Here is a 115,343-nt window from a genome sequence, read left to right as displayed (position 1 = left end):
CCGCGAAAAATTGTTTGACAGAGATGAATGTGCGTTTGAATAAAACCAGGTGTAATGACACGGTTTGTTGCATCGATCACCTTATCGGCTTCAGGATAGTGCAGGTTTTTTCCAATCTCCCTAATCGTATCGTTTTCTATAAAAACATCACCGATAAATTGCTCATCGTAGGCGTTCATCGTAATAATTTCAGCATTTTTTATCCATATTGTCGTCATAAATGTTCCTCCTATAGTAATGTTTTTAGCAGAAAATCGTACAGCCTCTTTTATTTAAAATGCTTTCTAAACCTTAACTATTTTGAAAAGATCAAAATAGCTCTGTTCAAAAGCTAGAACAATCTCTATAACTAATAAGTATAAAAAAACTACGAAGAAGATGCTTGTTACGCACCTTCTTCGTAGTTAGGAAATCACGGCTCCTATTAGAAACCCTCAAGCCATATTTTTGAGGTTATACGAAGTTGACTTTTTATTTGTTATTTTTATACTAGTTATTTTTTATACTAAGCGACATCCTAGGTATAGAACAACGACTACGTAAGATAATGAGCCATTTTTTTTGCAGAAGTGAAGTCCTCCGGTGTATCTATATCAAAGGAGATAAAAGGATCCTTCACTTCCATGGCTTCTTTCCTCACTGTTTTCATCTGTTGCAGTCCTCCCCTGTCACCTGATATGTCCGACAAGGATAACGTTTGAATATTCCCCCAATAAACTGGATGTCCAGGAACTTCTTTAAAGCACGGTTGTATCACAAATCCAGCTGCCTCTCGCTCAGACTTTGAAGCTCCATGCTTGAAAATCGCAGCTATCGTAGTATCGAGAATAAACGGCTGATCCCCTAGAAATACCATGGCTGAGGAAATAGACGGTCGCACGTTTCGGAGACCTGTAAGAAACGATGTACTTTGCCCTCGCAGGTAATCTTCATTAGTCAGCCACTGCACCCTTGCAGAATCAATCTTAGTTTTCCTTTTCAGTGCATCCGCTTCATGTCCTACCACTAAGATGATTTGTTCAAATGGATGTTTCTGGACTTGATGAATCACACGTTCAAGAATATATTGTCCCTTTAATGGCAGTAGTTGCTTCGGTGTCGCATTTTCCATTCGAGAACCTGTGCCCGCCGCCAATATCACCGCACATACAGATGACTTTTTCTTCTTTAACAAACGACAAGGTTTCCGAAGTTCTGTCGTGCCCGCAGGTTTCTAACTTGGATCAGTTCTGCGATGACACTTATACTGATTTCCTCTGCACCATCTGCATAAATATCGACACCAATGGGGGAAGAAACAAATGCTGGGATAGGATTGCCATCCAGTAATCTCGATGTTCGTCGCGTCGGACCTAAAACACCCAAGTACGCTAACTCATTCTGAAAAGGCAACAGATTCTGTAAAATAAATTTATCCCTTTCAAAACTATGCGGGAGAATCGATCCCATACCAATTACGGCCTCTGGGCAGGTATGACAGCAGACGTGGCCAGCGATGACACTGTCTTGGATGCTATGTTCAATACTGGAATTGTTGGATTTAAAGGATTTTTATCGGAAAGTGGGATTGACGATTTTAAGCGTCTCGATAGACAAGCCTTATCACGTGCGATGGCGTATTGCGGTCAAAAAGGAGCCGTTCTTGCCCTTCGCGCAGAATGGGAAGATACGATCAAACAATTCGCGCATCCCATCCGTCAGACCGATCGAAAGGATGTTAGTGCTTTTCTTGACAGCAGGCCCGTTGACGCAGAATTGAAAGCTGCAGAACTAGCCATGGAAGAGGCAGCAAAGTACGGGACAAAGGTACATATCGTCCATGTCAGTCATCCGAAAGTAGTGGAATTAATCCAATCAGCCAAAAAAACAGGTGTCGATGTTTCCCTTGAAACATGTCCACATTATTTAATTTTTAACGAAGAAGATTTTATTCAACAAGGTCCCTTGCTAAAATGCGCACCGCCACTTCGAGACTCTGATTGTGTCAATGGGCTCTGGGAGAAGGTCAAAAATAAACAGATTGATTGTATCAGTTCCGATCATTCCCCCTGTCCTCTTTCGATGAAACAAGCAGGCAACGAAAATATTTGGGAAGCATGGGGAGGAATTCAAGGCGTTCAGTTTGGAACAACAGCCTTTTTAAGTCAGGCAATGAGCCGGGGTCTATCTCTAGAGGAGGTCCTCCCTATGCTAACTGCCAATGTCGCCTCCCGTTTTCCGAGCTTGGAAAAACAAGGTGAAATAAAAATCGGCAATCAAGCGAACCTAACAATCTATCATTCCGACAGTAAAACAGTTTTCAAAAAAGAAGACATTCTTTTTCGCCATCCATATTCACCATATGTCGGTCAAGAAGTCCAGGGAAACGTTGAAGCTACAATTGTGAATGGGAATCTTGTTTTTGATCGTGAAAAAGGCATGCTATCTGACCCATTTGGTAAAGATATTTGTGCGATGTAGTTTCGTAGCTGAAACGTTTCTATTTCCGCAGCCCGTGACAATTGCCGTCAATCCTAGTAAGTTAGAGGAAACACATGTATTTGCTAGAATTAAAAAGGAGGAATATCATGACAGATACCTATCAAGCTTTTGTCGATAAAAACAAAGTGATCCAACCAGCTAAGGAAGGAAGTCTCTCAGGGCTGAGCTTCGCTGTCAAAGATGTTTTTCATCTAGAAGGAATGAAAAACTCTGCAGGTAATCCTGATTGGCTCCGCACTCATGATGCTGCAAAGGAGACTGCTCCAGCTATTAAACGCTTACTGGAAAACGGTGCTAAGCTAGAAGGAACAACGATTACTGACGAGATCATGTACAGTTTGCAAGGGGAAAACTTTCACTACGGAACACCGGTTAACCCCCGCGATCCTACTCGCATCCCAGGAGGTTCTTCCAGCGGATCAGCAGTCGCGGTTGCTGGCAATATCACAGACTTTTCGTTAGGAACCGATACTGGAGGATCTGTTCGGATCCCATCGGCTTATTGCGGTATTTATGGCTTTCGACCAACTCATGGGAATGTCCCCATCGAACATGTCATCCCTTTAGCCCCATCTTTTGACACCGTTGGCTGGATGGCAAGGGACGCCAAGACGTTAAAAGATGTAGGAAAAGTTCTCCTCGATAATCAACAAATTTCTGGGGCTTTTTCACGAATCCTTTTTAGTAAAGATACGTGGGAGCTAGCCGACGGTGATACTCAAAAAGCATTATCTCCTTCTTTTTCTTTATTAGAAGAGCTTGCTGACGAACCTTCTTGGGTGGAGCTTGCCAAAGAAGGATTACCCTTTTGGGCTAACGCTTTCCGCATTATTCAGGGAAAAGAAATCTGGGATGCACATGGGGATTGGGTGAAAGCTGTCAAACCTGAATTTGGACCTGGAATTAAAGAGAGATTTGAAATGGCGAGTCATCTTACATCAATGGATGCCAATCCACAATTAAAGCTGCAGGATCAAATTCGAACAAAACTATTTGAGTTATTGAAAGACGATGCTTTATTGATTCTTCCTACGGTTCCTGGGGAGGCTCCTATGTTGAATTTATCTGGAGCGTTAGTCGAAGCGAGACGAAAACAAACACTTCAACTATCCTGCATTGCCGGATTAGCCGGTCTGCCGCAAGTAACAATTCCGATAGAATCTGAACTCGGCAACGCACCTGTTTCTCTATCTGTTGTAGCCGGACCTAATCAAGATATTCGCCTGCTAGAATGGATGAATGAATTTGTTGCGTCTGAGAAATTTATAAAAGGAAGAGGCTGAATACGGGGTAAACAACAATCTCTAAAAAGGATCGTGCTGAAGTTTCCAGCACGATCCTTTTATACTACGATAAAATACTGTCTATTTCCTTTAACTCTTCATCACTGAACTCTAAATTATCTAAAATCGCTACATTTTCTTCTATTTGACTCACTCGGCTTGCGCCAATTAAAGCTGTCGTTACATGACCACCTCGGAGAACCCAGGCGAGTGCCATTTGCGCAAGGGATTGCCCACGTCTGCCCGCAATGGCATTGAGCTTTTGCACCTTTTCAACGACTAGTTCCGTCACTTGGTCCTCTTGCAGAAAACTCCCGCTACGCGCTGCGCGGGACTCAGCTGGAATCCCAGTAAGGTATTTGTTCGTCAATAAACCTTGAGCAAGCGGACAAAAAGCAATCGATCCTACGCCATTTTGCTGCAACACATCCTGAAGACCATCTTCCATCCATCGATCAAACATCGAATATTTCGGTTGATGAATCAGCAGAGGTGTTCCTAAATCATCTAAAATTTTAACTGCCTGCGCTGTTTGCTCGGCACTATAGCTAGAAATCCCAACATATAACGCTTTTCCTTGACGCACAATCTGATCAAGAGCGCCCATCGTTTCTTCCATCGGTGTGTTCGGATCAGGTCTATGAGAATAGTAAATATCAACGTAATCGAGACCCATCCGCTTTAAACTTTGATCTAAACTGGAAATCATGTATTTCTTGGATCCCCAATCTCCATAAGGGCCATCCCACATATGGTAGCCGGCTTTCGAGGAAATCACCATTTCATCTCGATACGGTTTAAAATCGGTTTTCATGATTTTACCGAACATCTCTTCCGCAGAACCAGGTGGCGGACCATAGTTATTCGCAAGGTCGAAATGCGTGATACCAAGGTCAAACGCTTTACGAAGCATGGCACGTCCATTTTCAAAAGAATCCACTCCGCCGAAGTTATGCCACAGTCCTAACGAGATTGCGGGAAGTAATAAACCAGAATTGCCTGTACGATTATACTTCATTTTTTCATAACGTTTATCATCAGCTATGTAGGGCATATTAATCTCCTCCTTATAATTGCAAACGCTTAACTATCCTTCCAAAGAAAACCTCCCGCACAAACAATACGGAAGATAGTTTATTATTATTATACAGTACTTAATCGGATTTCCGAAACATTATGCATTTGCTCTTCTAAAACTGACCGTTGCGAGTAAAATGAGAATGACCGTAAATAAGATTATAAATAAAATCTCTTCAAAAATGGTAACCGTGCGACCAAATACACTTAGATTTAGTCCCATTGCTTCTTGAACCATCGGTGACAGGCTTTCTACATCAACCATGATTTTCTTCATTACATCTACACCGTATGTCACGGGATTAATTTTGACAATCACATCCATCCAAGCAGGCATATTATTGACTGGGAATAACGCACCTGATAAGAAAATCATTGGCATAACAAGAATCTGAACAATAAGCTGAAATCCTTGCGTCGACTTTAAGAGACTTGCAATGAGCAGTCCAAATGATGATAGTGCACACGCTAGTAAAAACATAACCGGCAGCACTTGAATGAGGGAAATGAATGGATAGCTAAGTCCAATTAAAGGGATTAATAAAAATAACATGATCCCTTGAATCGTCGCCACTGTAGCCGCTCCAAGCATCTTTCCAATCGCAATATTCACACGGGAAATAGGTGAAACGAGTATTTCTTTCATATATCCAAAGTTTTTGTCCTCAATGACAGACAAAGAGGAAAATACAGATGTCATTAAAAGCGTCATCGCCACAATTCCCGGAAAAATGAAAGAAACGTAATTAAAGTCATCGGCCATGCCTTCTCCGCCCATGCCAATCAGGCCTTCCATCGTTCCACTCATACCTCCGCCGAAAATAAGTAAAAATAATATAGGCATGGAAAACGAGCCAATGAGCCTGGCTCGATCGCGGAAAAATTTCGTTATATCGCGTTGCCATATCGCATAAATACCTTCCATAAGATGATTACCTCCTGCCGTATCCTGTTATTTATTATTTGTTTGAGTTTGCCCAATATCTCTACCTGTAAATGCTAGAAAAACATCGTTTAAGGTTGGCTTCCGAATATTTAATTTGGTAATCGGGATTTCCAACGTTTTAATAAAGCTTGAAATAAACGCATCACTACTTGCCACTTTCAAATGGATTGTATCCTCATGCACGGTTACTTCCGCATCTTTCACTTTCTCTTCTATTTCCTGCAGTGCTTTGACATTATCTTCTGTTGATAACTCAATAATGTCGCCCCCCAACTCGTCCTTAAGTTTTAGCGGGGTATCAATCGCAATAATTTCTCCTTTGTCCATTATTGCGATTCGGTCACTGATTTCCGCTTCATCTAAATAATGTGTCGTCAAAAACATCGTAATGCCTTCTTTTTCCTTTAATTTCAAGATATATTCCCATAAATGAGCTCGCGTTTGTGGATCCAGTCCAACGGTAGGTTCATCTAAGAACAGTACTTTTGGATAGTGTAACAACCCTCGAGCGATTTCCAGTCTCCGTTTCATCCCTCCGGAAAATGTTTCCACACGTTGCTTTTTTTCATCGACGAGATCAACAATTTCTAGAACTTCCTGAATTCTTGCTACTCTTTTATTCTTTGGCACTTTGTAAAACCGGCAGTGCAACATCAGATTTTCCATTGCAGTCAGTTTTTCATCCAAGGTATTTTCTTGAAAAATAATTCCGATACTTTCTCTTACCTTATTTTTTTCCTTTTGAACATCAAATCCATTAATAGATATGCTGCCTTGACTCGGGGCAAGCATGGTACAGATCATATTAATCGTTGTACTTTTCCCGGCACCGTTCGGACCAAGGAAACCAAAAATTTCCCCTTCTTTTACATCAAAATTTATTCCCTTTACAGCATCAACCTTTTTATACGTTTTAGTTAAATTCTTTACCTCGATCATGTTATCCATAAAAGTCACCTGCTTCCAAGCTAAATTAGTTATGATATAATAACTATATTATTCCCTTAACTTAAATTAATGTCAACTAAGAAAAACGCGTAGCGTCTTTTATTAATTACAGCGTGATCTTTTAGCCACCATCATTTAAGTGCAAGGGTTCCTTTGACACGCGTGGCGTAAAGATAGCTGTCAACTTTACATTCTTGTAAGAAAACTGTATAGCAGTCTTCACAAAACAAACTTAGTGTCTTTTTCTATTATGTTCCTTTATTATCAGGGAAGGTTGTTTGGAAGAATTACCGCTCCCTTTCCGTGGATGATCCGCGAGCCTCCTACCCTGCAATGGCGAAGCTTTCCGCCCGCCTATTAGGAGAAAAACGCTCCTAATAGGCTTTAAAATACTGCGGAAGCTTCGCTCATTTCATCAAGGGCACTGAAAAAGTAAAATCGACTTTTTCAGTACCTTTATCATTCTTCCACAGGAGTCTCGCGGATTCTTCCAAACAACAAACTTTTAGAAAGGCTATTTACGAAACTGTTATTGTTTCTGAAAGCTTGAAGTAGCGAAGGCGGCGACTCCTGCGGGAAAAGCAATAGCTGAAGACCCCGAAGGACGGTTATTGTCCGAGGAGGCTGAAGCATTGCCCACGGAAAGCGTCCGCCTAGAGCAGATTCGAGCCCTCTTTTCGCAGAAAACAACAATCTCTAAAAATGAAGAACTTTATAAATTCTTGCAATAAAAGGTTTTCCCCTTAAATTATTAAGCTTAAGGATACCGGTCTACATAATTACTCAATTCAGTACACTAGAAATGAATCATTCGGAGGTTATAACATGGATCAGAAAAATACAGATAAGCTTGTCGCTAACCTGCTTTCGATTTTTCCATTGATGAATAAAAAACTCTTTCCACCAGTTCAAGTTTTTCATGATAATGAATTAAACCATACCCATTTTTTCCTATTAAAAATCGTTGAAGAATTCGGACAAATCCGTACGTCTGATCTGGGGAAAAAGTTAGCAATAAAAAAATCAAATCTCACCCCTTTAATAAACAAGTTGATCGTAAAAGAACTTGTAACTAGGGAAAAGGCAGCAGAAGACCGCCGAGTAATTTTTATAAAGCTCACATCAAAAGGAGGAGAGTTTTTAGCTAATAGAGAAGAGGTACTGAAAGAAGAAATTAAACGGAGGTTAACTCGACTTCAGGACAGCGAAGCCGATAAGCTGTTCGAAGCAGTTGCCCAATTAGAAGGGGTTCTAAAGAAACTTAATTTAGACTAAAATCGAATAGCACTAGTTAGAGAAATGGAGGAATAATCATGCTAAACATACAGGAGAGCCATTGTGAATCCAAAACCGGAACACTGGATAACGTCGAAGATACCTTTCTTGTTACCCCTGACTTCGCAGCTGTTATCGATGGGGCATCCAACGTTTCTAATCAACTCATTGCCGGCAAAACTCCCGGACAGCATGCAGCAGTTTTAACTAAGGAGGCCATAGTTGAATTAAACGGCCCGGAGTCTATTGAGGAAATCATTACTGCAATTAATGCAAAGTTCCAGATTTTTTACCACGAACATTCCATGGTTGAAGAAGTCTTAAAGAAACCCTTTATCAGACCATCTGCTGTGATGTCACTTTATAGTCACTACCACCGAAAAATTTGGATGATTGGTGATTGCCAATGTTACGTAGACGGAGTAAACCATCAACATTTAAAAGAAGTGGACCTCATTACCAGTCAAGCTCGGGCCATGCTGATAGAGTCTCAACTCGCCCAAGGAAAAACGGTCCAGGAGATCATGGATAATGACACGAGTTTTGACCAGATTGTCCCGCTCCTGCAGCGCCAATATCAGTTTCAGAATCGACCACCCAACGAACGCTTTAGCTACGAAGTGATTAACGGTTTTCCGATGTATACAGAAAGTATTAAAGCTGTCGATGTCCCTGCGCATGTGACGTCTTTTTCAATGGGCTCCGATGGATACCCGAGGCTTTTTGATTCTTTGTCTGAAACGGAACAGTACTTAGAAAAGATACTGACAATTGATCCTTTATGCATCAAGGAGAATAGTGCAATCAGAGGCTTAAGTAAAGAGCGTATTTCATATGACGACAGAACGTATATTAAAGTCACGATAAAGGATGCAATGGAAGACACTTTTCCTGGAGAATTTAATAGAGAGATCAATGAAGGTGAAACCATATTGGAACAAACGAGCAGGAAAAGGTGACTAAAAATAGCCCACGTGAGAATTCTCTCACGTGGGGTCACTCTTATAACTAGCTGTTATTTACAACAGTTTCTTTTAGCTGATACACATTAAGTGCTGCCTGCACCCCCATACCAGTATTCACCTTCACGTCATGCCGAATGAGCACTGCTTCAAACGCTGCTAAAGTTAAAAGAATATTTCTCTTTTGACAGCTATAGCCCATCGTACCGATTCGCCAAATTTTTCCGTGTAACGGACCAAACGAACTCGCAATTTCAATCCCAAACTCCCCTAGTAACATCGATCTGACGGAATCTCCGTCCACCCCTTCTGGAATCACCACAATGTTACAGTTGGCAGCTTGCAGTCCGGATCTCCAAATAACGAGAGCCCCATTGCTTCAATTCCAGCCATTAGTGCCTTTTCATTTAATCGGTGACGGTTAAACCGTTCTTCCAATCCTTCCGCCAAAATGACTCTTAAGCCTTCATATAATCCATAAAGCATCGATGTAGCTTCCGTATGATGGTTAAGCCGGGCTGGGCTCCAGTAATCCTGCAGTTGACTTAAATCAAATAATTACTGCGAATACGCCTGCCTAAATCGTTCGAAAGTTTTTGTGAAGAAGCAAGACCTTTTTCAATCGATTTTCGTTGTGCTAAAACTTTTTCAATTCGGTCATTGTATGTAAGAGGTGCCATCCCTGACGGAACCGAAATACATTTTTGTGTACCCGTAATCAAACCATCAATCATCCACTCATCTGTTTTCACTTCTGTTCCTGCTACAGTTGCCACCGCATCAATGACAAAAAGTGCGTCCGCTTCACGACAAGCTTGCCCTATCTTTTTTAATGGCTGCATTCGGCCAGTTGAGGTATCTCCATGAACCATTGCCACAACCTTTGGCCGGACTTTTTTTATTTCCGCAATAACCGTTTCAGGATCAAATACTTCGCCCCATTCACATTCCATAAAATAGACCTCAGCTCCACATCTCTCTGCTATTTCTGCTAGTAAAAAGCCGAATCGTCCAAATCCCGGAATAAGAACTTTATCTTTTTCTTCAATAATACTGCAAAGCATTGCTTCTATACCAGCCCGGGAAGTCCCATCGACGGAAAAAGCCCACTCGTTACCTGTTTGCAGAACTTTCCGGAGCATCTCCATTGTTTCATTCATCATCGAGGTGAAGCTTGGGTCTTGAATTTATGAAAATACACGCGATTGAAGAACATTCTCGTAGACTGAAAAATGAATTTTTTACAGATTTAATGGAAGTTGTCTCACCTGAGGAGATTCTAAACAGAGGTCGCGAATACAAGCTTGATAAAAAGCTTCACTATATATGCATTTCTTGTAAAATGGATGCTGCTTCTGATTTTCATTTATACCCTGCACCTATGCAAACGGAAAGAGAAATCAGTCACCAGCGGGATAGAATATATGAATTACTTGAGTCTTTGTTAGGTAGTCAATTTGAAAATAGTATTTTGTTTACAAAAGGTGATTTATTTATCATTTTATTAGGCTTTGAATTCTATGATGAAATGATGGAGCAAAAAGTTCAAGAAACGATTGCCGCCATTCAATTGGATATTTTTCAAACGTTGAATTCTTCGTTATCCTTCGGGATCAGTAATTACAAAGAAACAGTGACAGACCTTCCCACTGTGTTCCATGAAGCCGTGGACGCATTGCGCTCCGGCTATAGAGAAAACACAAAAAGATTTATTAAAAACTATCGCATTAAAGAACTGACAGAGTTATTCAAAACTATTCCCCTGCAAAAGTTAAAAGAGTTTTATAAATCGTCTTTAAAGGAATTAGCTTATCCGCAGGACAAGGAAAAAGAAGACCTTGTCAATACGTTAACAAGCTATTTAAATAATAATTGCCAGATTTCCGACACAGCAAAAGAAATGTATATACATCGGAATACGGTTATTTATCGAATGAAAAAGTGCGAGAAACTGATGGGGACTGATTTTAAAAAGGATGATGAAACACTCAGGTTACGAATTGCTCTGTTTATTGGTTCTCTTATGGAAAATAAAGCAACGAAATAAGTTTAGTTAGATCTGACACCTTTCCTAAAAACTTTGGTGTCTTTTTTTTATTGTACAAAATACATGTTACTTTATCGGTTTTTTTACACTATAATGTATAAAAGGGAATATTTAAAATAAACGTTTCTCTTTTTGATTGTAGTGCTTATTGTCTAGGAGTGTTGTAGTGTGTGGCCTTTTTTAAAGAAACAACCGACTAAGAACGGAAATACAAAGACTCAGATTGAATTAAATCAAGATAAGTCATTCGATCAAACAGAAGGCAACCAATCGACAGATGACTACCACAAAGCAATTGGCAAAATGTCTGCATTTTTCGCTCATGAAATTCGAAATCCACTTACTTCTATTATTGGATTCACTCAGGTTTTAGAGCGCGATGATACAGTAAAAGGCGACCCTAACGTCTCAAACTATATTTCTATCATTAAAGATGAAGCCGTAAAAATGGAGCTTTTAATACAGGAGTTGTTAAGTTTATCGAATACCCATCTGCATCAGGATAATCTATCTATCATTGATGTTAAATTAAGCATAAATAAAGTGATTCGTCTATTTGAAATGAATCAATCCTTCGACAACGTTTCCTTTAGCGCACAAACAACAGATGAAACATATATTACCGGGAATGAGACACGGTTTGAACGAGTTCTTACAAACATGTTCAATAATTCTATAGAAGCCTTCGAGAACAACAAAGGAAAAATTGATATCACGTTAACTAAAAACGAAGACTATGTATATATCAATATTTCCGATAATGGTCCCGGGATAGCTGAGGAGCATATTGATCAAATCTTCTTTCCTTTTTATACAACAAAAGATGAAGGAACCGGTATAGGGTTACCAATCTGCAAGGCTATTATCGAGACTTTAAATGGAACGCTTGAAATTAAAAATCATCAAAAACAGACAGGTACACACGTTATTATGAGATTGCCAGCGAGTAAGCATACGTATTACAGGAATTAATTCCCCTATGTCTTCAAAAGAAATCTGGTGAATGCTTTGTACTTTATAATTAAAAATGTCGTTTCTATTATGGAATGGATAACCCTACTATCCCTTCCCGTAATTTTACTAGGTTATTTCTATCGAAAGTATATAAAAAGAATTATTCTCATTGCACTAATCATGAGCCTGTTTGCGGTAGTAATACGATATACTCCCTTGCCAATAGCAGTCATTATCGCATTACAAATCTTATTATTAATGGTATTAGTCAAACAATTTTTCCGAGTAAATTATCTTGAAATGTTCGTTATCACTGGGATAGGCTACGGATTTTATATTTTCATTCAACTTTTAATTGCGGAAATGATGATGTCCCTTTCCAATTTCAGTTATTTTGACATTATATTTTCAAATCTATCCCTACCAGTTATTTTACAAATCCTCACAATAATAATTACAGTTTCGCTATGCTATCTCTTAAGTAAATACACGTATTATTTGGATGAATTAAGGGTTCACTTAAGAGAACCTAATCTCACAAAAAGACTTAGAAATATCATCATTACTCTTTCTGTACTTACTTATGTATTTATTTGCCTAGCGGCTTTTGTATTAGTGGAAGGTGAATTAGTGATAAGAGACACACTCGTTTTATTATGCATTATCGTGATCTTTATCATTATGTCTGGATATCATATCCTGTACACTCAATTTCAAACGAAGCGACTGATGGAAGCCAAAAAAATATTTTTAGATCAAGATCAACAAGCAAGTACAATTATTGAAAAACTAGTAAGAGAGAAGGAAGTTCGTAACAATGCAATTTTAAAGCTAACAGAAAAAGATAATTCCATTCAATCTATCAAAGCATTTATAGAAAAAGAACAAAACTTTACAGCGTCACCAGCTTGGACGACCAAAAATGATCTTAGAAAAGGTTTGGAAGGTTTAGACGAACTTCTGTATGCTCTGTTAATTAACAAACGTCGCTTAGCTAGACTATTTGGCATAATCATCTTTGTTTCGGCCAATATTGAATCAGACAACAGCCGGATTACATTAAGGCAAATTAAATATTTGAATATCATTATGGATGAACTTTTATTCGTTCTCTATCAAACACCCTCATCCATTGATAAAAAGATTGAATTCCATATCAGTATTCGCGAACAAGAAATGGAATTTCTGATTACATGCGATGTTGATGCACAGACATCATCCAATTTAAAGATTATTGATGCGATTACCTTATTTAAACAAGACAATGCGAAAATTGACTATGAATTAAACCCAGTTAAACTAACTATAATTTGCTCCTTTGTTTAACTTCTTCCTTAAGATTTTTTGATGGGTGAATTCGTAACATTACAACAACAGGATTTAACAGAGGCTTTAGAAAACCACTCCCTTACGTTTTATGAATTACCAGATTTCGTTTATGTATCGTTTGAATTCCAATACATCACTCGTTGCTCTCAATCTCATAAAATATTAAGGGAGGAAACCTGCATGTTTGAAAGATGGGCTATTTTGTTCGCAGACTTGATTAAAAGAATCAATCCCGATGAAACTGATTCTGTAGAAGTATTAGTCTTTGGCTTCACCATTATATTTAACTTACTATTTACGTTTCTCCTGCTTTTCATTACTGGGTTCTTATTAGACCACTTATTTATTCTCTTGCAAGTGGCCGTTTCCTTTATGGTATTACGCATGTTAACTGGTGGTGCTCATTTAGATCATTCACTCGCTTGCTCATTAACCAGTATTTTAATAATTTTAGCCTTTAGCTTTTTCCCGATATCTTCTATTCTTATTTATACTTATCTGATCATAATCGTTTTGTTAGTTATCATTTATGCCCCCTATTATGAACCTCACCAAGTGACTCACTCAAAAGAATGGGAATTTAAAAAGAAACAACTGGCCTATTTATGGTTAGCCTTATCTTTATTGTTCTTTCATTTCTTCCATCAACCAGGACTTATTCTAGGTGCACTACTTCAATCATTATTGCTGACTCCCTATGGTATTAATTTCATTTCCAAAATAAATATTCTTACCTTGAAAGGGGGTGATAATCATGAGAAAAACAGCTAAAGTGTTATCAAGTATGACTCGTCAGTTGTCTACCGTTTTTGTTAGTGCCTCTAGTCCGCTCGTCCATGTTCCAAAAATTCCTAAAAGTCTTAGAGTCTCAAAGTAAATACTAGTTTACAATTTTAAAAGGCTTCAGAAAAATTTATTTTAATTTTTCTGAAGCTTTTTTTCATAGGAATGCGGCTTACATATCTACCCGATCCCTATTATAGTACTATTTAACATTTATTTAAGATACTTTTTACAATATAAGAGTCTTTTTATCTATATATTAAGCTATATAAGTATCAATATTCCTATTTGTTAGGTATAATGTAATCATCAAGTTTATACATGAATTTTACATATAGATATATATAACTACAAAATATAATATAGAAAGCTAAGGTGAAGGTTAAACCATGGCAAGATTACTAGTTTATAAACATGAAAGCCAAGAAGGAGTCGTAGTTGTTTTAGATATCCCATTAAAGGATACAAGTGGGAAAACATATTATTCCGCAGCTACGTTACTTACTAGAGGAGCACCCGATTTAGAGCTTATAGTAGAAAATGATGAACGAATCATCCATTCCAAACAACATCACAGTTATCTTTATCCTTATTTAACTCACATGGGGGATCGAGAAATCCTTGGTAAAAGTCTTATGGATTTCTATAGCAAAAACGAAGAGTTTTTAGGTTAAAAATTCTTTAAACTTTGATTAAAACAATCTAAATAAGTAGTCAGAGGGAACCCTTGAAACTTTTCTAGCCTAATGGGTTCTTTTTTATACCCTCATCTAGAATTCAGTAGAATAGAAAAAGTAAAAAAACCGAATACTATACGTACGTCAATGTATCGGGCAGGTATCGGTGATGTCATTATCAGCTTTGTTATTGAAGATGAAATCGAGTTTTTGGTGTATTCCTCTGGTTTACGCTATATTTGCTATTATCTTAGCCCTTGTAAGTCTTAAAGTAGATGTTATTATGATGAATCACACAGATATTAATGATCTAATTCCACAAATTTTATTAACTGACATTGACTTGGCTCGTTTAATTTTGAGCTCTATTTCTGCTTCTTTACTCACGATGACTACCATTACATTTTCAATGATTTTAGTCGTTCTCACAACTTTTCTGTCTGAATTCTCCCCAAGGACTCTTCAAAATTTCATAACGAATACCAGTACACAACAAGTTTTAGGAGTGTTTGTCGGAGGTTTTGTCTACTCCATTCTAGTACTTCTCTTTTTAAAAGAATCAGAAATAGCCACACACTTTTTTGTTCCTGTCTTTGCTGTTTTTTTAGCCATCGTCTGTTTAATGGTGTTTGTTTTCTTTATTCATCACACCTCGAATTGGATTCAAGTTAGTAACTTAATCCATAATATCACTCTTGGTGTTATGAAAAAAATAGATACTCAGCTTCTAAATGAAAAAGAATTCCACAAAGATGCTCCTTGGGAAGATTGGGAATCCGAAGAAATAAAGCATATGACTCCCCTAAAAATACACGCTAATAAAGCTGGCTATATTAGAAATATTCATATTAATAAGCTCGTCAAACAAGCAGAGAAAGATGATTGTATCATTCGTTTGGAACGGCTCGTTGGTGAATACGTAAATCCTGACATTTCTATTCTTTCTGTTTGGGCAACTACCAACAAGTCTTTTGAAAAGTATGAAAAATATTTTTCTATCAGTACAAAATTAGCGTCCGTTGAAAATATTGAATTTGATATCACAAAAATTGTTGAAATTGCTCTCAGGGCTTTATCGCCTAGTATGAACGATCCTTACACAGCGATTAATTGCATTAATAACTTAGGAAGAATTTTAAATAAACTCGGAAGTAAACATTTACCCGAGTCATTTCATCATGACCGTAATAAAAACCTCCGAGTAATCTGGGCAAAACCAGATTTTACACACTATCTGAATAGAAGTTTTTATCAAATCGTCCGAAACAGTTTTTCAGACATCTCTGTGTTAATTGCCGTCATTAAAGCATTGACACTTGTTGCAGAAAACAATTCAAAGCCTATAAAAGAGAAAGTTTGGGAACTAGGAATGTATATTAATGAAGGAGTTTCCAAAGAATCTTTACTTTCATTAGACAGGCGCTATATTAATAAAGATTTAGAGTCTCTTGCGAAAGCTACGAACCATAGCGAAAGCTTCAAACCTCATTAATAATTGGCATGCGGAAATATTTGATCATCCCCCTTCAATGATGATCGTCCGAAAACTTAAAACGAATTCGCGTAACTCTCTGTTCTAATTAAAAGACCGAATTATTTAATTTCCCTACTGAACCAAACGAACCCAAGTGTTAAAATCCCCAACATCATCATACCTATTGTTTTTTTCACATCCTTCACTGGCTTGAAGATTGTCTCCGTTGGGCTTATGTGGAAAACTCCCACCGGAGTAATCGATACGTGACCTCCTCCGCCTTCTCCCTCAGAAGGTGGAGCCTTTTCCGTTCCAAGCGACTTGCCGCCCCCACCTCCGAAACTGTAATTAACTTTAGCAACCGGTAGAATTTTCATATCTCCAAGTTCAATCGGATCACCATAAATTAGTGTTACGTCCCTTCCTTTAGAGAACTTTTCAAATAGTGGTCTAACAGGTGATTCATAGCTCATCTTAGTGTGTTCATTGTCTGAGGTTTCGTGCTCCACCTTACTATACTTTTGTTTCTCATTCACAGGCTATTCCCCCGCTTTCTTATTATTATTTGTTCTAAATACTTATTCGGCACACGGGATGGAATTACCTTTGCTGTATACTTACTCGGATTTATTTTAAAACTGTTTTAATATTTATTAGTTCTTTCATTTGAATTAGAAACTTAAAATCATTGTAAATTAATCATTTTTGATTTTTTTCTAAAAAACTGAATCCCACCAGCTCCTCAGTAATATACATGATTGAGTGAAGAAGAATTGGAGGAATGTACATGAAAAAATTAATGACCCCTTTTGTTATTTTATTTTTATTATTTTTATTTAAAGTTTCTGAAGTATCAGCTGATGATGAACAATTAGTCATTATAAACAAAACTCAAAATCAGCTTGTTTTTTATGAGAATAATCGTGTGTCCGAAATATACGATGTGGCCACAGGTGCAACTGCTGATTTAACCCCTGAAGGAGAGTTTAAGGTCATCAATAAAATTGTCGATAGGCCTTATTATAAAGAAGAAATTCCAGGCGGAGATCCAAGTAACCCTTTGGGAAGAAGGTGGATAGGAATTAATCCCTTTGGAACAAATGGCAATACATACGCCATCCATGGAAACAATAATCCTAATTCTATCGGCTACAATGTGAGTGCCGGCTGTATCAGAATGCACAATGAAGAAATTGAAAGCTTTTTTGAAGAACTTGAGGTCGATACCCCTGTTATCATTACCAGTTCTGATCAATCCTTTGACAAAATAGGGGAAGAGCATGGGTACGATTTAACTGGAGCCAGCAGTTCTACAGTGATAAGTACACATGCTAAGTTTACTAATGGAAGTCACGGCGAGGGTGTAGAAATGTTACAAAGGCGCCTAACAATTCTAGGCTATGACACAAAAGGAATTGATGGAAGTTTTGGTCCTGCAACAAATGAAGCCGTAAAAGCATTTCAACAAGATCATGATTTAGAAGTGGATGGCATCGCCGATCGCGAAACTCGCAAGAAAACCTCTTTGCTATTCGTTAGTCTTTTGCAGGATCATTCACAAGTTATGGAGTAAAACGGGTGTCTCAGGTCTATTTGACCTCATGAGACGCCCGTTTTTATACTTAAGAAAAACGGCAGAGCCGTCTTTTATTAAATACAGCGTTAGCTTCCGCCGCCACGAGTAGCACCTACGTAGTGCGTGTAGGTGCTACTCGAAAGGAGGATGGTTTTCCCTTGATACTTGCGGCGTGAAGGTAGCTGCTAATTTAATAAATTATCATTCAATAAGAGAAATATCCCTTTCTTCCATCTGGTATATTTCTAATGGACAACCTCATATACTTTGGAACAGGATCTTTTGTTCTGAAGGGATGGATTTGAATGAGTTTTTTTAAAGGATTCAAAGATTTTGCAGTGAGAGGAACCGTCGTAGATATGGGTATCGGTCTTATCATTGGAGCTGCTTTTGGAAGTATTGTAACATCATTCGTGTCGGATATGCTGATGCCTCCTCTGGGTCTCTTACTAGGAGCAGTGGAGTTTTCAAATTTGTATGTAAACCTATCAGGTGGAAACTTTGATACTTTGGCTGATGCAGAAGCGCTGGCGCGGTAACAATTAATTATGGAAGATTTATTGAGACAGTTATCCATTTTATCATTGTTGCATTTGCTGCCTATATCGTAATTATAAACATGGTTAAACTTAAAAATACATCCATTGAATCAACAAAAGTAAAGACCTGTCCCCACTGCTTTTCTGATATTCCAGCTCGCGCATTAAGGTGTCCGAAATGCACCTCCACTATTAAAGAAACAAGAAATCGTAATCCGCAAGATCCGATTGTACGAATGGCATCCGCGAAATCCCGGAGATGATTCGCCAACCTCCTCGAGCAGATTCGAACACACTGTTCAAAAGCATGCATGCTATAAATTCTGTAAAAAAGACTGGCCAAATAATACTTGGCCAGTCTTTTAAGTACATATAATTTCTATGGATTATTAATCTTTCACTTCCCCCAATGTCTCTACTAAAGTACTAACTACAAAAGCTAAATCTTCTTCCTTTATAGTTAAAGGTGGGGCAAGAGTAAGCACATTGGTGAAACCTGCAACCGTTGCACCATTTTTCCCAATGATAAGCCCTTTTCGTTTGCAGGATGCTATCACTTTGTTTATGACCTTTTCCTCTATAGGTTCTTTTGATTGTTTATCTTTTACAAGTTCAATTCCAATGAGTAATCCTTTGCCACGAACATCCCCGACAAAAGGGTGTGTTTCCAAAAGAGAAGTTAATTCACTTTTTAATTGTTCTCCCAGTTTTTTCGATCGCGCTGCAAGATTTTCCTCTTCCATGATCTCCAAGTTTCTTAACGCTAATGCACAAGCTGCTGGATTCCCACCAAAGGTATTGATATGACGAAAATAGTCGTATTGGTCCGTTCCTTTGAATGACTCATAGATTTCTTTTTTCACAGCCGTTGCCGATAATGGCAGATAACCACTCGTTAAGCCCTTTGCCATCGTTATAATGTCTGGTTTTACATCATAGTTCATAAATCCAAATGGTTCCCCTGTTCTGCCAAACCCACAAATGACCTCGTCAACAATAAGCAAGGCACCATGCTTTTCACACACTTTTTTAGCTGATGACATATATTCATCAGGTGGAACAAGCACGCCTCCACCAGTAATAATAGGCTCCATTATCATGCCAGCAACTGTTTCACTTAACTCCCATGTCATCACTTGATCTATATCCTTTACAGATTGAAGATCCTTAGGTTTGCTGTCTCTTTTTTCATTCGTACGATATAAATCAGGTGGCGCAACATGAATGAAACCCGGTGAGAGTGGTTCATACGCAAATTTACGTTGTGCTTGCCCTGTGGCAGCAAGTGCCCCCATCGTATTACCGTGATAGGAGCGATATCGCGAAATGAATTTATACCGATGAGGCTCTCCGTTTTGCTGATGATATTGTCGAGCGATTTTAAACGCCACTTCATTTGCTTCAGAACCACTATTCGAGAAAAAAATTACGTAGTCATCGTCCAATATCTCATTCAGTATCTCTCCCAATTTAATTGCAGGCAGGTGACTTTGGGTTAACGGATAATATGCTAATTCTTTTAGTTGCTTATACGCTGCTTCCGCCAATTCTGATCGACCATACCCGACATTAACACACCATAACCCTGACATCGCGTCTAAATATTTCTTTCCGTCTGTGTCTGTTATCCACGAACCTTCCGCTTCCTTTACCACCATCGTTCCCTCTGGATTGTAAGGCTTCATGGAGTGCCAAATATAGTCTTCGTCCTTTTTAAGTGCCGTTTGATGATGGTCCTTTATCTCCAATGAAAACCCTCCTCTTTCGATTAAATTTGGTCAATCGTGTCTTGATGTAATCATTTTCTTTCGTGTATAAAAGTTTACTCCATCTCTTCCATTCACATGAAGATCCCCGTAGAATGAATCTTTCCAGCCTGAGAAAGGAAAAAATGCCATCGTTGCAGGGACACCAACATTTACCCCAAGCATTCCTGCATCCGCTTCTTCTCTAAACTGACGAATGGCTTTTGCATCTTTTGTGTAAATTGTGGCACCATTGCCAAACCGTGACTTCCGTATAAACTCTAACCCTTCATCTAAATCCTTAGCCCTTAGTAAACTTAAGACAGGGGCAAAAATTTCTTCTTTTGCAATTGTCATTTCCGGAGTAACGTGGTCAAAAATGGTTGGACCTAAAAAGTTACCTTTTTTAGTCTCATCCATTTCATTTCGACCATCCCGAATGAGTGATGCTCCTTCTTCAACGCCAGTTCTGATATAGCCTAATGTCTTTTCTCTATTTTCCCGACGGATCATCGGTGTTAACAAGACCTCGTCATCTAACCCATTACCCATGTTTAATTGCCCGGCTTTTTCATTCAGAGCTTTCACAAATTCGTCGTTATCACCCACCACAACTACTGCGCTGCATGCCATACATCGTTGTCCGGCACTCCCGTACGTAGAGCTGATAATTTGTTGCACGACTTTTTCAATATTGCCATCAGGCATAACAATATGATGATTTTTAGCACCGGCAAGGGCTTGCACTCGTTTTCCTTGTGATGCTGCCCGTTCGTAAATATATTTCGCTACCGGCTGTGATCCGACAAAAGATATCGCTTTGACATCTTTATGATCCAGTAAGCCGTTCACAACATCATGCGCACCATGAACAAGATTCAGGGTTCCACCTGGAGCTCCAGCTTCACTAAATAATTCAACAAGTTTATTCGCAAGCAAGGGTGTTCTTTCAGAGGGCTTTAAAACAAATGTATTCCCGCATGCTATCGCTAAGGGGAACATCCACAGAGGAACCATCATCGGAAAATTAAACGGTGTAACTCCACCTACGACACCAAGCGGGTAGCGGAACATCTCCGAATCAATTCCTTCTGCAATTCCTGATAATGTTTCTCCCATCATTAACGTAGGTGCACCTGCTGCAAATTCGACACACTCAATACCTCTTTGCACTTCTCCATAAGCTTCTTTAAACGCTTTTCCATTCTCTAGAACAATTAGTCTTGCAAGTTCTTCGTGATTCTCCGATAGCAAAGTGTGATACTTAAAAAAGATTCTTGCCCGTTTAGGGACAGGGACATTTTTCCACTTCTCAAAAGTTGTTTTAGCTGACTTTACCGCAAAATCAACATCCTCCTTTGTCGAGATTGGAACATGTGCTAATATCTCACCTGTTGCAGGGTTTGGCACCTCCAACGTTTCATCCGTATTGGATTCGACCCATTGCCCATTAATATAGTTCTTTAAGACATTCGTTTGACTTTTAGTGATAGACATCGTAACCCCTCCTATATTTATTCTAAATTTTCAGAATTTATAAATTAATATCCTCATTATCTATGATTTCACACATACTTTCATTAGACACAATGTAAAAATACACAGCTTAGATGTTCCACATAATGAATGTTTTGCCGCTATCATCCTCGTTGACTGTGATTTTTTTGTTTGAAATGGGCTTCACTCCAATCTCTTTAGTAGACCGTACAACGAAAGAAAGAAAAGGGTAGTATTCCATAGAACGGAATACTACCCTTTTCTTAAATGATCTAACTATAACGAAGCTGAACTCTCTCTGACAATTAAATGAGACGGTGCAACTACTTTCATTGGAAGGGTGCGACCATCTAGTCGATCAAGTAATAACTTTACCGACATTGCACCCATCTCCTCGGTGTAAATTTTCACAGTTGTTAAGGAAGGCTGTACAAAACTAGCCATATCTATATCATTAAAGCTCACAATACTAACATCCTTCGGAACTTGAAAACCTAACTCATGCAATGCACGAATTGCACCTATCGCCAGCGCATCACTTGCAATAAAGAAAGAACTAGGTAATGAACCTGCTTGTACCGCACTCTTCATCCCTTCATATCCATCGCTCATAAAATATTCTTCTACAACGTAGATATTATCGGGAGTATAAAGCTTTTTCTCTGTCATCCATTGTTCATATACTATTTTCCTGGGATCGTCCTGTTTAGCGCGTACTTCTGGATGTTTTTTTGTATGATCACTACCACCTATAAAGCCAATTTCCTTATGTCCGAGGGAAAACAAATGGTCTAGGGCCGATGTGGTAGCTCTTTCATAATCTATTACAACAGTGTCGTATTCATCATGCTCTGGTACATGGTTCACGAAGACGACATTATTGTTTATTTTTTTATTAATGTTCTTCTCTGTTAACTGATCTGTATTTCCAACTACGATAATTCCATCCATATTGTTGTTTTGAATGTTATCCACATCTCCATAATGGAGAATTTTCGTTACAATAATTCCACGTTTTATACATTCGTTCTCGATCCCTTTTCGAATTGATAGAAAATAGGTATCTTCCCATTCATGCTCCTTTGTGCACCACATAACAATTCCAATATCAACTTTTTGTTTTTTCGCTTGTTGCATTAAATTCGCTGGGCGCTTCCTCACAGGAGTGTAATTTAACTTATTAGCTGCTTTCATAATCCGCTCTCTAGTCTCAACCGCAACAGAAAGATTTTTGTCATTATTTAAAACTCTTGAAACTGTTGCAATAGAAACATTAGCTTGTTGAGCAATTTCTTTTATCGTTGCCATTTTCCATCACCTTATAGACCTTTCGAAGTAAAATTTTAGTAAAGTTATATATAGTGTATCATTTTGCTTCTATGATCACCACTTAATCACCTTATTTTCCTCGATGAATCTTTACTTTAACTTCATGCATAGGAAAAAGCTAGCCAAAACCAAGGTACCGAAATTTGCAACTGTCATTGAAATCACCCTACTTTACAAAAGCTACGTGAGATGCTTCCTATAGTTAAAAACACTCGTTTAGACTTCTATCAGCTTCCACATAAAACTTTGAAAATCACCCTTCATCATAGGAACGTTTATACCTACATTCATTAACTCATCGCCATAAAAAGTCTTCTCTTGCTCGTCAATTCGATACTTTTTATAAGGGGCCAAGCCTTTTAATTTAATAACTGAAAATGCTGGAGCTGGATCGGCCAACACTTGTACATATGCAATAATCGCCTCTTGTTGATCTTCTGACACGAACATCCATGACGTGTCGTTGCCCTCAAATGGATTTTTTAATCGATAGAATTCACCAAACTGAATAACCGAACGATTCTCTTTATAGAAAAAGGTTTGTTTCATAACTTCCGCTCTTTCTTCATCCGTCAACTCTGTAATATCCAACTCGTATCCAAAATTACCCGACATTGCTACGATCCCTCTTGTTTTTAATGACGTGTTACGATGAACTTGATGATTAGGTACGGCAGAAACATGAGCACCCATAGAACTAATTGGATAGACGAGACTTGTACCATATTGAATTTTCAACCGTGAAATAGCATCCGTATTATCACTCGTCCACGTTTGTGGCATATAGTAGAGCATCCCTGGATCAAAGCGCCCACCACCACCAGAGCAGCTTTCAAATAAAATATTTGGAAAACGGGTAGTTATCTCTTCCATCACCTTATATAAACCAAGCATATACCGATGCGCTGTCTCTCTTTGTCTTTCCTTTGATAGTGCGCCAGAACCAACTTCTGTCATATGGCGGTTCATATCCCACTTTACGTAAGTAATTGGAGCACTCGAAAGAGTATTAGAAATTTGCTGAATAATTTCCTCGCAAACGTCTTCCCTCGAGAAGTCTAAGATCAACTGACTTCGCCCCTTGGAGCGTTGTCTTTCTGGTACATGAATACACCAATCTGGGTGTTTTCGATATAATTCACTATCCTCTGATACCATCTCAGGTTCAAACCATAAGCCAAATTGCATACCCTCTTGTTGAATATTTTCTGCTAAGTTTTTCAGTCCATTAGGAAGCTTTTTCTTATCAACAAACCAATCCCCTAAGGAAGAGTAATCATCGTCTCGTTTTCCGAACCAGCCATCATCTAGAACAAATAATTCAATTCCCAATGCCCCACTCTGTGTCGCCAGACCCGTTAATTTATCTTCGTTAAAATCAAAATACGTTGCTTCCCAGTTATTAATTAATACTGGACGTTCTTCATCTCTGAATTTCCCTCTACAAAGCCTCGTTCTATATAGCTTATGAAAGGTTTTAGACATTCCTCCGAATCCATTCCCAGAATAAGCCATTACGACTTCAGGAGACTGGAACGACTCATCTGGCTCCAATAGCCAAGTAAAATCAAACGGGTTAATCCCCATATTTACTCTCGTCTGATTAAATTGATCTACCTCAACGCTACCTAGAAAATTTCCACTATAAACAAAGTTGAACGCAAATACTTCTCCGTGATTTTCATCCGTTTCCTTACGTGCGAGAGCCAGAAAGGGATTGTGCTGATGACTACTCGCATCGCGTCTGCTTTCTACTGATTGAACTCCTTCTCTTAAGGGCGTTCTAGAAATATGCCTCTCTCTAATACGTGCTCCGGGTAAAGTAATAATATCAAAATCGGCATCATGAAAGTCAACATTCATACTAGCTACTTTTAATAGTCGAAGTTTCTCCACGCCTTCATTTACAAAACGAACGGAACGCGTGACGACATCAAAATCTTTAAAGGTTGTATAAGATAGAACAACCTTTAAATGAAGCTCAGAATCTATCAGTGTAACTTCAAGTGTTTCCGCTTCTTCTTCCTCTTCAATATAAGTTGAAGGCAACCCTTCTAAATTTGGTTTGCCTTTAACAATCTTGTGAGAATTATAACGAAGGTCTGTTATTGTAGAACCATTCTCACTCTGCACCTGATATGCCGGATCGCGAAAGTCGGTTGTTCCGAATTGTGGATACTCTTGAGGCAACGTATCTAAAGAAAATGTTCGATCAGATTCCAGTGGATTTGGGGAAAAACCTCTGTCTTCAAATCTCACCTTATTTGAATGATTGTATTCTCTAATTCTTTTCCCCCAGTAGAGATGAACGAGATATCCCCCCTCTTTCACCATAAAAATATAACTGGTATTCTTCGATTGTAAATGAAACGTTTGTTCTGATGACTTAAATGTAATACCCAAGTTATAACCTCCTAACAAATTACGTCTACACTTCTTAGCTCTTTTTTCAAGTATTATCCCTTTACCGAGCCAGCCGAAAGTCCCGCGATAAACTGCTTTTGGAGTAAAAGAAACAAGACAATCATCGGCAATGATGCCATTAACGCTGCAGCGGCAACGAGATTTAAATTGCTTTGATTTTCTCCGAAGAAACTGGATAACGTGACAGTCAACGTATGCACACTGCTATCCTGTAAGAAGAAGATTGCAAACTGATAATCGTTCCAAATAAATATCGAAGAAATAATAAGCACTGTGGCTGTTACTGGTCTTAATAACGGAAAGACAATTCGGAAGAATATAGTCATTACACCAGCACCATCGATTCTAGCCGCTTCTTCTAATTCTTTCGGAATCGTCGAACGGATAAAACCAGAGTATAAAAAGATTGTTAAAGGAAGAAAACCTGCAAAGTTATTTAATATTGCAATTTCATGCGTGTTAATCATCCCCATCCTAACTACTAAATTGTATAAGGGCACTAATGCTGCCAGTGGAGGAATAACCATGATGGCTACAAAAAGATAAAAAACAAACTGATTTAACTTAGATTTTACCCTCGCAAGTGGATATGCCGCCATTGATCCAAACACGATAAGCAATACAGCTGCTCCTACCGTAATAATAAATGTGTTTGTAAAAGCATTCAGTAAATTCGCTCGCTCCCAAGCCTCTGTAAAGTTAGATAAGGTGAAATAATCAGGAAACAACCATTTTGAGCTAAAATCCCCTGTCTCCTTGAAGGCAGTCGTTAGTAAAATGTAAAATGGGACAATATGAACAACGGATATGACTAAAGCTAAAATTGTCAGGAGCCATTTATTTAGTGTTTTCGTACTCATTATGCCTCGACCTCCTTACGCTTAAAGTAAATGAGTGATGCTAGACTAATAAATAATATGATAAATGTCATTAGAATTCCTTGAGTCGCTGCATACCCAGCATCTTCTCTGCGGAAGTATAGAGAATACATGAATGTTGACATAGATTGAGAAGCATTCCCAGGTCCACCGCCGGTAAGAGAGACAATCACATCAAATAACTTTAAGCCACCTATTAAATTTAAAACAACATTGATCGTAATTGCAGGCATTAATAGTGGCATTGTAATATTTTTGAATTGTTGAAAAGCAGTAGCACCATCTATATCTGCAGCTTCATAATAGTCTTTCTGTATACTTTGTAAACCGGCTAGATAGATGATCATCGAAATTCCAACAAATTGATAAGTGTTTACTAAAACAATAATCCATGGGTTTAAACTTGGATTCCCTAAAGCATTGATTTTATCAAGTCCAAATAACATGACTATGTCATTCAATGCTCCACCCTGATAAGCAAAGATGAACATCCAAATGTATCCCATAATTAACGGACTAACAATAACCGGTAAGTAAACAATCGTTCTTGTCAAGGCTTTAAATTTTATACTTCTGTTCAAGAGGAGTGCATAAAGTAGTCCAACTGTCATCTGTAATATGGTACTACCGACTCCATAAAGTAACGTGTTCTTAACGACGAGCCATGTAAGAGGATCAGAAAATAACCGTGCGTATTGATCTAACCCCACCCAGTTAGATGTCTGAGAAAATCCATCCCAATCTGTGAAAGTTATTTGCAAGCCGTTAAAAAATGGGTAAATGATAAACATTGTGATAGCAGCAACAGCTGGAAGATACATCCACCAAAGAGAAGATTGTTTCTTCCGTTTTATTTTACTTTTTTTTGCAGATAATTCTTTATTGATAATCTCCTGATTCATAATTTCCAACTCCTTAGCTGTTAGCATGACTAGGAAAAACATATTAAGGCTATATTTTTGGAGAGGGGAATTATATGATATCCCCCTCTTCTAAATTAACTTATTCTTCTGTTTCCTCAGCACCCTCATCTCTTAAGCGTTGATATTCCTCTTCCATCACATCTGCGACTTGCTCTGGTGTTAATGACCCTGCTAGTAGATCGGCGCCAGTTGTGGCGTACACATCCCACATCCCACTAGGAAGATACACACGGTCAAAATAAGGTTGTACCTCGATGTGAGACCACTTTTCGTAATATTCTGCATAGAAGTTTTCTGCATCGACATTGGTTAAACCAGAAGGTAATGTCGTAGCTTCTGCAATCTTTTTCGCGTTCTCAGGTTGAGCTAAAAATTCAATAAACATTTTTGCTTCTTCAAGATTTTCTGAATCTTTTGATGCCGCCACAGTATGACGCTCGCCACCTATCCAACTCGGCTCATCTCCTTCAAAAAATGCCGGTACAGGCATCGATCCAATTTCCACTTCAGAATTCAATTCCTGTACATCTGGTCCAAAAGCTCCCCCAGCAAACGTGAAAGCAATTAAATTTTGTGACATGAGCTGTGCTCTTTGCGCATCATTTGCCGTTAGAGCATCGACATTTAATAAGTCTTTCTCTTGCATTTCCAATAGCTTTTCCGGCAACAAATTGTAATTCGACCAGTCAAACGATCCATCTAACAGTTCGTCTTCGTAATTATTGTCGTCATCCGTTACTAACAAAGGTGTAGAAAGTTGATCAAGGATTTGCCCAATCGCAAACTGATCATTCCCAGGGATCCATAACGGAGCAACATCACCTTCCGCTTCGTCTCTCACCGTTTCCATTGCCGCTATCCACTCATCCATCGTTTCCGGAACCTTTATATTTAACTCCTCTAATAACGTTGCGTTATACATAATTCCGTCTTTAGCTTGATTAATAGGAAATGCGTATACTTTTCCATCTTCATCTTTTAAAATTGGTTCCATTGATTCGTCAAAATGATCTGCCCAATCCATATCACTTAAGTCGGCAACATAATTACCATAACGATTCTTTGCCCATCCATGTGTATCAAACAAATCTGGCAAATCATTGGAAGCCATTCTTACACGTAACGTATCCTCATAGGAACCAGATGGAAAATTCCCTTCAATTTTTATACCTGGGTTTTCAGCTTCAAAGTCTGCAAAAATTGATTCAAAGGCATCGATTTCATTTTCTTCCCCCATCGTTGAATAAAAAGTTAAAGTTACTTCACCTTCATTTGAGCCACTTTCATTTGAGTCTCCATTCGTTTCATTATCACCAGAATTGCAGGCAGTAAGTGCGACCAAAAGAAAAGTAACAGACGACAGACTAAAAATTGATTTATTCATGTTCATGTTTCCCCCTTAAGTAGTTTTTCTGATACCTTGACCTGAGCAGCAAGCAAAAATCCAAATAAATAAATCTCATTATCCTCCACTTTGTGAAACATAAAAAATAGAGACACCAACTATTTTCACCAAACATTAAACCGCTTACATAACTAACAATTAAAATATCGCTCAATTATATGCGAGTCTAACTGTTTTTAGTAAAATAATTGTTTATTTAACTTAAACTATATATTATTTTTACTAAAAATTCAAACGCTTTTCTTAAAAAACAAAAAAATCCCCACTACAACCTAGTGAGGACCATCCTTACAAAATACTATTAATATGCAATTGCTGTAATTTTACTACGTTTCTACGATGACTATCTTTTGTTAGATACAGCGTGAGTTTTCGCCACCCCGAGTAGCAACTTTGGATTGCGTGTAAGTGTTATCTCTAAATACTAAAATTTCACTAAAAGTATTTAACTATTAACAAAGCCTCATGAGGATTTCACTTCTCACAAGACTTTACCTATTATTCCACACTTTTCTTCGTCTCTTGGTTCACCAGATAATCGTGTGCAACAAGCATAAGTTCCATCACTAACCTTTTTTCAGGACTCATAAAGTCTTCACCAAGTAACTTTTCGAGTTTATCAATCCGATGATATAAAGTTTGACGTACAACATATAATTTTTTTGCTGTTTCCTGTTTTGAACCATTGCAAGCCAAATACGTTTTTAATGTATACAACAGTGTCCCATTGTTTTTCTTATCATATTCAATGACAGGTGTTAAATGGTTCATCACCATTTCCGGGAGATCTCCATGCTTATTAATAAGAGATATAATATGATAGATATGTAAATCATCGTAGAATAATCTTCTATTTGATTCAGGTAATGTATGTTGAAGAAGTAACGTTTCTTTCGCTGCTTGATAACTTTTATGTATCTCTTTTAGACTCCCAACAAATTTACCAACGCCAAATGAAATAGATGACATATCAAGTTTTGTTGAGTGATTCGTTTTAAATCGCATGAATCCTTTTTCCATTCTCTCTCTCCAGTTTATGGACTCTCGTTGATTAACAAAGATAAAAATAAGTTGATTCCTCACTTCCGTAGAATAAGTAGAGAATCCATATTGCTCGAATATAGTACGAAAAACAAGCTTAAAGTACGTACTGTCCATATTTTTAATCTGTCCTTTACTTAATCGGCATACGCATACAACGCCATCCTTTGCATCTATGTCTGCCTGGTGGTAAGAAAGGTATTCACGAATTTCCTCCTCACTGTGTTCTCCATCTAACCAATCTAGCATCCACTCGGTTTCTTCCATCCTTTTTTTCTCTTCAACGAGTAAGTCTCGGAGTAAATGTTGAGCTAGAGCAGTAGCTGTTCGATCAAGAAGCAAATAATCATATTCACTGAGTTCTCTTGTATCAGCAAAAATAATAATTTCTGCATACTGGTTTCCTAAGAGTTGCACCGGTTGCTTTGCTACACTGTATTCATTTGTTTCCTCTGTTCTATTAATCTTAAGCAGAAGTCGTTCTCTCTCCTCCCGACCTAATTCCGGGATAAACTTTATATCATTCATATTGAATTTGGCAATAATTTGGACATCTAAATATCTGTGAAAAAAAGTTAGTATCTCCTCATAATGATCGATTTCGAGCATCTTTTTATTTAATTGTTGCGTGTAGTTTTCTAAATCAGAAATCATCTGATACTGTTTATTAATAAGCAATGAGTGAATGTCTTGAGTGATTTCTACAAACGGTACTTCCTCATGAAAAATGATTATTGGAAAATGGTGTGTGTTAGCATAATCAACTATTTCCTGTGGAATAGAAGAAGTACTTGTCCCCATTTCAATGCAAAGACCTGATGCATTGCATTCGATAAGCTGTTTAAGCAAGGACATAAACAACGCTTCATCCGTCTTCCAACCTAAACCAGTTGTTAATATCAGCTCATTTCCGTTCAATAACGATTTTATCTTTATGACTTCAACGACGTGGACCCACTTTACTTGTCTTCCTAATCCAGTAGCACCAGCCACCACTTCTATATTTGAAAAGTATTTTCTGTCTAAGATGTCTCCAATGGTTAACATTGATTGCATTCAAAACACCCCCTATTGTTATTATAGTAGATATCTAAACAAATACTGAGAATTTTTTAACAAAAAACGGCATAGCCGTTTTTTGTTAAATACAGCGTGATCTTTCGCCACCATCATTTAAGTGTCAAGGGTGGGTTTCCCTTGACACGCGTGGCGTAAAGATAGCTGTCAACTTATACTTTCAGTTTAGAAAAATGGCATAGCCGTCTTTTGTTACATGAATAGTAAAAAACAGGGAGGATATCCCTGTTTCTTTTTTCAACATATTATTGCTGTTGTTCCATCATCAACGTAGAAAAATACTTTCTTGCATTTGCGTTCATTATTAGTAAGGATGTAGTCTCCTTTTTTTCTCCAAGTACTCCTGCTTCATCTACTTGCTGAAACTCAACTAAATCACCGCTTAAATTTTCTGTCACTGCCGTTATTCGGTAGCCTTGATCTATTAAAAAATCAATTTTATCTCTTTCAGCAATAAATTCATTGTGAGTTGACATTAGATTTCCCACCTATCCTACAATTGTTTTGTCCTTATCATCTTCTCCATCTTTGATTATCCAGTCTCTTCCAACAGTAATTCCTAAATATTTGTCATCATCTGGATCTTCAATTTCAGCCTGTTTATATTTTTTAAACCACCAGTATTTAGCTAAAACGTAGTAAACGCCACCCCCGACAACAAACCCGACTACGAATGAATAATTGGATAATATAGAAGCTGTTACGCCACCAACTATCCAGGCAATAAATCCAGCGACATTAAAACCATTCAAATATCGATACTGACCTTTACTTTCATATAAATCAGGAACATTCACTCTTCTTCCTCTCAGGACATAATAATCAACAAATAAGATACCAACAATCGCCGATAAAATTCCTCCAACTATTAGTAACACGGGAATTAAGATATCGAATAAATTCCACGGTTGAACGACTGTTCCGGCAATACCTGCCATGAACACGCCTGCCCAATACGGAACTTTTGGTCCTCCTACATTAGAGAATATCGTTGCTGCCGGAACCAAGTTAGCAGCTATATTTGTCGACCACTGAGCGAACACGATCATGACTAGTAAAATAACAAGTATGATGCCACTCGCTGCTTCTTGAAGCGCAACAACTGGATCCGCGTTAGAGACTGCGATATAGGAAACCGCACCAATAACAATGATAAATGTTTGCGCCAATGGCATTGCTACTAGACTTCCAAGCAGAGATGCTTTGTTCCGTTTAAACCAATTTCTCTCATGTTTTGGAGCTTTTATATGACGGGAAATCGAAGGAATATCAGCAGCTAGGGTTACCCAAAATCCCATAACACTGAATACGACGACGAAAAAAGCAGTGACTACAGCTCCTCCAGTAACAGGATTTTCGACCCAAACCCAAATATCACGCCCCTGCTCGAGTGCACGTCCCGACAGTGTACTATAAATCCAAATTGAGATGATGATAATTACTGGTGCCGCTAAATCTGCAAAACGTTCGATTGCTTTTATCCCGAGCGCAGTATTTAATAATTGAACGAAAGCGAAAATACTGAAACAGAGGAACCAATTGTCAAAGTTGAATAAAACAATAAGGATACCGTTTATCGCTGTTGCGCCAAAAAATGTATTTATCCCAAACCAGAAAGAAGCAGCCAGACCTCTTGTAACGGAAGGGATATGTGTTCCTACCGTTCCGAATGGCGCTCTCATATAAACAGGAAATGAGAGTCCATGTTCAATACCTATGTCAGCTGTGATCGAAATGGACACCCCGACGGCAACACATCCCACAAAGCCAGCAACAATAACCCATCCCAACGGTAAGCTTCCAACACCAGCGCCACCTATCGCAAATGCCGCTAACACAACTGCCATACCGACCCACATCAGCATAAAACCAAAGGAACTGATTTTTTTGTCAGCATGTTTAATAGGCAATAAATCCGGTGACTTTAAATAGCTACTCTTTTTACTCATCCCAACACCCCTTATTTCATTTTAATAAAAATCATCTAACGACTTTTTATTTAAACGGTGTTATCTATTAGGCTTTCATCAGCTATTACTCTGGATGCAGTCACGTCTGTTCGCTTGAACATCGATCACTTACTTTGGGAAACTGTTAATGCTTGAATACCTTCCTACTGTTCATTATATTTTCTTCGTTTTAAATACTGACCGCTTCCTGGGTTTCCGACAAATCGTTTATCTTTAATGACAAACTCACCACGTGACAAAACAGTGACTGGCTCTCCGGTTACTTTCATTCCTTCAAATGCATTGTAATCTACAGCCATATGGTGAGTGTCAACCGATATGATACGTTCAATGGTTGGATCAAAAATAACAATATCAGCATCTGAGCCCACGGCAATCGTCCCCTTTTGCGGGAACACTCCAAATAACTTGGCCGTTCGTGTGGCCATAATCTCCACAAATTGATTCAAAGTAATTCGGCCATTTTTGACGCCTTCAGAAAATAAAATACTTACCCTGTCTTCGACCATAGGACCTCCGTTAGGAATTTTAGTGAAGTCGCCTTTCCCTAATTCCTTCTGTCCTTTGAAGTCAAAAGAACATTGATCAGATCCTAATGTTTGCAGCTGTCCATTTTTCAATGCTTTCCAAAGTACTTCTTGATTTGATTTGTCACGAAGTGGTGGTGACCAAACGTATTTCGCCCCTTCGAAATCAGGTTTCTCTAATGCGGTTTGATCAAGAACGAGGTATTGCGGGCATGTCTCTCCCCAAACGTCATAGCCTTTATTTCTAGCTTCTGAAATCTTTTCAACAGCTTCTGCACACGAAACGTGAACTACATAAAGTTGCGAATTTGCAAGTCCCGTTAACTGTGCAGCTCGCCCGGTCGCTTCTCCTTCAGCTTCTGGCGGCCTCGTTAACGCATGGTAAATCGGATCAGTATTTCCTTCAGCCAATGCCTTTTTCACAAGGTAATCGATCACGTCTCCATTTTCCGCATGAACCATCACCAGTGCTCCAAGCTCTTTAGCAGTAATCAGAGTCCGAAATAATGTTTCATCGTCGGCTTGCAGGACGTTTTTATAAGCCATAAATACTTTAAAGGAGGTAATACCTTCCTCCTCTATCACCATTGGTAATTCGTTTAAAACGTCATCTGTGATTTCGCCTATCATCAGGTGAAAACCATAGTCGATAACTGCTTTATCCTTGGATTTATCATGCCATGTTTGTATCGCGTTTTTTAACGGTTCACCTTTACTGGACAAGCAAAAATCAATCACCGTTGTAGTCCCGCCGTATGCAGCAGCTATCGTTCCAGTTTCAAAGTCATCCTTTGAGACGGTACCACCAAATGGCATTTCAAAATGAGTGTGCGGATCTACTCCTCCAGGAAAGACGTAACAACCATCCGCATCTACTACTTCTGCGCCTTCTTCATTCAAATCCGTTCCAATCATGGCTATTTTCCCATCTACAATAGCTAGATCTGCTTGATACGTGTCTGATGCAGTTACAATCGTTCCGTTTTTAACAATTTTTTTCATTGCAGCAGCCTCCTTTTATTTACCGATATTCACCTCTGATTTTACTTTTGTCCCCTTAATCACCGCTTCTCTTTCATTCCACGTCATCGGTTGGTTACTAGGAATGTCGAGCATATCGATAGCCCCATCAACCGGACAGACGATCGAACATAAATTACAACCGACACAGTCTTCCTCTCGCACCTGTAAATACTCCACTCCGTTGCTGTCTTTAAGCATATCAATACATTGATGTGAGGCATCCTCACAGGCAATATGACACTTGTTACAGTTAATACAAACATCGTTATTAATTCTTGCAATAACCGTATGATTCAAATCTAAATTTCCCCAATTTGTATATTTCGGGACGGATTTACCGATTAGCTCATTCACCGATTTAACCTTTTTATCATCCAAGTAATTACTAAGCCCGTCGATCATATCTTCAACAATACTAAATCCGTGATGCATGACAGCAGTACATACTTGCACTCCAGTTGCTCCCATTAACATAAATTCAGCGGCATCCTGCCAATTGGAAATACCCCCTATTCCAGAAATAGGTACGTTAATTCGCGGGTTCTTGGCACATTCCCCTACCATGTTCAACGCAATTGGTTTAACTGCTGGGCCACAATAGCCCCCATGCGCTCCTTTCCCCGCAACATTTGGTACCGTATTCCAGGTATCCAAATCAACTCCCGTCAGACTGTTAATCGTATTAATCATACTAATGGCATCTGCTCCACCTTGAACAGCTGCTTCTGCAGTTACTGTAATGTCTGTAATATTAGGCGTCAGTTTTACAATCACGGGCGTTTGCGCAACTTCTTTTGCCCAGTAAGTCTGCTTTTCCACTAATTCAGGAACTTGTCCAGAGGCAGAACCCATGCCTCGTTCGGCCATTCCATGGGGACAGCCAAAGTTAAGCTCCAACCCATCTACACCTACATCTTCTACTCGTTTCACAATTTCATGCCATTTATCCTGTTGCGGTTCCACCATCAATGAAACGATGATCGCGTGATTAGGAAATCTCTTTTTCGTTTCATATATTTCTCTTAAATTTTCTTCTAGTGGACGGTCTGTAATTAGCTCAATATTATTAAAGCCTGCCATCCTCTGTCCATTAAAATCCAATGAAGAAAATCGCGAGGTAACATTCAAAATCGGATCCCCTAAGGTTTTCCATACCGCACCTCCCCAACCTGCTTCAAACGCTCGTTGCACTTGATAACCAGTGTTGGTAGGAGGAGCCGATGCAAGCCAAAACGGGTTTGGCGATTTAATTCCTGCTAGATTAATCTGTAAATCAGCCATTCTATGACCCCCTCATTTTAATCATTCGCATGACATCTCTTATTATAGAAAAATGGTATAGCACTCAAATTCACTCTAGGCACACACTTTTTCGCGTGCAACATCATGTAAACTATTCTTTATGCTGTTTCCGAAGCTTTCATAAACAGTAGCTTGTGTATGGCATAGGCGGTATTTTTACCTTGTTGAGCTGCTGAAACGACCATTGCTTCCCCTTGTCCTTCGCCAAAAATAACATCTCCACAAGAGAACACCTTCTCATTTGAAGTCTGGTGGGTTTCCAGATCTACTTTTACCACACCATTTTTATGTTCTAATCCAAAACTTTCAATGAAAGATGTGTAACGTGACTGACCAATTGCCTTTATCACACCATCGACTTCCAGCACAAACTCAGAACCTTCCACTGGAACCGGTCGTCTTCGACCATCTTCATTCGCTTCCCCCAGTTCCATTTTCAAACATTCGATTCCTTTGACAACCCCATTTTCATCGCCAATGATTCTCTTAGGGGAAGTCAACCAACGAAACTCTACACCATCTTGTTTGGCGAATTCATACTCGAAATCATACGCAGTCATCTCTTGCTCTGTACGTCGATATAAAATTTTCACATTTTCTGCACCTAGTCTGACAGAACAGGTGGCTCCATCAATTGCCGTATTTCCTGCGCCAATGACAACGATACGCTTTTGTTTAAATTCATCACTGAGCTCACCGGATTTAGTAGATTTCACAAAATCAATCGCATCGTGAACACCTGTTAAGTTTTCTCCGTCTATCCCTAAGCTTGGTACGTTGGCCATACCGATGGCTAAAACAACGGAATCAAAGTTTTCCAACAACTCTTCCGGTAAAACATCTTTACCGACTCTTGTATTCGTCTTAATCTCCACATCTAGTTTCCTTACTTGATCAACTTCCCAAAATGAAATAGCTTGGGGCAATCGAAAAGAAACGATCCCATAGGTATTCAAACCACCACATTCTTTTTCCGCTTCGAATATCGTTACTTTATACCCTAGTAATGCCAGTTCACGTGCAGCGGACAAACCGGCTGGTCCCCCACCTACAATAGCTACTTTCCTGCCGTTTTTTTTGCCTGCTTTAAATAGCACCTGTTCATTTTTAATCGCCCAATCTGTAGCGTACCGTTGCAAGTTACCGATCATGATTGGCGTTGTAGAATGATTGAGAACACATGCCCCTTCACATAGTTCTTCGGTCGGACACACACGAGCACAGCTTGCACCAACTGGATTTGCTATCATAATTGTTTTAGCAGATCCTTTTAAATTATTTGTCGCAATCTTTTTAATGAATTTTGGAATATCAATGTCTGTTGGGCAAGCTTTAATACAGGGGGCGTCATAACAATAGAGGCAACGTGTGGCTTCTTCATTCGCCTCTTGCTTTGTTAATGCTTTTGTTACTTCTTCAAAGTTACTCTCTAAATCATGAAGCGAGATGTTCGGTCCCTTATTGGTCACTAGTAATTCCTCCTTTACAGAGTTAGTTTCTAAGAAAAACGCGCAGCGTCTTTTATTAAATACAGCGTGATCTTTCACCACCCCGAGTAGCACCTTCATACTGAGTGTAAGTGCTACTCGAAAGGAGGGTAGGTTTCTCTTGATACGTGAGGCGTAAAGAAAGCTGTCATCTTATACTTTTTTACCTTGGAATAAAAAACCTTTTCGAAAATCAGTTTTTTACGGAAGAAGCGAAGTCATATCATCGTAAGTTTCTGGTCGACGGTCCCGATAAAACTGCCAGGTGTCACGGACTTCGCGAATCAATTTTTTATCCATGTCACCAATGATGACTTCGTCTTGGTCACGACTTGCCATCGAAACAAATTCTCCTCGTGGGTTAACTAAATAAGATTGACCATAAAATTCTCCCATTTCCCAGGGAGCCTCTAGTCCGACTCTATTAATTGCACCAACATAATAACCGTTCGCAACGGCATGAGCTGGCTGTTCAAGTTTCCATAAATATTCCGATAATCCAGCTACAGTCGCTGAAGGATTAAAAACAATTTCGGCGCCATTTAAGCCTAGTAATCTTGCACCTTCTGGAAAATGGCGATCATAACAAATATAGACACCAATCTTTGCATAAGCTGTGTCAAAAACCGGATAACCTAGATTACCAGGTTTAAAATAGAATTTTTCCCAAAAACCATGACCGTTATCTCCTACACCTACCTGAGGGATATGTTGTTTGCGATATTTCCCTAAATAGGACCCGTCGGCGTCAATCACCGCGGCTGTATTATAATAAGTAGCGATTCCTTCTCTCTCATAAATAGGCAAGACGATAACGACTTCTAATTCTTTGGCCAAATCCTGAAATAATTTTGTTGTGGGACCATTTGGAATTTCCTCCGCAGCATCATACCATTTTGTATTTTGTTCCGAACAAAAATAAGGGCCGTAAAAGATCTCCTGTAAACAGATGATTTGAGCACCTTTATCTTTAGCCTCTCTTACAAGTTTAATATGCTTTTCAATTGCTTTTTCTTTATGAATCTCAATCGATTGGTCTCCATGAACATCATTAGAAGCTTGTATTAAGCCGATTTTAACATTATCTGACATTACTATCCCCTCCTTGGAAATTAGGACTCTAATTTAGTAAAACCTTGTCTCCCTTTTATTATAACCTCCGTAGTTTGAATATTGTTAATTTACTGACTATTGTAAGGTTAAATCGATTGTACGGGGAATTGTTGTACAATACACTATACATAACGTTAAATGATCCTAGATTCTGAATGATCAAATTGTAAAATAGAAGTACCTCGCAACTTCATATATGATCTCTCTTCCTCTCCTAGTAAAGATTACTTCGCTTGATATATAACTATTTCTAACATAAATTAGCTTTTACCTTATGTATAGCATATTCTATATGCAAAGGTTGTAGTATTACGGTTTTATGTAAGATAAACTACCAGATTTTTCAATACTCGGTACTGTTTATTCAGAGATTCACTAACACAGTGTAAGTCATTACATGGAAAAGTTGCACAAAAAAAACGAGATAGATATCGTACTCTACCTCGTTTTACTTCTACATCTTATTTATCAATCTGGTACTGCCGTTTGATCATTTCAATAAAGTGCGGCACATACTCTGGATCGAATTGTGTTCCCGAACATTTTTCAAGCTCTTCAATCCCTTGGGCAAACGACTTTGTTGATTGATAAGGTCGCTCGGTTGTCATCGCATCAAACGAATCTATGATACAAAGGATTCGTGCCAGTTTCGGTGTTTCTTCCCCTTTTAAACCATGCGGATAACCTTTTCCATCGTATCTTTCATGATGAAGCTCTACTAATGGAACTAAATGCTGTAATGCTTTATCCGTAGAGACAATTTCTTTGCCCCACGTAACGTGTTGTTTAATCATTTCCCATTCAGCCTCTTCTAATTTCGTTTTTTTATTAATAATCTCTCTAGGAATTTCAATCTTACCTATGTCATGAATTAAAGCCCCTAAAACTAAGACCTTTTTTTCATGATCTGTGAGATCTATCTCATTAGAAAATTTAACGGCATACTGAAAGACTCGTTTACTATGCTGATAGGTAGAAATATCTTTATATAGAAAAAATCTTAACTGCTGTTCTAAGTGATCAACCTCTTTTTCATAATCTATTAAAGAAGAATCGAGATCATTTTTGTGATAAAGGTGAATGGCATTTTTCCCTTCAGACTTGGCCCGATACATTGCCTGGTCTGCCTTGCCGATAAATTCCGCAGAGTTATAAAAATCACTTTCGTATTCCACGACTCCACCAGAAAAGGATAAACATCCATGTGGGAGTACCTCCACACCTTTGAAATAAGAATCATTAATCTCTTTTCGCAGTTTATTTAAGTATTTTGAAGCTTCGCATCCCTTTACATCTGGCAATATGATCACAAACTCTTCTCCACCATAACGAGCTGCAAACCAACCATCCTTTTCACATTTTTCTCTTAATTGCTTGCCAAAGTACTTTAGTAATTCATCTCCGGATACATGGCCGTGATAATCATTGTATTTCTTAAAATCATCGATATCGATAAAAGCCAAACTCAATGTATCAGCTTTCTTGTTTATAAGATAATCATCAATTACTTCTTTAAAATGACTATGGTTATAAAGCGTAGTTAACTCATCAAAGTTTGCTTTTTTTGAAACTTCATCGTAGAGAACAAAATATTGTCTAAATACAATAGAAAGTAGAACAACAACGCTAGTGAATAAAATTAAGCCGAAATTTTGATAAGATGTCATTAACATACCTAATATAATTGAAAGAACGAGTGTACTTAAGTAACTAGGAATCGTTTCTTTGACCATCCCTATTATCACATTATAAAGACTCACTGTTTCTAATACTTTGAAATAACCCCCTACTAAAAGAACATTCAAAGCAAAATAGATTAGTAACGCAATAACATAAGGAACAAGCTGTTCAATCTCTATCGCCCCAACAGTTCCTCCCGTATAAATAAACGAGTGATATGCTGCGATGATCATTAAGGAATAAATTGAAAAGTTAAATACATGCTTCCACCAGACGATTTTACTCTGATACAAGCCGAAGATTATACTGCTCCAAAACAATACAATTAGGGTTAACTCAATACCAAAAACAAAGGATGATGCTAAATAAATAGCAGAATCCATGGACATAGCATTTCCCTTCGGTGGAAGGAGAACGATGAAATGATTAAGTAAAATAATAGCAATAACGAGAAGTAATATGGTAGTCCAATTCATAGGACTAAGGCTAAAAGAATTATTAATATTTAATAGAAATATAGTAGTTCCAAGTATTGATATAATAAATATGTATATACCGAATTCAGAAATTTTACTCAACATACATCACACTCTTTTTATATTTTTAAGGGGAGTCTCTCAACTCCCTTTAAAATTATTATACCACTTTAAAACCTGATGTTAATGCTACAATAACAGAAGTTAAAATAGCAATGTTCACAATAACCTTTGTGATTTTAATATTTTTCATATTTATCACCTCCTTTTTAAGTTAATTTACCTTTATCTGTTGTATTTTTCTCATGGTTCATCATAACTACCTGAATAAACAAAAATACTCCAATATTCATGAAGACATCACCTATACTTATTACTTGCCCGTTCCGAAATGGAAGCGTCACGGGAATAACATCCCCTAGAAAAGCTAACCTTGTACTTTCTGTTAGTAAAGCATGTTTACCATATATACCGTTCTTTAAAACTTCGATATATATTGGATCGAGTATTTCCGCTGCCTCAAGCGATACTGGCATTCTCCCACCATTAACTGCCATCACTAAGAAATTCAAAAAGACTCCTGTAAATATTAATAGAAATCCGTGTAAATTCCTGTTCAACCAAAGGAAATATAACCCTACTATATAAACAGCCATAAAAATATAGCTACTTGCGGCACCTAAAAATGGAAACTCATCCTGAAATAGATAGACAAGAACTTGTATTACTAAGATGATAGGAAAAATAAGTGCACCTTTTAATTCTAAATAAGCTAAGCCTTTTAAACTGCCTTTTCTAATAAAACCAACCAAAATTGATAGAACAATACCATCGAATACCATCGCATCCACCTATATTTCTATTAAACTTTATTTTTTACTATAATAAGCCAATTGTACTAATATCTGCACACTTATACAACAAATTTTTACAAATTACGCTATATCTATTTAGTTCAGAGTCTTACTGGTAGAGGAAGAGACACATTTATTTATCCAAGGAGACTGAAGCATTGCCCGCGGAAAGCAACTGCCTAGAGCGGATTCGAGCCTCTCTGTTCGACGAAAACAACAATCTCTAAAAAAACGATAATTTTATATATTATCTTGTAAACAAAAAGATCCCCTTATATACAGAGGATCCATTGATTTATTTTTTTATTAATTGAATCCCAATCCAATTTAATGCTTCTTTCAAATTTGCCTTTACCGTTAGATCAGAAATACCTGTTTCGTTTTTTTGAAAATCCATCGCTTGATCTGGCCTTACACCTGTCAGTACAGGGATCGCTCCTAGTAATTTCAAGGATTGGGTAAGTTTGAAAAGGTTCCTTATAACCGATTTATCATCATGAACGAGACCCGAAACATCAATAATAAAATAATTAATGCCATCCTGATAACTCTTCGCTAATACCTGTTCCAAAATAATCTCAGAGCGAACCTCATCCACCTCGCCTACAAGCGGTAAGACTACAACTCCCTCCTCTATCGGAACAATCGGCACAGAATAATTTTGAATCCTGCTCTTCGCTTCGTCTAAATCTATGACGTAACCAAGAAGTGTTGCCATCGTTTGGAATAATTCTCTTTCTTCATCCTTGAACTTACGGGGCTTATTATCTATTCCACAAAGTGTTCCGTAGTTATTTTGTGAATCTCCATACGTGATAGGAACACCAAGCAACGTCCCGCCACCAAGTTCTTTTGTTACGAGCATTCCCTTAGTCAAAACATGTTCATTTAAATCTTCCACGAGAAATGACTCACGGCCATTTTCAACGATAAATTGTCAATATGATTCACTGTATTTTGTCTCAAAACCCTCTTCAATGATCATATAATCGCGATTGAAGGAGTGAGTGATTTCAACTGTTTCCTTATCATTTTTTGCAATAAACACGGTATTTATATCAATAAACTGGCTTAATCTTTTCAATACATCTATAGCAGCCTGTTCTAAATCTTTGTAATGACCTTTTCTTAAAAATTGCAAAAGTATTTCCTCCTACTTTATGACTCGAATACACATTTTATAAATTATATCATATGAAATACCCGTTTCCATTTATTGTTTTAATAATTGGTACTCCTTATGAAGCTAATGTATTTGATAACCATGCCAACCCTATGGATAAAAACTAGTTAGATAATTTCACCTTCTCAATATCACAACAATTTTTTTAGTTATAAAGCCTAAAATTTTTATGCACAAACACCCACTTATCTCAATATGATAACCGTGTAAGGAGGGAGAATGAATATGACTTATAATAATATGAATCAGATGCACAATAGCCCTGGACACGGACATGGTCCTGGTTTCGGTGGTGGTCAGCAAAACGACCAAATGCAACAATCGGGAGGTGTAGATCCTGCGGCACATCAACAACAAATGCACGACTTGTGTCAACAGTACAATAATTATTTAGTACAATTAGAAACTACTGATGGGCAAGTTCACGACGGAATTATTAATGGCGTTGATCAGAACGGCGTTGAGGTGCTTATGCCAGATGGTGATACGGATAATAATCACAATGAATATGAGCGTCAATTCGGTTTTGGGTATGGCGGATATGGTGGTTTTGGCGGAGCTCCCTGGTATGGATATGGTGGTCCAGGATATGGGTATCCAAGACGATTTCGGCGGTTCAGGCGTCACCGTTTTCCGTTTTTTGGAATAAGGCGATTACTATTCCCATTTTTCTATTAGCACAAAATTGTTAAAGAGCTACAGACCATCAGACAATAAGTCTGATGGTCTGTAGCAATTTCAATAGTTCTGTTCCTGCTTCCGCTCCAAACTCACGGTGCTCGTAATTTAGCCATATCTAATCGAGGAGAGGTTGATTTTTTTCTCGGCAGTACGTAAAGATGAAGTAGGCTAATACTCAGGTAAAATCACACTTGAATTCCCGAAATGGGAAGTGACTCTGGTACATCGCACCTGTTATTTAATTCATAATGTTTACCTTCTTCCGCCGCTACATGAAACCCATGCATTGCCTCTAAAACATGTAAGGCTAATTTTCCATTCGCTCGATGTTCTTTGTTACTTTTAATAGAAGACAACATATCTAGGACTCCAATTCCTCGAGAATTACCTTCGTATTTATGAGTCAAATCTACCGTTGACCATTCTGATTCTCCAGGTTTCCTAAGTAAAACGGGTCCTCCAAATGTATTAGGATCTGGTACTCGAATTGTTCCTTCAGTGCCATAAATCTCAATATTAGGGTAATCAGCCTTTGTGAAAGTATCAAAGCTAGTAATCAGTGTACCGACAGCTCCATTCTCAAAGTCTATTGTCCCCGTTAAGAAAGTTGGTGTTTCTACAGGGATTTTTTGGCCGTATTTAGGTTCACTTTTGATCGTCCGTTCCGTAAATGCCATTGAAGCTGAGCCAGTTACACGACGAATTGGCCCTAAAAGGTTAACAAAAGCGGTCAAATAATATGGCCCCATGTCATACATTGGTCCTCCACCTCGTTCGTAAAAAAATGCTGGATCTGGATGCCAATTTTCATGTCCTCCCCCCATCATAAAACCTATAACAGATAGCGGTCTGCCTATTGCACCATCATCAATCAACTTTCGGCACGTTTGTATGCCAGCACCTAAAAAAGTGTCAGGTGCACCACCGATGCGCAGTCCTTTTTCATTCGCTAAAGCAAGTAACCCCTCTCCATCGATTAGATCTGATGCCAAAGGCTTTTCAACATACACATGCTTTCCAGACTCTAAAATTTGCCTACAAACGTTTGCATGTACCTTTGGAATTGTTAAGTTAATAACTAACTCAATCTCTTGATCGCCAAGAAGCTCTTCCACCGATTGATATACATGCGGTACATCATATTTATCCGCTTGTTTTTTTGATTTGGAAAGGTCTAAATCAGTAATCCCTTTAACTTCCACACCCGCAAAGTTCCCCAAGTTTTCCAAGTAAATCCCGCTAATATTTCCACACCCTATGATTCCAATCTTCATATGATAATCTCCTCCTCTACTTGTCTCATCGTGATGCCCACACCATTCCTCGATTCATTAACTTGATAACTTCTGGCATTCTAACAATCTCTGCCACATGGCCTAGCGAACAATAATAGATCTTTCCTTGTCCCCATTTTTTTGTCCACACGACTGGCATATCAACTTCCCGATTCGTGGCATAAGGACCTTCCTCATTTGGAAACCTTGTTGTAGCATGAACATTTATCGCGGGATCAACATGCATATAATATTGCTCGGAAACGACAGGGAAGTCTTTCATTCCTTCCGTTAACGGATGATCGGAATCAAGAATTTTCACATTGTAATGAATGAGGTCGTCACCGGGATGAGCCACCCATTGCCCACCCACCATAAACTGATAATCAACTGCCATTCTAAAACTATCACCCATTCCTCCGTGTAACCCAGCTAAACCTGTTCCTGCTGCTACGGCAGCCATTAATGGCTTTAATTGCTCTTTTGATATCGTATCTTGCGTCCAATTTGGTACAATTAAATCATAAACAGTTAAGTCATCTTGCTCTAACGTTTCTAACGTATCGGTAATTTTCACATCAAATTCTTCATTTTTTAATACACCAGCAAGTATATCGGCTACCTCTGCTGGCTCATGCCCTTGCCAACCACCCTGAAATATTAAAGCTTTTTTCATTTAAAATCCTCCACTCAGTTTGTGAGATGTTATTTCGGATCTGAAACCTCCACCCATTTTTTTGTGTTTGAAGACTCTGTAACAGCCTCTAATACTGCTTTGTTTCTTAGCCCAAAGAAGGTTCGGTGAAGGACTAACACCTTCTTGGGTACCTTTAGTAAAGATTATGCACCTCTAGATTTTGTAAGCGTATACACAATTATTTAGTTCATCATATCAACAGATAGTACTTTTAGCGATGTACATTTCGATATGACGATTTATCCAAATCGGTAATTTGCGGTTTCAAAACTGAATTTTTCATGTTAAAAAACCGAGATAGTAACGTCCTAAGACTCACCCATCTCGGGTATACTGTGTTGAGTTTCTCGATATTGACTTGGGGATAGGCCCGTCCATCTTTTAAATTGACGACTGAAGTGAGACGAGTCATGATAGCCCATCATAAAGGCAATCTGTTCAATCGAATACTTTTCTTGAACAAGGAGGCTTTTTGAATCATTCAACTTTCTGAACGTAACGTATTGTCGCGGAGACATATCAAAAACTTTATTAAATACTTTATTACAATAAGAAACACTAATGTCTAAGTGATTGGCAATCTCTTCAATACGAACAACACTTTCCAGGATATCATCCTCATGGGATGGTTTTCTAATCAATTGGTCAATTTCCTCGGCGATTTGATATGCTACTTTAAATGTCTGTTCAGAAATTTTCCCGAGTTTCTGTTGGTCTTTTTCTAAACATGACACCGTAATTGCCAGTAGTTCAAACATAATCGAGTGCAAATTCATCTTATCTGTAAAATTTATTTTAGATTGTTGTGAGAAGTTCACAAGTCGATCTAATAGAGGGCGAATGCTTCTAGTTAACATCGAGTTCGCATGATAGAAAGTATCCTTTGTTTTTTTGAAATAAGGTAATAATAATTTATCATCGATATTAAAATGTACACAGAAATAATTAAAACCTTCCTTAGAATTTTCCAAACTAGAGCTGGAATGAACGTCACCTGGTCGGATCAGTACTAGGTCCCCCTCTTCTAGCTCGTACCTTTCCCCTTGGATATAAAAAACCTGCTTACCTCGCGTGACTAAGTTAATCTCATACAGCGGATGCTCGTGCGATGGATAATACCAGGTGCTTTTGGCACTTCTTACATGCATCCGGTGGATTTCAAATCCAATTTTCATATCTGGAAATACATATTCATTAAAGGTGTGTTCATCAGTGGTGGATTTCAAATGTTTTACATTATGATCAGAATATCTAGTTCCCATCAGTTTCAGCACCTTTCTGTATATATTCATCAGCATTTCCAAACAAAACATTGCAGTTCTATCTTTATGATAAAATATTTTTTAGAGAATAGCACCAAAAATTTCCACAGATTTGTTTTTCCTTGGGTATTCGGTTTCTCACCTTGCTAATTTCATTAACTATCCTTTTCTATGTTACTCTTGTTCCTTCCTGACTCGTCTGCAGAAATCTTTTTGGTTTATAGTAACAATAAATGTATCCTGGTAATGTGAAATATACACAACAAAAATTGGCAAGCATAAGTGCGGTTCAATACCGCATTCACACCTGCCAATTTTATAAATTCTTATCTCTTAAAAAATGTACTTTTCCCCCGTAGAGTTCCTCACAACCAATTCTGGTTTATACTGTGTGGAAACTACATCAAACTTGCCGGAGGACTCATTATTTTGCTCGATTAACTTTAAAATAGTTTTCGCAGCATCTATCCCCATGTTGACCTTTGGGTGCTTGATTGTCGTCAACTTTACTTCTGAGGCCATTGATAGTGGTGAATCATCAAACCCTACAATGGATATTTGCTCGGGAATCTGTATATTCATTTCCCTGATAACATCTAATAGACTCAAGGCCAGTTGATCGTTATAACAGACAATCGCCGTTGGTCTTTGAGTATTTTGTAACTTTTTACGTAATTCCTCAACCGGATGCGAATCCTTTGATTCGGTAGTGTACGTGATAATATTTTGAGGACTCACAGGAAGACCTGCGCTTCGATGGGCTTTAATAAAACCTTTCAACCGCTTAGACCCTTGTATATCATCATTTTTGAAAAAACCGATGATATTTTCATGTCCTAGTTTTATCAAATGCTCCGTTTGCAAATATCCACCTCCTACATCATCCATAATAACGTGAATCGGTTCCAGCTCTTCGTAGTAAGCGTTTATCATCACATAAGGAATCCGCATTCTTTCAAGGTTTAAATAGTAATTGATATTTGGATTTGGTAATGCGCTTTTTGTTGGTTCCACAATTAAACCATCAAAAGATTGTGATATCACAGCCTCAATGCATCGCCGTTCTTGGTCAATATTATTGTTCGTGCTAAATATGGTGACCTGATATCCATTTTCACTTAGAAAGGCTTCAGCACCACGAATGATTGTTGGAAAAATATAATCAGAGAAATAGGTCGTTATCACAGCAATATTTTTACCTATTCCTATAGCGCTTTCTTTATTAAGTGAGCGATCTGCGCAGAATGAACCGACGCCTTGCTTTTTATAAAGCCATCCTTCATTCACCAAATCGTCAATTGCCTTTCGAACCGTATGCCTACTGACTTGATGCTGTTTCATCAAGTCGCTTTCAGACCCTATCTTTTGATGAGGTTGAAAGTAACCTTCTAAAATTGCCGACTTTATTTTATCTTTAACGTTACTATATTTTGTCCCCATAAACACCTCTCAATCTAAACTTATACGTACAGTGTATTATATCAAAGTAACATATCTAAATCCCTGTTTTAGAGGGTTTCTTTTTAAAAATATTACTTTAGAAATTAGTCAACTGAATAATACATACAAGTTAATCCCTATTTTTTACTGACTAGGTTAATGCAATAAGCGTGAGGGAAACTTGAACCACCTCTTAGTAAATCGCAGGAAAGAACCAGACATCATTCTATTAATTGATTTGTTTCGGCCAATCCTCTTGCCAGTCCAATGTGCGGATTTGCATTCGGATGACCCCATCTGCATCTCCGTCGTAATAATGGTAAATTAAATAATCTATCTCACCTTCTTGGAGAATATCTTGACCTCCTGGACCAATCTGATCACCTTTTGTACTAAGAATTACTGTTCCTCCTCCCTCTTCAAGAGGAACACCATCTTTGTCAACATAAGGTCCCGTAACAGACTCCGAGCGGCCAACTGCAATTTTATAAGTGCTATCTGTTCCATTACAGCACTGATCCCAAGATGTAAATAAATAAAAGTAATTTCCTTTTTCTATTATTGTAGGTGCTTCAATTGGGTTATGCGCGACCCCGGGCCTGTTTGCAAGCGTATAAATTTCTCCCTCTACCTCCGTCTGACTCGCCATTTTCTGTAGCTTGATGCCACTGAAATGGGAACCAAAGGCAATCCACCACGAGTCATCGGCTTCAAACACGTGGGGATCAATGGCATTATAATCTTCCGACCCTTGCTGTGAAGTAAGAACGGGTCCGTGATCAATCCAGCTTTCAGGATCTCCTGGTGTTTTCGAACTTGCCGCACCAATTGCAGAATTATTCGAGCCAAAAGAAGAAGTAGCATAATACAAATAGTATTCATCTTCTCTTTTTACAACTTGTGGAGCCCACAAGTGATTTGGTCCATACTCTTTTATCCAGTCAGGAACTGGAATTTCACCAATAGCTTCCCATTCCCCTTCCAAAGTACCTTCTGATTTTCTAATGTAAATTCCACCCGGATCTTCTTGATTTTGCAATTTCCCTGTGGAAAAAACATAATATGTATTTTGGTCCTTGATTATTGCAGGGTCATGAGCGGGGTCGTCAACCTCATCTTGAATGTAGTCCCCAATGTCACCGAACATTGTTAATTCCCCTTTATCCAGATTTCCATTATCGGTCTTTCCTTCATCTCGAAGTGGGAAACCCAGCATGACCGCTGAAACGACTACGACAACAACTAGTATTCCAACCCCTGCATAAAGTTTTTTTGACTTCAACGCTCCTCATCTCCCCTTTATCTAAAAGTCCATCTGTAAGTATCTTGTGAGAAAAAAGAACAGAGCTTGGTACTTGTGCTCTGTTCTCCATTAGTAGAAAGGAACCCCGAATTAAGCGTCAGGTTTCGGCTCTCCAAATACCGGAAAATCATCCTCTCCCCACTCTATTACCTGAGCCCTTGTGTGCCGGTTTGGGTCATACAAAGGATCTCCTTCGATTTCTTTATAATTTCTTCCGTGATAAATGAGCACATCTTTTTCACCATCTTCGCTCACGGTAAAGCTGTTATGACCTGGACCATATTGCCCGTTTCTCTCACTCGTTTGAAACACAGGTACGTCAGATTTTTTCCATGAAGCTGGATCAAGCAAATCGGAAGACTCATCAGCATGCAACATACCCATGCAATAGTTATGGTCTGTTGCGCTAGCGGAGTAAGTCATAAAAATCTTACCATTCCGTTTCAACACAGCAGCTCCTTCATTCACAAGATAACCGATTTTTTCCCATTCATATTCAGGGGTAGTAATCATCACTTGGTCACCTGTCAGTGTCCAAGGATTCTCCATCTTGGATATATACAAATTAGAATTCCCTTTAATCTCAGGATCTTTCTGCGCCCACACATAATACTGTTCTCCAAGATGTTCAAATGATGTTGCATCAAGACAAAAGGTTTCCCACTTGGTTTTTACTTGCCCCTTCTCCATCCATGAACCCTCAAGCGGATTTTCCGCATCACACTCTAGTGCAAACATTCTGTGGTCAAACAAGCCATCGGTCGTCTCTGTTGTTCCTGCAGCAGCGAAGTAGATATACCACTTATTATTGATAAAGTGAATTTCCGGCGCCCAAATATTTGCACTTAAAGGTCCCGATTCGTACTTTTTCCAAACAGTTACAGGATCCGCCTCGGCTAAGCCTTCAATCGTCGTTGCTCTTCTTACTTCAATCCGATCGTATTCCGGTACAGAACCAGTGAAATAATAATAGCCGTCTTCATGTTTATAAACCCAAGGATCTGCTCTCTGCTCAATGATTGGATTACGATAGTCATAGTTTGTATTCATCAAAACTCTCTCCCCTGTTCATCAGTGTAGTCATTTTCATTTAGTTAATTTTTTTCAGACGAATCACATTCCAGGACGCTTTTGTTAGAACAGCTTCTACGAATCCGTCTTTCAGCTGTGATTTCCCCTTGTTATGAGGCTTCACATCTTCTTTAAAAACAGTATTTACTGCTTTTAAATTTTCGTTTTCCAGAACAATATGTTCTTTCAGTTGGTAGTCTTCAAAACTACTAACATTGATATCTAACTTGAGTTCTTCACTGATGTGACGATTCAGTGCAAAAATAGTTACTTCTTCACTTTCTTCGTTATACACGACTGCCGTATCTAGATACTCTACATCCGTGAAGTCTTTCGTATCAAATTTCGGAGAAGAAACAACCGGATGTAATGACACCCCTCGGCCAAAAACAGATGTATGCATATATGGATAAAAAATTGTTTGCTTCCAGGAAGCGCCCATATTATCCGTCATAATAGGCGCAATGACATTGACGAGTTGAGCCATACAAGCCATCTTCACGCGATCAGCATGTTTCAAGAAGGTAATCAGAATACTTCCGACAAGTAGGGCATCCTCAAAGTTATACACGTCTTCAAGCTGTGGCGGCGCTACCGTCCAAGGTTCAAGCTTGCTATCAGAATCCTTCGAGTGGTACCAAACATTCCATTCATCAAAACTAAGCATCATCGTTTTTTTGCTTCGTTTTTTTGCTTTAATATAGTCACATATCGATGTCACCGTTTCAATAAATCTCTCTAATTCCAATCCGTTCGCCAAGTAGTTTTGCGAATCGTTGTCATAATTACCGAAATATTGATGAAGTGAAATATAATCCGCTTCTTCATACGTATGATCAAGTGTCTCCGCTTCCCATTCAGGAAATGTCGGCATACTAGAGTTGGAGCTACCACATGTAACAAGTTCAATAGACGGGTCAACTAGTCTCATAGCTTTAGCTGCTTCTTTTGCAAGTCGTCCGTATTCATAAGGCGTTTTCTGACCTACTTGCCAAGGTCCATCCATTTCATTTCCGAGACACCATGTTTTTATATTATGGGGCTGTTCATATCCATGTTTTTTGCGCAGATCACTCCAATATGAACCTCCTGGGTGATTCGTGTATTCAATGATATTTCGTGCCGCATCGATTCCTCTCGTTCCGAGATTAATCGCCATCATTACTTCAGTACCTGCTTTTTTAGCCCAGTCAGCGAATTCGTTCGTACCGACCTGATTCGTTTCAATCGTTCGCCACGCTAACTCTAACCGCTTCGGGCGATCTTCTTTCGGTCCAACACCGTCTTCCCAATTATAGGCGGAGACCATATTACCACCTGGGTACCGAACAATCGGAACGTTTAGTTGTTTCACGAGGTCTAGTACATCTTTTCGAAAACCTTGTTCGTCGGCTTCCGGATGACCTGGCTCATAAATCCCCCCGTATACCGCACGTCCTAAATGTTCGATAAATGAACCGTAAATACGATCGTCTACCTCAGCAATTTTATATTCTTTATCTACAACCATTTTTGCTTTTTTCATCTATTACACCCTTTCCGTCATCTGAAGTGCCTGCTTTTTTTCGAATTTTTCCAAAGTTTGGGTAAAGAACCACATCATTATATAAGACAAAACGCTTCCAGAGAAAAATAGAATAAAGACTGGCAAAGCTAATGACATATATCCTACTGTCCAGACAATGAGAAGAAACAACAATGCGATGTGAATTCTCCCAAGAACAAACATCGATGTTTTCCGGAGTATTTCTCGTCCATTCCCTTCAAAATGAATCGATACAGGTATAACGGACACGATCATTAACAAATAACTGATTACCACCAGGATAAACGCTATAACAACGAAAATAGGAGTTTCTGTTCCCGCTGCAACAATGATGAGGTAATTCACATAGAGAACAACACCAGCCAAAGCGATCATCCATCCGTATATATTTGCTTTCATAAAGTTACTTTTAAACATCGTCCAAAATGTCTTCACAACAGGAATATCTCGATCGCCTTGAATCCATTTCCTTGAGATCGAAAACATCGCTACTGTAGCAGGGAATAGACCAAGCACCCCTAGACCCAGTACGGTGAAAAAAAGCCACAATATATTTAACAATGCAAATTTAGTAAAGATTCGAGCGAATGAATCTAGTTTTTCCATCATATCGTTCTTCCTCCTCTCATCTTGGTTCTTAAGAAAAACGGCATAGCCGTCTTTTATTAAATGCAGCGTCAGCTTCCACCGCCTCGAGTAGCACCTACGTATTGAGTGTAGGGGCTACTCGAAATGAGGATGGTTTTCCCTTGATACGTGCGGTGTGAAGGTAGCTACCAATTATATTTTTTATCTTTTAAATACAGGTTGATTAACCTTTTACCCCACCAGACGTTAATCCAGCAATAAAGAAACGTTGGAAAAACAAGAACAAAATAATAATCGGTACAATACTAAGTACTGAACCTGTAAACAGAAGTTGATAGTTGTTTCCATATGGAGTCAGCAACGTTGCTAATCCAACAGGTAAAGTAAACATGTCATTCGATCTTAATACAAGTAACGGCCATAGGAAGTTATTCCAGCTCGTTAACCCTTGTAAAATTGCCATTGCAGCAAACGAAGGTAACATCAATGGTGCCATGATTTTAAAGAAAATCCCGTATTCTGTACAACCGTCTACTCTTCCTGATTCCATTAATTCTTTTGGCAGACCTACCGCATATTGTCTAAAGAAGAATACAGCAATTGGGGCCACAATTAATGGAAGCATCACCGCTAAATAAGAATCTACTAATTGAAATGCAATCATCATTTGGAAAAGTGGAAGCATGAGAATTTCAAAAGGAATCATTAAAATTAACAAGACAAGCAAGAAAATAAAACGTTTCCCTTTGAAGTCATACAAAGCCAATGCATATCCCACCATAGATGAGAAAAATAACGAGAGTACAATCAGTACACCAGATATGATTAAACTATTTACATACCACTGCCAATATTGTGCGCCGCTTGCACTGAAGATTGCCTCAAAGTTCTCGAATTCCAAAGAAGACAAGAACAACTCTGCCGAAAGTCCAAATCTCATTAAATCAGATGCCGGACTAAGAGAGGCAACAACTAGTGAAATAACTGGAAATAACGCTAGAAATGCGACAATGCTGAAAAGCACTACCAAAAGTGTCGTGAATAATTTTCCTTGAGATGTTTTTTCCTTCATATTAATCATCCTTTTTAAATGCGCCAGTTAAATAAAGTTGAATGGCACTTATGATCAAGATAACAATCAGAAGAACGATTCCAATTGCGGCTCCAAATCCCATATCATTCCGCTGAATCCCTTCCTGATAGATATATCCTACGACAGTTAAACCAATGTTCCCCGGAGAGCTTGTTTCCCAGAAAACAAAACTTTCTTCAAACATTCGGAACCCATTAATGATCGAAATTGTTGTCAGGAAAATAACTACTGGCTTTATAGCTGGAAAAGTGACATTTCTGAACTTTTGCCAAACATTAGCTCCGTCAATATCAGCCGCTTCGTATAAATCATTACTTACGTTTTGTAATGCAGCTAGAAAATAAAGGATATTAACACCCATCCATCTCCAAGAAGCGAGTGTTACCATCAGAAACATCCCTGTCCCTGCTCCATAACGCCACTCAAGTGGTGATAATCCTATAAGGTTAAGAATTTGGTTTGCAATAGCTCCGTCAGAATCACCAAATATCATGCGGAAAATAGTACCTGCCACAATGACAGAGGTGAGTGCCGGGATAAAAATCGCTGCACGGAAAAAAGTCGAGTACTTCATCAGTTTATGGTTCAAGAATATTGCAAAAATCATGGGCAATACCGTTAGGATTACAACGGTTAAAATCACGTAAACACTCGTATTTTGAAGCGCCTGATAAAAAGTCGGGTTGAACACCCGCTCAAAATTAGATAATCCAACGTATTCCACTTGTCCCGGTAATACCCGCTGAAAACTCATATTTACAGCGCTGGCAAACGGGTAAAGGAAGAGGAATAAAAAGGAGATAATAAATGGCGAAACAAAAATGTAAGGTGCTGCCTTCTTAGAGTATAGAAACTTTAATCGGTTTTTTTGAGGACCAGGTCCGATTGGTTTCTTCTCAGTTGAGAGAAAGTTTTGCACGGTTCTTGCCTCCTTCAAAAATGATACCCCAGGAGAAAGAATCTCTCCCCCCTGGGATACATAACTATCTGATTTTTATTACTCACTCATTCTACTTCTTACAGCATCAGCTGCATCTGTTAATGCTTCTTCAGGAGTCTTGCTCTGATCACGCAGAACAGAGTGCATGACATTTGATTGAATTTCCTGTGTTGCATTTGATGTCTGTTCCGTGATATTCACTTCTGCAATTTCATCTCTAACATCAAGCAGAATATCAAAAATATCATCATGGAAGTAGTCATAGAAACGGTTGTCTGCTCTCATTTCTTCGTTATCCCAAACGTCGTGTCTTGGTGGATCGAATCCTAGAATTTTCCATAATTGAATATTTCCTTCTTCAGTAAGTTTCGAATATGCTAAGAAGTCTTTAGCAAGTTCTGGTTCTTCAGTCTGGTTTGTTACAACCGTACCAGTACCACCCATACCTGCGGAACGATTTCCGCCTTCTTCCCACAATGGAAGTGGACGAATTTGCATTTTCCCATCAAGATCTTCCATATAGTCTAAGAAACGTCCCATGTACCACATTGGCATCATAACGGATGCTGCTCCACCTTCATTCATGTAACCGTAGTACTCTTCTGCGTGGTGAAAACCTCCAGGAGTAAGCTCAGCGATTTCATGCTCGTAAACTAAATCATGTAAAAATTGTAGCGTGTCGACATTAATGTCGTTGTCTAAAATAACATCGCCATTTTCGTCAAAATAGTCGGATTCTCTCTGACTAATCAACGGTTGGAATGACCAAGTCTCATCTGATTCTACCGTTGTCATCATCGCATCTGTGTTTTCTACGACCTTTTTACCAGCTTCAACATAATCATCCCATGTTTTAATAGAATCGATATCAACGCCAGCTTCGTTCATAATTTCCTCGTTATAATACATCACTGTTGCACCTACATGATAATCCATACCATAGAACTGTCCATCTTTCGCATACATCTGGTATCTCGATTCGACCAAATTATCTAGCTCTGGTTCGATCTTATCATTTAAAGGTAACATCTGCGGTTCCCCTTGCAAGAAGTTAGCAAACATACTGACTTCGATATCTGCAATATCAGGTGCTCCGCTTCCTGATTGTAAGGATAAAAGTAAATTGTTGTGCATCTGATCGATAGGATATGTTTCAGCTGTTAGTTGAATCGCTCGATCAGGAAACTCTTCGTTCCAGCGCGTGACAGCGTCTTCAAAAAATCCTGTATGAAGCTCATTAAAATTCCAAAACGTTAATTCTGTAGCACCTTCAACATCGTCACCAATAACTTGTGTCGCTTCTAAATTTGGACCATCAGAAGCCTCTTCATTTCCACTATTATCGCTGCCACCATCGTTGCCATTATCTCCACAACCTGACAGTAACAATGCTCCAGATGCCATTAAAAATAAAAACTTTTTCATTCTCGAACCCCTCCTATTTCTTAATAAAGTGTTGAAAAACCAACTGCCTTCATCGTAATCCCTAGTAATCTAGGAACAACAACGCCTTATCAAACATATTTCTTCCTCCTCATACATGACACGTACGTATATGCTTTTTTATAATCTAGCATTTCTGTTTACGTATATGCTCAAACAGCGTTAAACTTAGGTTAATCGTCTCTCTTAAAATGGTAATCTATTCTATGATGATTGATGCACCATTGAAATGAAACGCTTACAGATTGTTTTACAACTTGTACGTATGAGGTGTGATTCAATTATAAAACAGACCCAACTTATACGCAAGTCCTTTTTTAATAATTCCAAAAACCTGCTTAGTTGACTTGCTTTTCTTTCTCTTATCTCTAAATCCCAAAGCAAAAAGGCTTGGAAACCCAAGCCTTTCTGATTATATAGTTATTGTTTCACTCCTCTAAATCTTTTTGCTCTACATTAAACTCTATCAAATTGTGATCTGGATCCATGCAAAAGATTTGCGCGAATCCGCTTTTGCTTTTAGGCTTTTCAACCACTTGCACCCCTTTATTTTTCAAAGAACTCAGCGTCTGATGATAATCTCTAACGCGGATTGCAAAATGCCCATCTCTTGAATTGATATTGTTCTCTTTCCTGAGTGTATTAGATTCTGGGTAAACAATTAAATGTAATTGTTGATCCCCCAGGCTATACCAAGCACCCGAAAAATCAAAATCCGGTCGCTGCAACTCAGCAAACCCAAGTACCTCCCCGTAAAACTCTTTTGCTTTTGTCAAATCGGTCACACATAAACTCACGTGATGCAGTCCTTTTATTTCAATCATTTAAATCCTCCGATCCATACTTAATTTTTTATCTTTCTATAGTTTATAACAATGTGATTGTAAATAAAAATCCAATCAATGTTATTTTACTAAAACCAAAAATATAACTTATCCCCCCTTCCCTAAAAATCTTTACAGCATAGTAAAAAATCCGTAAGCTGTATAGAGAGTACATATATATATATATATAGAAGAAAGGAGCTTTAAAAATGGATATAACCGTCGTTATCACTTCCATTGCTGTCATGGGAATAATGATTGCTTTAGGAGTTTTCTTTGCTTTTAAGGTCGTTGTGACCGCTGAAATAAAACAAACGTTAATTTTAATCGTTTTAAATATTGCCGTTCCATCCGTCATTTTAAATGGTGTTTTCAATACAGAAGTATCCGATAAACTTTTAAATCAAGCAATTATTATTTTTGGGATATCGATTATTTTTCATTTAGGGGCTCTCTTATTGGCTTGGGTCTTCACAAAGATTTTCCGCTTTGAATCCGTATTTGCCAAGAAAATGACGATACTCGCTGCGCTTGGCAACACCGGTTTTATCGGGATCCCTTTATGCGCGACCATTTTCGGTCCTGTGGGCGGATTACTGGCGGCTATTTTCGATGCTGGGCTTGATATCATTCTATTTTCCGTCGTTATTTATATGCTCCAATCAGGAAGAGGATTGAATATTAGACAGCAATTAAAATCCTTAGTAAATATTCCTCTTTTAGCTGTAATCATTGGTCTAACCTCTGCTTTCATCGGCTTCCAACCACCTGAAATAATCAAGCAGTTAACAGCTCTTCTATCTGGATTGGCAGCACCCTTAGCCATGCTGTACTTAGGGATACTGGTCCAGGGTCTATTTGCAAAAACAAGGTTCACTATTTATCCGCAAATCTGGTTCCCTCTGGGCATTAGGTTAATCATCATCCCGATCCTTGCTCTGTTGCTGATTTCTTTAACTAATTTGGAGGACTTGATTATTCATATTGTCATTATCTTATCAGCGATGCCAACATTTACTCTGGCAGCGATATTATTCTCTCGCTACACCGGTGATGAGGAAACTGCAGTGATGACCATCGCCTTTTCTACGATATTTTCACTCCTGACAATACCACTTATTTCTTATCTATCTGTCCACTGGTTATCGTAATTAGGCTTAGGACTGATGCTTCGAGTTGTCTCGACGGATTCAAGCTCTCCGTTCGAGGAAAAAAAACAGTCTCGAACCTAAGTCCAAAACTGCTTCTTTTAACATTACTTTTCTTTATCTTCCCAGCTTTCAATATTTTTCAAGCCTTTAATACTGTCACGGAAAAACACTGGATCGAGACCTTGCTTTTGCTGATCCTGATAATTCTTCAAAGCTTTAAACGCAATTTTACTCAACAATGCTACAGCAATCAAGTTTACTACCGCCATCGATCCCATAAACAAATCGGCCATTGCCCAAATAATATCTAAATCACTTGTGGAACCGACCAGAATCATGATGAGAAAAGCAATTCTGAATAGTGTCAAATAAATTGGTTTTTCAGTAATAAATTCTATGTTCGCTTGTCCGTAGTAATAGTTACCTAATAACGAGCTCACAGCGAAAAAGAAGATAGCGATCGTAATAAATATTGTCGCCCAGTCACCCATATGTGCAGCCAGTGCTTCTTGAGTTAACTGAATTCCTTCCATATCTCCAACCGTGTAAACGTCGGTAAGTAAAATTATAAATGCAGTTGCACTACAAATAATCAGCGTATCAATGAGAACACTTAACGACTGAATCAACCCTTGCTTGACTGGGTGTGACGTATATACTGTAGCCGCCGCGTTTGGCGCACTTCCCATCCCAGCTTCGTTGGAAAAGAGACCACGCTGAACCCCATTCATAATCGCAGCACCGATACCGCCTCCAACTACTTCTTGAAGACCAAATGCATTGTTAAAAATGAGCGCAAAAACTGCAGGCACTTCTGTAATATTAACGATCATAATAATGAGAGCTACCATAACATATGTAATAGCAAAAATTGGGACAATAATTTCTGCAACAACGGCAATACGCCGTATTCCACCGAAGATAATAACCCCCATAATAGCTGCAATGATGAGCCCAACTAGAAGCGGACTAACGTCATACGCACCTCTGAAAGCATCAGCAATTGTATGTGTCTGAACACCGTTAAATATGAGACCGAAACATAATATCAGTAGTATAGCAAATAATAATCCAAACCATCGTGCCCCAAGCGCTTTTTCCATGTAATACGCTGGACCACCGCGGAAACCATCCTTGTCTTTCACCTTGTAAATTTGTGCAAGTGTGCTTTCAACAAAACCAGTTGCAGCTCCTATAATAGCGACAATCCACATCCAAAAAATTGCACCAGGTCCCCCAACAGATATCGCTAAAGCTACCCCCGCTAAATTCCCCGTACCAACTCGAGCAGCCGTGCTTATCGCAAATGCCTGAAACGGGGTGGTTCCTTTTCTTTCTCTAAATGCTTTCCGATCTGTTCCTTTTACTAACTCTTTCACCATGGAAGGCAACATTCTAAATTGAACAAATTTCGTTCTAATTGAAAGATAAAGTCCTAAGATTAAAAGTAATCCGATAAGAACATACGTCCATAACAGATCGTTACCAAACGCAATTAAATCACTTAACATAACATCAGCCTCCTCAATAATCCGTTCGATGTTTATTCCCCTATTTGAATTCGTCTTAAACATGTTTTGTTAGATTCGTGCAAATTATTCTGGAAATGCTGTATCCCAAAACATCTTTTCATGTGTATAAATAAAATAAAAGCAAATTAGCATTAACTAAATCTAAATTAGGAACATACATATTAGCCTGTACCTATAATAAATAACTGAATTTTCCACTTATTTTTACAGTATCCACTTAAATATCACCATGTTAAAGTTAACCTTGAAAGCGTTATCAAAAGGAGGTTTTTTTATACGAGAATGTTTTCATTTTGTATCTAATCATTTATAGAAAAGTTCCCATCACTAAAAGGAGGTTTTATTTTGAAGGATACTTTAACTAATTTCCCATTCAATCATTCTCTATTTCAAAAACCTAAGAATCTGTTGTTAATCACCATTTTTCTGCTTGGTACTTTGATTGCCCCTGCCATAACCCACGCTAACATTAATGATCAATCTCAAAATAACCAAGAGAGTAGCATCCAAACTTATACAAACGCAATGCAGCCTGGATGGAACTTGGGTAATTCGTTTGATGCTGTTGGAGAGGACGAAACGGCTTGGGGTAACCCTTACGTGACACAAGAGTTTATTAAAGAAATTGCTGCAGAAGGATATAAAAGTATACGAATCCCTATTACATGGGATGAAAGAATGGAAGAAAACGGTGACTATATGATAGACCCAGATTTCCTTGCGCGCGTTGATCAAGCAGTCAACTGGGCACTCGAAGAAGATATGTATGTAATGATCAACATTCATCATGATTCATGGTTGTGGTTAGAAGAGGGAATGCAAAGTGATTATGACAGATCGCTTGCCCGCTATGATGCAATATGGACCCAGCTCGCTGAACATTTTAAGGATTACTCTAACAAGCTAATGTTCGAGAGTATTAATGAACCTCGTTTTTTTGGTACCGATTCGGAAAGAAACGAGTATCTGAATGAATTGAACACCTCTTTTCACAAAATTGTTAGGCAGTCAGGTGGAGGAAATGACGTTCGCCCACTAGTTTTACCAACAATGGATACCGCATCTTCGGCTAGCGAACTAGATGCATTATACGATACAATACAGAAATTAAACGATCCAAATATTATATCTACCATTCACTACTATGGATATTGGCCATTTAGTGTGAATATTGCTGGTCATACGACATTTGATAATGAAACGAAAAATGATATTATTGCTACCTTCGATCGGGTCCATGATAAGTTTGTTGCAAATGGGATTCCAGTAATCCTTGGAGAATATGGTCTGCTCGGTTTTGATCAGCACACTGGAGTAATTCAACAAGGTGAAAAGCTCAAATTTTTTGAGTTTATGACTCATTATGCCCAAGAAAAACAAATTACACATATGCTGTGGGATAACGGTCAGCATTTTAACCGGCATACATTCGAATGGAGTGACCCAGAATTATACGAAATGATGAAGGCTAGCTGGACAACTCGTTCATCGACCGCCGAGTCTAATCTAGTCCATTTAAAGAAAGGGGATGAAATTAAAGATATCTCCATGCAGTTGAATTTAAATGGAAACGAGATGACCTCCCTTAGTGTAGATGGCAGAGAGTTAGTCCATGGCAGTGACTATGAGGTAAAAAGTGATGTATTGATATTCAAAAAGAAAGTACTTGCTAGACTAACTAACTTTGATAATCTAGGTGTGGATGCAACAGTGACCGCCCATTTCGACAAAGGGGCCGATTGGAACTTTCACTTAACTACCTATGATACCCCTGCTCTTCAAAGTGCGGAAGGTACTGCCAATGAATTTGTCATACCAACGTTGTTTAATGGCGATACACTTGCAACAATGGAAGCTGTTTACGGTACTGGCGAGAATGCTGGTCCACAAAATTGGACATCCTTCAAGGAATTTGCCTATACTTTCAAACCTTCTTACGACACAAATCAAATTATATTGTCTCAGAATTTTTTCAATGAGATTAGAGATGGAGAAGAAGTAATCTTGACCTTCCATTTCTGGAGTGGCGAGAAAATAACATACACAATCATCAAAGAAGGAGATACTGTGGAGAGCATCTCGGCAGACCCTACTTCTCTTGATCAAAAACCAAAGAAAAAGAAAAAATAGCAAGTATGAGTAACTTTTATCCTGACAAATTCCTTAAACACAGAGCTGGTAGTAAAAACTACCAGCTCTGTGTTTTTTACGAAAACATTGTATCATGAATTTTTTGTTATATGAACTAATCGAATACTTTCCGTATTGTCCTTTCATTTACTTTGCATCAAGCTGAACCTTTTGTTTACTGAAACCAACGCAAATTAACCTCTATTTTTAAGGTCTCTATCCTATCATTCCCTCATTCCTGCTGTCACCACTTTCTATATTATGATTTACCTGATTTCGCCCCCAAAAAAAGATTTCCTTATAAAAAATAGCTCTCTTGTTAATCCTTAGAGATAGATAGCCTTTCAATCGTCTGTCCTTTCGGAATAGGGAAATGAAGGAGGTGTACTATGGTTAAAGAAGGTTCATTTTTTATTGGAATGTTTTGGGGCATCCTTTTCAGTAGTCCATTTTGGATATCCGTTTTTGTGGTAATTAAGTATGTACTTTCCTAGAGTAAATCGTGTCTATAAATTTTTCAGGAAACATACAGAAGTCTCACCCTAAACATTTTCGTCAATCTACGCATGTTACTTTCCTTTATACATGAAATAAGTTATCAATATAGTTAACTTTCTTTCCGATTAGACCCATAAAAAGAGGAAGCCCATATCCTTGTAATTAGGATGCGGGCTTCCTCTTTTATGCGTGGACCAAACACTACTTCATATTACTTCTCATACAACTCAATCGGGAGGCCATCTGGATCCGAAACAAATGTATACTTTTTGTTTGTATCGGTATTGATTCTTATTGCTTCTACTGTAAGGCCTTTACTCGCTAAATGGATGACAGCATCTTTAATATCTTCTACTTCGAAGGCCAGATGTCTTAGTCCCGCTGCCTCTGGATAGTTGGGACGCTCTGGAGAATTTGGGAACGAAAATAATTCAATTTGATATGTATCGTTTACTGCTAACTCCAATTTATAAGAATTACGTTTTTCACGAAAGACCTCATTTCTAGGTTCAAGTCCGAGAATCCTTACATAGAAGTCTTTTGATTTTTCATAATCGCTGCATATAACTGCAACATGATGAATTCTAGTTAATTTCACTCATACAAACTCCTCTCAACAAAACTAATTACTTATAATGACTAAAAGAGATGAGATTTAACCATCTCCCAGTTATTTAATTATTTGATGGACCATTTTTCCATTAATACCAGTCACAAATAGAAACTTCAATAACAGTTTATTATTCGTTATTTGTAATCTTTTTTAAATACTCTTGAACATCCTTTTTCAAATCATCTCGTTGTAAAGCAAAGTCAATGGTAGCTTTTACAAATCCAAGCTTGTCTCCCACATCGTATCGGTCTCCAGTGAATTCATAAGCTAAAACGACTTGATTCTCATTCAATTTCTTTATAGCATCAGTTAACTGAATTTCATTGCCTGCACCAGGTGGCAACTCATCTAAGATCTGAAATATTTCCGGGCGTAAAACATAACGTCCCATGATAGCAAAATTCGATGGAGACTCTCCTTGCTTAGGCTTTTCAACTAAGTCTTTAACATGGATAACACCTTGCTCGACTTCCATTGACTTAGGGGAAACAATTCCGTATTTTGATACATCTTCATCAGGTACAGGTTGAACTCCGACAACTGAAGAATTATATTTATCAAATACATTAATTAATTGCTTTAAACACGGAATATCAGATTGAACAATATCATCGCCAAGCAACACAGCAAACGGCTCATTACCAATAAAATGTTTGGCACAACCAATCGCATGACCAAGACCGTGTGGTTCCTTTTGTCGGATGTAATGAATATTAGCCATATTCGAAATTTGCTGTATTTCAGCCAGTAGCTCCATTTTTTCTTTTTTCAATAACGTCTCTTCAAGTTCATAGGATTTATCAAAATGATCCTCAATTGCTCGTTTTCCACGACCACTAATTATAATGATATCCTCTATGCCCGAAGCAATCGCTTCTTCAACTATATATTGTATAGTCGGCTTGTCGACTATTGGTAACATCTCCTTCGGTTGTGCTTTTGTCGCTGGTAGAAATCTAGTGCCTAATCCAGCAGCTGGGATAATCGCTTTCCTAACTTTCACTTCTCATCCGCCTCCTTAATTGATGGATCCTGACAATCAACATCACTTGAAAAATATACTCTTCAGCCAACTATTGGAAGATTTTCGATATTAACTCTAACACACTCAGAATCAAATATCTTCAAATAGACAACTTAGTTTCATCAAAACTTTCTATAAATTAATCAGACCTTTCCAATACCTTTTATTCCATAACAATTTTGAATACACAATGTTTCCTCTTAAATTAAGTAAGCAGATACCTACTAGATACCTGCTTACTTTTAAATTCAGCTTAGATAAACGTGAAATAATTTTATCATAACCTTATCCGTACTCATATTAAACAGTGTTTTTAAATATTTCTAGTAAATCTATAGGCGCCATAATGTAATAGCATCTGGACATGTTTTGTTGTTCAAACTACCTTTAACGTCCATAACAATTCCTTTTCTATGTTTTAATAAAGTATCAAATTGTTGCCAGCCTTTATCCAGATAATATTGGTGGGGAACAGCAAGGACAACTGCCTCAGATGGTTTTAATTCCTCATAGTTTACAAGGTCTATCCCATATTCCTCTTTTGCTTCTTTTGGAACAGCATAAGGATCTGTCACTTGTACATCTACACCAAATTCTTCTAATTCATTGATGACATCAATAACACGAGAATTACGCAAATCAGGAACATTTTCCTTGAAGGTTAGCCCTAGCACCGTAACTTTTGCGCCTTGAACAGCCATATTTTTATGAATCATTTCTTTAATTAACGAAGTGGCAATATGTTTTCCCATTCGGTCATTGATTCTACGTCCAGCTAAAATCATTTCAGGATGATAGCCGATACTTTCGGCTTTATGTGTTAAGTAATAAGGATCAACACCAATACAATGACCGCCTACTAGCCCCGGCGCAAAAGGAAGGAAATTCCACTTCGTTCCAGCTGCTGCTAAGACTTCTTTCGTATCAATACCCATACGATCAAAAATAAGAGAAAGTTCATTCATAAGAGCAATATTTAAATCTCGTTGTGTATTCTCAATTACTTTAGCCGCTTCCGCCACTTTTAAAGAACTTGCTTTGTACACACCAGCAGTAACGACCGATTCATAAACCTCAGCAACGATATCAAGCACTTCAGGTGTTTGTCCTGAAACAACCTTCATAATAGTTCTGAAAGTATGTTCCTTGTCTCCAGGGTTAATTCGCTCCGGTGAGTATCCGACAAAAAATTCTTCTCCAGCTTTTAGCCCTGATTCCTTTTCTAATATAGGAATACATACTTCTTCTGTCGCACCTGGATAAACAGTTGATTCAAAAACAACGATCGTTCCCTTGCTAAGATTTTTCCCAACTGTTGCTGATGACTTTTCCAATGGTGTTAGATCAGGTTGTTTATTTTCATTAATCGGAGTCGGTACTGCAACAATAATGAAGTCACACTCACTTAATCGTGATGCTTCTGTCGTAAACTCCACATTTGCTTTCTCAAGCTCATGACTCTCCACTTCATTTGTATAATCTTGATTTTGCTTCAGTGTAGAGATACGATGCTCATTAATATCAAACCCTATAATTTTATGTTCCTGTCCAAAAGCTACAGCTACGGGTAAGCCTACATAACCGAGCCCTACCACACCTATCTTTCTGTTCATGCTTAATACACCTCTTCGGTATGAATTTATTTAGCTCCTAAGTTTTCTACATACCATGCCATTGTTCGTTCTAATCCTTCAAAGACATCGATCTTCGGATCATATCCTAAAAGCTTTTTAGTTTTAGAAATATCAGCTAGAGAGTGAGGGATATCGCCTTCACGCGGCTCTCGATAATTAGGTTTAATCTCTTTATCTAACAACTTACAAATAATCTCGTACAATTCATTCAGTGTAATTTTCTTTCCATAAGCTATATTAAATGCTTCTCCACTTGCCTCTGTACCAGCTAAGCATGCCAGTAGATTAGCTTCAATCACGTTATCAATATACGTAAAGTCTCTTGTCTGAGAACCATCCCCATTAATATTCGGTGCTTGATCTTTCAGTAAATCCCGAATGAAAATAGGTATGACTGCTGCATATGTAGAGTGCGGATCCTGTCTTCGTCCGAATACATTAAAATAACGTAGGCCAACTGTTTCTAACCCATATAATTCGAAATAGTTCTTTGCATAAAGTTCATTTACTTTTTTCGTTATCGCATATGGCGAGAGCGGCTTTCCTTCTCTTCCTTCTACTTTTGGAAGAGTGGGTTCATCCCCATATACTGACGAAGATGAGGCGTACACAAACTTCTTAACACCTGCATCTTTTGCAGCTTCTAACATATTTAATGTTCCGTGAATGTTAACTTCATCATACACAAGTGGCATACGAATCGAGCGGGGTACCGAACCCCATGCAGCTTGATGAAGGACATAATCGACACCTTTGACCGCTGCTTTGCACGTCTCTAAATCTCGAATATCGCCTTCAATAAATTCAAACTCATATTTTGACTTCAAATCTTTGATATTTTCATGACGTCCGTTAGAGTAATCATCTAAAACTTTGACTTCAAAACCATGCTGTAATAAAAAATCAGCCAGATTCGAGCCAATGAAGCCGGCTCCACCTGTGATTAAAAACTTATCACTACTTTTAAAACGATCTAAGATCATAGTCCACCTCTTCATATTTATATTTTCATTTATAATATTAATAACTTTCTCTATTTTACTACATTCTCTAGTGTATTCCTATTTGTATCAACAGGCTTATCACCAAGCTCTTTTATATGATCAATACAAGAGCTTATAAAATCACATGGACGAAGTCACTTACCAAAGTTTTGATAAGTGACTTCCAAGCATCAATCAATATTAAATAAGTCTCTTGTATAAACTTTATCTTTTACATCAATTAATTCAGGATTTAAACGATTTGAGACAATGATATCAGAAATTTCCTTAAACTCTTCAAAGTCTTTGATAACTCGGGAGTGATAGAACTCTTCTTCTTTCAAAACTGGTTCATAGACAACAACTTCGATCCCTTTTGACTTAATTCTCTTCATAATTCCCTGTATAGCTGAAGCTCTGAAGTTGTCAGAGTCCGTCTTCATCGTTAATCTGTATATTCCTACTATTTTCGGATCTTTTTCGATTATTTTAGTTGCTACGTGATCTTTTCGGGTGCTATTTGCATCTACGATTGCCCCGATGAGATTATTTGGAATGTCTTCATAGTTTGCTCGTAGTTGTTTGGTGTCTTTTGGTAAACAATATCCACCATATCCGAATGATGGGTTATTATAGTGATTACCAATCCTCGGATCAAGTCCTACCCCTTCAATGATTTGCTTTGAATCCAGTCCTTTTGTTTCAGCATAAGTATCTAGCTCATTAAAATAAGCAACTCGCAGTGCCAAATACGTATTTGAGAATAATTTGACTGCTTCAGCTTCCGTCGAGTCTGTGAATAAAACATCGATATCTTTCTTCTCAGCACCATTCACCAATAAACTTGCAAATTTCTCTGCCCGGTTTGATTTTTCTCCAACGATAATTCGTGATGGATGGAGGTTATCATAGAGAGCTTTTCCTTCCCGGAGAAATTCCGGAGAAAAAATAATATTATCAGTTTTATATTTTGCTTTAATTTCTTTCGTGTATCCTACTGGAACCGTGGATTTAATCACCATTACTGCATCTGGATTTATATTCATTACCGTTTCGATAACTTTTTCAACTGTAGATGTATTAAAATAGTTTTTTAAAGGATCATAATCGGTCGGAGTTGCTATAATGACAAACTCAGCATCCTTGTATGCCAGATGGGTATCCATTGTAGCAACAAGATTTAATTCTTTTGTTGCCAAAAACTTCTCTATCTCATGATCTACAATCGGTGATTCCTTTCGATTAATCATGTCAACCTTTTCTTTAATGATATCAATTGCAACTACCTCACTGTTTTGAGCTAGTAAAACTGCATTTGATAACCCTACATATCCTGTACCAGCGACTGCAATTTTCATTCTTTCCACACCCTCATCGTTTAAGAATACTCTTTTCTTTTTGTTACCCTTCAGTATGTATATTTAAGCATTCCATTTGATCTAACATTTAATAATATAAGTTTACCATCTTAGACAGAAACCTGAAACAATTTACTAATTCATTGAATTTTTTTCTTATATTCTTTTCGTTTAAAATATATGATTTATTTCGATATATTCAAAAAGATTATAGCAAAAGGGTCAAAAAACCTTTTGCTACAACCTTTAAAACATTATATCAAAATTTTCTGCACGTAACTTTTTCAAAGCAGTTTTTCGCCACGTTTTCACAGTAGAAACAGAAACGTTTCTAGATTCTGCTATTTCTGTTGATTTAGAACCATAGAATAAGGATTCGCGTACCCACTCTTTTTCTCTCGGGCTTAAACTTGTTCGCGAAAGCCAATCTTGCAAAACCAGCAACTCTTCTTCGTTCCCAACAATTAGAAGACTTGTTTCGCTCATGATAAACGGTTCCGTGGCGACATGTCTGGAGTTCCATCGCTCTTTTTTTTCGAGTGACTGCTGGATCCGTCCATATACATAGCTTTTCGCATACGCCGGGAAAGCCCCAAGTTGTTCATCATATCTTGACCAAGCCTCATATAAAGCAATTCTTCCAGTTTGAATGTACTCTTCTTTTTCCATGCCTAGATTCCACTTGCGAATGAGCCCATAAATCATCGGCATAAACTGTTCGCAAACCTTCTCAAATTCATAGTCATTTCTTGTCTCCATTTTCTCCAAGGGATGTCTCCTGCTTGGAAGCGCGCTTCCGCTTATTCCGCGGTAACTTCATTTTAGAGCGCTATCGAAAATCGAGCGAATGACGATAAATTGCGTTTCTCCTATAGAAACAGCACGTTTCTATAGGAGAAACGTGCTGTTTGTTAGAGAGATACGTGCATTATCGGTGGAATTTAGTTCGAAAAAGGAAAATGGATTAGTCCTAGCGTCCTCTTTCGTTCAGAAAGTATAGTTCCTAGATAGTTAAAATGAAAGAAGCTACCCAAATTGGGCAGCCCCTTTCCTCAACACATTATTTTTGCAATTGATGTGCCATACTTATTAAAACTTCAGCTTGTTCTTCGGTAAGTGCTTTACCAGTTTGTGCTTCCACGTGATTAATAAATGCACCAAGTTGGTTGTTCCTTGCTTTTATGTTTCCTTTTTCATCTGAACTCATTGCTTCATTCACTTTTGCTAGAAATCCGTTCACTTTTCCTTTTTTACCGCTATTCGCCAGAACATATTCTTCTGTTAATGAAGATAGGTTTTCAAAACTTAGCTCTAGTTCTGGTTCTGTGACTTCATCTCCTGTCGTAATTGCTGGCATAGGAGGCATTTCCATACCGTGTCCGAGGAAGAATCCGGTATGTGGAGGCTGATTGTAAGCCACATTTTGCCATGCTACACCTAGTCTATACGTAGGATCGTGCATCAATGTGAAAATTCTTTCTTCTGTCACGTCCGTTGTCGTATAAATACGAAGCTCTTCACTATCAGCAGAAGCCCAAATCACTTCTTCTCTCCAGTCTCCGTATAAATCGGCTTGCAACGTTGGATTTCCTTTCGTACCATTACTTGTACGAGTGCCTTCTGGAGTAAGAACATTTTCTAACTGTTCACTCTCCCAATTCCATTTGTCAATTCGTCCTACCCCATACGTATCGCTGCCTTCAGCAAAATCATGGTCTAGTAGTTCTCGTAATAAGTCACCAGTCCACCATACTGCATGGTTAATAGAAGCTGGAGATTTATCTGTAATTCGCTCCCCTTCTACAGAGAATAAACCACTACCACCACTGCTTCCATCCCAACTATCAGAAGCCCAAAGCTCTGCTCCATCATATCTTGGATCAATATCCGCAGCAAGACCGCGACCTACATCAGATCCAGTCTCCACTCCCCACAGCAAGTCGCCAGTTTCTGCATCTCGAATGCCATAACCAACCGGTGATCCTGATGATTCTTGAACCCCATAAATTTCCATACCCGCTCGGTTGGGATTTAAGTTACTGACGTGCTGCGCATCTCCATGTCCCCAGCCAGTAGAATAAAGACCAGTGCCATCATGATTTATCACCGCAGCACCGTAAACAATTTCATCATATCCGTCTCCATCTACGTCGTTAATGGAAAGACTGTGGTTACCTTGTCCCGCGTAAGCACCATTACCTTCTTCATCACTATCAAAAACCCAGTTTTCCTGTAATTTACCATCTTTAAAATCATACGTTGCAAGAACTGCTCTTGTGTAATAACCCCGTGCCATGACAATGCTTGGACTTTCTCCATCCAAGTAAGCAACTCCAGCTAGGAAACGATCGACTCGGTTTCCGTATCCATCACCCCAGTCATTTACATTTCCTCTTGGTGGATTATAATCAATTGTATCGAGCGCTGCCCCTGTTTCTCCGTCAAAAATCGTTAAAAATTCATCTCCTTCTAATATATATCCCGCACTATTTCTATGATCGGCATCTGCATCTCCAATCACCGTTCCTTGTCCGTCTACAGTACCATCAGCTGTTTTAAAGACCACTTCTGATTTTCCGTTTCCATCAAAATCATAGACTAGAAATTGTGTATAATGAGCCCCAGCTCGGATATTCTTTCCTGCATCAATTCTCCAAAGCCTTTCTCCTTCCAATGTATACGCATCTATATAAACATTCCCGGTATACCCTGGTCGTGAATTATCTTGTGCGTTAGACGGATTCCACTTTAAAATGACCTCGTAGTTACCATCTCCGTTAACATCTCCCACACTCGCGTCATTTGCGGAGTATTCAAAATCTACACCATCGGGAGTCGTTCCACCTTCTGGCTTATCAAGCGGAATACTAGAAAACTGTTCATTCCATACTTCAAATGTTTCCGTTTCTGATTCACCACTACCATTATTGACTTGAACTTGGTAAGTGGATGATACCGTCCCGCCCTCATCAAGATAGTTCGTACTCTCTGTAATAGGAGTATCATTGATTTTTTCACCATCACGGTACAAGTCAAAACTCACTTCTTGTGGGTCCGTACCGAGCATTTTCCACCCGACATAAATCCCATCTTCAGTATCAACCGCAACTGGTGCGCGATTTAACTTTTCCATTTGCCGCAAACGTTCAGCAACAATCGGTGATTCTAGAGGGTCTGAATACTCGGATATCCCTCCTTCATTAACAGCTCGAACTTTATAATAATAATGTGCGAAAGTGGAGATTGAATCATCTGTAAATGCAGATTCCTCTGCTACACCAATTTTTGAAAATTTGTCATCTTCAAATCTTGATCTGTAGACATAATATTTAATTGCATCATCCGTGTCGCTCCAAGAAATGGACACAGATTCGGCAGTAGCATCTTCCACCTCAAGATTACCGGGAGCCGCCGGGACTGTGACCGATTCATCAAACATGTCAACCTCGACCTCATTGCTGTTTGGTGATTCAATACCCTGTTCATTCATAAATGTTATTGCATAGGTATACGAATAACCTAATTCTGCTGTTTCATCGGTATAGTTATTTGTATCACTACTGCCTATTTTAGAAAATGTTTCTTCACCTTCAGCTTTTCGATAAACCTGGTAGCTTACAGCTGCATCATTGCTGTCCCAAGTTAAAGTAACTGACTCTTGCATTCCAAGAGATTTAGACTCTACTTCTAAGCCAGTTAGTTCAGACATAGGTGTAATTTCAATTCCATTAATCCGACCATTTTCTCTGATGTCGATATTTAACTGTTCGTCTGATACTGTCGTCATAGTAGTTAATTCCGCATATTCGCCAGCGCTTGAAGAGATATTACCTTTGTCTTCTCCTTCAACCGTAAAACCTGTCCGGTTAAAAGCAATGTCATCCCCTGCAATAATTCTGACAAAATACTCCCCGTCAGGAATATCAACCATAAATTCATAATCCCCATCAAGAATGAAATCACGTCTGAGATCATCTGGTGCTCCGCGATCTCGCTCAGCTACATTCTTATCAATCCCGTACCCAGTTTGACTATCGTATACCATCGTATTCGTAACCTGCGTGTAGCCCTCTGCTACTGGGCCTGTCCCAAAATCAAATCGAAAACTTTGCTGCTCAACATCATTGGCCTCTGCTGTTGAGTGATTAAACGAACCAACATTTCCAAACGTCGATATGAATAAGACAACAATCATAAACACGACAAAATTCTTTTTATACATGAAATCCCTCCAAATTATATTTTTATTCCTAGAATATTTCAGTCACCTCCTAATTGAAATAAAATCTTTTCAGTAAGCGCTTTAATTAATAGGTTTTAAAGACAGAACATTCAATACATAGAATATATTCAGTTAATAACAGAGCTAGCTTGACACCAAAGCAAAGCCTAAATGAATTCGGTGATAAAGCTTCGGTTAGATCAATGAGACAGAGACTAGTAACTTTTCCGTTTGTTATTGACAGCATCCCATTAATTTTGATCTAATTCTACAGGCATAATGAAAGCCTTTTCACAACCATAGCACGGCTTTTTTTCAGTTAAAATATAAAAAATGTTAAATAAATATCACAAAACACTAAAACACCTAAATGAATGTATTTGTACTATATGGTATAAACATGTTGAATTCAGAGTAAAAATAGGAGTAATGTATCGCAGTATGACAAATACTGGAACTTTAGCGGTATATCTCATGAATTATACGTTTTTTCGCTTGAATAAGTAGACTATAATACCTGATTTTTCTAGACATTCGATTATTCTCGCAATATAACCAGCAAATTAAAAATTGATATTGATCGTCCGAAAGTTCATTTTGGAAACTAATACATGTAACAAATTTTATGAAACCCTTCTTCACCGGTTCTTAATGCTCATTATAAAAGACTTAAAAAGCAAAAAAACAAAGCTCAGTATGCAATTATACTGGTCCTTGTTTTGCAGAATATATTAGCTAGCTTTTATAAAGCTCCTCTTTATTTATTCTTTCCTCTAGCCGTTACTGCGATCACCTCTTCAATCTCACCGTTCCGAATTCCTATTAATTCGTCTGCCAGATTAACCGTTGGACAAACATGATTAGGGATAATTTCTATTACGTCGCCAATTTTCAAGTCAATGCCTTCAGGTAGATTGATGACTCCATGTTCTTCCGATAACCAACTTACTGTTAAACCATTTTTTCCTTTTATTAAACCATATCCATCAGCAAAGATTCGTTTATCCGACGTCAATGTTTTCGAGCCAGCATCAATAATCGCACGATTTTCCGCTGGCCTACTCACTACAGTGGCGTATATCAAAAGCGCACAATTTTCTTCTGTCACAAGTCCAAGGTCTAGCAACTTTGCATCGTTGAAAACATATGTTCCAGGCCGCATTTCCGTTACACCTTCAACATGTGCCCCTATATAAGAGGTTGGGGAGGAGCCTACACTTATACAAGGTATCTCAATACCTAATTCGCTTTTAATTGAAGTTTTGGTTTCAACTAAATATTGTCCTTCTTGCCTGGTTATTTCAATCATTTCTTCTTGGCTTTTTGCTGCATATGCATGTCCAGCGTGAGTCATTAACCCATATATTTCAATGTTGGGCAGTTTAGCAATTTCTTCTACTAAACACAAAGTTTCCTCACCATATTTTTTCCCGACGCGTCCAAGCCCCGTGTCTACTTCGATATAAACCTTGATTTTCTTCCCGATGCTCGCAGCTACTGTGGAAATTCCACCGGCCACTTCGACGCTATCTAACGAGACCTTGATATCTGCTCTTTCTGCCAGCTTTTTTAATCTCGTTAATTTCTCCGCGCCAATAATTGGATAGGCAATGAAAATATCATGAATCCCGTTCTGGTGCATGACTTCCGCTTCACCAAGTTTAGCTACGGTAATCCCATCAGCCCCAGCTAGTAATTGTTTTAATGCAATCGTCACGCTTTTGTGCGTTTTTATGTGAGGACGAAGTGTAATCCCAGCCTGTCTTGCATTCTCGCTCATAACTCGGATATTATTATCCATTTTATCCAGATCAACGACTAATGCAGGCGTATCAATATTTTCTACCATATCCATCACATCCTTTATTTAATAGGTACTTGAAGAGACTACTTTATTAGGTAATTCAATTGTATCAAAAAATAACGTTCTTCTTTCTATTTCGGATCATGTATGAACCTTTAGGATGATTTTTCAGCTATATTTTTGATGACATATCCTTGAGGTTCCACTCTTCGACCCTGTCGCTTTGTGAGTGTCGCTAAGTTCCGGTTTAGTGTCTTTTAGGGAGTATCGACTCTCTGAATGGCACTATCCACACTCTTTCCATCCACTCCCAAGCTGATTGGATGGCTCAGTGGCGCTATCTGCTTCGGTTAGTGATACTCGCTCACTATTGGCCGTGCTCACTGGCTTTATACTCTTGCTTCGCCTTTTCAAAAAGCATATTTGCATGCTTTTTCATCTTAAAAGGGGTCATATATGACCCCTTTTGGATGATTTCCTGACTATATTTTGATGACATATCCTTTCGGTTCCACTGTGGTACCCGGTCGTCCTGTGAGTGTCGCTAAGTTCAGGTTTAGTGTCTTTTAGGGAATATCGACTCTCTGAATGGCACTATCCTCACTCTTTCCTTCCACTCCCAAGCTGATTGGATGGTTCAGTGGCACTATCTGCTTCGGTTAGCGACACTCGCTCACTATTGGCCGTGCTCACTGGCTTTATACTCTTGCTTCGCCTTTTATAAGAGCCTGCGCGACTTCTTCTGAGTGTCGCTTGCCATCAAATCAACTTCAACTTCACACTTTCCTAGCCATTTAAACTAATCAAAAACCTCATCTCCTCCGTTGTAGCGAGCAAATTTACTTCTGTGGTAAAATGATAATTTATAGAAGTTAATTAGCACGGTTTAACATTAGGAGTGATGAGAATTAGATACTTGGTTTTACTAGCCCTAGGTTCAATGATCTCCATGATTGGTTGTGCGGGAAATAGCGTCGATGAAAATTCTGAAGGTTCAGTAGAGAATGATGCGAAAGAAGCCCCCTTTGAAATACATACCCGGGAAGGCGAAGAGAAAGTACAAAAAGCGTTTGAATCGGGTAATCTTGAAACGCAGCTTTTTGAATACGAAAAACGTTTCTCTGACAACTCTTACAAAGGAGACATAGATGCTGAGGAACAAGCCGTATTCATTGAAGGTACAGGTGACGTTAACGTCTTAATATCTGCTCCACATGCAACTAGTCAACGCAGAGATGGCGATACAAAGGATGCAGACATCTATACTGGCTCTATGGCTCTGATGGTACAAGAGTTTACGGGAGCACACGTCATTTTCAGCACGCACGAAGGTGAAGATGGGAATTACGTGAGTGGTGGAACGTATAAAGAAAAAATAGGCGAAATTATCGAGGAACATGAGGTGGATTTGGTACTGGATTTACATGGGGCAGCTGAAAACAGAGATTTTGATGTTGATATTGGGACAAACTATGGCGAAACAGTAAGGAACGAATGGGTAGAAGGATTAACTACTATTTTTTCCGGTAATAATATAAACCGTGTTTATGAGAATGATACCTTCCCGGCAAGCACGGAAGGAACGGTTACAAATCACACATGGAACCATTATCAAACCGAGGCAATGCAACTAGAAATTCACGGGAACTACAGGAACCCTAGGAATGATTTGGAATCTTACTATGAAGCACTTAAGTCCCTTGTTCTTTTTGTTGAAAACATAGGCTGATAATAGATACTAATGCGGATACACAATGCTTCCTATTATAAAGATTGACATTCCAGTTTATAAATAAATGTTGACAAAAATCGAATTTCTTCATAATATAAATATTAACTTAATAAATCCAATAGTTGAAAATATACGATTAAAGCTTGGACGAATGAGCATATTATGAATAGAACTTATTGATAATGTGAAAATTTAGTCTGTTGTTTTAAGACGGAGATTAAAAATTATCGGTATACTTTTCTTTAGATATCATGTTATCTAAAAAAGAGTATACCTTTTTTTAACGGATAAGATGACAGCTACCTTTACGCCACAAGTATCAAGGGAAACCACACCTTGATACTTAAATGATGGTGGCGAAAGCTGACGCTGTATTTAATAAAAGACGGCTACGTTTTTCTTATGAAAGAGGAGGCTTATTGTGGCGCAGTTGGAAGTCAGGAAAAGTGTAATGGAATCGGAAATCAGTAAAGCATTAACACAATGGGAAAAAGAATATTTTGGTCGTGGATCTGTCAATGTCAAAACTGATATTGTTCGTAATATGATTATTGTGATCCTAAAAGGAATCCTTACACCGGCAGAACAAGAGCTTGCTAAAGATCAACAAGGTGTATTGGATATAAAAAACATGCGAGCCAGTTTAATCGAAAGAGGGAATCATCAAATTAAAGGTATTATTCACCAAATAACAAGGGAAGTTGTTGAGAGTTTTCACACGGATATTAGCGTTCATAAAGGTGAACGGATTATCGTTTTTATGCTGAAAGAGAACCTTGAAAAAAAACTAACATAATCCATATACAGGGAGATCATTTAAAAACCTCTAGTGAGGTGAGTAATTGATAAACCGACAATGACGAAGAAATGTGCAACTTGCACCTTTCTTTCTCTTGTCGGTTTTTTTGTTTAAAGAGGATATACCCGCTGAAAGCGACCGTCCAGAGCAGATTCAAGGACTAACATAATCTACGATACTAAAGGAGACACGAAAATCATGCTGGATATTATCACACAAAATTTACTTTCACCAGTCGTTTTATTCTTTGTATTAGGAATCATTGCTTCTGTTTTTAAATCAGATTTAAAATTCCCTAAGGGGTTGAGTGAAACATTAAGCATTTATTTATTGATAGCAATTGGTCTTAAGGGTGGAATCGAACTTTCTAATTACAGCTTCGACACCGTCATTCAGCCAATCATTGGAACACTCTTTTTAGGTATCACTACACCAATACTCACATTAATTATCCTTCGTTTTACAATGAAAATGGATAGTGCTAATGCGATCGGGCTAGCTGCAACATATGGCTCCGTCAGTATTGTCACCTATGGCGCGGCAATCACATTTTTAGGGAATCAGGGTACTAGCTATGAGAGTTTCATGAATGCCATGGTCGTGTTAATGGAAATTCCTGCAATCCTTGTGGCGCTATGCGTTTATGGCGCGATCAAAAATGCAAAACAACAGCCTTTCGTTTTACATCAAAAAGTAGGAATTGTCGCTACGGCTCCTTCTGCGTTTGTTAATAAAGAAGTCTTAAAAGAAAGTCTCTTCAGTAAAAGTGTTTTGTTATTGGTAGGAAGTCTATCCATCGGTTTAGTCGTAGGCAAGGATAGTCTTCCAGTGATTCAACCGTTATTCATTGATTTATACAACAGCTTTCTCTTATTGTTTCTATTAAACATGGGAATTATGGCCGGAGAACGACTTGACTTGATCAAAGAACACGACTTCAAACTAGTTGTATTTGGAATTTGTGTCCCACTTATTTTTGGTGTATTGGGGATATTAGTCGGTTCCGCAACCGGGCTTTCCTTAGGAGGAGTCACGTTAATGGGTGTTCTAGCGGCAAGTGCTTCTTATATCGCTGCACCTGCAGCCTTAAAAACAAGTGTTCCTGATGCTAATCCATCTATTTATCTTGGATTGGCGCTAGGCATCACGTTTCCATTTAACTTGATTTTCGGCATTCCGATATTGTTTTCGATTGCTCAGTGGATCTGGTAAATTTAGTTATAAAGAAAAACATTAAATTATAAAATATAGTGAAAAGTCTCTCCCAAAATCATAGATATTAAGCTATAATCTTATAAGCTAATAGTATTAGGAAAGATTGATATTAGGAGGAGCTTATGAGAAAATTTTTTTTGTTGTTCGTGTTACCGCTCTTTTGTTTTTTCACCATGGCTAGCATTGCTTTCGCGAACTCGCCTGCTGAAAAAGTCATTATAGTATTTGAAAATGATGTAGATAAAACGATTATTGAAGATTTTAACATAGAAGTTGAAGAGACATTTACGCATATTCCTGCGGTGTCCGGTGATATACCAGAAGAAGACATTAAAGAGTTGGAAAAAAGTGAACAAGTTCTTGCAGTTGAAATCAACCAAGAGGTACATTTAAATAATCAACAGCTTGATTGGGGATTAAATAAGATTGAAGCACAAAGATCATGGGCTTCCTCCTATACTGGGAAAGATGTTAAAATCGCCGTTCTAGACACTGGAATCGCAGAGCATGATGATTTAAAGGTTGCTGGTGGGGTATCTATTGTCACTGAGGACCCAACAATGTTTTCAGATGACCACGGGCATGGAACTCATGTTGCTGGTATTATTGGAGCTAAAGATAATAATGTAGGTGTTGTAGGAGTGTCTCCAGACGCTAGTTTATATGCGGTAAAAGTTTTAAATGATACTGGAAAAGGCCGCTTATCTGATGTTATTAAAGGAATAGAGTGGGCCATTTCAAATGAGATGGACATCATTAATTTAAGCTTAGGGGCGTCACAACACTCGTTTTTATTTAAAGAAGTAGTTGATAGAGCTTATGATAATGGTATATTAGTAGTTGCAGCGGCAGGGAATAATGGTAACGACGACGGCTCTAGTGATACTGTAGAGTACCCGGCACGCTATTCATCTGCAATTGCTGTTGCTGCAACGGATTCAAGTGATTTACGTGGACCATTCTCAGCAACTGGAGCTGCCATTGAACTTGCAGCGCCGGGAGTTAATATAAAAAGCACGAATTTGAATAATAACTATACAACGAACTCCGGTACTTCCATGGCTGCCTCTTTTGTGACTGGGGCTCTGGCATTAACAATGGAAGCGGAACCGACCTTTAGCCACGTTCAACTTAGGGAACACTTACAACAAACTGCATTAGATTTTGAGCCATCGGGAAGGGATACACACTTTGGTTATGGTCTAGTACAATCTCCATTCGAATCTGAATTGAACAATATTGAAGCCCCGATGTCTGCTAAAGAGTGGTTAGCGTATGCTGAATCAAAAAGTAGCGCATCTCATCGTCTGAATGAATATATTGCTGGATATGAATGGTATCCGAGCGATTCTCGATTCGAAGACGGTATTCATGCTAGTTCCAGATTGTTATTTAATTGGGCAAAAACCCAACATGATCTGGAGAGATTCGAAACTGCGATTGACCGGTATAAAAAAATACTAGCGGCACCAGTTATCGATGCCACTCTTCAACAGGAAGTGGAAAAGCGTCTTGAGGATGCTGAATCAGGTAGACTAAGTGCAGATTCCCTCTACGAGAAGGCGCGAAATGAATCAAAAGCTTCCTATAAGTTGGAACTGTATATTGAGGGTAACAGATTGTATCCTGATGACTCTCGGTTTAAATCCGGTATTCAATCAAGTGCACAATCTTTACTAATTTGGGCAAGAGGTCAGCAAAATAGTGGAAACTTTGAAAAAGCAATTGACCGGTATCATCGGATAATTAGTGTAGAGGAAGTAAATAAATCTATCAAATTTTCAACCGAAAAGCACCTTGCTTATGCTTTAGAAAAGAAAGTAGTTCCTACAGCTAACGAGATTTACAAATCAGCAAATTCACAAACAAAAGTATCTTCCATTTACACTGAATTTGTCCTTGGGTACGTTTTTTATCCAGAAGACTCGCGTTTCATTAATGGCGTTTACACTAGTTCGCAGCAATTGTTTGACTGGGCAAAATTGCAGCATAATGCTGAGCGGTATAGCACTGCAATTGATCGGTACGAACTAATTTTAACAGCGCCAATTATTAAGGACGCCTTAAAAAAAGAAGTGGAAGATCGATTAGCTAATGCTAAGTTAGGTAAACCGACAGCTCAAGTTATCTATGATCAGGCAACGACAGAACCAAGAGCCTCATATAAACTCCAACTATATATTGACGGCTATAATTCTTATTCTAACGATCATCGATTTAATGAAGGAATTCAATCAAGTGCTCAATCACTTTTAATATGGGCAAGGGGACAGCACAATAGTGGGAAAATTGAGACCGCCATCGATCGATACCACCGAATTCTCAATGCACCAGCACTAAATAGTTCCTTGAGAGTTTCAACCGAAAGACACCTGTCATATGCTCAAGAGAATAAATCTGTTCCTGAAGCAAAAGAACTTTACAAATCAGCAATTTCCCAGGTAAAAGCATCTTACTCTTTTAATGCCTTTGTCTTAGGCTACGAATGGTATCCAGGAGATTCACGATTTGAAGAAGGTGTACACACTAGTTCGGAGGCATTATTTGATTGGGCAAAACAACAACACAACAAGGGGCGCTATGATACTGCGATTTCTCGTTATGAAGTTATCTTAACTGCCCCTATTATTAAAGACTCCCTCAAACTGGAAGTCGAGAAGCTCTTGGTCGATGCAAAAAAACAAAGCTAGATAAACAAATTGAAGAATAACAAGAGGGAGACGATTAAGGTACTCGTTTCCCTTTTGACCGATTGTATGATTAAAATGGAGCTAGAAATACTCCGTGAGAAGCCAACTTCCTGTTTTTGTACTAAAACTCCTCTTCTCGATTTTCGTTCGATAGTTTCATCTCCTTCTTTCGCTACGTTATAATAACGCCATTTTTCAATATAAAAATTAAACCTCTCTACTACTTTAAAGTGGCAAAAATTTACGTTTACAACTCCCCTATCTTATATTATGATGGAGTGTAATCATTTAAAAAATTCTGACAAACAGATGTAGGGGGAAATATAATGAGGAAGAAATGGGACATACGTATTGGAACAGCTTTGATGAGTTGTTTATTGTTAGCTGCCTGTGGTACAAATGAGGATGCTAACACAGAAGAAAATAATACTAATACTACAGTGGAAGAAGAAAATAACACATCCGCAAATGAGGAAGCAAATACAAATGCTAACTCCGGAGCAGATGAAGCCGAAATGGTACATATCGGAGCATCACAAATCGTGGAACATCCATCTTTAGATGCTGCTTATGAAGGTTTTAAAGAAGGGTTAGCAGACAACGGCTTTGTTGAAGGCGAGCAAGTTACTTTTGACCTTCAAAGCGCTCAAGGGGATCCGAATAATGCAGCAACCATTGCAAATAACTTCGTTGCTGATGACGTTGACTTGATTTTCGCAAACTCCACGCCAAGTGCCCAAGGAGCATTACAAGCATCAGAGGAAATTCCGATTATTTTCACATCTGTCACTGACGCAGTAGGTGCTGGACTAATTGAATCTATGGATCAGCCAGGAGAAAATATTACTGGAGTACTGGATCTCCATCCTGAATCAATCGAAAAAACGGTATCGTTTATCGATGAATATTTCGCAGATTCCACTGTCGGCCTAATCTATAATTCTGGGGAACAAAATTCCGTTGCCCAGATTGAAGCTGTTGAAGCTGCAGTGGAAGGAACCACTCTTGAAGCCTTGACACGCAGTGTTTCCACATCAGCAGAAGTACAACAAGCTGCCGATTCTCTTATCGGGGAAGCAGATGTTCTTTTCATTATTACAGATAACACCGTTGTATCAGCACTCGAAACGATTGTTGCAACTGCCAATGATTATGATATTCCACTTATTGTCGGTGAACCTGACTCCCTTGAAAGAGGAGGATTTGCTACATTTGGTATTGACTATCATTCTATCGGGTACCGTACTGGTGAAATGGCTGCTGAAGTGCTTAGCGGCGAAAAAACAACAGCTGATATTCCTACTGAGTATCCAGCAGATATGCAATTGTTCATCAATCAAGAAGCAGCAGATGCTCAAGCGATTGAATGGCACGCTGATTGGGACGATCAAGCAGAACTAATGGAATAAGAAAAACGCGTAGCGTCTTTTATTAAATACAGCTTGATCTTTTTAGCCACCATCACTTAAGTATCAAGGGTGGGTTTTCCTTGATACGCGTGGCGTAAAGATAGCTGTCAACTTATAAATTATTTTCTAATAAGAAAAACGCATATTAGAAATACCAGTGCACGTGCAGACGTTCCCGCACGTGCTTCTCTTATATATAGATTTATAGAAAGGCAGGGAATTTAATGTTTATTGCATCATTTGGAGCAGTTGAATCAGGAATTATATATGCGTTAATGGCACTCGGTGTTTATCTTTCCTTCCGGGTGCTGGATTTCCCTGACTTAACTGTGGATGGAAGTTTTGTCACAGGGGCAGCGGTTGCAGCAGTATTGATTGTTAATGGACAATCCCCGATTATTGCTACAGTAGTCGCCATTTTTGCAGGGTTTGCAGCAGGCTGTGTTACAGGATTATTGCATACAAAAGGAAAAGTAAATCCTTTACTCTCAGGGATTTTAATGATGATTGCACTGTACTCGATTAACCTCCGAATAATGGGGAGGTCCAACGTCCCCTTATTAAATGAGACAACCATGTTCACCCAAGTTAGATCGTTTTCGGAATCCATTGGTTTAGATGGTTTTTTAAACGGAATACTTGCATCTATGGGACTAGAAATATTTCCACGCACATGGGGCATCCTCTTTTTAGGTTTAGTCGTTGTCTTAATCGTGAAGTTCTTAACGGATTATGTTCTAAAAACAGAGGTAGGATTAGCACTGAGAGCAACTGGTGATAACAAAAAAATGATTCGTAGTTTTTCTGCAAACACGGACTCTCTTTATATCTTTGGTCTCGGTTTGTCGAACGCACTTGTTGCATTTTCTGGGGCACTGGTCGCCCAACTTGGTGGTTTTGCAGACGTAGGTATGGGAATTGGTATGATCGTGATTGGTCTTGCCTCCGTTATTATCGGTGAGGCACTTTTCGGTACAAAAACGATTGCAAGAGTCACACTTGCGGTTATTGGTGGGGCGATTGTGTATCGACTCGTTGTAACGTTAGCACTTCGCGCCGATTTTTTAGATACGGGTGATATGAAACTCATAACGGCAATTATCGTTATCGCTGCACTAGTCACGCCGAAAATGATTGATGCACAAAAAGAAAAACGCAGACGGTTCAGAAAACGAGCAGCGATGGAAAAGTTACAAGCCGGTAGTACTGGAGGCAATAACAATGTTACATCTTAATCAAATAAACCTTACATTTAATGAAGGAACGCTTGATGAAAAAAATGCGTTAGAAAACATTAATCTTACGTTGGCACCTGGCGATTTTTTAACGATTATTGGCAGTAATGGTGCTGGTAAATCAACAATGATGAATGTTGTATCAGGTACTTTGCTCCCAGACGTTGGAGATGTGATCATAGATGACAAAACGGTGACCCATCTCCCTGAATACAAACGGTCACAAATGATTGGCCGTGTGTTTCAGGACCCGATGGCAGGGAGTGCCCCGTCGATGACAATCGAAGAAAACTTGGCGATGGCTTATTCACGTAATAAAAAGCGAACTTTTAAAACCGGCGTGACCAAAAAACGCAAAGAAATTTTCCGTGAATATTTAGAAACGTTGAACTTAGGTCTCGAAAATCGTCTTTCAGCTAAAGTTGGTCTGTTATCTGGTGGTGAACGCCAAGCACTTTCGTTATTAATGGCGACATTTACTGAACCAAAATTGCTGTTACTCGATGAGCACACCGCTGCACTGGATCCTTCCAGAGCGGAATTGATCACTAAACTGACCGCTGATATTGTAAAAAAATTCAACTTAACGACTCTAATGGTTACTCATAACATGCAGCAGGCACTGGATCTTGGTAACCGCTTGATCATGATGGATAAAGGGCAAATCATTCTGGATGTCTCAGGTGAAGACAAGCAAAATCTAACGATCGAAAAACTATTGCAAGAGTTCCAACGAATCCGCGGTGAGAAAATGACCAACGATAAGGCTGTATTGGGGTAGTTATCCCTACCTATCAAAAAAGCTCAACTGTTTTTAATAAACGGTTGGGCTTTTTTGCTTTTCATTTTCATGAATAGGTGCAATTTTTAGGATTACTTTTGGTGGGTATCGCTATCCTTGTTGCTTAATTACTCTCAGAGACTTACCTCTCCCTCTGAATTGAGCTAAAAGTTCAGTTAGTGACTCTCGCTTCACCTTTCATTTACTGAGTGTCGCTATACTAGTTGCTTAGTGACTCTCAGACACAGCTCTCCCTCTGAATGTCACTATCTACTACATTCAGTGACATTCACTAGCTTCTCTAATGCCAAGTGTCACTTATCACCAAACCATGATCTGGTTTTTGCCTTCTTGTACAAACTTTTAATTAAGAATCCAGCGGCATCGTGCTCATTGCATCAAAAAGACACTAAAAATGTAAAACAACTTTGATGTGTCCTTCTATTAAACCTTACTAAGCTTATTATTGGGAATAAATTCAACTTCTATTTCCCGTCCTGCAAAGCAAAACGCCTCCCCCATTAAAAAACAGGAAAGGCATACTGCATTACTATCTATTCCGTTTTAAAATCGATATTCCGTAAAGTGGAAGGTCCACACTAGTTACTGTGGTATTATCCTGCACACTCACATACTGCTGATCATCCAGCTGAACAGTTTGTTCCTCTGAACTAAAGTTCATGATAAATACATAGTCAGTCTTCCCATCCGTACGCATTTGCGCTGTAACACCGGCTGGTAAAGTTGTGTTCACAACTTTTTTAACACCTGACTCTTCAATGATTTTATCAAAAAACGCTTGATTAAAAGATTCTTCATTTCGTGATGCTACGTAATAGGCTTTCCCTTTGCCAAATGTATTCACTGTTAACGCAGGACGCCCCGCATAAAAATCAGAGCCATAGGTAGCTAGAACTTCAGCACCTTCCGTATGAATGAGATCGCAAAGCTCCACGGCATCAAACGTTCCATTTAAACCTAGATTGTTGTTTTTAGACATAACAACGCTATTTTTTTGGCCGTCATGCAAACCATCGATTTCTTCAGACCAAATACCTAATGTTTTTCGTAATGGGCCTGGGTAACCACCAAGGAAACTTAGATCACTTTCATTCACAATCCCTGACCAATATGTCGTGATCAAAGTTCCGCCATCATCTACAAACTTTTCCAACCTTTCTCCTACTCCTGATCTCACCATATATAACATTGGTGCAACGATCACTTTGTACTTTGAAAAGTCACTATCCATATCAATGATGTCTACAGGAACACCACGTTCCCAAAATGGCTTGTAATGGTTTTCCACTGTCTTTTCATAGTGAATCCCAATGTTACGAGGTCCTTGTGAATCTTTAACCGCCCATCGGTTTTCCAAATCAAATACAATTGCAACCTCTGGCTCAATGCTAGTTCCTACTACTTCGGATAACTCATACAAGGTTTGACCGAGTTCCGAGACATCCTGGAAAATTCTCGTATGCTCGTGTCCAACGTGATCCACCACTGCTCCGTGGAATTTCTCACTAGAACCACGACTTTTTCTCCACTGAAAGTATTGCACTGTATCTGAACCGTGCGCGACTGCCTGCAATGACGACAGTGCATGCATTCCTGGTTTTTTAAGCTTACTTACCTCCTGCCAATTTGTTAAGCTTGGCGTACTTTCCATGAGCATGAACGGCTTTCCGCCCTTGATTGAACGCATCAAATCATGGTTAAAGGAAATCCAGATCGCATGATCACTCTCTTCTTCTGATCTGTGCCATGTAGGATAAGAATCCCATGAAATGATATCTAACTCATCAGCAAATTTAAAGTAATCCAACGGTTCAAATCCGTCCATAAAGTTCGTTGTGACTGGGATTTCCGGATTCACTTTTCGTAGAGGGGCTACCTCGTTTCGAACAAAATCAATCGTAAGATCCGTGATGAATCGTTTCCAATCTAAGTTCAAGCCATGGACTGATTTTTCTCCGTGCGGCGCAGGTGATACGACTTGTGACCAAGCCGTAAGCGTGTGACTCCAAAACGTTGTCCACCATGCCTCATTTAACTTTTCTAAAGAACCGTACCGATTTTGTAACCATTCTGTGAAATTCCCCTGACAATGATCACAATGACAGAATCCGCCGTTGAATTCATTGGATATGTGCCAACCAATGACTGCGGGGTGATTGCCGTAACGTTCTGCTAGTTTTGTATTAATAATACTTACTTTTTCCCGATATACTGGCGAGGAGTAACAATGATTATGACGTTCCCCTTGTAAATTTCGAACGCGATTTGCCCCCGTAATCAAGACTTCCGGATATTTTTCTGACAGCCATGCTGGACGAGCGCCACTTGGCGTTGCAAGAAAAACATAAATCCCGTTTTCAGCGAACGTATCAAGTACATGATCAAGCCATCCAAACTCAAATTTACCCTCTTCCGGTTCCAGAGAAACCCATGAAAAAATGCCAACAGACATCACGTTACATTTCGCAAGTTTCATAAGACGAATATCTTCTTCAAAAACGCCGGGGTATTTAAGCCATTGCTCGGGGTTATAATCTGCACCGTGTAACAACTTTGGAATCTTACTACTGATTGCAGAATACTTCTTAGACATGTAATCACCTTTTTCTATGTTGTGTTAGTAGAATTCAGTATAGAAGATTGCTTTTTATAACGCAGACCGAATCAATATTTGCGTTATCCTTTCGTTCCTCCTGCTGTTAATCCAGCAATGAGATATCGCTGTAAGAATAAGAATACCAGCGCAATTGGGATCGCTAATAAAATCGCTCCTGCAGCAAAACGGGTGAAGTTATTATCAAATTCGTTACTAACAAAATTAAATAAACCAAGAGCCAAAGTGAAATTTTCCTCACTTCGCAAGACAATTCTCGGAAGTAGAAAGTCCATAAATGGCATCATAAATTGGAATAAAGCGACAACTACGGAAAAGAAAGACGTGAATCCGGCAACAATTAAGCTGTTTTTATACCAAGTTACATACCGATCTCTTGGGTCATCAACAAACAGCCATTTGTAATGTTCTAAACTCCAATTTTCTGGAATCATACTTGCCGAAAACATGCTTCGACCTGGATTTAACGACATTCCTACCGCCCAAAAGAGGGGATAAGCAATAATGACAAACATGACTGCAAAGATGAGATATATTCCGATAACTTCTAGTCTGCTTTTAGTTTTTGATTTAAGTAATTATTTCCCCTCTCTTTTTATAAAAGAATATAATGCCATTGTAATCGATTACTTTATTGTTTTGTATGAATATATTCTTTAATTATATGAACATATGAAACTTAGTTAATTAAATTTCTTAACATTTTCTAAACATAAATGCTCTGTGCGTTTTATAAAAGGAAGAGGGACACAAAAGAATAAAAGAGGAAATGGAGGAGTATAATCCGGTCATTCATTAATCCATCTAGTAAAGTTGTAGGGGGAAATAAGATCCCCTTTGCTAAAATGGGACACTAGGTGTTTTCATTTTTTTGAAGGTCTCGGTATTTTTTAGGAGTAATTCTTCTATTTTTTTATATGTTGCCACAAAATTACTTACATCATTAAAACCTACTAGATAAGCAATATTTTTCAATGGAATCTCTTGATTTTGAACGATAATTTCTTTCGCCTTTCGAATTCGAAGCTGGATAAGAAAAGAATATGGACTAACACTAAACGTATCTTGAAACAACCTGTTTAAATATTGCGAGCTGACATTTAAATGATTAGCCATGTCCTGGAGACCTATTTCTTCTGCATACACTGTTTCAAGCCACTCTACTATTGGACGTATTTTATCATAAAAGTGAGATAACGACGGCTGATTGTTTTTCTGACCATATTTACGGAGATTAATGAGAAAAGTATATAGACTGTTAGATAGTTCTAATTTAGAGAACTCTGATCCCTCTTCGATAATCTTCAACATTTCCATAATGATCGTAATGAACTGACTTTGATCCATCTCTGTATAAAGAGTTGAAAAATTTAATTTCAGCGAATCCAAAATAGTCCCTACAGAAGCACCACCAAACGTTACATAAACCGTTGACCACTTCCCTTTCGAAACAGAATACGAATGTGGTGTATACGGTTTCAATAGAACCCCTCTTCCTTCAGACAGAATATACTCCTGCCCGTTAAAAGAAAACCTCCCCTGTCCTTCGACTGTTTGCAACCAATGGTAGTAAGGGTACCCTTCATCTCTTCTAAAATCCTGCTCTTGGGGATTGTAACCAACACTTTCTACAAACAACGGCAGAATATCCTCCACGGTAACAAACGTATGCCTTACCTTTTTATAATGCATTATTCCACCACCTTTATGCTACAGATCATTGCTAGGAAATTAATTTTATTATAGCATGTTGAAATTTTCTTAAGAAAATTCTTTTCGTTTGTAAATTTAGTTAATATATCAAGGCTGATATAGCAATTTACAAATGTAAACGGATGCAATTCATAGTCTTCTCCCTCCGCAATAAGTGATTAGCGCCATTCCAAGAATGCCTAGCTGACCGAGTAGCGCTAAAAGCACTAGTTAGGTTCACTCACGCAAACACTCTAGTGTGACTGTCTCCGTAGTATCTAGTTAGTGACATTCAGATGCAGCCGTGGCGTTTGAGTGTCTCTATACGGTCTCATTTTGTGGCTTTTAAGGTAAAGGACTAGACGATTTTTACTCATACTAAGTCAGGAAACACCGCGAATTTCATCTGAAACAAAATTAGACATTTTTTAAAACATCGTTCAACAACCTTCTAATGATGAAAGGTTTAAACTATATATATACTATTTTCATTGAGGTGATTTTTATGAAACTAATAACGTTTGACACCAGTTCCAAACCTAGTTTGACATGCGCAACAATTTTTGAACAAGTTAGCATGTGGTTAAGCGCCAATCCAAATGTGATGGTAAAGGAAATACAAATGAATGAAAGCGACGCACGTTTACTGTACGAATTTCATGAGACTGCTTTTGAGTAAATAATATTCTATATCTAGTTCCAATACGGGACAGGCAATGCGCAAAGAAAAATGATAAAACCTCTATAAACAGGCCCTCGTATTGGGCCTGTTTTTTAGTGCCTCTAGTAGCATAAACTGTGAAACTCCGTAGAATTCGCCTCGTTAAAAATTATTTCCTCCTCCCTCCCCCTTTTTCCCCTGCCGCTTGTACTTGTTTAGCGAAAGGAGATCTTGTTGCTAAACGAGGAGCTCGACTTGTCGAACGAAATGTGGAAACAATTGAGATTGATATGTAAGAAACGCGTAGCATAAAGATAGCTGTCAACTTATAAATTCTTAACTTTTAAGAAAAACCCGGAGAGCCTTCTCTCCGGGTTTGATTGTATCCTATAAGAATAAATTCAACTTATTACTGTTAGGTTGAACTTTATTGAGCAGATTTATATAGAAATAACTAACCCCTTTGCTTCGGCTGTAGATCTTGCAGTCTATTTCCAATATGTTGTACCATTTCTTGTGCGTCAATTTCTGGATTTTTAGATGCTGTATTTTTAAATTCAACTAATAACTTTTCTAAGTTTAACGAGTCCACTTTCTATTGCCTCCTAACAAGCAAGATGTAGTTATTGCTTCTATTTCACTTGTTAGAAATACCCGATTATTGCTTACTTAAACAAAATCCCCCATTATTATTCAGTTAAAGATTCCACAACATTAGGAAGCAGAGAACCGTCCCTTCAGCTTCGTTTCGTGAGATTTGGGATTTTCTTTTCAAAGAAGATGTAGGACATTATTCTTATAATGACGGAATAGAGTGCAATGACGCCAATTAAATCCCCAATGTCCCCGAGTGACTCTGTTGCCAACAACCACACGGCAATCGCCCCCATAATGATTGCTCTTGTGTTACCTGACACACCATTCAAAGGTTTCCAAAACCCCCATAAGCTGCTTACTTCTTTCTCCAACTCATAAAAGCACACATAATGAAAAGGTTTGATTCGGAAAAAATTCGATGCTGTTATTAGCTGATCTCGATCTTTAATTTCTTTAAAACAATATCTACATATATTTGGACCCATTTTCATTTCCTTTCACTATCTGTTTTTTTCATTATAACAAGCCATCTACCCTATCACCAACCTCAAAGAATGAAATTCAGCAGAGATTTCAGTGTTTTTTAGCTTCCGATAGCTCCATTCATTGAAGGATATTCTGCATAAGTGTCGCTATCATCGCTGTTTAGCGACACTTAGATGACTTGCTATAGTCTCACATAGGAACACTCACAAGCGATTAAGCTAATGAATATCCCTTAACGACTCTATTTAACTCCACACATATGACAGATACCTTTCCCATTTCTGCAAAATTCAAATATTTTTCGTTCAATCCGGCTACAAACAAAAATCTCCCTCTACTCCTCCTCCTTTTCCAGCTTTTACGTGTACTTGTTTAACGAAAGGAGGTGATCACGATGAACAACGCCTTAGACTCCCGCTTATCTCTTACTTTTAATATTGGGTTTGATGAAAAAGGGGACCTGAAGTTTCAGACGCGCAATTTTCAAAATGTAAAACCGAGTGCGTCCGACGCAGAAGTTTACCAAACAGCGATTGCATTATCCTCTCTCACAAAGTTTGAGCTGGATAAAGTCGAACGACACAACATGTATGAATTAAACGCCTAATTTTAAAACATTCTTTCAAAAGGAGGTGAACGACCATGACTAAACGCTTGGAATTACTATTTACTGATACGCTTAAAGGAAATGTGACAATCGGCTTGGATGATCCGATCGAACCGGTTGATGCTGCTGCAATATCCAGTGCAATGGATATCATTATTGCGCAAGGAGCATTAACTTCTGCGAAAGGAGATCTTGTTGCAAAACGAGGGGCTCGACTTGTCGAACGAAATGTGCAAACAATTGAGATTGATGTGTAAGTTAAACGTACGCTATTTTTGCTAAATGAAACCGGAGAGAATTCCCTCTCTGGTTTTTACCCACAACGAAAGGAGAAAACAAACATGGAACTATGGTTGAGTGCCATTGGAGAATATGGATTTCCTATTGTTGTGACATTTTATTTACTTTACCGTATTGAAAAGAAGCTGGATCAATTGAATCATTCGGTTCTGCAATTGCAAAAAATTCTGCCTTTTCTCTACTCTAAAGCTAACAATGATGGACAAGTTATGTATCCACCTACCCATTCCTATGACGCCGATTACTCCAAAGTTAAATTGGCAAGTGAAAATGAAATGCTACTCTAATAAGGCAAAGAGGCTGAATCTATTATCAGCCTCTTTATTTACCGGTTCTGTTCATTCCAAAGTCAACATTCATTCAAAACATATAAGTTGCTTTGTTAATCATTTTTAATTCCCCCTTGATAATGACCTTATCCATAAAATATATGGTAAAATGTTGAAAAGGTTTATTCGAAAATAAGGCAGGGGGAAATGACATGGCAATTTTAGTTACTGGTGGTGCAGGCTATATCGGGACTCACACGTGTGTCGAATTACTAAATGCGGGGTATGATATCGTCGTTTTAGATAACTTATCGAACAGTAAGTTTGAATCCATCAAACGAGTAAAAGAGATTACAGGAAAAGACTTTCCTTTTTATGAAGGAGACCTCTTACATAAGGAGAATATTCAAGACGTGTTTACAAACGAAGCAATTGATGCTGTCATTCATTTTGCAGGCTTAAAAGCTGTTGGAGAGTCCGTTGCAAAACCTCTGTATTATTTTCATAACAATATAACAGGCACGCTGATGCTTTGTGAAGTCATGAAAGAGAATGGTGTGAAAGATATCGTATTTAGTTCCTCCGCCACGGTTTACGGCATGCCAGAAAGTGTGCCAATTTCGGAAGACTTTCCATTGAGTGCTACGAATCCTTATGGCCGATCGAAGCTAATGATTGAAGAAATTCTTCGGGATCTTTACGTATCTGATTCTGATTGGGGAATCACATTATTACGGTATTTCAACCCAATTGGCGCCCATGAAAGCGGGAGAATCGGAGAAGACCCGAACGGAATCCCCAACAATCTAATGCCTTATATATCACAAGTAGCGGTTGGAAAACTGCCTCAACTTCAAGTTTTTGGTGATGATTACGCAACCACAGACGGTACGGGAGTAAGAGATTATATCCATGTGGTTGATTTAGCTAAAGGTCATTTAAAGGCCCTGGAGAATATTAAGAAATCTAGAGGAGTTAACGTCTATAATTTGGGGACAGGCAAAGGTTACAGCGTTTTAGAAACGGTCCAAGCATATGAAAAAACATCCGGAAAAAAGGTTCCGTATCAAATTGTTGATCGCAGACCCGGAGATATTGGCGTCTGTTATGCAGATCCTAGAAATGCAAAAGAAGGTCTTGGATGGACTGCAGAAAAAGGGATGGAAGAAATGTGCCGTGACTCATGGAAATGGCAGAAAAATAATCCTCACGGGTATGGAGAATAATTAATCGAAAAAACGAGTTGCTTCTTATATAGGAAGCAACTCGTTTTTTTATTCAGCGTGATTTTTTCATCTTTTTTATCTTAACAACTAGCAAATACAGCCCAATTCCGGCACTGGCCCCACCGCTATCAATCAGGACATCCCTCACTTCCCCGCTTCTGCCGGGAATAAACAACTGATGCACTTCATCTGAAATGGCATAGAGAACACCTATAACTAAAGCTGAAGCTGCCCCTTGATAACCACGAACACCACTTCGCCTCATCGCATGAAGTACCAGCAAGCCAAGTGTCAAATACGCAAAAAAGTGAGCATTTTTCCTTACGATATGATTAAAGTAACTCATATCAACATCGAGATTCGGAGCGATACTTTCCACGGTAGATAAAATAACTTCTGTAATGCCTGTACTCAACTCGCTGGATTCCGTTGCCGGCTGGTGTGATAGATAAAAGATTAATGCCATCCAGCTAACCGCAGCTGTCCAGGAGAATGTTTTGTTTAATGTCATAGTTATGAAATCCTTTTTAGTAAAATTATTTTGAGTTTACGAGTGTTGATAGTCTCGTGAACTAAGAGTAACTTGAAAAGAAGCTGAGAACCGTTTCTACGGATCCAAATGATAATTAAAACGCAGTTTATTATCGTTGCTTATTTTTTCTAAAGTGGCATTATATTGGTGTTCGATGGCAGATTGTTCTTCGTATGAATAGAAAGAAATCAGATACACCACTTCTTGAAGTCTTGCTCGTAAACGAGGAAGATAATGACTCAAGTCAAACAAAGCTCCTTCTTTATCCTGACTCGGAGTGGTCTCAATGACGTTAATCTCATACGCAATTTCTGCTTTTCTTACAGCAATAGCCTCTACTAATAGTGGTGTTGTCATCTTATACATCCTTCGCTTATTAATTTTAGCATAAGAAGGAAGAAAATATTCATCTCAATACCAATCTATATCTCTAATTATTAAAACTATAATGTCTAATCTTATTCAGTACCAAAGACTAGATTATAGACCCATATAAACGATATTCGCTGAATATATTTTATTTAGTACCATAACATTATACCTAATAAAAAGTCAGTCAGAATTTGTCGGATACCCATTAAAATATTTTTTTATAATAAACACCTCTAAAAAAAGGACCTTGGCAGTCTTTTGAATAAACTTTGAGTCTCCGTATTTATTTTATTGCTTCTTTATAAAGGAGTTGGAAGAATTACCACTCCCTTTCCGTGGATGATCCGCAAGCCTCCTCGAGCAAACGATCGCTCTGTGAGTCTCGCAGATTTAAAATTCCCCATAGAGACTGAAGCATTGCCCCACGGAAAGCTTCAGCCTAGAGAGGATTCGAGCCCTTCTTTTTGAAAGGAAACAACTATCTCTGAAAATTTTCAAACTCCCCTTTTAGAAACATAATCCGAATCTATACTTTCTATCTATAAAAAAAAGCCTGTTTAACAAAGGGTCCGGAAAACCTTTTTAAACGAGCTCTTTAGCTTTAAATAATGTAAATCATTTTTTAGTTGTCTGTTGGCAAAAACTTTTCGTCAATATTGTCCAGCCCTTCTCCAAACCAATCCTTTATTTTTGTGTAAGCCTTGATTTTCGTGTCTTCACCTATGTGAGATCCTACTTGGTAAATGGCATAAACAATAATTGCCAGATCATCGGTAAATCCAATAGCTGGTATCATATCAGGGATGACATCGACCGGCAGGATCAAATACCCTAATGCTCCTGCGATAGTTAGTTTCGCCTTTGTCGGAACATTAGGATCCTTCATCGTATAAAACAGGATCAAGCTGTAATAAACAAGTTTAGATCCCATTTTTACAGCTGCTGATTTTAGCTTGCTCCAAAATTTATTTTCATCATAATTATTGGCAGATGCTTTGATTAATAAATCATGATCTATACTTTCCAGTTTATTTTGGTCCTTTTCTTCTTTTTTTCCAAACCATTTCCCCATCTAAATCCCTCCCTAACCTTTATATAAGATTATTCGATTTTTTCTTTATTTATAGCAGAACAAAAAATACATCATTTCGTGGTTTTTCGACTAAATTCCATAGTCTTTTGTACATTATACTTCACTTTTCCACAAATATAAACAAAAAATGATATTTATAAACAGTATATCACCTTATAATTTCTTTATTAAGAACGTTTTTAACAAGTATGCAATATACTTGTTCAATAACTTATTATAGTTCAAAAGAATTACAAAAAAACTATTTTTTTCTATATAATGTGACCAAACGTCCCTTTTATGAGTAACAAACAACTGTTAAAATAGTAAATGCCTAGGATGTTGTAGCTAAACACTAATAATTTCCGTTTTATACTTCTGTAATTTGTTTTCTACGTTGTTCGTTTTAATGAATTGCAAATAGAGGAGGAACTATGTTGAAAATTTGGTACTCTCTCGCTATCATAAATATTGGTCCGAAAAACATCGTGTATCTGGGTCCTATCAATCTCATAAATTCATCCCCCATCGTAACCTGTACAAGTTTTATCAAAACGGAAAGTAACTCTACTCAGAATTTTTGACGCATAAGGAGAACAAACAATGGATATTTCTTGTAAAAAGATTTTAAAAGAAAACAAAAACTACTATCAATCATTTTATCAGTATAATCCCGATGCCATTCTATCTTTTGATTTAGCAGGGATTATTTTAAACGGTAATGAGTCTGTAGAAAATTTAACTGGTTATTCAATCAGAGAGCTTCGCGGTTCTAGATTAAATTCTCTCGTTATTGAAGAAATAGACTCCAACCTTTTACACTATCTATTAATCAAAGCAGAGGAAGGACTTATTGAAAATACGAAGGTGGCTATTCGCAATAAGTCTGGAGAACGGGTTGAATTAGCCATACAAACGGCACCTCTATTTGTAAATGATGATGTAATCGGAATATATGGCATCCTAAAGGGATAACAGAAGGGACGTTTCACTGCTTCCTTTGGAAGCAGTGAAACGTCCCTTCTCTCTTGTTTTATTTTTTTATCTGTGGCAAGATAAGGAGTGAAGATTCTTAATTTGATTGAATTGAATAGCTTTTTTTCAATGTAGGGGGACCAGTGTTGGCTGGTTGAGATTGTATCCGTGAGATACTTACTCTTAGAACCTGATCTGGCTAATTACCAGCGTAGGGAACATATGTAATTTTTGGATGTGACTATATATGCGCTCTAGGCTTAAGCCTGGGGTGCATTTTTGCGTACTAAAACAAATATGTTCCTTGGCAAATTTTTCGGAACCGCCTCTTACAGAAAATTGCTTTCTTGCACTTTCTTTTTATGTTAAAAGAAACCGAAAAAGCGTAAGGGAGCGAATTCAAGTAATACCTTATTACAAAACATCTTATAGAAAAAACGGAGGGATTCTACATGAAAAAGCAATTATTTTCAATTTTTACGATACTGTTCGTGATGACGGCTTGTGGAAATACAAATGAAGCGCCCAGTGAAGAAAATCAAGCAAATGGGCAAAATGAGCAAAAAACAGAGGAATTAGAAAAAATCGCAATGGTCCTTGATTGGACACCAAATACGAACCATACTGGTTTATACGTTGCACAAGCGGAAGGATATTTTGAAGAAGAAGGATTAGATGTAGAGATTTCTTTGCCTGGTGAATCCGGTGCCGATCAAGTTGTTGCATCCGGCCAATCAGACTTTGGGATTAGCGCCCAGGAAACGATAACGGAAGCGCGAATTCAGGATATCCCGATAGTTTCTATCGCAGCTGTCATTCAGCATAATACATCTGGATTTGCCTCTCCTGCTGATAAAAACATAACTTCTCCTGCCGATTATGCCGGAAAAACCTATGGTGGCTGGGGGGCGCCTGTGGAAGAAGCCGTTATTGATTCATTAATGAGACAAGAAGACGCTGATGTGGAAGACTTGGAAATTGTGAATATGGGAAATACTGATTTTTTCACAGCGATCGAACGTGATGTTGACTTCGCCTGGATTTATTATGCCTGGGACGGGGTCCAAGCAGAATTGCGTGATATCGATCTTAATATGCAATATCTGACTGATTACTCTGAAGATCTTGATTATTACACGCCAGTTATTACAACGAACGAAAGCATGATTGAGGAAAACCCGGAAACGGTCGAAGCATTCATGGCCGCTGTTTCTAAAGGGTACGAATATGCAATTGAAAACCCGGAAGAAGCTGCTGATATTTTAATAGAGGCTGTACCTGATTTAGATGAAGAGCTGGTTCAAGCCAGTCAAGCTTGGTTGTCGCCTAAGTATCAAGATGATGCGGAACAATGGGGCATACAAGATCAAGAGATTTGGGAAAACTATTCTAATTGGATGTATGAGAATGAATTAATAGAAACAGAGTTGGATGCTGAGAATGCATTTACGAATGATTTTTTACCTAAAAACTAAGTGAGGTGTTTTACAATGGCGAATGCCCTTGTCAGTATACAAATTATCCCGAAAACGAAAAACGGGGAAGATGTGATTCCTTATGTAGATGCAGCGATTGACGTGATTGAAAAGTCCGGTGTGAAATACCAGGTGAATCCCCTGGAAACGACGATGGAAGGCGAGCTAACCGAGCTTTTTGCGATTATCGAAAAAATGAACCATCGAATGGTTGAACTCGGTAGTGAAAGCATTATCTCACAAGTCAAAGTGTACTATAAACCTGAAGGTGCTTCGATGGAAGTATTGACGGAGAAGTACCGGTAAAAAAGGAGAGGCAATCAATAGCAAAATGAAGAGTGTCTCTCTATGTTTTTTGATAATGAACGGAAATAATGTTTTTATTAAGTCATTGGAAAAGATCCAGTCGAATGGAGGTGCGGGGTGCTTGCGAGAACTGGCAAGGCCCCTATAGCTTATGAAAATAATGCTGGCTCGAGGATGGCGGCCGTTAATGGTCATCATCCTTTTACTGATTATATGGGAGGCGTGCAGCCGGTTGTTTGTGATTCCGACATGGCTGTTGCCGGCGCCTTCGGATATTGTGAAAGAGGGGGTAACGAGTTGGTCCGTCTATAACCATCATTTGTTTTCAACGACGAAATTGTCGGTTATTGGGTTTGGAATCGGTGTGAGTGTTGGGCTTATTGTGGCTACGATGCTTCATTTGCTTCCGCCGGTGCGTCAGGCTTTTTATCCTTTATTGATTTTGTCACAAAACATTCCGATCATTGTGCTCGCGCCGTTGCTAGTGATTTGGTTTGGGTTTGGGATGCTTCCGAAAATACTGATTATCACACTCGTTTGTTTTTTCCCGATCACGGTTGCTACGTTGGATGGTTTTCGGCAAACGAGTCCGGAATTATTGCATTATATGCAAATGGCTGGGGCCTCGAAGCGTCAAATTTTTGCTAAATTACAGTTTCCGCATGCGTTACCGTCGATTTTTTCTGGAGTGAAAATTTCCGCCACTTATAGTGTGATGGGGGCCGTTATTTCTGAATGGCTCGGAGCAAACCAAGGGATTGGCGTTTACATGACGCTTGCTCAATCGTCTTTCCGAACGGATCGGGTGTTTGTCGCGATTGGGTTCGTGATGGTTTTATGTTTGCTGTTTTTCGGTTTAATTGTCATGCTAGAAAGGTTGCTTATTAAATCGCGGAACACGGAGGGAGGAAAGTGACATGAGTGAGCTTGTCATTGAAAAAGTCACAAAGTCATTTGCTGATAAGAAGGTGTTAGAGGACATTTCGTTCACGGTAAAAGAGGGGGAATTCGTCTCCTTGCTTGGGCCATCGGGAAGTGGAAAAAGCACGTTATTTCATTTGATCGGCGGTATGTACAGTCCGGATTCAGGTGCTTTTTATTTGGATGGGAAGAAGATCAATGGAAAACGCGGTGCGATTAGTTACACGCCACAAAGTTCCTCCCTCTTTCCATGGCGAACGATTCTCGATAATGTTGTGCTCGGTGCGGAATTATTTGCAAAACCAAACTATGACCAAGCACGTGAAATGCTTGAGAAGGCAGGGTTATCTGGCTATGAAAATGCCTACCCTCATCAGTTATCCGGTGGTATGCGTCAACGGGTCGCTTTTGTCAGGTCATTGCTTAGTCCTCAATCTTTTATATGCTTGGATGAGCCATTTTCCTCGTTGGATGAATTTACCCGTTTGGAAATGCAGAGATGGTTGTTATCGATTTGGGAAGAAAATCGAAAGTCTGTGTTATTCGTAACTCATAATATTGAGGAAGCAATTTATTTGTCCGATCGAATTATTGTTTTATCCAGCAATCCAGCAACAACCAAACGTGAATTCACCATTCCATTTGCTCGTCCGCGCAAGGAAGAACTACTGCTTAGTGAAGAATTCCTGCAATGGAAAAAAGCTGTTTACCAGGAATTGCGTTAGGAGATAGGGGACGGTTCTCTGCTTCCTTTTTTTTGTTAGGGTGCTATCGGTCCCATCACGAGAAGTAAGTTATGAAGCAGAGAACCGTCCCTTCGCTTCCCCGTACAGGGTCCAGAGGGATGGGAATTCGAATGGGTGGTTTGGTGGCAGTGCTTGGACTTCTTCCTTCGTTAAATCCATCCAGATGTATGTATTCTCGCCCGTTTGAGCAGTTAATTGGCGGTGCGCATGTGCGATGGTCTCCCACAGTCCTTCTTGTGAAGAGAAATCACTCCAAGGGTACACGACATGCAGATAATGAGTTTCCTTTTGATCGTGCTTTGTAATAACAAAGCGGGTTTTTTCTGCGTTTTCATAGAAAGTCCATTTATAGAGTATTTCTTCTTGAAATAACTCTTCGGAAGCTGGAAAAGGATAATAACATTCATACGGGAATAGTTTGGTTTTCTTGACGTATTCTTTGTGAAGCCATTCTTTTTTGCGTGTGATCGATTGAATCGGTTGCCAGGTGCCGACACCTGTTTCTAGCTCAGAAATGTCTTTTGAAGTGGCAACATACATTGCGTCATGGGGTGTTAACCCTATTTTTTCGAGCACGCGACGGGCAGGTTTATTGTGTTCTTCGGTGTTCGCGCCGACCCATTTAATGCCGCTCATTTCAAGCGCTTTTTTCCGCAAAAAAGCCATCATTTCTGTTGCAAATGACCTTCCCCTGTAACGACGATCGCTTCGTAATCGTCCAAGCATCGCATAACGATTTGCGTAAACAGTAAAACCCCCTACGCATGCCAGATTTCCCTCAAAAAATAGTCCGTACAAACAGTTATTAGCGGTCGTTAGGCGAGAAAAAAATAGTTTAATATAATCATTTTCCAAACCAGTATCCATCGCCTCAAAAAGGTAGTAATCTTCCTTGGTTAATAAACGAATCATCTTAGTCATGGTTAGTGCCTTCTTTCACAAATTGGGTGGGGACATGGGGACGGTTCTCTGCTTCCTTTTAAATCTAGTTTAAGCTTTTGAGAGTTTTCCCGGCAGAGAAGAACGAACACATATCTATTTCTATTATATACATATTTTTTATATAGGAGAAACAGGTGGCTTTGCAAATGAAGAAGTTTGAATGGAATGTATTCGGGGAAAGCATAAATAATGATTATAAAGGGCAAAATTACTGAAAAGTGATGACGCAAAGCTTAGGGGCTAAAGTTTTTCACTATGCCAGCCAGCTACCAACTTTCACCTCTCTGCGAAAGTAAAATAGGAGGTATTAGGATGATGAAAATAATATGGAATGATTTTTTTGGCAGTTACTATATGTACCGTTATAATCGATGCGGTGAAAATGAAACTGAAAAGAGAAGCCAATTAATAAAAAAGGTTATTTATCATCAAGAAAGAATTTTGAAAATCAAACTGTCTTAGATGGCTCTTCTGCGCTGATTTTTGCTGTATTGGAATATGGTTTCACCTGTAAAAAGTTAAATATATCTTAAAACAGTTTTATAAAACAAATTTGCTAGTCAGGTTGATGTGAGAAGTTTTATTTTTCTTACATTGGCCTGACTTTATTATTTGATTAATTATTCTAAGCCCCTGCGTTATAAAACTATATGCAGAAAGCCCCAGTCTGTAAAGAATCGAGTAGCTCACATTCGAATGGGTATAATTATCAGATGTTCCTCTCATGAAAACTACGTTGAATGGAATATAACGATGCAGAGAACCGTCCCTAAGCTCTACCTAAGCTCTAAACACCAGGTTTGCGGAGACGCCAAATATTCTTGCTGCTTGACGTTGGGATATTCCTTCGACTTCTTTTGTTTCTCGTAATACGATGTCTCTTTTTAACTTAGGGAGACTTTTTACTTGTGCGATCTCAACCTCGCCAAGAATCTTTTTGATTTCCATTCGCGCTTCTTCATCTGTAAACCTTTTTCTTTCCGTTACTCGATCATCAAGGCATTCATCATCATTCGTTTTCTCGTTAAATTCTTTAAACTTCATTTTTGCGACAGCGGCATCATCGGAAAACATTCTCAAAATCACATCATCATCCAACATAAATCTTGAAAAACTCACTTTTTGACCGTAATAACCAGAGCAACTGCTCCATCGCCATTCATCAACACTCTTTGCTATCCCAGCTTTTACAGGGTTTTGGTGGATATATCTAATTACCCTCAGCAAATACATATACGTTTCCACATTTTCACTTTTGAACCTGTCCTGAAAAAGATGTCCGGTAGTTTTGTACTTCAAATTATAATACCAGACAAAACTCACTCCGATTCGCTTCATCGTCGTAGAAATATCTTCATTCCTCCTTTAAGAGAAGATGTACATGGTTATTCATCAAACACCATGCGAAAACTTCCATCTCTGATTTTATTTTGTATTTTTCAACAGTCTCCAGAAATGTCATGCAATCTTCATCGTCATGAAAAATTTCCTGTTTGTTAGCCCCCCTCAACATCACATGATACACCCTACTCCTACTCTTCACCCTAGCTCCACGAGGCATGCTCATCACCTCCAAACATAGGGACGGTTCTCTTGCTTCCTTTGGGAATTAACCAATTAAAGTGATTCTGGAACAGCATAATAAAATAGGGGATGGTCTTTAGCAGATTTACGATACATTCTTCGATTGGGACAGGGATTATGCTCAATATATTCACGCATGTTCTGATGAATCTTACTGACACGTTTCATTCCTCCAATATGTGTGCTGGTTTTTTATGGAACAAAGGGGTATAAAAAGGGGGGCGAAATATCAAGGAGATCATGTTTAATTGGTGAACTAGTAGATTTTTAAGTTTTTAAATTGCAGGGATGGTTGAAGTCAGAAAAATTTGATTGGTAAACTTTTTGGGGTAATAAAAGGGTTTCGGGAAGTTTGATGACGCGATGAAAAAAGAAGGTCACAGGAGTTTTGGTATTTCTTCGAAGATCGTTCGATGGATAAACAACGATGGCTATTGCTATAAATAAATCTGATTTCCTAATGATCATAATTATTCGCGGCAGGATGTATGAGTAGATTATCCTCTACCTAATCAGGAAAAACTCAATTTGAATAAAATACAGAATCGCGTTTAATAAATCTATCATATACTAATTCAGTCAATTTTTCACCATTAAAATAGTAATGTTTCCTGCAAAAATTTAAAATGAACTTTTGCAGGGAACAATAGCTATCTTTTTAATTTATTTAACAATGCTTCACTGAACTTTTCAGCCGAATCATCGATCGCTCCAGTGTACTTAATATCTAAGTACATTTCGAATATATCACTCAGAGTTCATTGGAAAAATAGAGATTCTCTACGTCATCTCCGAAAAAATGAGCATTCACTTATTCACGATTCTCCGTCAATAACAATGAAGCACAGAACCGTCCCTACTGCTTCGTTAAATACTCGACGATATAGTCGGCCCAGAGTTGGTGGCCTGCTGTGTTGGGTCTACTGTTTTCTAAATATTGTTTTAGATTCTCAGGATCATCGGTGTCTGGCCAATTTTCCCAGTGGTTTGCGTAATCAAAACCTTCTTTTTCCGCAAAATTAGCGAGGTCTTCTGTTGTTTTCTCTGTATAATAATCTGCGTCCGCAAGAGGGTTTGCAGGCATGAGAATGACACTCGTGTCAGGAAGATCTTTTTCAATTGTTGATAACAGGATTCTCAAATTGCTTAACGTATCTTCCATTTGAATCACATTGACATCATTCAGAATGAAGGGTTCGACAAACAAGATGTCTGGATTACTCTCAATCACCATGTCTACATAGTCTGAATCGATAACATCAATAGAGAGAGTTACACCTACGTCTATGATGGTCGAACTAATATCTTGATTATTGAGTTGAGATTCCAGTTCTGACGAAACGAGATACGGCCAGCTTTCTTTTTCACCGGCGTCGTTTACTAATGAAGATGAACCTAAAAAGCTGAGTCGGATTTCGTTAGCTTTGTTTTTCTCTTCCACCCAATCACCTAAAATGCCTTCTATTTCAGCCGGGGTTTCTTCCTCCTCATATTCTAAAGAAAATGCAACCTCGCTCTCCATTTCCTCCACCTCAGTTGGTTGTTCTTCAGGTTCCCCCAAATCTGACATCACTACTACGCTCGATTCTGTTTTCGCAGCAGTTGCAATGTTAGCTAACTTATCTTTGTAATGAACATAACCAAAGAGGGTAGTTGCGATGCTCAAACAGATAAACATAATAAAAAGTAAGTTCTTCAAAAAAGATAACCACCTTTCCAAAAAGTCGCGAGATACACTCTATCCTAATTCCCGATGGCCTTGTTAAATTCCTTCAAATCCTTCTTACTTTTCATCGCCTATTACCGACATAGAATGCAAGGTGGATGCAGGGGACGGTTCTCTGCTTCAGTCGTGCGGACTTCTCCCCTGATTCTGGGATTATCTAGGTATCATTTAAATCTATTACCCCAATATGCCATTTAAATATCTATCTATTAAGGTTTACCTGATATGACTGTACAAGAAAAAGCAGATACCTAAATCGATATCTGCCGCGATTAATGAATGGGTATTTAATTTTTCCCCAGGAGCACTTTTTCGCAGAAGTTTTGGCATCTTATGACTTTACGAATTTATCCGCAACCACCAATATAGCCCCATACAGCCACAGTTTTAAAGTAAGGTGCCATCACTTATCTTAAGATAGTTTTTCTTCTTCCAAATAACTCTTTGTTATTTGATTCAAATAATCGAGCACGTCTTTTTGCAAATCTTCTCTTTGCAACGCGAAATCTATCGTTGCTTTGACAAATCCCAGCTTATCACCAACATCATAACGCTCACCGGAAAACTCGTAAGCCAAGACAACTTGCTCTTCATTCAGTTTCTTAATGGCATCCGTTAATTGAATTTCATTTCCCGCTCCCGGTTCCAACTCATCCAGAATCCGAAAAATTTCCGGACGCAACACGTAACGGCCCATAATCGCAAAATTAGAAGGAGAATCTTCCTGCTTTGGTTTCTCAACCAAGTCCTTCACATGAATAACACCCTTTTCAACCTCTGTTGACTTTGGTGATACGATTCCGTACTTAGAAACATCTTCATCAGAAACGGGTTGCACCCCGACAACGGAAGAATTGTACCGGTCAAATACATCGATAAGCTGCTTTAAACAAGGAGTTTCAGACTGAACAATATCATCTCCAAGTAATACAGCGAAAGGTTCGTCACCAATGAAGTGCTTGGCGCAACCAATAGCATGTCCAAGTCCCCGAGGTTCTTTTTGACGGATATAATGAATATTTGCCATATTGGATATACCTTGTACTTCCGCTAGCAGCTCCATTTTTTCTTTTTTCAATAACGTTTCTTCCAGTTCATAAGACTTATCAAAGTGATCCTCAATCGCACGCTTCCCGCGACCACTTATAATAATAATGTCTTCAATTCCAGATGCAACCGCTTCTTCAACGATGTATTGAATCGTTGGTTTATCAACAATAGGAAGCATTTCTTTCGGTTGTGCTTTCGTTGCCGGCAAAAACCTTGTCCCTAGTCCTGCAGCAGGAATAATTGCTTTTTTCACTCTCATCATTTGTGCCCCCTATGATTAATCATTCCCTTTTATATCCGAAGAAAGGAAGTTTCACGCTTGATTACTAATATGTATTCGTTTTTGTAACAATTAACATGTGAAATTAGTCACACAGTCTATCATGATTGAGAAGAGTTAATACTATTATCCATCAATATATTAATTTTACCAAATAACAGGATATAATACTCTGTTTTTTAAAATTAAATTTCGTAAATTTATGTACTCACGGTCCCCTTAACAAAATGAAGCAGAGAACCGTCCCTGCGCTTCCGATGGTATAATGGGATAAGGCTAAGGAAGGGTGGGGGGTGGTCAGGTGATTATACTTAAATTTTTCAAACGACTATTTCGGCTATGTATCGATCGCCACTATAAGCGTCATGCGGTCATCCGTCATTCCTATAGAGTTCAATCGTTGCTTGGGGTTGGAAGCTATGGGACGACTTATCTATGTAAAGATCTAACTACCAATCGCATTTGTGTCGTAAAACAGATGACAAAAAGCAAACGCAAAAAAGTCATCCAAGAACAATTTAAACAAGAAACAACCCTTCTAGCACAATTAAACGAGACGAACATTCCGACATTATATGACTCTTTTATTTTTGAGAATACCCTGTTTATTGCGATGGAATATATGGAGGGAATAAACCTGGAAGATGTGCTTTTTCTCAAAAAACAACGGTTTTCCGAAAAGGAGTCCTTACTATTAATCCATGAATTGATGCAAATTCTAGCAAGTATCCATTCATCGGGAATCGTACACGGAGATATTCGAATCCCTAATGTCATCCTGCAGGACGCTTCCAAGCCCGCTATTATTGACTTTGGCTTAGCCAAGCAATGGAAGAGTGCGTCTGACCAATCTGATCCGAAGGCAAATGAGACAAAGCTCGCACTTCTAAGAGAGGACTTTTATGACTTAGGGGACTTATTGCTTTTTTTACTCTATTCTAATTATGATTCCGGGATAAAAAAAGGACGTCCTTGGACCGAGGAATTAACCCTGCATCCAAAAACGTCTCACCTTTTAAAGCGATTACTTCGTATGGAAAAACCTTATTGGAACATTACTGAGATCATGGAAGATGTCACGCAAGCTATTGCTCAATTGCATAGCAACAAGCATTAACTGCTGCTCCCATACCCTTTTCTTTTATAACGGTGACTTCCGTGGGAAGAAGATCTGCGTCGATCACTGCTGCTGTATTGTCTTCCGCGTCCGCGATAATGACGATCACTTGAACTATACGACCGGTGCTTTCTTCCACTGCTGCTGCCCCGACTGCTCATTAATTTTTTTAATATCTTAAACATGTCCAACACTCCCTTTTGTTGTGAGAACTCTAAATAATTTTAAATCCTTAAATGCAACGATAGTTACTATAATAATACCACACCCAAAGATGATCAGCGTAGCTTAATGAATATCAAACGAGCTTATACTTATCGTAGAAAGCTTGTGTTACGTGCCCAGGTAACTTTGGAAGGATCAATGATTAGAAAACGATCATCTTTTGCTCTACCAAGCAACATCGCATCTAAAGTCTCCCCAAATTTAGTTGCCCCTGAATATTCCATATCCAATTATCTACTAAAATAAACGTATAATCGCGAAAGTCTCTCTGAATCTAAAATGAAGCAGAGAAACGTCCCTATGCTTCCAAGCCTGCGACGCCGAAGCCGCCGGGGCCGGCATGGGTGGAGATCATCGCGCCGGCTTGAATCCATTTAACATTTTTGAAGCCGGCTTCCTTTGCGATGTCATCCATTCGCTCCTTGATACTTTCATCAAGACCGATGGAATATTGAAAATACAGTTGTTCCCGGTCGATATCGTATTTGTTTAGAAAATCTGACAGCAATTTTTCGGCGACGCGGTTCATTTTCCCTCGATACTTTTTGGTTGAAACGAGGTTTCCGTCAATTAATTCTATAAGTGGCTTTATTTTTAACAAAGCTCCTCCAAGATAGGCCGCATTACTTACACGACCACCTGCTCTCAAAAAATCCAGCTTGCCCGGAACGAAAGCGAGTCTTGCTTTTGGAACGATGGATTCAATTTTTTTAATTAAATGAGCGGGTTCAATCCCAGGATCATTCTCCAATACGGAAACGGCATACATCACCACTACCATTAGTCCCCCTGTCACGTTCAACGCGTCTATTAGAAAGAGATCCTCAAAATCCTCGGAAGCCAGAACTGCATTTTGAAAGGACGAGGATGCTTTTGATGTGTAACCAATGTGAATTATAATGCAATCCGGAAAATCCGCTTTGATCTCTGCGAAAAAGTCATGATATTCATAGGCATTCGTTGATGTAGTGGTCGGTATTTTTTTCGTGCGATCATAATAGTCATAAATATCTTGTACAGGCAAGGAACCATCAAGATAATCTTGATCGTCCATGATTACGTGCATTGGGACGACTTGGACATCATGTTTGCTGGCTAAATCGTGTGGCAGATCTGCTCCACTCTCTGTCGACAAAATAATTCTGCTCATAAGTATATCTCCTCATTTCCAAGTATCTATAGGAATGATCCTCATGGTGTCAATAGTTGATTCAAAGCCTTCCCTAGAAAAGGAAGAACTGTACTTTTAATTATAAAGGAAATAATGGAGGTATGTGAAGTTTGAAGAAATATATTTTACTATCAGTCGTGGGTTTTGACGCGGGATAGATTAGATGACCAGGTTTTCGTGTATGATCTCATTTAAAGGCTAATGACAAATGTGGGGTGACTTACTTTTTATGGCATGACAACTACCTTTGCGTCACACCTATTTTCTTTCCAAGCCAATAACCCCTGATTATGGCGTTATTCCTTGCTGCGTTGCCTTTAGTATTACCGTCGTTAAAAAGAAGTAGAGAAACATTCCCTCTCACAGACCTATTTTCACTATCAGCATTCCGTCTTTAATTTCTATGTTTTTAAGGTTACCGATTGGGACACTCTTAATCTTTTCAATTTGATTTAGATCAAAACTAATGATTTCATTACTATAAAAAACATAAGGAGATTTATTTTTAAGTAATTTTTTATTTAACCAATTACAATGAAATGGTTTCACTTTTTTCACTCTGAAATGGATAATCCTATTTTGCGTACATTCGGGAACCAAACTCATTGAGAAGTTAATCGTCATCGTGATTTTCTTGACGGATCCAGTTACAATCAATAATCCATCGTGGAATTCAACAGCTGAAATGCTTATATTTTCGTCTTTAATATTGTCCTGCAATAGTTGTAATATCTTATCTTTCGAAACCCTTATCGGTGCTCCGTTCTTATTAAATTTGAAAGCAGTTCTTGTCATTTCCCCTAATAATCCCATCACGATCACCTCTTTTCAATATATACAATAAGAAAAACGCGTAGCGTCTTTTATTAAATACAGCGTGATCTTTAAAGCCACCATCACTTAAGTATCAAGGGTGGGTTTCCCTTGATACTTGTGGCGTAAAGATAGCTGCTAATTTTATAAATTCTTATCTCTTAAAGATAAAAATGGTTCCTTTTTTCCCTTCCGAAGTGAACGTTTAACAGTCTTTATGTCTAATTCTATTTTACTATATAAATCCTAATAAACAACTACAATTTTCAAAAAACTATCTTTTATGTATAATTGTAATAGTTATATAGAACTAGGTTAAAGATGAGTGATTTGAATGGATAGATTTACAGATACGTCAACGAATCCTTTCTTAATCTCAGCTTATAATCAGCGGACTATAAGCTAATGCTTATGGTACTTTTTCATTTATATTCCTTCTACCGTCACCAAATTTGCTGTACAAACACAAAAAAGCCCAAGTATTGAAGTGCTTTCCTTCATACTTGATCACTCGGGCTTGTCTATTTATTAAATTGTCATTGCAGTCTTTTTCATTTAATTAGAGCCAAGTCAGACAGCTTATCCACACACATATGCTCAGTCAAATGGAAGCAGAGAACCGTCCCTATGTTTACCTCTGTTTGATAAATTCCTGTGCATTTTCTTGTTTTGGACTGGCGTCTCGAATTGCGGCAATTACTTCATCGTTTCCGAACTCAAATGCACTAAAAATAGCACTATCCGCCATATCCACTCCATATAACTGTTCACTTTCTCCATCTAATTGGTTATACCAAAATGTATCGTTATCCTCTTTTTCCGTAAGCTCGTCACCCATGTTAATAGGTGCAAATAGTTCATAATCGAACAGGATATCAAAGTGTTCAGCATCGACGAGATACAAATCTGGGGTATTTTCACGCAGAGTCATTAGCAATGCTGGTCTCTTGGCAAAGTCTATTTGAATATCATCACCGACAGATGATTGTTCATAGTTGATTTTTACATTCTTCCATTCTGGAAATTCCTTTTTTATTCTATCTTCTAACAACGGAATGTTTTCCAAATGGATATCGAAATTACCCATAATCAAAACCTCAAAGTCCGGGGTAGGAAGATTAGCCTTTGCTGCTTCTTCAGCTCTATGATCAATAAAATTGTACACGAAATACCCAACTATACTAATAAAAAGAAGGAGTCCAATTAAATGATATTTATAAAAGTTTAAAAACCCAATTCTTTCGTTCGTTTCCTCTTCTTCAGGCCGTGTAAAATCGGAATCAGGATTTTTAATCAGATAATATGCTTCTGTAATCTTATCCATATCAATAGAATTATTATCCGCCTGAGCGCCTTCTTGCCTTTGATCTTGCTGTGCCTTTTCTTTTCTAATCCAAAGCATGTATTGCTTCTCTAATTGATCGATTGATGCGTCTTCTGGAATACCCATTATTTTATAGGCTGTCTTTAGATCCATTTTTACACTTCCTTTTATCGTTTTCTTACAGAAGACTCCCTCTTCAATCGCGAGAAGGGCTTTTAACCCATCGATAAGGGGGAGATGAATGGCGGTTGGCGATAGCAAAAACACTCACTGTCATGGTATAATTAGAACAAACGTCCCTATAAAACGAGGTGAGTTCAGTGCTAGTGAAAAAGGCGTTTAAATTTCGTGTTTTCCCTAATAAAAGACAAGTGGAGTTGATCAATAAGACGATTGGATGCTCCAGATTCGTGTTCAATTTTTTCCTCGGTAAGCAGAAGCAAAAAGATGCTTACTGGTATATTGTCGAAGAAATGGCGCAAAACGGTCAATTACCCTCAAACAATTGGAAAGGGGAATTTTTCAATAAATACGACTCGGTAAAAGCTGTTCGACATTTGAAAGAACATTATCCTTTCTTAAAAGAAGTAGATAGTATTTCCCTTCAAAAGTCCGTTGAAAATTTAGCCGATGCTTACCAGCGCTATTATAAGAAGCAAAACGACGCGCCAAGGTTCAAGTCTAAAAAGAATAAGGTCCAATCCTATATGACCAAGCAAACAAATGGGAATATTGCAGTCCTTGATAAACACATCAAGTTGCCTAAGCTTGGTCTTGTTCGGTTTGCCAAAAGTCGTGAAGTAGATGGGCGGATTATCAATGTAACCATTCGACGTCATCCAAGTGGAAAGTATTTTGTATCTATCTTAGCGGAAACAGAAGTAGTTGAACTACGGAAAACAAACGCTAACACAGGAGTTGATCTAGGGCTGAAAGACTTCGCTATCCTTGCGGATGGAACAAGATACAGAAACAACCGTTACTTTCATTCGTTCGAGCAAAAGTTAGCAGAAGCCCAACAGATACTTTCAAGACGAGTAATCGGTTCTAGTAACTGGAACAAGCAACGAATCAAAGTTGCTCGAATTCACGAAAAGATCGAAAACAAGCGTACAGATTTTTTGCATAAGACCTCTACGGATATTATCAAAAACCACGATATTACCGGAATCGAGAGTCTGCAAGTATCGAAGCTGATGAAAAATAAGAAGACCGCTAAATCGATCGCTGATGTGTCTTGGTATCAATTCAAGAGCCTGTTAAAGTACAAGGCTGAATGGTACGCGAAGACAGTAGTGGAAGTGAGTAAAACCTTCCCTAGCTCTCAGTTGTGTTCGAGCTGCGGCTATAAAAATAAAGACGTTAAAGATCAAGTTTTACGTGAATGGACTTGTGTTTGTGGAGTACATCACGACCGCGATATTAACGCAGGATTAAATCTAAAAAACGAAGCTATAAGACTTCTAACCGTCGGTGCGACGGGGATAGCCTAATCCATAACTGGCGGTTACGCTAGTGTTCTTAGGAATCCCCCACTTCAAACAGCTCGCAGGAGCAGTTAAGTGGTGGGTAGTTCAACTCAACATGCCGAATAACAATTTTATCAATGATAGATGTATATCATTGTATTTATTGATAAATCCAACCCAATTGCTTTCATGAGGCTTGGATATAAAATAATTAATAAAACATCTAAATTTTTAAAAACCTTATCAACTCAAAAACTACTATTATAGATATTCATTCATGCCATCATATCACCTTGATAGAGCGCTATCAATATTATGGGACTGGAAAATGCCCCGAAAAATTCCTTTCCCTTTCCAGACACCCCTTCTCCTTATATATTATTTCAAGAAGATTCACTATTCGTTTCAAAGTTCCGTACGTTCATTTCATTTTCCAATCCATCAAAAAGATGCAGAGAACCGTCCCTATGACACCTTCTTCTTCCTTTGGCTCCAGAGGGTGACTTCGAGTAACATGATACAGACTGTTAACCAGGCTAGTCCGAAAGAAAACCCAGCTAGTACATCACTAAAGTAATGGACGCCAAGATATACTCTCGTAAGTCCAATCATTACAATTAAAAAAAAGAAACAACTGTTTATCACCCATTTTAGTGCAGTATTCATGTTCGAAACAAAAATGACATAAACTATAAACCCGTAAAATGCTAGTGAACCTGTTGAATGGCCACTTGGAAAACTAAAGCCTATTCCGTCATATTGCTCTAATAACTCCGGTCTTTCCCGCGCAAAAGCCACTTTCATTCCTTGCGTTAACAAACCTATGCCAACGATATTAACCAAGAAAAAAACGGCTACCCATCTACTGAAACCTGAAAAAAATAGCAAGTATACAGCTAAAACCGCAGAACCAATCGATATCCACGTCACAGAACCTGCTTCCGTAACAGCGGCCATCACCGATGCTAAAAAGCTTTGGTCAAAACTGTTCAAAACACTGACTGCAAATTCATCGATAAAGAAAGACTCTTCCTCAAGTATTCCCTCCGCTAATTCCGCAAAAAAATAAGCAGAAGAACCAATGATAATAATGACACCTAAAATCAAAATAATAGACATTTTTGTAAGCTCTGAAAGTCTTGTACCTTTAAAAATCAACGTAATCCTCCTCTAAAAACACGATAGCTACTTTATAAAGTCCCCTTTTCCACCGTTTTTTAATCACAAAACAAGGGGACGGTTCTCTGCTTCCTAGGAAGCAGAGAACCGTCCCCTTGTTTTTCTTAGCCTGTTTAAATTAGCAGAATATCGGGGATTTAATAATTATTAAGACTATTTCAAAAAAATAGTATATAGTAATTAAAGCTGTCAGTCGCTTATTGTTGTCGTCGTAATCACACAGAAAATTAAACACAGATCCACCCATCCCCTTGTTTTCCATTCATAGGGAAAGATGATTTAGGAGGTAGTCATGATTGATAAGTTGAAGAAGGTTTCAGTTGATTACGCTCAGTTAACGGATTCTATTTTTCCTAACTACAATGAACCTATCGTATTAGAGGTTGTAAAAGATAGTGTAAAATTTGAATTTCTTATTAGGTTAAATAAAGAAAGTGATAGAACAATTGTGTTTGGTTCTGGTGCTTATGATGCCACCTCTGAACTTAAACCACCTATTTTTCATCGACACAAGTGGATAGAGCATTTTAATGAAAATCTTATATATTATAACGATCCAACATTATATTTAGGTCAAATGAATATGGGCTGGGGAATTGGAAATGAACAAAGTCATTACATAGAGGATATTGCTTCTATCCTGCAAACGATACTTTCAATGGCTAAATTAAAACCTTCTAAAACGTTGTTATACGGTAGTTCCGCTGGGGGTTTTATGTCACTGATGTTAGGTACACTTTTAAAGGATACAACTGCGTTGGTTAATAATCCTCAAACTATTGTTTGGAATTATTACAAAGGGCATGTCAATACAGCATTTAACTTTTCTTTTCCTTCATTAACTAGAGATGAAGTGGTTCATTCTTACAAATCACGATTAAGTGTTATCGAGTTTTTCAATAAACATCAATATATCCCTAAAATAAAATATTTGCAAAATACTTCCAGTCAGAGGGATTTAAATAACCACTTGAATGAATTTATTTTAGGACTGGAAAAATTAGAAGATTCTTGGTTTGCAGGTGATGTAGATATTCTATTATATTCAGACAAATCCCTTAATCATAGTCCACTGCGACTTTCAGAGTCTCTCGTTCGGATTCGTAAAGCAGTTAGTGAACTTTAAAGGTGACAAGGGGACGGTTCTCTGCTTCCTTTTAGGAAGCAGAGAACCGTCCCCTTGCGCCTATCCAAACAACTTTTGAAAGGTTTCTTTACCGGCAATACCATCGATTTTGAGTTTTGTGTCTCGCTGGAATGTCTTTACTGCTTCTCTTGTTTTTATCCCGAACTCTCCATCAATTTCACCTAATTGATACCCTAAGCAATACAGAATTGCCTGGAGGATCCATGTTATATTTCCACTCGCGCCTTCTCGAATATTCACGCACGATGCTTTTGTTTTCGGCCCAAACACCCCATCTACAGTCAGACCTCGATTATATTGTTTGTTCAACTCTGTTTGTAATCCTTTTACGAAAGCCTCTCGTGTTTCAGGACCGAACAAATTGTCTATTGTAATACTTAGATTATAACGCCTGTTTAGAGTGGACTGGATCGTTGCGAAAGCACCTGTTGGCTGTAATGCGATTTCCCGATGTTCCAAGACATCCTGTTTATCCTCTTTACTCGTCGCCGAATTCCTACTATCCTTTTTCGTCTGCAACCCTAGATATTCCGCTACCCCTTCCACGACAGCTTGACAATAAGCTTCTTTGAAATCCGTTTGCCGCAACAAACTATTGTCTGTTTCATGATCAATAAATCCCTCTTCAAGAAGAACAGCAGGCATGTTTGAACCCTTGACCACACTAAAATCCGCTTGCTTTTTACCCCGATCGGGCATGTTATATCGCTTCAAAGCGCCAATCACATGTTGATGAACAGTGGCCTGAAGTTTACGAGTAGACGGACTAACTCCGCCATTCCAAATAAAACTTTCAAACCCACGTGCCGAGCCATTCAACGCATTTTTGTGATCACTTATAAAGACGTCAGCCCCCGCCTCATTCGCCACTTGAACTCGTTCACCAAGCTCTAAAAATACATCCGTGTTTCGCGTCAGTAAAACCGTCGAACCTCGATATTTCCGTTCAAATAATTGTTTCATCCTGAGTACTCGCTCTAAACAAAGATCCTTTTCCCTAAGTCCATAACCGGTTGCTCCCGAATCCTTACCGCCATGGCCCGCATCTAAACAAATGATTCTATTCACACTCATCCTCGCCTTTCTTTATTTTTTACCGTTTAAACTTTGATACCTCCACTCCTTTCTATCATTACATGTAGAAATTCAAGACATGAAACGGCATTAGCCACGTAGGCTCGCCATATATTATGCAGACGGTGAATAAACACCCTTGCTATCAATATGTACACACCACTCGGAAAAAAGGAGGAGGCAAAGGGCAAAACAAAGGGACGGTTCGCTGCTTCCTTGAAGCAGCGAACCGTCCCTTTGTTTCCATCCTAGTTTTTTAGCCTTTATTCTCCATTCACTGGTCAAACCAACAGGCAGTACTATTTAAAAAACATACCTTATTAATGTAACAAGAAATATTTTAGGAGGAGGAATAATAAATGGGTGTAGTAGGTTTATGTTCAGTTACTGTGCAAATTACAGCAATTGATGGAGTTGATCTACTTGAACCAGTCACAGTTTTTGCAAACGTCGAGTTTCCTGCAGCAAATGGGTTTGTTGATATAGAAGTGCTTGGGGTCCCTGTTGAAGTGGATTGCCCGGCAATGGATTTTGAAACTACCATTGATGTAGCAGCTATTGGATTGGTTACTCTATTGATTCAGGCTGAAGAAGTCTAAATTTAAATAGAGTAGAGGTATTTTTTCATTTTGGGGAAATGAAGTGGGTTGCTTGTAGTCATAACAAACTATAGCTACAGTAACCCCTCTACATAGTATCTTAAGCATTACCTATAAGATCACTATAAAAAACGTTATTAAATTGATAAATTTCCTATTTTCTAGTTATTTCAAGGAATTTAAGATTATCAAAGAATTGGAGGTGTTAATTGCCTGTGGCTAAAAAAACTTTGATTGGTGTCTTAGTGAGAAACCCTGGAAGGGTACGAGATTTTGAGAGAACTAAGTCTTTAAATGTCGATTTATTAGTATTTAATTCTAAAGGAATAAACTGGTCTAAAAAACGAATTCGAGGTTTTTTCTTCAATGGTACCAAATGGGAAAAGAAAAGTTGTCCTTTCCCTGGAGCTGTCTATAATCGGTCTTATTCATCGGAGCGCCAGTTGGTAAGTAAAATTGAAGGAGTTATTGGAAAAGGAAAAGTATTTAATTGCATTACTAGATTTGACAAGTGGACGATGCATCAAATATTGCAAAAAAGTTCTATAGGAAGCCATTTACCGGATACGTATCTATTTCAAAGTAGCCAATTATTAAAACTATTATCAACCTATCGGAAACTTATTCTTAAACCTTGTAAAGGAAGTTTAGGTAAGCGTGTTTACTTGATTGAACAGACTGATGATAATAAATTCAGATTATACATTAATATACACAAGAATATTACTAATGAGGAAATTCCTCAAGAAAATCTAGAATCCTCAGACAGGAATACACTATTAGATGAAGCTAATAAAACGAATATAAAAAAGCAGCCTGAATTAATGAATGACGAAAGGTTTTTAGTGCCGGCAAAAATAAATACTTTGAATCCCGAGGATTTCATAAAAAGTATCAATGAATTAATTAAAAACGAGAGGTTTTTAGTACAAAATTTTATTCCTCTCGATCAAACCAATCAAAAAATTTATGATATACGGATGTATGTACAAAAAAATGAGCAAGGTAATTGGAAAGTTACTGGAGGACTTAGTAGACTTGGTACCTCTACATCTTACGTTACTAATATGTGTACAGAAATAAAAAGCTTAAATAATACCATTAAGTGTAATAACAACCTTTCTGTAGATAAAATAAAAAACATGAAAACCTTAGGTATACAAATTGCACAAATACTAGAAAGACAAATTGGCCATTTAGGCGAGCTGAGTGTAGATTTTGGTTTAGATCAACAAGGTAAGGCATGGCTTATTGAAGTAAATGGTAAACCTCAAAGAAAAATTGTGAAACGAATAAATTATTCTAAATTGACAAGGGATATATATAATACCCCTTTTAAATATGCACGCTCTTTAGCAACCAATAGGATAGAGATAAGTAAAATAAATAATACTAGCAGACAACTTCTTGCTGGTTCACCTTTATCTAATAACAATTTGCAAGATAATAAAGGCCTTCTTGAGAAAATAGAAGAGCACCGCAAAAATGCAGAGGAAAATGAACACAAACTGATA

Annotated in this window: 105 protein-coding genes, 2 pseudogenes and 3 riboswitches (2 of these 110 running past the window's edge); of the genes and pseudogenes, 40 read left to right on the top strand and 67 right to left on the bottom strand. The window is 38.4% G+C overall.

Going from position 1 to position 115,343, the window contains the following annotated elements:
• The 3 genes from CEF18_RS21920 to CEF18_RS21910 all read right to left on the bottom strand — a co-directional run.
• Positions 1-218, bottom strand: the beginning of a protein-coding gene (locus CEF18_RS21920; protein ID WP_110938612.1) for a 5'-deoxyadenosine deaminase. It extends 1,126 nt beyond the left edge of the window; 218 of the gene's 1,344 nt are visible here — the first part of the coding sequence; it begins with the start codon at positions 216-218; the stop codon falls past the left edge of the window.
• A 163-nt stretch (positions 219-381) separates the two neighbouring features.
• A riboswitch (purine riboswitch) is annotated at positions 382-481 on the bottom strand.
• Between the two features lie 54 nt (positions 482-535).
• Entirely contained in the window at positions 536-1,174 is a 639-nt protein-coding gene (locus tag CEF18_RS21915; protein WP_110938611.1) for a nucleotidyltransferase family protein, read from the bottom strand.
• Complete coding sequence (locus CEF18_RS21910) at positions 1,168-1,449, bottom strand: XdhC family protein (protein ID WP_110938610.1); 282 nt, start codon at positions 1,447-1,449, stop codon at positions 1,168-1,170. Before CEF18_RS21910 ends, CEF18_RS21915 begins: the two co-directional genes overlap by 7 nt.
• Before the next feature lie 24 nt (positions 1,450-1,473).
• Between CEF18_RS21910 and CEF18_RS21905 the strand changes: the two genes are divergently transcribed.
• A complete protein-coding gene (locus CEF18_RS21905) occupies positions 1,474-2,460 on the top strand; it encodes an amidohydrolase family protein (protein ID WP_183040993.1) in 987 nt (328 codons plus the stop codon).
• A 107-nt stretch (positions 2,461-2,567) separates the two neighbouring features.
• Positions 2,568-3,764, top strand: a complete 1,197-nt coding sequence (locus tag CEF18_RS21900) for an amidase (protein ID WP_110938608.1) — start codon at positions 2,568-2,570, stop codon at positions 3,762-3,764.
• Positions 3,765-3,828: 64 nt separating this feature from the next.
• On the opposite strand, the gene mgrA is transcribed toward CEF18_RS21900, so the two are convergent.
• The 3 genes from mgrA to CEF18_RS21885 form a co-directional block, all read right to left on the bottom strand.
• Positions 3,829-4,818: an L-glyceraldehyde 3-phosphate reductase gene (mgrA, locus tag CEF18_RS21895; RefSeq protein ID WP_110938607.1), complete on the bottom strand. Its 990-nt coding sequence runs from the start codon at positions 4,816-4,818 to the stop codon at positions 3,829-3,831.
• A gap of 120 nt (positions 4,819-4,938) precedes the next feature.
• On the bottom strand, positions 4,939-5,766 hold the full coding sequence (locus CEF18_RS21890) for an ABC transporter permease (protein ID WP_110938606.1): 828 nt from the start codon (positions 5,764-5,766) through the stop codon (positions 4,939-4,941).
• Between the two features lie 27 nt (positions 5,767-5,793).
• On the bottom strand, positions 5,794-6,735 hold the full coding sequence (locus CEF18_RS21885; protein WP_110938605.1) for an ATP-binding cassette domain-containing protein: 942 nt from the start codon (positions 6,733-6,735) through the stop codon (positions 5,794-5,796).
• 825 nt (positions 6,736-7,560) lie between these two features.
• On the opposite strand from CEF18_RS21885, the gene CEF18_RS21880 reads away from it, so the two are divergent.
• Positions 7,561-8,010 (top strand): MarR family winged helix-turn-helix transcriptional regulator, encoded by a 450-nt coding sequence (locus CEF18_RS21880; protein ID WP_110938604.1) that lies wholly within the window; start codon positions 7,561-7,563, stop codon positions 8,008-8,010.
• A gap of 38 nt (positions 8,011-8,048) precedes the next feature.
• Positions 8,049-8,969, top strand: a complete 921-nt coding sequence (locus tag CEF18_RS21875) for a hypothetical protein (protein ID WP_110938603.1) — start codon at positions 8,049-8,051, stop codon at positions 8,967-8,969.
• A 49-nt stretch (positions 8,970-9,018) separates the two neighbouring features.
• On the opposite strand, the pseudogene CEF18_RS21870 reads toward CEF18_RS21875, so the two are convergent.
• Positions 9,019-10,153: pseudogene (locus CEF18_RS21870) on the bottom strand (pyridoxal-phosphate-dependent aminotransferase family protein); the annotation flags it as partial.
• A gap of 8 nt (positions 10,154-10,161) precedes the next feature.
• Here CEF18_RS21870 and CEF18_RS21865 point away from each other — a divergent pair.
• The 7 genes from CEF18_RS21865 (at position 10,162) to CEF18_RS21835 (ending at position 16,254) form a co-directional block, all read left to right on the top strand.
• Positions 10,162-11,019 (top strand): PucR family transcriptional regulator, encoded by an 858-nt coding sequence (locus tag CEF18_RS21865; RefSeq protein WP_110938848.1) that lies wholly within the window; start codon positions 10,162-10,164, stop codon positions 11,017-11,019.
• Positions 11,020-11,187: 168 nt separating this feature from the next.
• Positions 11,188-11,991, top strand: a complete 804-nt coding sequence (locus tag CEF18_RS21860; protein ID WP_110938602.1) for a sensor histidine kinase — start codon at positions 11,188-11,190, stop codon at positions 11,989-11,991.
• Positions 11,992-12,027: 36 nt separating this feature from the next.
• Positions 12,028-13,299 (top strand): hypothetical protein, encoded by a 1,272-nt coding sequence (locus CEF18_RS21855; RefSeq protein WP_110938601.1) that lies wholly within the window; start codon positions 12,028-12,030, stop codon positions 13,297-13,299.
• Positions 13,300-13,482: 183 nt separating this feature from the next.
• The gene (locus CEF18_RS21850; RefSeq protein ID WP_183040992.1) at positions 13,483-14,073 is read left to right on the top strand and encodes an accessory gene regulator B family protein; all 591 of its coding nucleotides are present in this window, start codon (positions 13,483-13,485) and stop codon (positions 14,071-14,073) included.
• On the top strand, positions 14,057-14,179 hold the full coding sequence (locus CEF18_RS21845) for a cyclic lactone autoinducer peptide (protein ID WP_110938599.1): 123 nt from the start codon (positions 14,057-14,059) through the stop codon (positions 14,177-14,179). The genes CEF18_RS21850 and CEF18_RS21845 overlap by 17 nt, the downstream gene beginning before the upstream one ends.
• Positions 14,180-14,474: 295 nt before the next feature.
• Positions 14,475-14,759: a hypothetical protein gene (locus CEF18_RS21840; protein ID WP_110938598.1), complete on the top strand. Its 285-nt coding sequence runs from the start codon at positions 14,475-14,477 to the stop codon at positions 14,757-14,759.
• 172 nt (positions 14,760-14,931) lie between these two features.
• Positions 14,932-16,254: a DUF2254 domain-containing protein gene (locus tag CEF18_RS21835; protein WP_110938597.1), complete on the top strand. Its 1,323-nt coding sequence runs from the start codon at positions 14,932-14,934 to the stop codon at positions 16,252-16,254.
• Positions 16,255-16,355: 101 nt separating this feature from the next.
• Here CEF18_RS21835 and CEF18_RS21830 read toward each other — a convergent pair whose 3' ends face one another.
• Complete coding sequence (locus tag CEF18_RS21830) at positions 16,356-16,772, bottom strand: spore germination protein GerW family protein (RefSeq protein ID WP_110938596.1); 417 nt, start codon at positions 16,770-16,772, stop codon at positions 16,356-16,358.
• 251 nt (positions 16,773-17,023) lie between these two features.
• Here CEF18_RS21830 and CEF18_RS21825 point away from each other — a divergent pair, with 251 nt between their 5' ends.
• Both CEF18_RS21825 and mscL read left to right on the top strand, forming a co-directional pair.
• Positions 17,024-17,809: a L,D-transpeptidase family protein gene (locus CEF18_RS21825; protein WP_110938595.1), complete on the top strand. Its 786-nt coding sequence runs from the start codon at positions 17,024-17,026 to the stop codon at positions 17,807-17,809.
• A gap of 308 nt (positions 17,810-18,117) precedes the next feature.
• Positions 18,118-18,614: pseudogene (gene mscL, locus CEF18_RS21820) on the top strand (large conductance mechanosensitive channel protein MscL).
• A gap of 126 nt (positions 18,615-18,740) precedes the next feature.
• Here mscL and CEF18_RS21815 read toward each other — a convergent pair.
• From CEF18_RS21815 to CEF18_RS21730, 18 genes are all read right to left on the bottom strand, one after another.
• A complete protein-coding gene (locus CEF18_RS21815) occupies positions 18,741-20,099 on the bottom strand; it encodes an aspartate aminotransferase family protein (RefSeq protein WP_110938594.1) in 1,359 nt (452 codons plus the stop codon).
• Positions 20,100-20,129: 30 nt separating this feature from the next.
• Entirely contained in the window at positions 20,130-21,593 is a 1,464-nt protein-coding gene (locus tag CEF18_RS21810; RefSeq protein ID WP_110938593.1) for a CoA-acylating methylmalonate-semialdehyde dehydrogenase, read from the bottom strand.
• Positions 21,594-21,869: 276 nt separating this feature from the next.
• Entirely contained in the window at positions 21,870-22,901 is a 1,032-nt protein-coding gene (locus CEF18_RS21805) for a LacI family DNA-binding transcriptional regulator (protein ID WP_110938592.1), read from the bottom strand.
• Between the two features lie 237 nt (positions 22,902-23,138).
• Entirely contained in the window at positions 23,139-25,325 is a 2,187-nt protein-coding gene (locus CEF18_RS21800) for an alpha-galactosidase (RefSeq protein ID WP_223292429.1), read from the bottom strand.
• A gap of 53 nt (positions 25,326-25,378) precedes the next feature.
• A complete protein-coding gene (locus tag CEF18_RS21795; protein WP_110938591.1) occupies positions 25,379-26,206 on the bottom strand; it encodes a carbohydrate ABC transporter permease in 828 nt (275 codons plus the stop codon).
• Complete coding sequence (locus CEF18_RS21790) at positions 26,206-27,126, bottom strand: carbohydrate ABC transporter permease (protein WP_110938590.1); 921 nt, start codon at positions 27,124-27,126, stop codon at positions 26,206-26,208. The genes CEF18_RS21795 and CEF18_RS21790 overlap by 1 nt, the downstream gene beginning before the upstream one ends.
• 100 nt (positions 27,127-27,226) lie before the next feature.
• On the bottom strand, positions 27,227-28,531 hold the full coding sequence (locus CEF18_RS21785) for an ABC transporter substrate-binding protein (protein ID WP_110938589.1): 1,305 nt from the start codon (positions 28,529-28,531) through the stop codon (positions 27,227-27,229).
• 519 nt (positions 28,532-29,050) lie between these two features.
• A complete protein-coding gene (locus CEF18_RS21780) occupies positions 29,051-30,649 on the bottom strand; it encodes a PucR family transcriptional regulator (RefSeq protein ID WP_110938588.1) in 1,599 nt (532 codons plus the stop codon).
• A gap of 266 nt (positions 30,650-30,915) precedes the next feature.
• On the bottom strand, positions 30,916-31,146 hold the full coding sequence (locus tag CEF18_RS21775) for a hypothetical protein (protein WP_110938587.1): 231 nt from the start codon (positions 31,144-31,146) through the stop codon (positions 30,916-30,918).
• 12 nt (positions 31,147-31,158) lie between these two features.
• A complete protein-coding gene (locus CEF18_RS21770; RefSeq protein WP_110938586.1) occupies positions 31,159-32,619 on the bottom strand; it encodes an NCS1 family transporter in 1,461 nt (486 codons plus the stop codon).
• A 164-nt stretch (positions 32,620-32,783) separates the two neighbouring features.
• Positions 32,784-34,169, bottom strand: a complete 1,386-nt coding sequence (gene hydA, locus CEF18_RS21765; RefSeq protein ID WP_110938585.1) for a dihydropyrimidinase — start codon at positions 34,167-34,169, stop codon at positions 32,784-32,786.
• 15 nt (positions 34,170-34,184) lie between these two features.
• Positions 34,185-35,471: an NAD-dependent dihydropyrimidine dehydrogenase subunit PreA gene (gene preA, locus CEF18_RS21760; RefSeq protein WP_110938584.1), complete on the bottom strand. Its 1,287-nt coding sequence runs from the start codon at positions 35,469-35,471 to the stop codon at positions 34,185-34,187.
• A 119-nt stretch (positions 35,472-35,590) separates the two neighbouring features.
• The gene (locus tag CEF18_RS21755) at positions 35,591-36,961 is read right to left on the bottom strand and encodes an NAD(P)-dependent oxidoreductase (protein ID WP_223292428.1); all 1,371 of its coding nucleotides are present in this window, start codon (positions 36,959-36,961) and stop codon (positions 35,591-35,593) included.
• Between the two features lie 219 nt (positions 36,962-37,180).
• Positions 37,181-38,071 carry a nitrilase-related carbon-nitrogen hydrolase gene (locus CEF18_RS21750; RefSeq protein ID WP_110938582.1) on the bottom strand — a complete coding sequence of 297 codons (891 nt, stop codon included), beginning with the start codon at positions 38,069-38,071 and terminating at the stop codon, positions 37,181-37,183.
• Positions 38,072-38,553: 482 nt separating this feature from the next.
• Entirely contained in the window at positions 38,554-40,353 is a 1,800-nt protein-coding gene (locus CEF18_RS21745; protein ID WP_110938581.1) for a bifunctional diguanylate cyclase/phosphohydrolase, read from the bottom strand.
• Positions 40,354-40,517: 164 nt separating this feature from the next.
• Positions 40,518-41,090: a DUF5317 domain-containing protein gene (locus tag CEF18_RS21740; RefSeq protein ID WP_110938580.1), complete on the bottom strand. Its 573-nt coding sequence runs from the start codon at positions 41,088-41,090 to the stop codon at positions 40,518-40,520.
• Positions 41,091-41,397: 307 nt separating this feature from the next.
• Positions 41,398-42,003: an STAS domain-containing protein gene (locus tag CEF18_RS21735; protein ID WP_110938579.1), complete on the bottom strand. Its 606-nt coding sequence runs from the start codon at positions 42,001-42,003 to the stop codon at positions 41,398-41,400.
• A gap of 36 nt (positions 42,004-42,039) precedes the next feature.
• Positions 42,040-42,243 (bottom strand): hypothetical protein, encoded by a 204-nt coding sequence (locus CEF18_RS21730; RefSeq protein WP_110938578.1) that lies wholly within the window; start codon positions 42,241-42,243, stop codon positions 42,040-42,042.
• Between the two features lie 267 nt (positions 42,244-42,510).
• Between CEF18_RS21730 and CEF18_RS21725 the strand changes: the two genes are divergently transcribed.
• Entirely contained in the window at positions 42,511-42,963 is a 453-nt protein-coding gene (locus tag CEF18_RS21725) for a hypothetical protein (protein WP_223292427.1), read from the top strand.
• 188 nt (positions 42,964-43,151) lie between these two features.
• Here the strand turns inward: CEF18_RS21725 and CEF18_RS21720 are convergent, their stop codons facing one another.
• The 12 genes from CEF18_RS21720 to CEF18_RS21665 all read right to left on the bottom strand — a co-directional run bounded on the left by CEF18_RS21720 (position 43,152) and on the right by CEF18_RS21665 (position 56,447).
• Positions 43,152-44,240, bottom strand: a complete 1,089-nt coding sequence (locus tag CEF18_RS21720; protein ID WP_110938577.1) for a Gfo/Idh/MocA family protein — start codon at positions 44,238-44,240, stop codon at positions 43,152-43,154.
• Positions 44,241-44,265: 25 nt separating this feature from the next.
• Positions 44,266-44,916 carry a ThuA domain-containing protein gene (locus CEF18_RS21715; protein ID WP_110938576.1) on the bottom strand — a complete coding sequence of 217 codons (651 nt, stop codon included), beginning with the start codon at positions 44,914-44,916 and terminating at the stop codon, positions 44,266-44,268.
• 329 nt (positions 44,917-45,245) lie between these two features.
• Positions 45,246-46,199, bottom strand: a complete 954-nt coding sequence (locus CEF18_RS21710) for an AraC family transcriptional regulator (RefSeq protein ID WP_110938575.1) — start codon at positions 46,197-46,199, stop codon at positions 45,246-45,248.
• 333 nt (positions 46,200-46,532) lie between these two features.
• On the bottom strand, positions 46,533-47,639 hold the full coding sequence (locus tag CEF18_RS21705; protein WP_110938574.1) for a GntR family transcriptional regulator: 1,107 nt from the start codon (positions 47,637-47,639) through the stop codon (positions 46,533-46,535).
• Positions 47,640-47,868: 229 nt separating this feature from the next.
• Positions 47,869-48,921: an arabinan endo-1,5-alpha-L-arabinosidase gene (locus tag CEF18_RS21700; RefSeq protein ID WP_110938573.1), complete on the bottom strand. Its 1,053-nt coding sequence runs from the start codon at positions 48,919-48,921 to the stop codon at positions 47,869-47,871.
• Positions 48,922-49,032: 111 nt separating this feature from the next.
• A complete protein-coding gene (locus CEF18_RS21695; protein WP_110938572.1) occupies positions 49,033-49,992 on the bottom strand; it encodes a glycoside hydrolase family 43 protein in 960 nt (319 codons plus the stop codon).
• Between the two features lie 40 nt (positions 49,993-50,032).
• On the bottom strand, positions 50,033-51,538 hold the full coding sequence (gene arfA / locus CEF18_RS21690; RefSeq protein WP_110938571.1) for an arabinosylfuranosidase ArfA: 1,506 nt from the start codon (positions 51,536-51,538) through the stop codon (positions 50,033-50,035).
• 3 nt (positions 51,539-51,541) lie between these two features.
• A complete protein-coding gene (locus CEF18_RS21685) occupies positions 51,542-52,168 on the bottom strand; it encodes a YesL family protein (protein ID WP_110938570.1) in 627 nt (208 codons plus the stop codon).
• Between the two features lie 202 nt (positions 52,169-52,370).
• Positions 52,371-53,219, bottom strand: coding sequence for a carbohydrate ABC transporter permease (locus CEF18_RS21680; protein WP_110938569.1), 849 nt, complete (start codon positions 53,217-53,219; stop codon positions 52,371-52,373).
• Position 53,220: 1 nt separating this feature from the next.
• Entirely contained in the window at positions 53,221-54,126 is a 906-nt protein-coding gene (locus tag CEF18_RS21675) for a carbohydrate ABC transporter permease (RefSeq protein ID WP_110938845.1), read from the bottom strand.
• 111 nt (positions 54,127-54,237) lie between these two features.
• Positions 54,238-55,605, bottom strand: a complete 1,368-nt coding sequence (locus CEF18_RS21670; RefSeq protein ID WP_110938568.1) for an ABC transporter substrate-binding protein — start codon at positions 55,603-55,605, stop codon at positions 54,238-54,240.
• 446 nt (positions 55,606-56,051) lie between these two features.
• Positions 56,052-56,447 carry a VOC family protein gene (locus tag CEF18_RS21665; RefSeq protein WP_110938567.1) on the bottom strand — a complete coding sequence of 132 codons (396 nt, stop codon included), beginning with the start codon at positions 56,445-56,447 and terminating at the stop codon, positions 56,052-56,054.
• A gap of 209 nt (positions 56,448-56,656) precedes the next feature.
• On the opposite strand from CEF18_RS21665, the gene CEF18_RS21660 reads away from it, so the two are divergent.
• Entirely contained in the window at positions 56,657-57,598 is a 942-nt protein-coding gene (locus CEF18_RS21660; protein ID WP_110938566.1) for an AEC family transporter, read from the top strand.
• 104 nt (positions 57,599-57,702) lie between these two features.
• Here the strand turns inward: CEF18_RS21660 and CEF18_RS21655 are convergent, their stop codons facing one another.
• A complete protein-coding gene (locus tag CEF18_RS21655; RefSeq protein ID WP_110938565.1) occupies positions 57,703-59,109 on the bottom strand; it encodes an alanine/glycine:cation symporter family protein in 1,407 nt (468 codons plus the stop codon).
• Positions 59,110-59,475: 366 nt separating this feature from the next.
• Between CEF18_RS21655 and CEF18_RS21650 the strand changes: the two genes are divergently transcribed.
• Entirely contained in the window at positions 59,476-61,260 is a 1,785-nt protein-coding gene (locus tag CEF18_RS21650; protein ID WP_110938564.1) for a cellulase family glycosylhydrolase, read from the top strand.
• Positions 61,261-61,969: 709 nt separating this feature from the next.
• Here CEF18_RS21650 and gloA2 read toward each other — a convergent pair.
• From gloA2 to CEF18_RS21610, 8 genes are all read right to left on the bottom strand, one after another.
• On the bottom strand, positions 61,970-62,356 hold the full coding sequence (gloA2, locus tag CEF18_RS21645) for an SMU1112c/YaeR family gloxylase I-like metalloprotein (protein WP_110938563.1): 387 nt from the start codon (positions 62,354-62,356) through the stop codon (positions 61,970-61,972).
• 142 nt (positions 62,357-62,498) lie between these two features.
• The gene (galU, locus tag CEF18_RS21640; RefSeq protein ID WP_110938562.1) at positions 62,499-63,374 is read right to left on the bottom strand and encodes a UTP--glucose-1-phosphate uridylyltransferase GalU; all 876 of its coding nucleotides are present in this window, start codon (positions 63,372-63,374) and stop codon (positions 62,499-62,501) included.
• A gap of 353 nt (positions 63,375-63,727) precedes the next feature.
• A complete protein-coding gene (locus CEF18_RS21635; RefSeq protein ID WP_110938561.1) occupies positions 63,728-65,008 on the bottom strand; it encodes a nucleotide sugar dehydrogenase in 1,281 nt (426 codons plus the stop codon).
• 26 nt (positions 65,009-65,034) lie between these two features.
• Positions 65,035-66,012: an SDR family oxidoreductase gene (locus CEF18_RS21630; RefSeq protein WP_110938560.1), complete on the bottom strand. Its 978-nt coding sequence runs from the start codon at positions 66,010-66,012 to the stop codon at positions 65,035-65,037.
• Between the two features lie 191 nt (positions 66,013-66,203).
• The gene (locus CEF18_RS21625) at positions 66,204-67,370 is read right to left on the bottom strand and encodes a nucleotide sugar dehydrogenase (protein WP_110938559.1); all 1,167 of its coding nucleotides are present in this window, start codon (positions 67,368-67,370) and stop codon (positions 66,204-66,206) included.
• A gap of 246 nt (positions 67,371-67,616) precedes the next feature.
• Positions 67,617-68,129: a sigma-70 family RNA polymerase sigma factor gene (locus CEF18_RS21620; RefSeq protein ID WP_223292451.1), complete on the bottom strand. Its 513-nt coding sequence runs from the start codon at positions 68,127-68,129 to the stop codon at positions 67,617-67,619.
• Between the two features lie 301 nt (positions 68,130-68,430).
• Positions 68,431-71,592: a rhamnogalacturonan lyase family protein gene (locus CEF18_RS27060; RefSeq protein ID WP_110938557.1), complete on the bottom strand. Its 3,162-nt coding sequence runs from the start codon at positions 71,590-71,592 to the stop codon at positions 68,431-68,433.
• Between the two features lie 757 nt (positions 71,593-72,349).
• Positions 72,350-73,441: an alanine racemase gene (locus CEF18_RS21610; protein ID WP_183040990.1), complete on the bottom strand. Its 1,092-nt coding sequence runs from the start codon at positions 73,439-73,441 to the stop codon at positions 72,350-72,352.
• Between the two features lie 856 nt (positions 73,442-74,297).
• Between CEF18_RS21610 and CEF18_RS21605 the strand changes: the two genes are divergently transcribed.
• The 7 genes from CEF18_RS21605 to CEF18_RS21575 all read left to right on the top strand — a co-directional run bounded on the left by CEF18_RS21605 (position 74,298) and on the right by CEF18_RS21575 (position 83,257).
• Complete coding sequence (locus tag CEF18_RS21605) at positions 74,298-75,125, top strand: hypothetical protein (RefSeq protein WP_110938555.1); 828 nt, start codon at positions 74,298-74,300, stop codon at positions 75,123-75,125.
• A gap of 433 nt (positions 75,126-75,558) precedes the next feature.
• Positions 75,559-75,924, top strand: a complete 366-nt coding sequence (locus CEF18_RS21600) for a Na-translocating system protein MpsC family protein (protein WP_407690440.1) — start codon at positions 75,559-75,561, stop codon at positions 75,922-75,924.
• Between the two features lie 201 nt (positions 75,925-76,125).
• Positions 76,126-77,139, top strand: a complete 1,014-nt coding sequence (locus tag CEF18_RS21595; RefSeq protein WP_110938554.1) for a sodium-dependent bicarbonate transport family permease — start codon at positions 76,126-76,128, stop codon at positions 77,137-77,139.
• A 125-nt stretch (positions 77,140-77,264) separates the two neighbouring features.
• Positions 77,265-79,832 (top strand): S8 family peptidase, encoded by a 2,568-nt coding sequence (locus CEF18_RS21590; RefSeq protein ID WP_110938553.1) that lies wholly within the window; start codon positions 77,265-77,267, stop codon positions 79,830-79,832.
• A gap of 326 nt (positions 79,833-80,158) precedes the next feature.
• Complete coding sequence (locus CEF18_RS21585; protein WP_110938552.1) at positions 80,159-81,241, top strand: ABC transporter substrate-binding protein; 1,083 nt, start codon at positions 80,159-80,161, stop codon at positions 81,239-81,241.
• Positions 81,242-81,465: 224 nt separating this feature from the next.
• On the top strand, positions 81,466-82,476 hold the full coding sequence (locus CEF18_RS21580; RefSeq protein ID WP_110938551.1) for an ABC transporter permease: 1,011 nt from the start codon (positions 81,466-81,468) through the stop codon (positions 82,474-82,476).
• The gene (locus CEF18_RS21575; RefSeq protein ID WP_110938550.1) at positions 82,463-83,257 is read left to right on the top strand and encodes an ABC transporter ATP-binding protein; all 795 of its coding nucleotides are present in this window, start codon (positions 82,463-82,465) and stop codon (positions 83,255-83,257) included. Before CEF18_RS21580 ends, CEF18_RS21575 begins: the two co-directional genes overlap by 14 nt.
• A gap of 550 nt (positions 83,258-83,807) precedes the next feature.
• On the opposite strand, the gene CEF18_RS21570 is transcribed toward CEF18_RS21575, so the two are convergent.
• Both CEF18_RS21570 and CEF18_RS21565 read right to left on the bottom strand, forming a co-directional pair.
• Positions 83,808-85,871 (bottom strand): beta-galactosidase, encoded by a 2,064-nt coding sequence (locus CEF18_RS21570; protein WP_110938549.1) that lies wholly within the window; start codon positions 85,869-85,871, stop codon positions 83,808-83,810.
• 83 nt (positions 85,872-85,954) lie between these two features.
• Entirely contained in the window at positions 85,955-86,407 is a 453-nt protein-coding gene (locus CEF18_RS21565) for a hypothetical protein (RefSeq protein ID WP_110938548.1), read from the bottom strand.
• Here CEF18_RS21565 and CEF18_RS26180 point away from each other — a divergent pair.
• On the top strand, positions 86,397-86,552 hold the full coding sequence (locus CEF18_RS26180) for a hypothetical protein (RefSeq protein ID WP_183040989.1): 156 nt from the start codon (positions 86,397-86,399) through the stop codon (positions 86,550-86,552). The two genes, CEF18_RS21565 and CEF18_RS26180, sit on opposite strands and share 11 nt — an antisense overlap.
• 180 nt (positions 86,553-86,732) lie before the next feature.
• On the opposite strand, the gene CEF18_RS21560 is transcribed toward CEF18_RS26180, so the two are convergent.
• A complete protein-coding gene (locus tag CEF18_RS21560; RefSeq protein ID WP_223292426.1) occupies positions 86,733-87,584 on the bottom strand; it encodes an AraC family transcriptional regulator in 852 nt (283 codons plus the stop codon).
• A gap of 505 nt (positions 87,585-88,089) precedes the next feature.
• Here CEF18_RS21560 and CEF18_RS26175 point away from each other — a divergent pair.
• Positions 88,090-88,263 carry a hypothetical protein gene (locus CEF18_RS26175; RefSeq protein WP_183040988.1) on the top strand — a complete coding sequence of 58 codons (174 nt, stop codon included), beginning with the start codon at positions 88,090-88,092 and terminating at the stop codon, positions 88,261-88,263.
• 436 nt (positions 88,264-88,699) lie between these two features.
• On the opposite strand, the gene CEF18_RS26170 is transcribed toward CEF18_RS26175, so the two are convergent.
• Together CEF18_RS26170 and CEF18_RS21555 are read right to left on the bottom strand one after the other, a co-directional pair.
• A complete protein-coding gene (locus CEF18_RS26170) occupies positions 88,700-88,837 on the bottom strand; it encodes a hypothetical protein (protein WP_183040987.1) in 138 nt (45 codons plus the stop codon).
• Between the two features lie 145 nt (positions 88,838-88,982).
• Positions 88,983-89,327 (bottom strand): hypothetical protein, encoded by a 345-nt coding sequence (locus tag CEF18_RS21555; RefSeq protein ID WP_110938547.1) that lies wholly within the window; start codon positions 89,325-89,327, stop codon positions 88,983-88,985.
• Between the two features lie 395 nt (positions 89,328-89,722).
• On the opposite strand from CEF18_RS21555, the gene CEF18_RS21550 reads away from it, so the two are divergent.
• The 4 genes from CEF18_RS21550 to galE all read left to right on the top strand — a co-directional run bounded on the left by CEF18_RS21550 (position 89,723) and on the right by galE (position 91,730).
• The gene (locus tag CEF18_RS21550; RefSeq protein ID WP_110938546.1) at positions 89,723-89,935 is read left to right on the top strand and encodes a DUF1659 domain-containing protein; all 213 of its coding nucleotides are present in this window, start codon (positions 89,723-89,725) and stop codon (positions 89,933-89,935) included.
• A gap of 35 nt (positions 89,936-89,970) precedes the next feature.
• Positions 89,971-90,192 (top strand): DUF2922 domain-containing protein, encoded by a 222-nt coding sequence (locus tag CEF18_RS21545; RefSeq protein WP_110938545.1) that lies wholly within the window; start codon positions 89,971-89,973, stop codon positions 90,190-90,192.
• 84 nt (positions 90,193-90,276) lie between these two features.
• Entirely contained in the window at positions 90,277-90,522 is a 246-nt protein-coding gene (locus CEF18_RS21540; protein WP_110938544.1) for a YvrJ family protein, read from the top strand.
• A 194-nt stretch (positions 90,523-90,716) separates the two neighbouring features.
• Positions 90,717-91,730, top strand: coding sequence for a UDP-glucose 4-epimerase GalE (gene galE, locus CEF18_RS21535; RefSeq protein WP_110938543.1), 1,014 nt, complete (start codon positions 90,717-90,719; stop codon positions 91,728-91,730).
• Between the two features lie 52 nt (positions 91,731-91,782).
• Here galE and CEF18_RS21530 read toward each other — a convergent pair whose 3' ends face one another.
• From CEF18_RS21530 to CEF18_RS21520, 3 genes are all read right to left on the bottom strand, one after another.
• Complete coding sequence (locus CEF18_RS21530) at positions 91,783-92,241, bottom strand: VanZ family protein (RefSeq protein WP_110938542.1); 459 nt, start codon at positions 92,239-92,241, stop codon at positions 91,783-91,785.
• 96 nt (positions 92,242-92,337) lie between these two features.
• Positions 92,338-92,619, bottom strand: coding sequence for a hypothetical protein (locus tag CEF18_RS21525; protein WP_110938541.1), 282 nt, complete (start codon positions 92,617-92,619; stop codon positions 92,338-92,340).
• 637 nt (positions 92,620-93,256) lie between these two features.
• A complete protein-coding gene (locus CEF18_RS21520) occupies positions 93,257-93,706 on the bottom strand; it encodes a YkvA family protein (RefSeq protein ID WP_110938540.1) in 450 nt (149 codons plus the stop codon).
• Positions 93,707-94,309: 603 nt separating this feature from the next.
• Between CEF18_RS21520 and CEF18_RS21515 the strand changes: the two genes are divergently transcribed.
• From CEF18_RS21515 to CEF18_RS21495, 5 genes are all read left to right on the top strand, one after another.
• On the top strand, positions 94,310-94,681 hold the full coding sequence (locus CEF18_RS21515; RefSeq protein ID WP_110938539.1) for a PAS domain S-box protein: 372 nt from the start codon (positions 94,310-94,312) through the stop codon (positions 94,679-94,681).
• Between the two features lie 123 nt (positions 94,682-94,804).
• A riboswitch (TPP riboswitch) is annotated at positions 94,805-94,916 on the top strand.
• A gap of 217 nt (positions 94,917-95,133) precedes the next feature.
• Entirely contained in the window at positions 95,134-96,156 is a 1,023-nt protein-coding gene (locus CEF18_RS21510; protein WP_110938538.1) for an ABC transporter substrate-binding protein, read from the top strand.
• 15 nt (positions 96,157-96,171) lie between these two features.
• Entirely contained in the window at positions 96,172-96,462 is a 291-nt protein-coding gene (locus tag CEF18_RS21505) for a thiamine-binding protein (protein ID WP_110938537.1), read from the top strand.
• Between the two features lie 151 nt (positions 96,463-96,613).
• Positions 96,614-97,378: an ABC transporter permease gene (locus CEF18_RS21500; protein WP_110938536.1), complete on the top strand. Its 765-nt coding sequence runs from the start codon at positions 96,614-96,616 to the stop codon at positions 97,376-97,378.
• Between the two features lies 1 nt (position 97,379).
• Positions 97,380-98,108 (top strand): ABC transporter ATP-binding protein, encoded by a 729-nt coding sequence (locus tag CEF18_RS21495; RefSeq protein ID WP_110938535.1) that lies wholly within the window; start codon positions 97,380-97,382, stop codon positions 98,106-98,108.
• 69 nt (positions 98,109-98,177) lie between these two features.
• On the opposite strand, the gene CEF18_RS21490 is transcribed toward CEF18_RS21495, so the two are convergent.
• Positions 98,178-99,050: a GNAT family N-acetyltransferase gene (locus tag CEF18_RS21490; protein ID WP_110938534.1), complete on the bottom strand. Its 873-nt coding sequence runs from the start codon at positions 99,048-99,050 to the stop codon at positions 98,178-98,180.
• 212 nt (positions 99,051-99,262) lie between these two features.
• A riboswitch (cyclic di-GMP riboswitch) is annotated at positions 99,263-99,345 on the top strand.
• A 38-nt stretch (positions 99,346-99,383) separates the two neighbouring features.
• On the opposite strand from CEF18_RS21490, the gene CEF18_RS26165 reads away from it, so the two are divergent.
• Positions 99,384-99,533 carry a hypothetical protein gene (locus CEF18_RS26165; RefSeq protein WP_183040986.1) on the top strand — a complete coding sequence of 50 codons (150 nt, stop codon included), beginning with the start codon at positions 99,384-99,386 and terminating at the stop codon, positions 99,531-99,533.
• 318 nt (positions 99,534-99,851) lie between these two features.
• On the opposite strand, the gene CEF18_RS21485 is transcribed toward CEF18_RS26165, so the two are convergent.
• The 4 genes from CEF18_RS21485 to galU (CEF18_RS21475) all read right to left on the bottom strand — a co-directional run bounded on the left by CEF18_RS21485 (position 99,852) and on the right by galU (CEF18_RS21475) (position 103,690).
• Positions 99,852-100,409 (bottom strand): transposase, encoded by a 558-nt coding sequence (locus CEF18_RS21485; protein ID WP_223292425.1) that lies wholly within the window; start codon positions 100,407-100,409, stop codon positions 99,852-99,854.
• Between the two features lie 16 nt (positions 100,410-100,425).
• Positions 100,426-100,584 (bottom strand): transposase, encoded by a 159-nt coding sequence (locus tag CEF18_RS26665; RefSeq protein WP_223292450.1) that lies wholly within the window; start codon positions 100,582-100,584, stop codon positions 100,426-100,428.
• Between the two features lie 927 nt (positions 100,585-101,511).
• Positions 101,512-102,354: an SGNH/GDSL hydrolase family protein gene (locus CEF18_RS21480; RefSeq protein WP_110938533.1), complete on the bottom strand. Its 843-nt coding sequence runs from the start codon at positions 102,352-102,354 to the stop codon at positions 101,512-101,514.
• A gap of 439 nt (positions 102,355-102,793) precedes the next feature.
• Complete coding sequence (gene galU / locus CEF18_RS21475; protein ID WP_110938532.1) at positions 102,794-103,690, bottom strand: UTP--glucose-1-phosphate uridylyltransferase GalU; 897 nt, start codon at positions 103,688-103,690, stop codon at positions 102,794-102,796.
• A 322-nt stretch (positions 103,691-104,012) separates the two neighbouring features.
• Between galU (CEF18_RS21475) and CEF18_RS21470 the strand changes: the two genes are divergently transcribed.
• The gene (locus CEF18_RS21470; protein WP_183040985.1) at positions 104,013-104,828 is read left to right on the top strand and encodes a serine/threonine protein kinase; all 816 of its coding nucleotides are present in this window, start codon (positions 104,013-104,015) and stop codon (positions 104,826-104,828) included.
• Here the strand turns inward: CEF18_RS21470 and CEF18_RS21465 are convergent.
• The 5 genes from CEF18_RS21465 to CEF18_RS26160 all read right to left on the bottom strand — a co-directional run bounded on the left by CEF18_RS21465 (position 104,797) and on the right by CEF18_RS26160 (position 108,514).
• Positions 104,797-104,967, bottom strand: coding sequence for a hypothetical protein (locus CEF18_RS21465; protein ID WP_183041012.1), 171 nt, complete (start codon positions 104,965-104,967; stop codon positions 104,797-104,799). The two genes, CEF18_RS21470 and CEF18_RS21465, sit on opposite strands and share 32 nt — an antisense overlap.
• Positions 104,968-105,142: 175 nt before the next feature.
• Positions 105,143-105,277: a hypothetical protein gene (locus CEF18_RS26905; RefSeq protein WP_259457896.1), complete on the bottom strand. Its 135-nt coding sequence runs from the start codon at positions 105,275-105,277 to the stop codon at positions 105,143-105,145.
• A gap of 74 nt (positions 105,278-105,351) precedes the next feature.
• Positions 105,352-106,203, bottom strand: a complete 852-nt coding sequence (locus tag CEF18_RS21460) for a DegV family protein (RefSeq protein WP_110938529.1) — start codon at positions 106,201-106,203, stop codon at positions 105,352-105,354.
• Positions 106,204-106,584: 381 nt separating this feature from the next.
• Positions 106,585-107,037: a hypothetical protein gene (locus CEF18_RS21455; protein ID WP_110938528.1), complete on the bottom strand. Its 453-nt coding sequence runs from the start codon at positions 107,035-107,037 to the stop codon at positions 106,585-106,587.
• A gap of 631 nt (positions 107,038-107,668) precedes the next feature.
• Positions 107,669-108,514 carry a hypothetical protein gene (locus CEF18_RS26160; protein WP_183040984.1) on the bottom strand — a complete coding sequence of 282 codons (846 nt, stop codon included), beginning with the start codon at positions 108,512-108,514 and terminating at the stop codon, positions 107,669-107,671.
• Positions 108,515-108,681: 167 nt separating this feature from the next.
• Here CEF18_RS26160 and tnpB point away from each other — a divergent pair, with 167 nt between their 5' ends.
• Positions 108,682-109,854, top strand: coding sequence for an IS200/IS605 family element RNA-guided endonuclease TnpB (gene tnpB / locus CEF18_RS21445; RefSeq protein ID WP_110938527.1), 1,173 nt, complete (start codon positions 108,682-108,684; stop codon positions 109,852-109,854).
• A 441-nt stretch (positions 109,855-110,295) separates the two neighbouring features.
• Here tnpB and CEF18_RS21440 read toward each other — a convergent pair whose 3' ends face one another.
• On the bottom strand, positions 110,296-110,988 hold the full coding sequence (locus CEF18_RS21440) for a phosphatase PAP2 family protein (RefSeq protein WP_110938526.1): 693 nt from the start codon (positions 110,986-110,988) through the stop codon (positions 110,296-110,298).
• Positions 110,989-111,301: 313 nt separating this feature from the next.
• Here CEF18_RS21440 and CEF18_RS21435 point away from each other — a divergent pair, with 313 nt between their 5' ends.
• Positions 111,302-112,135 carry an alpha/beta hydrolase gene (locus tag CEF18_RS21435; protein ID WP_110938525.1) on the top strand — a complete coding sequence of 278 codons (834 nt, stop codon included), beginning with the start codon at positions 111,302-111,304 and terminating at the stop codon, positions 112,133-112,135.
• Between the two features lie 60 nt (positions 112,136-112,195).
• On the opposite strand, the gene CEF18_RS21430 is transcribed toward CEF18_RS21435, so the two are convergent.
• Entirely contained in the window at positions 112,196-113,230 is a 1,035-nt protein-coding gene (locus tag CEF18_RS21430; protein WP_110938524.1) for an N-acetylmuramoyl-L-alanine amidase, read from the bottom strand.
• Positions 113,231-113,589: 359 nt separating this feature from the next.
• Here CEF18_RS21430 and CEF18_RS21425 point away from each other — a divergent pair, with 359 nt between their 5' ends.
• Both CEF18_RS21425 and CEF18_RS21420 read left to right on the top strand, forming a co-directional pair.
• Positions 113,590-113,829, top strand: a complete 240-nt coding sequence (locus CEF18_RS21425; protein WP_110938523.1) for a hypothetical protein — start codon at positions 113,590-113,592, stop codon at positions 113,827-113,829.
• Positions 113,830-114,044: 215 nt separating this feature from the next.
• A protein-coding gene (locus CEF18_RS21420; protein ID WP_223292449.1) for a YheC/YheD family protein crosses the window boundary here: on the top strand, positions 114,045-115,343 show its 5' portion. The gene runs 291 nt beyond the window's last position; the window shows 1,299 of its 1,590 coding nt (coding positions 1-1,299); its start codon is at positions 114,045-114,047; the stop codon falls past the right edge of the window.

Source organism: Salipaludibacillus neizhouensis, from assembly GCF_002886185.1.
Taxonomy (GTDB): Bacteria; Bacillota; Bacilli; order Bacillales; family Salisediminibacteriaceae; genus Salipaludibacillus; species Salipaludibacillus neizhouensis.
The sequence above is the reverse complement of the archived record's forward strand: the minus strand, read 5'-3'. Positions and strand labels throughout refer to the sequence as shown.

Bases quoted from the DNA above. Each gene is read 5' to 3' on its own strand.
- CEF18_RS21910 (WP_110938610.1), bottom strand. From the start codon at position 1,449: ATGGGATCGATTCTCCCGCATAGTTTTGAAAGGGATAAATTTATTTTA.
- CEF18_RS21905 (WP_183040993.1), top strand. From the start codon at position 1,474: ATGACAGCAGACGTGGCCAGCGATGACACTGTCTTGGATGCTATGTTC.
- CEF18_RS21900 (WP_110938608.1), top strand. From the start codon at position 2,568: ATGACAGATACCTATCAAGCTTTTGTCGATAAAAACAAAGTGATCCAA.
- mgrA (WP_110938607.1), bottom strand. From the start codon at position 4,818: ATGCCCTACATAGCTGATGATAAACGTTATGAAAAAATGAAGTATAAT.
- CEF18_RS21890 (WP_110938606.1), bottom strand. From the start codon at position 5,766: ATGGAAGGTATTTATGCGATATGGCAACGCGATATAACGAAATTTTTC.
- CEF18_RS21885 (WP_110938605.1), bottom strand. From the start codon at position 6,735: ATGGATAACATGATCGAGGTAAAGAATTTAACTAAAACGTATAAAAAG.
- CEF18_RS21880 (WP_110938604.1), top strand. From the start codon at position 7,561: ATGGATCAGAAAAATACAGATAAGCTTGTCGCTAACCTGCTTTCGATT.
- CEF18_RS21875 (WP_110938603.1), top strand. From the start codon at position 8,049: ATGCTAAACATACAGGAGAGCCATTGTGAATCCAAAACCGGAACACTG.
- CEF18_RS21865 (WP_110938848.1), top strand. From the start codon at position 10,162: ATGAAAATACACGCGATTGAAGAACATTCTCGTAGACTGAAAAATGAA.
- CEF18_RS21850 (WP_183040992.1), top strand. From the start codon at position 13,483: ATGTTTGAAAGATGGGCTATTTTGTTCGCAGACTTGATTAAAAGAATC.
- CEF18_RS21845 (WP_110938599.1), top strand. From the start codon at position 14,057: ATGAGAAAAACAGCTAAAGTGTTATCAAGTATGACTCGTCAGTTGTCT.
- CEF18_RS21840 (WP_110938598.1), top strand. From the start codon at position 14,475: ATGGCAAGATTACTAGTTTATAAACATGAAAGCCAAGAAGGAGTCGTA.
- CEF18_RS21835 (WP_110938597.1), top strand. From the start codon at position 14,932: ATGTCATTATCAGCTTTGTTATTGAAGATGAAATCGAGTTTTTGGTGT.
- CEF18_RS21825 (WP_110938595.1), top strand. From the start codon at position 17,024: ATGAAAAAATTAATGACCCCTTTTGTTATTTTATTTTTATTATTTTTA.
- CEF18_RS21810 (WP_110938593.1), bottom strand. From the start codon at position 21,593: ATGTCTATCACTAAAAGTCAAACGAATGTCTTAAAGAACTATATTAAT.
- CEF18_RS21805 (WP_110938592.1), bottom strand. From the start codon at position 22,901: ATGGCAACGATAAAAGAAATTGCTCAACAAGCTAATGTTTCTATTGCA.
- CEF18_RS21795 (WP_110938591.1), bottom strand. From the start codon at position 26,206: ATGAGTACGAAAACACTAAATAAATGGCTCCTGACAATTTTAGCTTTA.
- CEF18_RS21790 (WP_110938590.1), bottom strand. From the start codon at position 27,126: ATGAATCAGGAGATTATCAATAAAGAATTATCTGCAAAAAAAAGTAAA.
- CEF18_RS21785 (WP_110938589.1), bottom strand. From the start codon at position 28,531: ATGAATAAATCAATTTTTAGTCTGTCGTCTGTTACTTTTCTTTTGGTC.
- CEF18_RS21780 (WP_110938588.1), bottom strand. From the start codon at position 30,649: ATGCAATCAATGTTAACCATTGGAGACATCTTAGACAGAAAATACTTT.
- CEF18_RS21775 (WP_110938587.1), bottom strand. From the start codon at position 31,146: ATGTCAACTCACAATGAATTTATTGCTGAAAGAGATAAAATTGATTTT.
- CEF18_RS21770 (WP_110938586.1), bottom strand. From the start codon at position 32,619: ATGAGTAAAAAGAGTAGCTATTTAAAGTCACCGGATTTATTGCCTATT.
- hydA (WP_110938585.1), bottom strand. From the start codon at position 34,169: ATGAAAAAAATTGTTAAAAACGGAACGATTGTAACTGCATCAGACACG.
- preA (WP_110938584.1), bottom strand. From the start codon at position 35,471: ATGGCTGATTTACAGATTAATCTAGCAGGAATTAAATCGCCAAACCCG.
- CEF18_RS21750 (WP_110938582.1), bottom strand. From the start codon at position 38,071: ATGTCAGATAATGTTAAAATCGGCTTAATACAAGCTTCTAATGATGTT.
- CEF18_RS21745 (WP_110938581.1), bottom strand. From the start codon at position 40,353: ATGTTGAGTAAAATTTCTGAATTCGGTATATACATATTTATTATATCA.
- CEF18_RS21740 (WP_110938580.1), bottom strand. From the start codon at position 41,090: ATGGTATTCGATGGTATTGTTCTATCAATTTTGGTTGGTTTTATTAGA.
- CEF18_RS21725 (WP_223292427.1), top strand. From the start codon at position 42,511: ATGACTTATAATAATATGAATCAGATGCACAATAGCCCTGGACACGGA.
- CEF18_RS21720 (WP_110938577.1), bottom strand. From the start codon at position 44,240: ATGAAGATTGGAATCATAGGGTGTGGAAATATTAGCGGGATTTACTTG.
- CEF18_RS21715 (WP_110938576.1), bottom strand. From the start codon at position 44,916: ATGAAAAAAGCTTTAATATTTCAGGGTGGTTGGCAAGGGCATGAGCCA.
- CEF18_RS21710 (WP_110938575.1), bottom strand. From the start codon at position 46,199: ATGGGAACTAGATATTCTGATCATAATGTAAAACATTTGAAATCCACC.
- CEF18_RS21705 (WP_110938574.1), bottom strand. From the start codon at position 47,639: ATGGGGACAAAATATAGTAACGTTAAAGATAAAATAAAGTCGGCAATT.
- CEF18_RS21695 (WP_110938572.1), bottom strand. From the start codon at position 49,992: ATGAATACAAACTATGACTATCGTAATCCAATCATTGAGCAGAGAGCA.
- arfA (WP_110938571.1), bottom strand. From the start codon at position 51,538: ATGAAAAAAGCAAAAATGGTTGTAGATAAAGAATATAAAATTGCTGAG.
- CEF18_RS21685 (WP_110938570.1), bottom strand. From the start codon at position 52,168: ATGATGGAAAAACTAGATTCATTCGCTCGAATCTTTACTAAATTTGCA.
- CEF18_RS21680 (WP_110938569.1), bottom strand. From the start codon at position 53,219: ATGAAGGAAAAAACATCTCAAGGAAAATTATTCACGACACTTTTGGTA.
- CEF18_RS21670 (WP_110938568.1), bottom strand. From the start codon at position 55,605: ATGAAAAAGTTTTTATTTTTAATGGCATCTGGAGCATTGTTACTGTCA.
- CEF18_RS21665 (WP_110938567.1), bottom strand. From the start codon at position 56,447: ATGATTGAAATAAAAGGACTGCATCACGTGAGTTTATGTGTGACCGAT.
- CEF18_RS21660 (WP_110938566.1), top strand. From the start codon at position 56,657: ATGGATATAACCGTCGTTATCACTTCCATTGCTGTCATGGGAATAATG.
- CEF18_RS21655 (WP_110938565.1), bottom strand. From the start codon at position 59,109: ATGTTAAGTGATTTAATTGCGTTTGGTAACGATCTGTTATGGACGTAT.
- CEF18_RS21635 (WP_110938561.1), bottom strand. From the start codon at position 65,008: ATGAACAGAAAGATAGGTGTGGTAGGGCTCGGTTATGTAGGCTTACCC.
- CEF18_RS21630 (WP_110938560.1), bottom strand. From the start codon at position 66,012: ATGATCTTAGATCGTTTTAAAAGTAGTGATAAGTTTTTAATCACAGGT.
- CEF18_RS21625 (WP_110938559.1), bottom strand. From the start codon at position 67,370: ATGAAAATTGCAGTCGCTGGTACAGGATATGTAGGGTTATCAAATGCA.
- CEF18_RS21620 (WP_223292451.1), bottom strand. From the start codon at position 68,129: ATGGAGACAAGAAATGACTATGAATTTGAGAAGGTTTGCGAACAGTTT.
- CEF18_RS27060 (WP_110938557.1), bottom strand. From the start codon at position 71,592: ATGTATAAAAAGAATTTTGTCGTGTTTATGATTGTTGTCTTATTCATA.
- CEF18_RS21610 (WP_183040990.1), bottom strand. From the start codon at position 73,441: ATGGTAGAAAATATTGATACGCCTGCATTAGTCGTTGATCTGGATAAA.
- CEF18_RS21605 (WP_110938555.1), top strand. From the start codon at position 74,298: ATGAGAATTAGATACTTGGTTTTACTAGCCCTAGGTTCAATGATCTCC.
- CEF18_RS21595 (WP_110938554.1), top strand. From the start codon at position 76,126: ATGCTGGATATTATCACACAAAATTTACTTTCACCAGTCGTTTTATTC.
- CEF18_RS21590 (WP_110938553.1), top strand. From the start codon at position 77,265: ATGAGAAAATTTTTTTTGTTGTTCGTGTTACCGCTCTTTTGTTTTTTC.
- CEF18_RS21585 (WP_110938552.1), top strand. From the start codon at position 80,159: ATGAGGAAGAAATGGGACATACGTATTGGAACAGCTTTGATGAGTTGT.
- CEF18_RS21580 (WP_110938551.1), top strand. From the start codon at position 81,466: ATGTTTATTGCATCATTTGGAGCAGTTGAATCAGGAATTATATATGCG.
- CEF18_RS21575 (WP_110938550.1), top strand. From the start codon at position 82,463: ATGTTACATCTTAATCAAATAAACCTTACATTTAATGAAGGAACGCTT.
- CEF18_RS21570 (WP_110938549.1), bottom strand. From the start codon at position 85,871: ATGTCTAAGAAGTATTCTGCAATCAGTAGTAAGATTCCAAAGTTGTTA.
- CEF18_RS26180 (WP_183040989.1), top strand. From the start codon at position 86,397: ATGACAAACATGACTGCAAAGATGAGATATATTCCGATAACTTCTAGT.
- CEF18_RS21565 (WP_110938548.1), bottom strand. From the start codon at position 86,407: ATGTTTGTCATTATTGCTTATCCCCTCTTTTGGGCGGTAGGAATGTCG.
- CEF18_RS21560 (WP_223292426.1), bottom strand. From the start codon at position 87,584: ATGCATTATAAAAAGGTAAGGCATACGTTTGTTACCGTGGAGGATATT.
- CEF18_RS26175 (WP_183040988.1), top strand. From the start codon at position 88,090: ATGAAACTAATAACGTTTGACACCAGTTCCAAACCTAGTTTGACATGC.
- CEF18_RS21555 (WP_110938547.1), bottom strand. From the start codon at position 89,327: ATGGGTCCAAATATATGTAGATATTGTTTTAAAGAAATTAAAGATCGA.
- CEF18_RS21550 (WP_110938546.1), top strand. From the start codon at position 89,723: ATGAACAACGCCTTAGACTCCCGCTTATCTCTTACTTTTAATATTGGG.
- CEF18_RS21545 (WP_110938545.1), top strand. From the start codon at position 89,971: ATGACTAAACGCTTGGAATTACTATTTACTGATACGCTTAAAGGAAAT.
- CEF18_RS21540 (WP_110938544.1), top strand. From the start codon at position 90,277: ATGGAACTATGGTTGAGTGCCATTGGAGAATATGGATTTCCTATTGTT.
- galE (WP_110938543.1), top strand. From the start codon at position 90,717: ATGGCAATTTTAGTTACTGGTGGTGCAGGCTATATCGGGACTCACACG.
- CEF18_RS21530 (WP_110938542.1), bottom strand. From the start codon at position 92,241: ATGACATTAAACAAAACATTCTCCTGGACAGCTGCGGTTAGCTGGATG.
- CEF18_RS21525 (WP_110938541.1), bottom strand. From the start codon at position 92,619: ATGACAACACCACTATTAGTAGAGGCTATTGCTGTAAGAAAAGCAGAA.
- CEF18_RS21520 (WP_110938540.1), bottom strand. From the start codon at position 93,706: ATGGGGAAATGGTTTGGAAAAAAAGAAGAAAAGGACCAAAATAAACTG.
- CEF18_RS21515 (WP_110938539.1), top strand. From the start codon at position 94,310: ATGGATATTTCTTGTAAAAAGATTTTAAAAGAAAACAAAAACTACTAT.
- CEF18_RS21510 (WP_110938538.1), top strand. From the start codon at position 95,134: ATGAAAAAGCAATTATTTTCAATTTTTACGATACTGTTCGTGATGACG.
- CEF18_RS21505 (WP_110938537.1), top strand. From the start codon at position 96,172: ATGGCGAATGCCCTTGTCAGTATACAAATTATCCCGAAAACGAAAAAC.
- CEF18_RS21500 (WP_110938536.1), top strand. From the start codon at position 96,614: ATGAAAATAATGCTGGCTCGAGGATGGCGGCCGTTAATGGTCATCATC.
- CEF18_RS21495 (WP_110938535.1), top strand. From the start codon at position 97,380: ATGAGTGAGCTTGTCATTGAAAAAGTCACAAAGTCATTTGCTGATAAG.
- CEF18_RS21490 (WP_110938534.1), bottom strand. From the start codon at position 99,050: ATGACTAAGATGATTCGTTTATTAACCAAGGAAGATTACTACCTTTTT.
- CEF18_RS26165 (WP_183040986.1), top strand. From the start codon at position 99,384: ATGATGAAAATAATATGGAATGATTTTTTTGGCAGTTACTATATGTAC.
- CEF18_RS21485 (WP_223292425.1), bottom strand. From the start codon at position 100,409: ATGAAGCGAATCGGAGTGAGTTTTGTCTGGTATTATAATTTGAAGTAC.
- CEF18_RS26665 (WP_223292450.1), bottom strand. From the start codon at position 100,584: ATGTTGAGGGGGGCTAACAAACAGGAAATTTTTCATGACGATGAAGAT.
- galU (WP_110938532.1), bottom strand. From the start codon at position 103,690: ATGAGAGTGAAAAAAGCAATTATTCCTGCTGCAGGACTAGGGACAAGG.
- CEF18_RS26905 (WP_259457896.1), bottom strand. From the start codon at position 105,277: ATGGAATATTCAGGGGCAACTAAATTTGGGGAGACTTTAGATGCGATG.
- CEF18_RS21460 (WP_110938529.1), bottom strand. From the start codon at position 106,203: ATGAGCAGAATTATTTTGTCGACAGAGAGTGGAGCAGATCTGCCACAC.
- CEF18_RS21455 (WP_110938528.1), bottom strand. From the start codon at position 107,037: ATGGGATTATTAGGGGAAATGACAAGAACTGCTTTCAAATTTAATAAG.
- CEF18_RS26160 (WP_183040984.1), bottom strand. From the start codon at position 108,514: ATGGATCTAAAGACAGCCTATAAAATAATGGGTATTCCAGAAGACGCA.
- CEF18_RS21435 (WP_110938525.1), top strand. From the start codon at position 111,302: ATGATTGATAAGTTGAAGAAGGTTTCAGTTGATTACGCTCAGTTAACG.
- CEF18_RS21430 (WP_110938524.1), bottom strand. From the start codon at position 113,230: ATGAGTGTGAATAGAATCATTTGTTTAGATGCGGGCCATGGCGGTAAG.
- CEF18_RS21425 (WP_110938523.1), top strand. From the start codon at position 113,590: ATGGGTGTAGTAGGTTTATGTTCAGTTACTGTGCAAATTACAGCAATT.